101 protein-coding genes and 1 pseudogene (1 of these 102 only partly in view) are annotated in these 113736 nt (G+C 73.0%); 56 read left to right on the top strand and 46 right to left on the bottom strand.

Going from position 1 to position 113736, the window contains the following annotated elements; translation table 11 throughout:
* Window positions 1-710, bottom strand: the 5' portion of a protein-coding gene (gene rfbB / locus GLX25_RS07880) for a dTDP-glucose 4,6-dehydratase (RefSeq protein WP_166548593.1). The gene continues 289 nt to the left of window position 1, outside the view; the window shows 710 of its 999 coding nt (coding positions 1-710); its start codon is at window positions 708-710; its stop codon lies beyond the left edge, outside the window.
* 107 nt (window positions 711-817) lie between these two features.
* On the opposite strand from rfbB, the gene GLX25_RS07875 reads away from it, so the two are divergent.
* Genes GLX25_RS07875 through rfbA form a run of 3 tightly spaced genes read left to right on the top strand, consistent with a single transcriptional unit; the run spans window position 818 to window position 3469 of the window.
* Window positions 818-1954 carry a hypothetical protein gene (locus GLX25_RS07875; RefSeq protein ID WP_166548592.1) on the top strand — a complete coding sequence of 379 codons (1137 nt, stop codon included), beginning with the start codon at window positions 818-820 and terminating at the stop codon, window positions 1952-1954.
* Between the two features lie 30 nt (window positions 1955-1984).
* The gene (locus tag GLX25_RS07870) at window positions 1985-2596 is read left to right on the top strand and encodes a dTDP-4-dehydrorhamnose 3,5-epimerase family protein (protein WP_166548591.1); all 612 of its coding nucleotides are present in this window, start codon (window positions 1985-1987) and stop codon (window positions 2594-2596) included.
* 3 nt (window positions 2597-2599) lie between these two features.
* Window positions 2600-3469, top strand: a complete 870-nt coding sequence (gene rfbA, locus GLX25_RS07865; RefSeq protein WP_155841898.1) for a glucose-1-phosphate thymidylyltransferase RfbA — start codon at window positions 2600-2602, stop codon at window positions 3467-3469.
* 8 nt (window positions 3470-3477) lie between these two features.
* Here the strand turns inward: rfbA and GLX25_RS07860 are convergent, their stop codons facing one another.
* The 6 genes from GLX25_RS07860 to GLX25_RS07835 form a co-directional block, all read right to left on the bottom strand.
* Complete coding sequence (locus GLX25_RS07860; RefSeq protein WP_155841896.1) at window positions 3478-4302, bottom strand: hypothetical protein; 825 nt, start codon at window positions 4300-4302, stop codon at window positions 3478-3480.
* Window positions 4303-4307: 5 nt separating this feature from the next.
* Entirely contained in the window at window positions 4308-5537 is a 1230-nt protein-coding gene (locus GLX25_RS07855; RefSeq protein WP_155841894.1) for an ABC transporter ATP-binding protein, read from the bottom strand.
* A gap of 47 nt (window positions 5538-5584) precedes the next feature.
* Window positions 5585-6484, bottom strand: coding sequence for a glycosyltransferase family 2 protein (locus GLX25_RS07850; RefSeq protein WP_155841892.1), 900 nt, complete (start codon window positions 6482-6484; stop codon window positions 5585-5587).
* Window positions 6485-6495: 11 nt separating this feature from the next.
* The gene (locus GLX25_RS07845; RefSeq protein ID WP_155841890.1) at window positions 6496-7413 is read right to left on the bottom strand and encodes an ABC transporter permease; all 918 of its coding nucleotides are present in this window, start codon (window positions 7411-7413) and stop codon (window positions 6496-6498) included.
* A 12-nt stretch (window positions 7414-7425) separates the two neighbouring features.
* The gene (locus GLX25_RS07840) at window positions 7426-8730 is read right to left on the bottom strand and encodes a glycosyltransferase family protein (protein WP_155841888.1); all 1305 of its coding nucleotides are present in this window, start codon (window positions 8728-8730) and stop codon (window positions 7426-7428) included.
* Between the two features lie 91 nt (window positions 8731-8821).
* Window positions 8822-9805, bottom strand: coding sequence for a lysylphosphatidylglycerol synthase transmembrane domain-containing protein (locus tag GLX25_RS07835; RefSeq protein ID WP_155841887.1), 984 nt, complete (start codon window positions 9803-9805; stop codon window positions 8822-8824).
* Window positions 9806-9922: 117 nt separating this feature from the next.
* Here GLX25_RS07835 and GLX25_RS07830 point away from each other — a divergent pair, with 117 nt between their 5' ends.
* Window positions 9923-11113, top strand: a complete 1191-nt coding sequence (locus tag GLX25_RS07830) for a glycosyltransferase family 4 protein (RefSeq protein WP_166548590.1) — start codon at window positions 9923-9925, stop codon at window positions 11111-11113.
* Between the two features lie 9 nt (window positions 11114-11122).
* Here GLX25_RS07830 and GLX25_RS07825 read toward each other — a convergent pair whose 3' ends face one another.
* The gene (locus GLX25_RS07825) at window positions 11123-12043 is read right to left on the bottom strand and encodes an NAD-dependent epimerase/dehydratase family protein (protein WP_166548589.1); all 921 of its coding nucleotides are present in this window, start codon (window positions 12041-12043) and stop codon (window positions 11123-11125) included.
* Between the two features lies 1 nt (window position 12044).
* Window positions 12045-12986: a glycosyltransferase gene (locus tag GLX25_RS07820; protein WP_155841884.1), complete on the bottom strand. Its 942-nt coding sequence runs from the start codon at window positions 12984-12986 to the stop codon at window positions 12045-12047.
* Window positions 12987-13122: 136 nt separating this feature from the next.
* On the opposite strand from GLX25_RS07820, the gene GLX25_RS19345 reads away from it, so the two are divergent.
* The 5 genes from GLX25_RS19345 to GLX25_RS07800 all read left to right on the top strand — a co-directional run bounded on the left by GLX25_RS19345 (window position 13123) and on the right by GLX25_RS07800 (window position 21417).
* Window positions 13123-15957 carry a glycosyltransferase family protein gene (locus GLX25_RS19345; RefSeq protein ID WP_155841882.1) on the top strand — a complete coding sequence of 945 codons (2835 nt, stop codon included), beginning with the start codon at window positions 13123-13125 and terminating at the stop codon, window positions 15955-15957.
* A 90-nt stretch (window positions 15958-16047) separates the two neighbouring features.
* Window positions 16048-16500 (top strand): hypothetical protein, encoded by a 453-nt coding sequence (locus GLX25_RS07810; protein WP_155841880.1) that lies wholly within the window; start codon window positions 16048-16050, stop codon window positions 16498-16500.
* On the top strand, window positions 16497-18548 hold the full coding sequence (locus GLX25_RS18350; RefSeq protein ID WP_166548588.1) for a hypothetical protein: 2052 nt from the start codon (window positions 16497-16499) through the stop codon (window positions 18546-18548). Before GLX25_RS07810 ends, GLX25_RS18350 begins: the two co-directional genes overlap by 4 nt.
* Window positions 18549-18622: 74 nt before the next feature.
* Window positions 18623-20221, top strand: a complete 1599-nt coding sequence (locus GLX25_RS18345; protein WP_166548587.1) for a DUF2142 domain-containing protein — start codon at window positions 18623-18625, stop codon at window positions 20219-20221.
* A complete protein-coding gene (locus GLX25_RS07800; protein ID WP_155841878.1) occupies window positions 20218-21417 on the top strand; it encodes a glycosyltransferase family 4 protein in 1200 nt (399 codons plus the stop codon). Before GLX25_RS18345 ends, GLX25_RS07800 begins: the two co-directional genes overlap by 4 nt.
* Window positions 21418-21420: 3 nt before the next feature.
* Here GLX25_RS07800 and GLX25_RS07795 read toward each other — a convergent pair whose 3' ends face one another.
* From GLX25_RS07795 to GLX25_RS07785, 3 genes are read right to left on the bottom strand one after another with little or no spacing between them, the layout of a single operon-like run.
* Window positions 21421-22521, bottom strand: a complete 1101-nt coding sequence (locus tag GLX25_RS07795; RefSeq protein ID WP_155841876.1) for a glycosyltransferase family 4 protein — start codon at window positions 22519-22521, stop codon at window positions 21421-21423.
* The gene (locus GLX25_RS07790; RefSeq protein ID WP_155841874.1) at window positions 22518-23771 is read right to left on the bottom strand and encodes a hypothetical protein; all 1254 of its coding nucleotides are present in this window, start codon (window positions 23769-23771) and stop codon (window positions 22518-22520) included. Before GLX25_RS07790 ends, GLX25_RS07795 begins: the two co-directional genes overlap by 4 nt.
* The gene (locus tag GLX25_RS07785; RefSeq protein ID WP_155841873.1) at window positions 23768-24649 is read right to left on the bottom strand and encodes a glycosyltransferase family 2 protein; all 882 of its coding nucleotides are present in this window, start codon (window positions 24647-24649) and stop codon (window positions 23768-23770) included. Before GLX25_RS07785 ends, GLX25_RS07790 begins: the two co-directional genes overlap by 4 nt.
* 56 nt (window positions 24650-24705) lie before the next feature.
* On the opposite strand from GLX25_RS07785, the gene GLX25_RS07780 reads away from it, so the two are divergent.
* On the top strand, window positions 24706-25878 hold the full coding sequence (locus GLX25_RS07780; RefSeq protein ID WP_155841871.1) for a glycosyltransferase family 2 protein: 1173 nt from the start codon (window positions 24706-24708) through the stop codon (window positions 25876-25878).
* Window positions 25875-26912, top strand: a complete 1038-nt coding sequence (locus GLX25_RS07775; protein WP_155841869.1) for a glycosyltransferase family 2 protein — start codon at window positions 25875-25877, stop codon at window positions 26910-26912. Before GLX25_RS07780 ends, GLX25_RS07775 begins: the two co-directional genes overlap by 4 nt.
* Window positions 26913-26925: 13 nt before the next feature.
* Here GLX25_RS07775 and GLX25_RS07770 read toward each other — a convergent pair whose 3' ends face one another.
* Genes GLX25_RS07770 through GLX25_RS07760 form a run of 3 tightly spaced genes read right to left on the bottom strand, consistent with a single transcriptional unit; the run spans window position 26926 to window position 30786 of the window.
* Window positions 26926-28197: an O-antigen ligase family protein gene (locus GLX25_RS07770; protein WP_271192502.1), complete on the bottom strand. Its 1272-nt coding sequence runs from the start codon at window positions 28195-28197 to the stop codon at window positions 26926-26928.
* On the bottom strand, window positions 28194-29558 hold the full coding sequence (locus GLX25_RS07765; protein WP_155841865.1) for an O-antigen ligase family protein: 1365 nt from the start codon (window positions 29556-29558) through the stop codon (window positions 28194-28196). Before GLX25_RS07765 ends, GLX25_RS07770 begins: the two co-directional genes overlap by 4 nt.
* 49 nt (window positions 29559-29607) lie before the next feature.
* Window positions 29608-30786 (bottom strand): acyl-CoA dehydrogenase family protein, encoded by a 1179-nt coding sequence (locus tag GLX25_RS07760; protein WP_155841863.1) that lies wholly within the window; start codon window positions 30784-30786, stop codon window positions 29608-29610.
* A gap of 107 nt (window positions 30787-30893) precedes the next feature.
* On the opposite strand from GLX25_RS07760, the gene manA reads away from it, so the two are divergent.
* Window positions 30894-32138 carry a mannose-6-phosphate isomerase, class I gene (gene manA, locus GLX25_RS07755; RefSeq protein WP_155841861.1) on the top strand — a complete coding sequence of 415 codons (1245 nt, stop codon included), beginning with the start codon at window positions 30894-30896 and terminating at the stop codon, window positions 32136-32138.
* 34 nt (window positions 32139-32172) lie between these two features.
* On the opposite strand, the gene GLX25_RS07750 is transcribed toward manA, so the two are convergent.
* Window positions 32173-33129 (bottom strand): GlxA family transcriptional regulator, encoded by a 957-nt coding sequence (locus GLX25_RS07750; RefSeq protein ID WP_271192503.1) that lies wholly within the window; start codon window positions 33127-33129, stop codon window positions 32173-32175.
* Window positions 33130-33227: 98 nt separating this feature from the next.
* Here GLX25_RS07750 and GLX25_RS07745 point away from each other — a divergent pair, with 98 nt between their 5' ends.
* The 5 genes from GLX25_RS07745 (at window position 33228) to GLX25_RS07725 (ending at window position 39414) form a co-directional block, all read left to right on the top strand.
* Window positions 33228-33377, top strand: coding sequence for a hypothetical protein (locus GLX25_RS07745; RefSeq protein WP_155841859.1), 150 nt, complete (start codon window positions 33228-33230; stop codon window positions 33375-33377).
* A 56-nt stretch (window positions 33378-33433) separates the two neighbouring features.
* The gene (galE, locus tag GLX25_RS07740) at window positions 33434-34402 is read left to right on the top strand and encodes a UDP-glucose 4-epimerase GalE (protein ID WP_155841857.1); all 969 of its coding nucleotides are present in this window, start codon (window positions 33434-33436) and stop codon (window positions 34400-34402) included.
* A 164-nt stretch (window positions 34403-34566) separates the two neighbouring features.
* Complete coding sequence (locus GLX25_RS07735) at window positions 34567-34887, top strand: WhiB family transcriptional regulator (protein ID WP_129234301.1); 321 nt, start codon at window positions 34567-34569, stop codon at window positions 34885-34887.
* 86 nt (window positions 34888-34973) lie between these two features.
* The gene (locus GLX25_RS07730; RefSeq protein WP_166548586.1) at window positions 34974-37991 is read left to right on the top strand and encodes a glycosyltransferase; all 3018 of its coding nucleotides are present in this window, start codon (window positions 34974-34976) and stop codon (window positions 37989-37991) included.
* Window position 37992: 1 nt separating this feature from the next.
* Entirely contained in the window at window positions 37993-39414 is a 1422-nt protein-coding gene (locus GLX25_RS07725; RefSeq protein WP_155841853.1) for a DUF5719 family protein, read from the top strand.
* A gap of 48 nt (window positions 39415-39462) precedes the next feature.
* Here GLX25_RS07725 and GLX25_RS07720 read toward each other — a convergent pair whose 3' ends face one another.
* A complete protein-coding gene (locus tag GLX25_RS07720) occupies window positions 39463-39906 on the bottom strand; it encodes a hypothetical protein (protein WP_155841850.1) in 444 nt (147 codons plus the stop codon).
* 46 nt (window positions 39907-39952) lie between these two features.
* Between GLX25_RS07720 and GLX25_RS07715 the strand changes: the two genes are divergently transcribed.
* From GLX25_RS07715 to ahcY, 3 genes are read left to right on the top strand one after another with little or no spacing between them, the layout of a single operon-like run.
* Complete coding sequence (locus GLX25_RS07715; protein WP_205719846.1) at window positions 39953-40168, top strand: DUF3499 family protein; 216 nt, start codon at window positions 39953-39955, stop codon at window positions 40166-40168.
* On the top strand, window positions 40165-41598 hold the full coding sequence (locus GLX25_RS07710) for a phosphomannomutase/phosphoglucomutase (protein ID WP_155841846.1): 1434 nt from the start codon (window positions 40165-40167) through the stop codon (window positions 41596-41598). The genes GLX25_RS07715 and GLX25_RS07710 overlap by 4 nt, the downstream gene beginning before the upstream one ends.
* A gap of 55 nt (window positions 41599-41653) precedes the next feature.
* On the top strand, window positions 41654-43141 hold the full coding sequence (gene ahcY, locus GLX25_RS07705) for an adenosylhomocysteinase (protein ID WP_155841844.1): 1488 nt from the start codon (window positions 41654-41656) through the stop codon (window positions 43139-43141).
* A gap of 101 nt (window positions 43142-43242) precedes the next feature.
* Here the strand turns inward: ahcY and GLX25_RS07700 are convergent, their stop codons facing one another.
* A complete protein-coding gene (locus GLX25_RS07700) occupies window positions 43243-44091 on the bottom strand; it encodes an RDD family protein (protein WP_155841842.1) in 849 nt (282 codons plus the stop codon).
* A gap of 17 nt (window positions 44092-44108) precedes the next feature.
* Here GLX25_RS07700 and GLX25_RS07695 point away from each other — a divergent pair, with 17 nt between their 5' ends.
* Window positions 44109-45104 carry a stage II sporulation protein M gene (locus GLX25_RS07695; RefSeq protein ID WP_155841840.1) on the top strand — a complete coding sequence of 332 codons (996 nt, stop codon included), beginning with the start codon at window positions 44109-44111 and terminating at the stop codon, window positions 45102-45104.
* A 52-nt stretch (window positions 45105-45156) separates the two neighbouring features.
* Here the strand turns inward: GLX25_RS07695 and GLX25_RS07690 are convergent, their stop codons facing one another.
* From GLX25_RS07690 to GLX25_RS07670, 5 genes are read right to left on the bottom strand one after another with little or no spacing between them, the layout of a single operon-like run.
* Window positions 45157-46491: a DUF58 domain-containing protein gene (locus GLX25_RS07690; protein ID WP_155841838.1), complete on the bottom strand. Its 1335-nt coding sequence runs from the start codon at window positions 46489-46491 to the stop codon at window positions 45157-45159.
* 2 nt (window positions 46492-46493) lie between these two features.
* Window positions 46494-47465: an AAA family ATPase gene (locus tag GLX25_RS07685; RefSeq protein WP_155841837.1), complete on the bottom strand. Its 972-nt coding sequence runs from the start codon at window positions 47463-47465 to the stop codon at window positions 46494-46496.
* A complete protein-coding gene (locus tag GLX25_RS07680; RefSeq protein ID WP_271192505.1) occupies window positions 47462-48742 on the bottom strand; it encodes a DUF4350 domain-containing protein in 1281 nt (426 codons plus the stop codon). The genes GLX25_RS07685 and GLX25_RS07680 overlap by 4 nt, the downstream gene beginning before the upstream one ends.
* Complete coding sequence (locus GLX25_RS07675) at window positions 48739-49407, bottom strand: DUF4129 domain-containing protein (RefSeq protein WP_166548585.1); 669 nt, start codon at window positions 49405-49407, stop codon at window positions 48739-48741. Before GLX25_RS07675 ends, GLX25_RS07680 begins: the two co-directional genes overlap by 4 nt.
* Window positions 49398-50591, bottom strand: a complete 1194-nt coding sequence (locus GLX25_RS07670; RefSeq protein WP_155841835.1) for a hypothetical protein — start codon at window positions 50589-50591, stop codon at window positions 49398-49400. The genes GLX25_RS07675 and GLX25_RS07670 overlap by 10 nt, the downstream gene beginning before the upstream one ends.
* Before the next feature lie 138 nt (window positions 50592-50729).
* Here GLX25_RS07670 and mtrA point away from each other — a divergent pair, with 138 nt between their 5' ends.
* From mtrA to secA, 6 genes are all read left to right on the top strand, one after another.
* On the top strand, window positions 50730-51410 hold the full coding sequence (gene mtrA, locus GLX25_RS07665) for an MtrAB system response regulator MtrA (protein ID WP_155841834.1): 681 nt from the start codon (window positions 50730-50732) through the stop codon (window positions 51408-51410).
* Between the two features lie 13 nt (window positions 51411-51423).
* Window positions 51424-53097 (top strand): MtrAB system histidine kinase MtrB, encoded by a 1674-nt coding sequence (gene mtrB / locus GLX25_RS07660; RefSeq protein ID WP_155841832.1) that lies wholly within the window; start codon window positions 51424-51426, stop codon window positions 53095-53097.
* A complete protein-coding gene (locus GLX25_RS07655) occupies window positions 53090-54790 on the top strand; it encodes an LpqB family beta-propeller domain-containing protein (protein WP_155841830.1) in 1701 nt (566 codons plus the stop codon). The genes mtrB and GLX25_RS07655 overlap by 8 nt, the downstream gene beginning before the upstream one ends.
* 111 nt (window positions 54791-54901) lie before the next feature.
* The gene (locus GLX25_RS07650; RefSeq protein ID WP_166548584.1) at window positions 54902-55591 is read left to right on the top strand and encodes a ComF family protein; all 690 of its coding nucleotides are present in this window, start codon (window positions 54902-54904) and stop codon (window positions 55589-55591) included.
* Between the two features lie 105 nt (window positions 55592-55696).
* Window positions 55697-56407, top strand: a complete 711-nt coding sequence (gene hpf, locus GLX25_RS07645) for a ribosome hibernation-promoting factor, HPF/YfiA family (protein ID WP_155841828.1) — start codon at window positions 55697-55699, stop codon at window positions 56405-56407.
* 182 nt (window positions 56408-56589) lie between these two features.
* The gene (gene secA, locus GLX25_RS07640; RefSeq protein WP_166548583.1) at window positions 56590-59388 is read left to right on the top strand and encodes a preprotein translocase subunit SecA; all 2799 of its coding nucleotides are present in this window, start codon (window positions 56590-56592) and stop codon (window positions 59386-59388) included.
* A gap of 81 nt (window positions 59389-59469) precedes the next feature.
* On the opposite strand, the gene GLX25_RS07635 is transcribed toward secA, so the two are convergent.
* Both GLX25_RS07635 and GLX25_RS07630 read right to left on the bottom strand, forming a co-directional pair.
* Window positions 59470-60729 carry an adenylate/guanylate cyclase domain-containing protein gene (locus GLX25_RS07635; RefSeq protein ID WP_155841826.1) on the bottom strand — a complete coding sequence of 420 codons (1260 nt, stop codon included), beginning with the start codon at window positions 60727-60729 and terminating at the stop codon, window positions 59470-59472.
* A gap of 49 nt (window positions 60730-60778) precedes the next feature.
* On the bottom strand, window positions 60779-61228 hold the full coding sequence (locus tag GLX25_RS07630; RefSeq protein ID WP_155841824.1) for an Rv3235 family protein: 450 nt from the start codon (window positions 61226-61228) through the stop codon (window positions 60779-60781).
* Window positions 61229-61402: 174 nt separating this feature from the next.
* On the opposite strand from GLX25_RS07630, the gene GLX25_RS07625 reads away from it, so the two are divergent.
* Window positions 61403-61990: a hypothetical protein gene (locus GLX25_RS07625; RefSeq protein WP_155841822.1), complete on the top strand. Its 588-nt coding sequence runs from the start codon at window positions 61403-61405 to the stop codon at window positions 61988-61990.
* Between the two features lie 10 nt (window positions 61991-62000).
* Here GLX25_RS07625 and GLX25_RS07620 read toward each other — a convergent pair whose 3' ends face one another.
* Window positions 62001-62294, bottom strand: coding sequence for a helix-turn-helix domain-containing protein (locus GLX25_RS07620; protein WP_155841820.1), 294 nt, complete (start codon window positions 62292-62294; stop codon window positions 62001-62003).
* A 124-nt stretch (window positions 62295-62418) separates the two neighbouring features.
* On the opposite strand from GLX25_RS07620, the gene GLX25_RS18340 reads away from it, so the two are divergent.
* From GLX25_RS18340 to GLX25_RS07610, 3 genes are read left to right on the top strand one after another with little or no spacing between them, the layout of a single operon-like run.
* Window positions 62419-63057 (top strand): hypothetical protein, encoded by a 639-nt coding sequence (locus tag GLX25_RS18340; RefSeq protein ID WP_166548582.1) that lies wholly within the window; start codon window positions 62419-62421, stop codon window positions 63055-63057.
* Window positions 63057-64322, top strand: coding sequence for a CpaE/TadZ family protein (locus GLX25_RS18335; RefSeq protein ID WP_166548581.1), 1266 nt, complete (start codon window positions 63057-63059; stop codon window positions 64320-64322). Before GLX25_RS18340 ends, GLX25_RS18335 begins: the two co-directional genes overlap by 1 nt.
* Window positions 64323-64352: 30 nt before the next feature.
* Entirely contained in the window at window positions 64353-65846 is a 1494-nt protein-coding gene (locus GLX25_RS07610; RefSeq protein ID WP_166548580.1) for a sensor histidine kinase, read from the top strand.
* Between the two features lie 143 nt (window positions 65847-65989).
* On the opposite strand, the gene GLX25_RS07605 is transcribed toward GLX25_RS07610, so the two are convergent.
* On the bottom strand, window positions 65990-66238 hold the full coding sequence (locus GLX25_RS07605; RefSeq protein WP_055859573.1) for a WhiB family transcriptional regulator: 249 nt from the start codon (window positions 66236-66238) through the stop codon (window positions 65990-65992).
* 196 nt (window positions 66239-66434) lie between these two features.
* On the opposite strand from GLX25_RS07605, the gene GLX25_RS07600 reads away from it, so the two are divergent.
* Window positions 66435-66848 carry a hypothetical protein gene (locus GLX25_RS07600; protein ID WP_155841816.1) on the top strand — a complete coding sequence of 138 codons (414 nt, stop codon included), beginning with the start codon at window positions 66435-66437 and terminating at the stop codon, window positions 66846-66848.
* Between the two features lie 81 nt (window positions 66849-66929).
* Here the strand turns inward: GLX25_RS07600 and bcp are convergent, their stop codons facing one another.
* The 3 genes from bcp to aroA all read right to left on the bottom strand — a co-directional run bounded on the left by bcp (window position 66930) and on the right by aroA (window position 69883).
* The gene (gene bcp / locus GLX25_RS07595; RefSeq protein ID WP_155841815.1) at window positions 66930-67406 is read right to left on the bottom strand and encodes a thioredoxin-dependent thiol peroxidase; all 477 of its coding nucleotides are present in this window, start codon (window positions 67404-67406) and stop codon (window positions 66930-66932) included.
* A 69-nt stretch (window positions 67407-67475) separates the two neighbouring features.
* Window positions 67476-68516: a ribosome small subunit-dependent GTPase A gene (gene rsgA, locus GLX25_RS07590; protein WP_155841813.1), complete on the bottom strand. Its 1041-nt coding sequence runs from the start codon at window positions 68514-68516 to the stop codon at window positions 67476-67478.
* Complete coding sequence (gene aroA, locus GLX25_RS07585) at window positions 68513-69883, bottom strand: 3-phosphoshikimate 1-carboxyvinyltransferase (protein ID WP_155841811.1); 1371 nt, start codon at window positions 69881-69883, stop codon at window positions 68513-68515. The genes rsgA and aroA overlap by 4 nt, the downstream gene beginning before the upstream one ends.
* 106 nt (window positions 69884-69989) lie before the next feature.
* Between aroA and GLX25_RS07580 the strand changes: the two genes are divergently transcribed.
* The 3 genes from GLX25_RS07580 to GLX25_RS07570 all read left to right on the top strand — a co-directional run bounded on the left by GLX25_RS07580 (window position 69990) and on the right by GLX25_RS07570 (window position 73363).
* Window positions 69990-70649, top strand: coding sequence for a sigma-70 family RNA polymerase sigma factor (locus tag GLX25_RS07580; protein WP_155841809.1), 660 nt, complete (start codon window positions 69990-69992; stop codon window positions 70647-70649).
* Window positions 70646-70903 (top strand): zf-HC2 domain-containing protein, encoded by a 258-nt coding sequence (locus GLX25_RS07575; RefSeq protein WP_155841807.1) that lies wholly within the window; start codon window positions 70646-70648, stop codon window positions 70901-70903. The genes GLX25_RS07580 and GLX25_RS07575 overlap by 4 nt, the downstream gene beginning before the upstream one ends.
* 114 nt (window positions 70904-71017) lie before the next feature.
* Window positions 71018-73363 (top strand): MMPL family transporter, encoded by a 2346-nt coding sequence (locus GLX25_RS07570; protein WP_155841805.1) that lies wholly within the window; start codon window positions 71018-71020, stop codon window positions 73361-73363.
* 94 nt (window positions 73364-73457) lie between these two features.
* Here the strand turns inward: GLX25_RS07570 and GLX25_RS07565 are convergent, their stop codons facing one another.
* Complete coding sequence (locus GLX25_RS07565; protein WP_240898234.1) at window positions 73458-77306, bottom strand: multifunctional oxoglutarate decarboxylase/oxoglutarate dehydrogenase thiamine pyrophosphate-binding subunit/dihydrolipoyllysine-residue succinyltransferase subunit; 3849 nt, start codon at window positions 77304-77306, stop codon at window positions 73458-73460.
* 261 nt (window positions 77307-77567) lie between these two features.
* Between GLX25_RS07565 and guaB1 the strand changes: the two genes are divergently transcribed.
* The 5 genes from guaB1 (at window position 77568) to GLX25_RS07540 (ending at window position 82586) form a co-directional block, all read left to right on the top strand.
* Complete coding sequence (gene guaB1, locus GLX25_RS07560) at window positions 77568-79007, top strand: GMP reductase (RefSeq protein ID WP_155841801.1); 1440 nt, start codon at window positions 77568-77570, stop codon at window positions 79005-79007.
* A gap of 59 nt (window positions 79008-79066) precedes the next feature.
* Window positions 79067-79468, top strand: coding sequence for a helix-turn-helix domain-containing protein (locus GLX25_RS07555; RefSeq protein WP_155841799.1), 402 nt, complete (start codon window positions 79067-79069; stop codon window positions 79466-79468).
* Window positions 79469-79709: 241 nt separating this feature from the next.
* A complete protein-coding gene (locus GLX25_RS07550; protein ID WP_155841797.1) occupies window positions 79710-81071 on the top strand; it encodes a hemolysin family protein in 1362 nt (453 codons plus the stop codon).
* On the top strand, window positions 81068-82105 hold the full coding sequence (locus tag GLX25_RS07545) for a hemolysin family protein (RefSeq protein ID WP_155841795.1): 1038 nt from the start codon (window positions 81068-81070) through the stop codon (window positions 82103-82105). Before GLX25_RS07550 ends, GLX25_RS07545 begins: the two co-directional genes overlap by 4 nt.
* A 58-nt stretch (window positions 82106-82163) precedes the next feature.
* Window positions 82164-82586, top strand: a complete 423-nt coding sequence (locus GLX25_RS07540) for a VOC family protein (protein ID WP_155841793.1) — start codon at window positions 82164-82166, stop codon at window positions 82584-82586.
* Window positions 82587-82623: 37 nt separating this feature from the next.
* Here the strand turns inward: GLX25_RS07540 and GLX25_RS07535 are convergent, their stop codons facing one another.
* Together GLX25_RS07535 and GLX25_RS07530 are read right to left on the bottom strand one after the other, a co-directional pair.
* The gene (locus GLX25_RS07535) at window positions 82624-83760 is read right to left on the bottom strand and encodes an NADH:flavin oxidoreductase/NADH oxidase (protein WP_155841791.1); all 1137 of its coding nucleotides are present in this window, start codon (window positions 83758-83760) and stop codon (window positions 82624-82626) included.
* On the bottom strand, window positions 83757-84401 hold the full coding sequence (locus GLX25_RS07530) for an HAD family hydrolase (protein WP_155841789.1): 645 nt from the start codon (window positions 84399-84401) through the stop codon (window positions 83757-83759). Before GLX25_RS07530 ends, GLX25_RS07535 begins: the two co-directional genes overlap by 4 nt.
* A gap of 24 nt (window positions 84402-84425) precedes the next feature.
* Between GLX25_RS07530 and GLX25_RS07525 the strand changes: the two genes are divergently transcribed.
* From GLX25_RS07525 to GLX25_RS07510, 4 genes are all read left to right on the top strand, one after another.
* Window positions 84426-85277, top strand: coding sequence for an ADP-dependent NAD(P)H-hydrate dehydratase (locus tag GLX25_RS07525; RefSeq protein ID WP_155841787.1), 852 nt, complete (start codon window positions 84426-84428; stop codon window positions 85275-85277).
* Between the two features lie 37 nt (window positions 85278-85314).
* Window positions 85315-86586, top strand: coding sequence for a glycosyltransferase 87 family protein (locus tag GLX25_RS07520; RefSeq protein WP_155841785.1), 1272 nt, complete (start codon window positions 85315-85317; stop codon window positions 86584-86586).
* 43 nt (window positions 86587-86629) lie between these two features.
* On the top strand, window positions 86630-86938 hold the full coding sequence (locus tag GLX25_RS07515) for a thiamine-binding protein (RefSeq protein WP_155841783.1): 309 nt from the start codon (window positions 86630-86632) through the stop codon (window positions 86936-86938).
* A gap of 105 nt (window positions 86939-87043) precedes the next feature.
* A complete protein-coding gene (locus GLX25_RS07510) occupies window positions 87044-88318 on the top strand; it encodes an MFS transporter (RefSeq protein ID WP_271192507.1) in 1275 nt (424 codons plus the stop codon).
* A gap of 31 nt (window positions 88319-88349) precedes the next feature.
* Here GLX25_RS07510 and GLX25_RS07505 read toward each other — a convergent pair whose 3' ends face one another.
* The 6 genes from GLX25_RS07505 to GLX25_RS07485 form a co-directional block, all read right to left on the bottom strand.
* The gene (locus GLX25_RS07505) at window positions 88350-89003 is read right to left on the bottom strand and encodes a response regulator transcription factor (protein ID WP_271192508.1); all 654 of its coding nucleotides are present in this window, start codon (window positions 89001-89003) and stop codon (window positions 88350-88352) included.
* A 1-nt stretch (window position 89004) separates the two neighbouring features.
* A complete protein-coding gene (locus GLX25_RS18805; protein ID WP_240898229.1) occupies window positions 89005-90315 on the bottom strand; it encodes a hypothetical protein in 1311 nt (436 codons plus the stop codon).
* On the bottom strand, window positions 90312-91469 hold the full coding sequence (locus tag GLX25_RS07500) for a sensor histidine kinase (RefSeq protein WP_155841779.1): 1158 nt from the start codon (window positions 91467-91469) through the stop codon (window positions 90312-90314). The genes GLX25_RS18805 and GLX25_RS07500 overlap by 4 nt, the downstream gene beginning before the upstream one ends.
* A 124-nt stretch (window positions 91470-91593) precedes the next feature.
* Complete coding sequence (gene metX / locus GLX25_RS07495) at window positions 91594-92802, bottom strand: homoserine O-acetyltransferase MetX (protein WP_155841777.1); 1209 nt, start codon at window positions 92800-92802, stop codon at window positions 91594-91596.
* A 114-nt stretch (window positions 92803-92916) separates the two neighbouring features.
* Window positions 92917-94242 (bottom strand): bifunctional o-acetylhomoserine/o-acetylserine sulfhydrylase, encoded by a 1326-nt coding sequence (locus tag GLX25_RS07490; RefSeq protein ID WP_155841775.1) that lies wholly within the window; start codon window positions 94240-94242, stop codon window positions 92917-92919.
* 99 nt (window positions 94243-94341) lie between these two features.
* Complete coding sequence (locus GLX25_RS07485) at window positions 94342-95502, bottom strand: acyltransferase family protein (RefSeq protein WP_166548578.1); 1161 nt, start codon at window positions 95500-95502, stop codon at window positions 94342-94344.
* Between the two features lie 64 nt (window positions 95503-95566).
* Between GLX25_RS07485 and GLX25_RS07480 the strand changes: the two genes are divergently transcribed.
* Genes GLX25_RS07480 through GLX25_RS07455 form a run of 6 tightly spaced genes read left to right on the top strand, consistent with a single transcriptional unit; the run spans window position 95567 to window position 99699 of the window.
* Complete coding sequence (locus GLX25_RS07480; protein ID WP_155841770.1) at window positions 95567-96355, top strand: SDR family NAD(P)-dependent oxidoreductase; 789 nt, start codon at window positions 95567-95569, stop codon at window positions 96353-96355.
* Window positions 96352-97122: a potassium channel family protein gene (locus GLX25_RS07475; RefSeq protein WP_155841768.1), complete on the top strand. Its 771-nt coding sequence runs from the start codon at window positions 96352-96354 to the stop codon at window positions 97120-97122. Before GLX25_RS07480 ends, GLX25_RS07475 begins: the two co-directional genes overlap by 4 nt.
* 9 nt (window positions 97123-97131) lie before the next feature.
* A complete protein-coding gene (locus GLX25_RS07470) occupies window positions 97132-97659 on the top strand; it encodes a phosphoribosyltransferase (protein ID WP_155841767.1) in 528 nt (175 codons plus the stop codon).
* Complete coding sequence (locus GLX25_RS07465; protein WP_155841764.1) at window positions 97656-98378, top strand: type 1 glutamine amidotransferase family protein; 723 nt, start codon at window positions 97656-97658, stop codon at window positions 98376-98378. Before GLX25_RS07470 ends, GLX25_RS07465 begins: the two co-directional genes overlap by 4 nt.
* Window positions 98378-99070, top strand: a complete 693-nt coding sequence (locus tag GLX25_RS07460; protein ID WP_155841762.1) for a uracil-DNA glycosylase — start codon at window positions 98378-98380, stop codon at window positions 99068-99070. The genes GLX25_RS07465 and GLX25_RS07460 overlap by 1 nt, the downstream gene beginning before the upstream one ends.
* 50 nt (window positions 99071-99120) lie before the next feature.
* A complete protein-coding gene (locus GLX25_RS07455; RefSeq protein WP_155841760.1) occupies window positions 99121-99699 on the top strand; it encodes a GNAT family N-acetyltransferase in 579 nt (192 codons plus the stop codon).
* A 19-nt stretch (window positions 99700-99718) separates the two neighbouring features.
* On the opposite strand, the gene GLX25_RS07450 is transcribed toward GLX25_RS07455, so the two are convergent.
* Window positions 99719-100363 carry a hypothetical protein gene (locus tag GLX25_RS07450; RefSeq protein ID WP_155841758.1) on the bottom strand — a complete coding sequence of 215 codons (645 nt, stop codon included), beginning with the start codon at window positions 100361-100363 and terminating at the stop codon, window positions 99719-99721.
* A 54-nt stretch (window positions 100364-100417) separates the two neighbouring features.
* Between GLX25_RS07450 and GLX25_RS07445 the strand changes: the two genes are divergently transcribed.
* The 6 genes from GLX25_RS07445 to GLX25_RS07420 all read left to right on the top strand — a co-directional run bounded on the left by GLX25_RS07445 (window position 100418) and on the right by GLX25_RS07420 (window position 106976).
* Complete coding sequence (locus GLX25_RS07445; protein ID WP_271192509.1) at window positions 100418-101854, top strand: amidase; 1437 nt, start codon at window positions 100418-100420, stop codon at window positions 101852-101854.
* 79 nt (window positions 101855-101933) lie between these two features.
* Entirely contained in the window at window positions 101934-102905 is a 972-nt protein-coding gene (locus GLX25_RS07440; RefSeq protein WP_155841756.1) for a siderophore-interacting protein, read from the top strand.
* Window positions 102902-103981, top strand: coding sequence for a FecCD family ABC transporter permease (locus GLX25_RS07435; RefSeq protein ID WP_271192510.1), 1080 nt, complete (start codon window positions 102902-102904; stop codon window positions 103979-103981). Before GLX25_RS07440 ends, GLX25_RS07435 begins: the two co-directional genes overlap by 4 nt.
* The gene (locus GLX25_RS07430) at window positions 103978-105039 is read left to right on the top strand and encodes a FecCD family ABC transporter permease (RefSeq protein WP_271192511.1); all 1062 of its coding nucleotides are present in this window, start codon (window positions 103978-103980) and stop codon (window positions 105037-105039) included. The genes GLX25_RS07435 and GLX25_RS07430 overlap by 4 nt, the downstream gene beginning before the upstream one ends.
* Window positions 105036-105872, top strand: a complete 837-nt coding sequence (locus tag GLX25_RS07425) for an ABC transporter ATP-binding protein (protein ID WP_155841754.1) — start codon at window positions 105036-105038, stop codon at window positions 105870-105872. Before GLX25_RS07430 ends, GLX25_RS07425 begins: the two co-directional genes overlap by 4 nt.
* 72 nt (window positions 105873-105944) lie before the next feature.
* Complete coding sequence (locus GLX25_RS07420; RefSeq protein WP_166548577.1) at window positions 105945-106976, top strand: iron-siderophore ABC transporter substrate-binding protein; 1032 nt, start codon at window positions 105945-105947, stop codon at window positions 106974-106976.
* 97 nt (window positions 106977-107073) lie between these two features.
* On the opposite strand, the gene GLX25_RS07415 is transcribed toward GLX25_RS07420, so the two are convergent.
* The 6 genes and pseudogenes from GLX25_RS07415 to GLX25_RS19130 all read right to left on the bottom strand — a co-directional run bounded on the left by GLX25_RS07415 (window position 107074) and on the right by GLX25_RS19130 (window position 113473).
* Window positions 107074-107460 (bottom strand): Fe-S oxidoreductase, encoded by a 387-nt coding sequence (locus tag GLX25_RS07415; protein ID WP_155841967.1) that lies wholly within the window; start codon window positions 107458-107460, stop codon window positions 107074-107076.
* Window positions 107461-107465: 5 nt separating this feature from the next.
* A complete protein-coding gene (locus tag GLX25_RS07410) occupies window positions 107466-108917 on the bottom strand; it encodes a dihydrolipoyl dehydrogenase family protein (protein WP_155841750.1) in 1452 nt (483 codons plus the stop codon).
* Window positions 108918-109036: 119 nt separating this feature from the next.
* A pseudogene (locus GLX25_RS07405) lies at window positions 109037-109942 on the bottom strand (arginase family protein); the annotation flags it as partial.
* A gap of 28 nt (window positions 109943-109970) precedes the next feature.
* Window positions 109971-110570, bottom strand: a complete 600-nt coding sequence (locus GLX25_RS07400) for a J domain-containing protein (RefSeq protein ID WP_155841746.1) — start codon at window positions 110568-110570, stop codon at window positions 109971-109973.
* A gap of 120 nt (window positions 110571-110690) precedes the next feature.
* Window positions 110691-111428, bottom strand: a complete 738-nt coding sequence (locus GLX25_RS07395) for a PspA/IM30 family protein (protein WP_155841744.1) — start codon at window positions 111426-111428, stop codon at window positions 110691-110693.
* A gap of 50 nt (window positions 111429-111478) precedes the next feature.
* Complete coding sequence (locus tag GLX25_RS19130; protein ID WP_166548576.1) at window positions 111479-113473, bottom strand: TPM domain-containing protein; 1995 nt, start codon at window positions 113471-113473, stop codon at window positions 111479-111481.
* Window positions 113474-113736 lie beyond the last annotated feature (263 nt).

Below are 113736 nucleotides of genomic sequence, written 5' to 3'. Positions count from 1 at the left end.
TAGGTCTCGCCCATGACGCCGTTCTCGAGGATCGTCAGGACCGCCGAGGAGTGGTCGTTCGCGTGGATCCAGTCCCGCACGTTCTCGCCCTTGCCGTACAGCTTCGGACGCTCGCCGCGGAGCACGTTGGTGATCTGGCGCGGGATGAACTTCTCGACGTGCTGGTACGGGCCGTAGTTGTTCGAGCAGTTGGAGATCGTCGCCTTCACGCCGAACGAGCGCACCCACGCGCGGACGAGCAGGTCGCTGCCGGCCTTGGTCGAGGAGTACGGGCTCGAGGGGTTGTACGGCGTCTGCTCGGTGAACTTGGCCGGATCGTCGAGCTCGAGGTCGCCGTAGACTTCGTCGGTCGAGATGTGGTGGAACCGGATGTCGTGCTTCCGCGCGGCCTCGAGCAGCGTGTACGTGCCGATGATGTTGGTGTCGAGGAACGGGCGCGGGTTCGCCAGCGAGTTGTCGTTGTGGCTCTCGGCGGCGTAGTGCACGACGGCGTCGTGCTCGGCGAAGAGCGCGTCGACGAGCTCGGCGTCGCAGATGTCGCCCTTGACGAACCGGAAGCGGTCCTCGGGGAGTCCGTCGAGCGAGGCGAGGTTGCCGGCGTAGGTGAGCTTGTCGAGCACGGTCACCGAGTGGTCGGTGTTCGCGAGAACGTAGTGGACGAAGTTCGAGCCGATGAAGCCGGCACCGCCGGTCACGAGGAGTCTTGACACGCGTTTCATCCTACCGAGGTCGTCCGGGTCGGGCTGCGAGCGTCGCGAGGGCCGCCGTTGCCCGCGATGGCTAGACTCGCGGCGCCGACGAGTGCGAGGGGGGTCGCATGGTCGGGGGACGGCTGCGTCGCGCAACGCGACACTGGGTGGCTCGGGTCGCCGTCGTATTCCTCGTCACGCGACTCCTCTTCGTCGCCGGGTTCGCACTGGCGCAGGCGGCGATGGGGCGGCCGATCTCCGTCGGGCAGATGATGGTCATCTGGGACGGGTGGTGGTACACCCACCTCGCCGAGCACGGATACCCGCCGGACCTCACCCTGCCGGACCGACCGCGATTCGGCCCGTGGGGATTCTTCCCGCTCTGGCCGTGGACGATCCGGCTGTTCGACCTGGTGCTCCCCGGCGGCGCGGTGATCGCCGGGACGGTCGCGGCGACCGTCTTCGGCTTCGCGTTCCTGGCACTGGTGCGTCTGTTCACGGCGCAGTTGTTCGGTGACGGGGCGGCGGACGCGGCCGTCGTGCTCATCGCGGTCTTCCCGGGTTCGATCGCCCTCGCGCTGCCGTACACCGAGGCGTCGTTCCTCTTCTACGTCGCGGGAGCGCTCCTCGCGGCACGGCACGACCGCTGGGGACTCGTGGCGCTGGCCGCCTTCCTCGCCTGCGCCACCAGATCGACGGGGATCGCGCTCGTGATCGGTCTGGTGGTCCTCGGCATCGCGGCCTTCGCCCGACGACGGGACGTGCGTCCGTGGCTCGCGTCGGCGGGTGGGGTCGCCGGCTTGGCGCTGGTCGTGGTGTTCGCCTGGATCCGCACGGGGGATCCGCTCATCTGGTTCGCCGCGCAGCGGCAGTGGGACCAGCGGTTCGACTTCGGCGTCGGACTCGTCGAAGGGTTCTTCGTGATCCTCCCCGACGCCGGAGCGGAGTACCACGCGTACGCCGTCATGGCGACGATGACCGTCGTCTTCATCATCCTCGTGGCGCTCGCTGCACCGCTCGTACGTCGGCTCGACCTCCTCGAGATCACGTACAGCGTCGTGGTGATCGGCATGGTGTTCGCCGTCAGCAACGTCGGACCGCGGCCGCGGATGATCCTCGCGATGCTTCCGCTGCTGATCCTCGCGTCCGCCCGCGCGCACGCTCTCGGGCGTGGGGCCGCTCTCGTTCTCGGCACCGCGTTCGCCGTGCTGTCGGTCGCGATCGCATTCGCGACCATGTTCGAGCCCTTCCATGTGACGGCCTGACCGAAAGCTCGACTTGGGTAGACTTCCGGGGTGCAGATCCGCGAACTGAAGATCCCCGACAGCTACGAGATCACCCCGAAGCAGTTCGGCGACGACCGCGGCGTCTTCCTCGAGTGGTACCGCTTCGATCGCCTCGAGGAGGCGATCGGGCACCCGCTGTCGCTCGCGCAGGCCAACACCTCGGTGTCCAAGCGCGGCGTCGTGCGCGGCATCCACTTCGCCGACATCCCGCCGAGCCAGGCGAAGTACGTCACGGCGACCCGCGGTGCGGTCCTCGACTTCGTGATCGACATCCGCGTGGGCTCGCCCACGTTCGGACAGTGGGACTCGGTGCTGCTCGACGAGCACGACCGGCGGGCGATCTACATCGCCGAGGGACTCGGGCACTGCTTCGTCGCGCTGAGCGACGACGCGACCGTGAGCTACCTCGTCACCGCGCCGTTCAACGCGCCACGCGAGCACGGCGTGAACCCGCTCGACCGCGAGATCGGGCTGGACTTCACGCTCGACTCGAGCGACCTGCTGCTCTCGCCGAAGGACACCGACGCTCCGAGCCTCGCCGAGGCCGCGGCATCCGGACTGCTGCCCACCTGGGAGGCCGCTCGCGCCTTCTACGACTCGCTGAACTCCAAGGGGAACTGACCGATGCGCGGCATCATCCTCGCCGGTGGATCCGGCACGCGGCTCTGGCCGATCACCAAGGGCATCTCGAAGCAGCTCATGCCCATCTACGACAAGCCGATGATCTACTACCCGCTGTCGACGCTGATGATGGCCGGCATCAACGAGATCCTCATCATCACGACGCCCGAGTACAACGCCCAGTTCAAGGCGCTGCTCGGCGACGGCTCCGGCCTCGGCATCCGCCTCGAGTACGCGGTGCAGCCCTCGCCCGACGGCCTCGCGCAGGCGTTCATCATCGGCGAGGAGTTCATCGGCGACGAGTCGGTGGCGCTCGTGCTCGGCGACAACATCTTCCACGGCACCGGCCTCGGCTCGGCGCTGCGACAGCACAACGACATCGAGGGCGCCGTCATCTTCGCCTACCAGGTCAGCGACCCCACGGCGTACGGCGTCGTCGAGTTCGACGAGGACTTCACGGCGCTCTCGATCGAGGAGAAGCCGGCGGAGCCGAAGAGCAACTACGCCGTGCCGGGCCTGTACTTCTACGACAACGACGTGGTCGAGATCGCGAAGACGATCGAGCCGAGCGCGCGCGGGGAGCTCGAGATCTCGACGGTGAACGAGCGCTACCTCGAAGCCGGCAGGCTCAACGTCCAGGTGCTCGACCGCGGTACCGCCTGGCTCGACACGGGCACGTTCGAGTCGATGATGCAGGCGTCGGAGTACGTCCGCGTCATCGAGGACCGACAGGGGTTCAAGATCGGCTGCATCGAGGAGATCGCCTGGCGCGCCGGCTGGATCGACGACTCACGGCTGGGCGAGCTGGCCGCCCCGCTCGTCAAGAGCGGCTACGGACAGTACCTGAAGCACCTGCTCGCGACGGAGGCCTGAGGGCCCGGTCACCTCGGACGAAGGTCTGGCCGCGAGTTGTAGAGGTAGGCGAAGAACTCGTCCTTGCGCTCGATGAGGCCGTGGTACTGGTTGCGTTCGTCGAGCACGAACTCGAACGGGGCGTCCGCCTTCGCGAGCGTCCACCCCCGTACCCGCGCCCGGAAGCTCATCCACTGGTCCTCGATGAACCGGTACCGGTCCGGGAGGCTCGTGAAGAAGGCGGGATCGTCGACGATCGCCGCATCGACGACGCAGCCTCCGGTGCCCACGTAGGTCGCGGCGTCGCCGTCCTCGATCGGCTCACGCGACCAGTACGAGTCGTGCTGGCGGAAGGCGTACACGCCGCGGACCGACCGCGGTGCGAAGCCGGCCGTGAGCCGTGCGACGAAGTCGGTTCCGATCACCTGGTCGTCGTCGAGGAGCACGACCGGGCCGGAGTACCCCTGGCGGCGGAGGCGTCGGATCACCAGGAATCGCGCGAGGCCGCCGATGTTGACCCGGCTCGACCGGTACTCGATGCCGGCGATCGCGCCCGCCCGGGCCAGACCACGGACGGCCGTGCGGTAGGCCGCATCGTGACGCGGTGCGTTGTTCCACCAGCACAGCCGGATCGGAGGCGTCCCCTCCTGGGCGGCGAGTTCCTCGAGGATCGCGGCGGCGCGTTCGGGACGCGACCACAACGCCATCACGACCGGCAGGGCGTCGGCGTCGGGACCGCCCGCGAGCACCCGCATGCCGAACCGTCCGTGCTGGGTGCGTCGGAGCAGCAGCGTCCGCCGGGCCCGTGCGGTGCGACGCGCGACGCGCGCGCCGAATCGCCGAATCCGGCGCACGACCATCAGTCGACGACCGTGAATCGGGGACGTGCGTACACCGAGCCCGCGGCATCCGGCTGGTCGGCGACGTTGAAGCTCGTGGCCTGGACGAGGTCGTGCAGGTGCCGCCCGGCGAAGTCCATGAGCGAGACGTTCACGAAGTACTTCCCGCCCGCGAACATCGCGTCGTCGACCGTGAGCGAGAGCGTCCGGGTGCCCTCCAACGGGGCGAGCTCGAGCCCGACACGACGCGTGGTCGTCCCCCACACGGGTTGTCCCATGACGTTGTCGATCTGCACGGCGCAGACCCACTCGTCGATGCCCGTCGTGTGCTCGAGCGACGTGGTGATGACGATGTCGTCTCCCGGCTGGAACGACTCCCCGGACGCGCGTCCGTCCACGTGGACGCTCGCCGACAGGACCCGGCCGTTCTCGAGCACCGGATTGCTCGGCGCGTCCCGCTCCTGCTCGCGGCGTTCGCCCTCGAGCAGGTCGCGGAAGGCCGCGATGGCGGCGTTCGGATCGCCGTCCTGGATCACCTGGCCGTGGTGCAGCAGGATGGCGCGATCGGCCAGCTCGGACACCTGGCCCATCGAATGCGTCACCAGGATGATGGTGCGGCCCTCGGTCTGGAATCGCTTGATCGTGTCGAGGCACTTCCGCTGGAACGCCTCGTCGCCGACGGCGAGCACCTCGTCGACGAGCAGGATGTCGGGGTCGGTGTGCACGGCGACGGCGAAGGCGAGTCGCACGTACATGCCGGAGGAGTAGAACTTGACCTGCGTGTCGATGAACTCGCCGATCCCCGAGAACGCGACGATGTCGTCGAACCTCGCCTCGGTCTCAGACTGCGACATCCCGAGGATCGAGGCGTTGAGGAAGACGTTCTCGCGACCGGTGAGGTCGGGGTGGAATCCGGCGCCCAGTTCGAGCAGGGCCGCGATGCGTCCACGACGACGCACCGTGCCCTTCGTCGGTTCGATGATCCCGCCGATGATCTTCAGCAGCGTGCTCTTGCCGGAGCCGTTGTGGCCGATGAGCGCGACGGTCTGCCCGGCCTCGAGGTCGGCGGACAGGCCGCGGAGCGCCCAGAACTCCTCGCGGTGCCGGCGGCCGGCGCGGCCGAGCGTGACGAGCCGCTCCTTGAGCGAGTTGTCCTTGCGGATGACGAAGCGCTTGGAGATGTCGCGAAGGCTGATGACCTCCGGAGCCGGAGTCTGCCCGGCCGGGCTGACCGAACCAGTGCTGGCCATGCGGAGTCGCTCCGTTTCTGCGTGTGTGGGGGTGAAGTGCGGGGGATTCAGGAGTGCGCCGTCCGTCCGGCGCCGGCCGCGATCGGTCGGGCCCGGCGCGTGATCCACCGGAGGCGGATCCACAGCCCGGCCCGAAGCGCCCAACGAATCGGCGCCTGCCACCACGCGGGGTAGCGCCGCGAGAGGTAGCGGTAGGCGCTGTCGTGGTGGACCGCGAGCATCCGGCTCGACACCTCGCTCGTCGAATGCGCGCCGAGGTGGGTCACCTTCGCGGCGGGGACGTACATGTTCTCGTGGCCGGCCGCGCGAACGCGGTCGCCCAGGTCGACGTCCTCGAAGTACATGAAGTAGCTCTCGTCGAAGCCGCCGAGCCGGTGGAACAGGTCGGCGCGGACCAGCAGGCAGGCGCCCGAGAGCCACCCCGCCGGCCTCGGACGATCGGTGCGAACGGATTCCTCCCGGTACCGACGCGACCACGGATTGCGCGGTGCGATCCCGCCGAGCAGCGCATGGCCGATCCCCTCGCGGAGCGTGGGGGACCGTCGAGCCGACGGGTAGACGGTGCCGTCCTCGTTGAGGATCGCGGGACCGAGGGCGCCCACCTCGGGGTGGGCCTCCGCGAATCGCACCAGTTCGTCGATGGAGCCCTGCTCGAACCTGAGGTCGGCGTTGCACACGAGCAGGTACCCGTCGGACTCGGCGACGGTGCCGGCCCCCGCATTGACCCCGCCGCCGTAGCCGACGTTGCGGTCGAGCGCGAGGAAGCGCGCTCCGTCCGCCTCGGCGATCCGCCGGCTCGCCTCCCGGTCGCGGCTGTCGTTGTCGACGACCAGGACGTCGAGGTCGACGTCGCCCGTCGACGCCTTCCCGAGGGACCCGAGCAGGTCCGGCAGGACGCTGCTCGAGTTGTACGCCACGACGATCGTGGTCACGTGCGCGCGGGTCACGGCCGGTGCACCTAGAGCGCCTGCGCGAAGTCGCCCTGCATGCGGTTGAACACCGCGTGCGCAGCGACCAGGCCGACCAGTCCGACGAGGATCGCGATGCCCTGGCGCAGCAGGAGGTCGTCGGGGTAGGACGCATCGGCGCCGGCCGTCCAGAACGCCTTCTGGAAGCCGAGCACGGCGAGCGTGATCGGGTTGTTCGTGTAGAGGTCGAGGACCCAGGGCTGGACCACGTTCTTGACCATGGACCAGCTGTAGACGATCGGGGACGCCCACATCAGCAGCATCACGACGACCTCGATGAGGTACTGCACGTCGCGCAGGAAGACGTTGATCGCCGCGAGCAGCAGGGCGAGCGCGGCACCGAAGACGAGGAGGATCGCGAGCGACGGGATGACGTAGGCGAGGCCGGGGTGGATGGGGAAGGCCCCGAGCACGAGCGTGGCGAGGAGCAGGATGCCGAGCTGGATGGTGAAGTTGAAGATCGCCGACCCGATCGACGCGAGCGGGAAGATCTCGCGCGGGAGGTAGATCTTCTTCACGAGCCCCGCGTTGCCGACGATCGACCCCGCGCCGCCGAGCACGATCTCACTGAAGAGCGTGTACGCGGTGAGGCCGGTGAAGACGTAGATCGCGAAGTCGGGGATGCCCCGTGCCGCCCCGAGGAACTGGCCGAGCACGACGTAGTAGATCGCCAGCTGGGTGAGCGGACGCACGAGCGACCAGAAGAACCCGAGCGAGGAGTCCTTGTACCGGGCCTTGAGGTCGCGCCGCACCATGAGGCCGAGCATCTCGCGCCGACCGAGGATCTCCTTCAGCGAGCCGAGGAGGCTGTAGCCGCCGCCGTCCGTGGCGGTCTCCTCCATGGGGAGGGCGGAGAGGGTGCGGAATCGAGCAGCGCGGATCGCGGCGGCATCGGAGGAGGTACTCATGACGAGGAGAGTCTATTCGCTCGAATTCGGTCTTCCCTGCGCGTCCCTCCGAGCAGGGCGCGGAAGCGGCCGTGCGACCCGGGCCGCCTTGGACATCGTGCGATAGACCGGATGGGACTCGATCGCCCTCAGGCGGGTGGCCACCTCGTTGAGTCGGGCGTGCGTCTCGTCGAGTTCGGACCGAAGGCGCCTGGTGCGCTGCTGCTCGGCGTGCAGGCCGGACCTGGTCTCGTCGAGTGCGAACTCCGCGTCGCGCAGCGACTCGCGGACCTCGGTCGCCCACCCCAGCCACTCAGGACGGACCCGGCGGTCCGATGAGCGGATCGGCGCGAGGAACCCGTCGAACGATTCGGCGCGCGAGGCGTACGAGTGCCGATCCCGCACGATCGACCGGAGCCGCTCGGCGAGGGCTGCGCGCCGCTCGTCGTCGTCGAGCAGTCCGTCGACGACGTCGACGAGGGCGGCGTGCTCGCCGTACGACGGGACCTCGGAGAGCCCGAGCTCGTCGAGGCCGGCGTCGGTGTTGGTGATGGGGAGCGCGCCGCACGCGAGCGCCTCGAAGAGCCGGCTGTTGTGGTTGCCGAACGCCTTCGCGGGCTCGATCAGGTCGTCGAGCACGAGCTTGGCCGAGCCGTACACGGCGGGGAGCTCCTCGAACGTGACCGCTCCGCGATGGAGGACCCCGCCCGGGAGGACGAGGTGCTCCGCGTTCTGGCCGTACCAGTCGACGCGATGGCGCGCCGCCACCGGGCGGATCGCCTCCTGCAGCTCCCGCTCGGCACCCCAGAAGTTCGCCGTCGTCACGATGTCGGACGGGCGCGCCGAGGGGGCGACGCCGTCGAAGAGTTCGGTGTCGACGCCGATCGGGAGCACGCCGATCGGCCCGTCGTAGCGCTTCCGCAGCTCGTCGGCCGTGGCGATCGAGGAGGCGAGGAAGCCGTCGAATGCGGCGAGGAACGGCAGTTCGACCCAGCGCTCGGTCCAGTTGCGGACCCATCCGAGCAGCACGGTGCGAGCGGCGACGCCGCCCGGGACGAAGGACTCGATCATGCTGACGGCGACGTCGGCGTCTGGGAGCGGCTCGTTCCATCGATCCATGGGCCAGAGGCGTACGCCCCACCCGGCGCGACCGAGTGCGCGGGCGAGGCCGAGGGCGACGAAGAGGTCGCCCTTTCCCTCGGCGGGGTCGTCGGTGGAGACGCAGAAGACGACGGTTCCTCTGGGACCGTCCGCCTTCGCGCCGTCGCAGATCGCGAGGTGGTCGGCGATGACCCCCTCGACGCCTGGCGCGGAGGATTCCGTGCGGTTCGGGGACATTCAGGGCTCTCGGGTGTGCGGGGCGGGTACTCGATCCTTCCACACCCGGTGGGAGAGGGCGAACCTCGGCCTCCCGGCGGGGGTCGCGCCGCTAGTCCGCGGGCGCACCGGCGGGTGCGTCGGGGCTGCGCGGTCCGGGTCGGTCCGGGAGCGCGGCCGGATCGCCCCCGGTCTCGCGCCGGGCCGAGAGGAGCGCACCCCCGAACATGGCGAGATCGACGACGAGGAGCATCATGCGACTGACGATCACGATGCCGAGCAACGCCGCCGACCCGACGCTGGAGGCCAGCACGACGCCGAGGACGAGTTCCCGGACCCCGGCGCCGGCGGGCGCGATGATGAACAGGAACCCGACCACCCAGGCGAAGGCGAACGCCGACACCGAGATGAGGATCAGCGCGGGATCGGGTCCGACCGTCGCCGAGACCACGCACCACAGGTGCACGCCGAACGCCGCCCAGCTGGCGAACGACCACAGCGTCGCGGCACCGAGCGGTGCCGCGCCGATCGACTCGGGAAGCGTCGATGCGCGCCGGATCAATCGGAACCCCCAACGGAGCCACCGCTCCATCACCGGGGGCAGCAGCAGGACGATGCCGAGCGCCGCCGCCGCCCAGATGAGCCAGGCGAACTCCTGCAGCTGCGGGAACGCGAACAGGACGCCGATCGACGCGACGGATCCTGTGGCGACGCTCACCAGGAGCTGGACGAGGATCGTCGCCGCGGTGATGGGTCCCGGGATTCCCGCGCGGATGCCCAGGGCCGTGCCGGCCACGATCGGCCAGACGCCGCCCGGGATGTACTTGCCGATCTGCGAGATGAAGATGATCCGCGCGGCGTCGGCGCGCGTCACCCGGTGGCCGAACGCGATCACGACCGAGCGCCAGGCGAGCATCGAGAACACGACCGCGACCGCGCCCGCGACGAGCGATCCCAGCAGCCACCACGGATCCATTCCGAGCACCGCGCTCGAGAAGGCGTCCCAGTTGGCCGCGACGATCCACACGATCGCCGCGAGTGCCACGAGGGCGAAGGCGTACTGCAGGGGCTTGCGATAACGGGACAGGGTGCTCATCCGGACCGATTATCCCGGATGCGCACTGCGGATTCGCACAGCTCGGGCATCCGTAGACTGTCTGCGGCCGTCCGGCGGAATCCGATGGCCGAACGCCCACCCCGGAGGTCCCGATACATGGCTGGCCAGAAGCCGCGACTGCTCGTCCTCGCGTCCACCTTCCCCGCGCACGCCTCCGACGGCACCCCCGCGTTCGTCCGGGACCTCGCCGAGCGCGAGGCCGAGCGCTTCGACGTCATGGTGGTCGTCCCGCGCGTGCCGGGCGCGCCCGCGCGCGAGCGGGTGGGCGAGCTCGAGGTCCGCCGGTACGGCTACTTCCCGCGCCGGTGGGAAAGCCTGGCCGACGGCGCCATCATCGAGAACCTCCGCGAGAAGCGGTCGCGGTGGCTGCAGGTGGTCCCGTTCTTCGTCGCCCAGTTCCTCGCGACGCGCCGGGCCGCTCGCGACTGGCGACCCGACGTCGCGCACGTCCACTGGATCATCCCGCAGGGCGTCGTCGCCCGGGTCGCGCTGCGACGGACGCCCGCGCTCCTCACCACACTCGGCGGCGACCTCTACGCACTGAACGCGCGGCCGCTGCGGGCGCTGAAGTCCTGGGTGATCCGCTGGGCGCGCGCCGTGACGGTGATGAACGCGGAGATGCGCGAACGCGTGATCGAGCTCGGTGCGGCACCCGAGGCGGTCCGCATCCTCCCGATGGGCGCCGACCTCTCGGCGGTCCAGGCCGCGCCCGCGGTCCCGGCCGAGCCGGGACGGACGCGGATCCTGTTCGTCGGGCGACTCGTCGAGAAGAAGGGCGTCGAGGTGCTCCTCGACTCGCTCCGCGGACTCGGAACGGATTCGGCGGTCTCGCTCACCGTGGTCGGCGACGGTCCGTTGCGGGCCTCGCTCGAGGCCCGAGCCCGCGGCCTCGACGTCACGTTCGCAGGGCAGCTCGGTCGCGCGGAACTCGTGCGACGCTATGCGGCGTGCGACCTCGCGGTGTTCCCGTCGGTGCTCGCCGCCTCGGGTGACAAGGACGGCCTCCCGGTGGCGCTGCTCGAGGCGATGTCGGCCGGATGCACGATCGTCGCATCAGACGTCCCGGGGATCAACGAAGCCGTCGAGGACGGCACGAACGGCGTTCTGGTGCCCCCGGGCGAGACCGAGCGGCTCACCGCCGTGCTCGACTCGCTGATCGCCGACCCCGAGCTGCGGGCACGGCTGGGAGCGGCCGCCCGCGAGACGGCCGAGGGGTATTCGGCGGACGCCGTCGGCGCCCGGTACCGCGAGCTCCTGGGGACCCTGTCGAGCGTCGACGCGCGCTGACGACGAGGTTCAGGCCGCTGGGCCGCGCAATGCCGCCCACGTCCGTTCGAGACCCTCGTGGAGGGGCGTGAGCTCCGGCCGGCCGAACTCGGCGGCGAACCGGGAGATGTCGAGCACCGACGCCTGCACGAACGTCGGCGGCTGGTCGCGCTGCTCGACGCGGGGGTCGATCCCGGTCACCGCGGACAGGCCCGCGATGACCTCGTTGACGGTCGTGCCGTGACCGCTGCCGATGTTGTACACGAGGTGGTCCGGCTCGGCCTCCACGATCGAGCCGATCATGCGGATGGCGTCGTCGACGTAGAGGTAGTCGCGGACCATCGATCCGTCGCCGAACCGCAGCACGGGATCGCCCGCGGCGATCGCGCGGAGGGCGATGGGGATGAGCCCCTGGCCGTGGGTGGCGCGCTGCCTGGGGCCGTACGGGTTCGAGATCCGCAGCGCCACCGAGGCGAGCCCCGCCGTGCGTGCGAAGTAGCCGAGGTAGGACTCGACGGTGAGCTTCCCGATTCCGTAGGGCGAGACGGGGTGCGGTGACCGCTCCTCATGGACCGGCGAGGCGCCGAGGTCGCCGTAGACCGCCCCGCCGGACGAGGCGAAGTAGACCCGTTCGACGCCCTGCTCGGCGCACGCGCGAAGCAGCGCGATCGAGGGGATGACGTTGCCCCGCACGTCCAGGACGGGATCGCTGCCGGCGGTCGCGGGCGTCGTCGAGGACACGAAGTGGAAGACCCGATCGTGTCCCGAGACCGCTCGCGCGACGGCCTCGGTGTCCGTGAAGTCCCCGCGGACGACCGGCACGTCGGCGTCGAACGCGCGGCGGTCGGTGCTGAACCGGTCGAACGCGGTCACGTCGTGCCCGCGCACGGCGAGGGCGTCGACCAGGTGGGAGCCGAGGAATCCGTTCGCCCCGACGACGAGGGCCCGCACGCTAGCGACCGTACCGTTGCCGCTTGAGCAGGTCGAGCGAGTCCTCGCTGAGTGATCGGTTGATCCTCGTGAGGTCGGCGATGACGCCGAGCGCGAACGACAGCAGGGCACCGGTCGCCAGGATCGCGCCGATGAGGAGGGACTGGATGTGATCGCCCTGGACCTCGAGCGCCAGCAGCGTGAGGTAGCGGACGAACGGGATGAGCGCGAGCACGGCGAGGATCGCGCCCAGCGAGGCGAACACGATGTACGGGCGGTACATGAGGTAGGCACGGACGATCGCGGATCCGGACAGCGCCATGTGCTGCCAGATGTTCTTGAAGAGCCGCGACTCGCGGGTCTTCGGGTTCGTCTCGATCGGGATGCTCGTGATCGCGAGGCGCTTGTACCCCGCCTGGATGATGGTCTCCATGGTGTAGCTGAACCTCGTGACGACGTTCAGCCGGATCAGCGACTCCTTCGAGTAGGCGCGGAAGCCGCTCGCCGCATCCGGGAGGTCGGTTCCGGCGGCCTTGTTGACCACCCAGCTGCCGAAGCGCTGCATGACCTTCTTGAACCGTGAGAAGTGCTCCACCTTCTGCGTCTGGCGGTCCGCCACCACGATCTCGGCCCGGCGCTCGATGATCGGCTGGACGAGGTCGGCGATCCGCGCCTGCGGGTACTGGTTGTCGCCGTCGGTGTTGACGACGACATCGGCACCGTGCAGGAGCGCGTAGTCGACGCCGTCGGCGAACGACCGTGCCAGCCCCATGTTGCGGGCGTGCCGGACGAAGTGCGTGACGCCGAGCTCCTTGGCGACCTCGACCGTCCGATCGGTCGACCCGTCGTCGATGACGAGGATCTCGACCTCGTCGACGCCCGGGATCTCGCGGGGGATGGACTTCAGCACTGCGGGGAGGGTCTCCTCCTCGTTCAGGCAGGGGATCTGGACGAATACCTTCATGGGGCTCTCTGGTGGGGACGCGGCACGCACACCGACGTGATGTGCACGTCATTATCTCAGTTCACGGGGACGGGCTCGCCGCCTCCTCCCCGCCGCGTGTCCGTAGAATGACCCGGTCCCCCACCAAGGAGAGAATGTGTCGACGGCCACGCCCCCGCACCGCCGACGCCCGTCATCGGGCGCGCCCGCGATCCTCACCCGTCTCGCGAGCGTCCCCTGGGGGCTCGTCGTGGCCTGGGGCGCGCTCGTGCTGTTCACGGTGCTCAGCATCGGACTCCCGCTCGTCGGCATCGGGACCTTCCTCGGCACGCAGTTCCTGGCCGCGGTGCCCCCGTGGCAGTCCGAGCTCGCCGACATGTCGCCGATCACGAACCGGCTCATCGGCGACACGATCGACACGATCGCGCCGCAGACCCTCCTGTTCGTCGACTCCGTGCGAGCCGGCAGCCCCGCGGGATGGAACCCCTACGTCGCGGGCGGCGCCGAGCTGGGCGGACTGCCGAACTTCGGCGTGTACTCGCCGCTCTCGCTTCCGTGGTGGGTCCTCCCCGGCGCGCTGGCGCCCGCGTTCGTCAAGCTCCTCGAGATCGCGCTCATCACCCTCGGCATGTCCCTCTTCCTGCGCCGGCTCGGGATCCGGCAGGAGACCTGGCCCGTGGCGAGCATCCTGTTCGCGGCGTCGGGGTTCATGATCGCGTGGACCAACTGGCCCCAGAACCGGGTGGCCGCCTTCATCCCCCTGCTCTTCTGGGCACTGGAGCGCGCCGCCGTCGAGGCGCGCCTGCGCGACATCCTGCCGGTCGGGGTGGCCGTCGCGGGCATGATGCTCGGCGGGTTCCCCGCCATCGCCGGGTACGCCCTCTACCTCGGCGGCGCCTACGTCATCGTGCGCGCGCTGTCGATGCGTTCCGGCGTGCGGGCCGTCATCCGCTCCGGGCTCGTCTCGGCCGGCGGCGTGCTGCTGGGCCTGCTGCTCTCGGCGTGGCAACTCGTGCCGTTCGCGGTCAATGCGCTCAACGTCATCGACCTGTCGATCAGGCGCCAGTCGCCCGAATCCCACCTGCCCATCGAGGATCTCGCCTCCGCGCTCGTGCCCGACATCAACGGCGGACCGACGATCGGCAGCTGGGGCGGGCATCCCGTCGAGCACCTGTCCTACGCGAGCGCCGTGGCGCTGGTGCTGCTCGCCACCGTCGCGCTGTTCCGGCGCGGCGCGGCGCGGCAGCGGGGTGTCGCGATCTTCTTCGCCGTCGCGCTCGGCGTCTCCGTCGTGCTCGTCTACGTGGGGGGACCGCTGCTCGGCATGGCGCAGGAGCTGCCGATCTTCTCGAACAACCCGGTCGGCCGCCTGCGCGTGATCGTCGGCTTCAGTGCGGCGATCCTCGCCGCGATCGGGTTCGACCGGATGCTGTCGTCGGATGCTCCCGGGGCCGACCTGCGGCAGACCTGGGCGAGCGCCGGCCTGCGCGGCCGGCTCGCGCTCACCCTCCGCCTCGCCGTGCCCACCCTGCTCGCGCTCGGCGCGATCGGCATCGTGCTCTACGCACTCCGCCGGGTCCCGGGCGAACGACTCGGCGAGGTCCGGCACCAGGTCGCGGCGATCGCGATCACCGCGCTGCTCGCGGTCGCGATGGTCGTGCTGACCTACTTCTGGCGTCGTGCGACCTTCCGGGTGATCGCGGCGGTGGTCATCCCGATCGTGCTGGTGGTTCCGGCGACCCTCGTCGCGTCGGCGTGGTGGCCGAAGTCCGAGACCTCGACGTTCTACCCGAGCAGTCCGACGCACGAGTTCCTGGACGACAACCTCGGAGAGGGCCGCTACGCATCGGTCGGACAGGTGACGCTGCCGGGTTCCAGTTCGCTGTACCGGCAGCGTGCGGTGGGCGGTCACGCGTTCATGACGCCGCAGTGGAAGGACCTGATGCTCGCGGTCGACGACCGTGCGCTGCAGAGCCCGACGTACTCGAGCCTGCCGTCGGACCGGCTCGGGGAGTACGGGCGCTCGGCCGTGCTGGATCGCCTCGCCGTCCGGTACCTCGTCGTCGACCCCGGGGTCGCCCTTCCGGGCGACGTGGACGCCGGCACGCGCGTCGGCGGCGTCCGGACCGCCGGCGAGGGCAGCTTCGAGAGCGGAGTGCAACGCGGTCCGGTCCGCGGCGTCGCCTACACGATCGACGAGGGGGTCGCATCCTCCGCCGACGGCATCCGACTCGTGGTCGAGATCGTGGACGCCGCGTCGGGATCGGTGCTGACGGAGACGTCCACCTGGATTCCCGCGACCTCCGGGACGCGATCGATCGCCGTCATGGGCGAGGACCTCGCCGATGACGCGGAGTGGTTCGCGCGCCTCACGATCGAGGGGGCCGACTCGGAGTACCGCGTCGCGAGCTCCGCGGACGCGGACCTCGCCGTCGACGTCATCCGGCCCGCCGACGACGGTCTGCGGATCGTGCACACCGGCGACGCCACCATCCTGGAGCGACAGGACGCCGCGGAGCGCGTGCACTGGGCCGACGATGCCGTCGTCGAGGAGGATTCCGACGCGCGCGTCGAGCTCCTCGCCTCCGGGAGCCTGGGGGCTGCCACGGCCGTGCTCGACGAGGCGCCATCGGCGTCGGTCGACTCCGGCTCGAACGCCGCCATCGAGGTCGTCGACTCCGGTTCGACGGATCGGCAGCAGTTCCGGGTCGTCGTCGAGGACGGCGACGGGCTCCTCGTGGTCGAGGACTCCTTCCGGCGCCCGGGCTGGTCGGCCACGGTCGACGGCGAGCCGGTCGAGATGATCGCGGCGGACCACGTCGCGGCCGCGGTCGCGCTCGACGAGGGGCAGCACGAGGTGGTCCTCTCGTACTCGCCCCCGGGATTGGCGGCCGGCACGATCGCGACGCTCATCACCCTGCTCGGACTGGCGGCGGGGTACGGCGCCTGGTGGTTCCGGTCGAGGCGGCGCTCCCCGGGGCAGTCGGACTGAGCCCGGCGGCCCGGGCGTGGCCTCCCCGCGCCGGCTCGCATCGCGGCTAGCCTGACCGCGCGGACGGCGTGCGAGCGGGAGGGGGCGTCCATGCGTGCGACGGACTCGGCCATCGCGGTACTGGTCGCCGCGGCATGCCTCGCGACGATGGCGGCCTGCGGCGTGTCCGGGCCCGGTGGAGGGCCGACGCCCTCCACCCCCGGTTCGGTCGAGACGGCGTCGCCCGATCCGACGTCGCCGCCGACGGGCGCACCGACGGCGACGCCGTTGCTCACGCACGTCGAGTGGAACGAACCCTCGGGCGAGGTGATCGCGTCCGGCCTCGTCGACGGCTCCCTCGACGACGCCGTCGACTGCGAGTTCGAGTTCTCGATCGACGGCGCCGCCGTCTCGCGGACGGCGACGCCGCAGCCCGGTCCGAGCAGCCTCGACTGCGGTTCCGTGTTCGTCCCCGGGGATGAGCTCGGGCCGGGAGCATGGACGATCGTCCTGCGATACGGCGACGCGCGGAGCGACGAGGCGACGGTGGAGGTCCCGGAATGAAGCGAATCGTGCTCGCGGTCGTCGCCGCCCTCGTCGCCGTCGGCGGCGTGACGGTGGTCGACGCCGTCTCGAGCGACTCGACGGCCGCGGCGGCGGATGCGCGCGACTTCGATCCCGGCATGATCATCAGCGACCAGGTCTTCTACGACCGGTCGACCATGAGCGTCTCCGCGATCCAGTCGTTCCTCAACGCGCGGGTTCCGACCTGCGCCGCGACCTCCGGTCCGACGTGCCTCAAGAGCTACCGCACGAACACGACGAGCAAGCCCGGCGAGTCGGGCCGCTGCAGCGCGTACGCGGGGAGGTCGAACCAGTCGGCGGCGCAGATCATCTACGACGTCGCCCAGGTCTGCGGCATCAACCCCCGCTCGCTCATCGTCCTCCTCGAGAAGGAGCAGAGCCTCGTCACCGATTCCTCGCCGACCGACCGGCAGTACCGGAGCGCCACGGGCTACGGATGCCCCGACACGGCCGACTGCGACAGCCAGTACTACGGATTCTTCAACCAGGTGTACTCCGCGGCGCTCCAGTTCAAGCGCTACGCGGCGGCCCCGACCGGGCGCGCCTACGAGGCCGGACGGAACAACTCGATCCTGTACCACCCGAACACGGCGTGCGGCACGAAGACCGTCTACATCAAGAACCAGGCGACCGCGGGGCTCTATCTCTACACGCCCTACACCCCGAACGCCGCCGCGCTGGCCAAGCTCTACGGCACGGGGGACTCGTGCTCGAGCTACGGCAACCGCAACTTCTGGCGGTTGTTCACCGACTGGTTCGGATCGACGAAGGGGAACGACTCGCCGAGCGGCGACGTGACCCGCGCGGTCGGCGGGTACCGTGCGATCGAGGTCAGCGGTACGGCGTCCGACCCGAACTCCAGCTCGCCCATCCGCGTCCACGTGTACGTCGACGGCGTCGGCAAGGCCTCGGTGGTGGCGGACCGGTCGACCTCGACCGGTGCGAACGGGTTCACGGCGCGCGTCGGCGGGCTGGACCCGGGCGTGCGGTCGGTCTGCGTGTTCGGCATCAACGTCGGCGCAGGATCGAACACGCTGCTCCGCTGCGTCCGGGTCGCGATCCCCTCGGCGAATCCGTTCGGCGTGATCGACGAGGCCGCCGGCGCCCCCGGGCAGTTCACGTTCCGCGGATGGGCGATCGACCCCGACACGGTCGACCCGATCCGCGTGCACGTGTACGTCGACGGCGTCGGGCGCGCCTCGATCGCGGCCGACGGCGTGAAGGCCGGGCTCGACGGGGCCAAGCCGGGCTTCGGCGACCGGCACGGGTTCGCCGGGACGATCGGCGGCGTGACTCCCGGCGCTCACACCGTGTGCGTCTACGCGATCAACGTCCTGGCGGGATCGAACACGCGGATCGGATGCGACCGGGTGAGCATGCCGAGCGGATCCCCGACCGGAGCGTTCGAATCGGCCGTGGCCCCGGACGTCGGCGTGATCGACGTGACCGGGTGGGCCTACGACCCCGACGTCGTCGATCCGATCCGCGTGCACCTGTACGTCGACGGGCGCGGCTGGGCGTCGATCGCCGCGGACGTCGAGCGCACGTCGCCGACCTGGCCGGGCTACGGCACCGCGCACGGGTTCTCGACCCGCCTGTCCGGCCTCGCCCCCGGATCGCATCGCGTCTGCGCCTACGCGATCAACGTCGGCGCGGGCGGCAATGCCGGGCTCGGATGCATCGACGTGACGATGCCGCAGGGCTCGCCGAAGATCTGGGTCGACGAAGCGGCGGCGGGATCCGCCCCGGGCACCGCGTTCGTGCGCGGATGGGCGTTCGATCCCGACACGATCGATCCGATCCGCGTGCACGTGTACGTCGACGGCGTCGGCGCGGCATCCGTCGAGGCGAGCCTCGTCAAGGAGGGCCTCGGCGACGTGTTCCCCGGGATCGGCGATCTGCACGGGTTCCGCGCCGACCTCGCGGGGCTCGGCCCGGGAGCGCATTCGATCTGCGTGTACGCGATCAACAAGGCCGGTCCCGGCTCGACCACCTCCGCGGGATGCCGGACCGTCACGGTGCCCTAGGCGCATCGCCGGTTCCGGCAGCTCCCGCGTTGCTAGACTCGGGCGGTCATGCCAGAGATCGAGCGGGAGCAGGGGTGAACGCACCGACGACGGCCGCTCGCCGCACCGCCGCGAACCGCGCGGGACTCGTCGGCTTCGCCCTGACCGCCCTCCTCGGCATCCTGTGGGCGTTCGCGAGCCCGATCTTCTCGGTGCCCGACGAGAACGCGCACGCCACGAAGGCGATCGCGCAGGTGCGCGGGCAGGTGATCGGCGCCGAGGTCGACGGGGTCCTCCACCTCGTGGTGCGCCTGCCGGCCGAGTACCGGTACGACCCGGCGCTGCTGTGCTACGTCGACGACGAGAACCGCTCGGCCGACTGCGGCGTCTCCCTCGGCGACGAGGGGGGCCAGGACTGGTTCAACACGTGGACCGGCGCCTACAACCCCGTCTACTACGCGCTGGTGGGCTGGCCCTCGCTCCTCATCGGCGGCGACGCGGGCGTGATCGCGATGCGCGTCGTCAGCGCCCTGCTCGGGGCGCTCTTCGTCGGCGCCGCGTTCCAGCTCGCGATGGCGGGCACGAGGGCGCGGTGGATGCCGCTGGCGCTCGCGTTCTCGGCGCTGCCGATGTGCGTCTACCTCATGGGCTCGGTCAATCCGAACGGACTCGAGATCGCGGCATCCGTCGCGCTGTGGGTCGGCGTGCTGCGACTCTTCGAGGCGCACGGCGACGACCCCGGGCCGGTGTTCTCGCGAACCTGGATGTGGGTGGTCGTGACCCTGGCGTCGGCCGCACTCGTGACGGCGCGCGCGCTCGGCCCGCTCTGGCTGGTCGTCATCGTCGCGATCGCCGCGCTGGCGGTGGGGTGGGCGCCGGTCCGGCGCCTGTTCACGACGGCTCGGAGCTACGTGTGGCTGGCGATCATCGCCGTCTCCGGGCTCTTCTCGCTCGGGTGGACCTTCGTCGGCGGCAGCCTCTCGAGCCAGGCCAGGGAGGGGGACGCCCCGCTCGTCGGCGCGGGCTTCCTCGAGGGCGTCGTCTACATGCTGCGCCTCACCGACGAGCTCCTCCAGCAGGCGATCGGCGAGTTCGGATGGCTCGACGCCATCCTCCCCGCCTGGGCGCTGTGGTCGGTGGCGGCGGTGGTCGGCGCGATCGTGTTCCTGGCGGTCGGATCCGCGTCGCGTCGCGACGCCGTGGTGGTCTCCGTCGCGATCGCCGCCTGCGTCGTGGTGCCGGTGCTGGTCCAGGCGCGGTCGGTCGGGCAGACCGGGATCATCTGGCAGGGCCGGTACGGCCTGTTCCTGTACCTCGGCGCGCTCATCGTGATCTGCCGGCTGCTCTCCGTCCGGCCCGCGGATCGCATCGCGCGGCTCTCGGTGCGGTACACCTGGCTCGGCGCCGTGCTGCTCTCGGCGTTCGGCGCCTACGCGTTCCTGTTCGTGATGTACCGCTACGTGGTCGGGCTGGACGACCGCATCACCGAGATGGTGCTCGCGCCGGAGTGGCAGCCGCCCGGCGGGTGGCCGCTGCTCGTGGCGCTGTACGCGCTGGCCTCGGCCGCGTTCGCGGTGTTCGTCGGACGGCTCGGCGTCGCGGCGGCGCGGCTCGACTCCGGTGGTGCGGCGGCCGGGCAACCCGCCGTCGACGACGCGACCGACGCGGATGCCCCGGGGAGCGCCCGCGCATGAGCGCGCGGCGGGTGTCGATCGCCTACGACTGCGTCTTCCCAGTGAACACCGGCGGCGGGGAGCGCGTCTACCGGCGCATGGCGGAGGAGCTCGTGGCGCGCGGCGCGCACGTGACCTACGTCACCCGCGCGCAGTGGCCGCCGTCGGCGCCGCCGCCGGCTCCGTTCGACCTCGTGTCGGTGTGGCGCGGCGAGATCTACGACGACGCCGGCGTGCGCACGACGGGAAGCGCCGTCGCGTTCGCCGTCGGCCTGTTCCGCCACTTCGTGCGGCGCCGCCGGGACGTCGACCTCGTGGTCGTGGCCGCGCTGCCGGTGCTCAACGTCTTCGCCGTCCGCGCCGCGCTGCTCGGCCGCCCGGTCGTGATCGCCGTGGACTGGCTCGAGGTGTGGCCCGCACGCAAGTGGCGCACCTACGCGGGGGCGGCGACGGGCACGGTCGCGGCGGTGCTGCAGTGGCTCGCGGTCCGGATCGGCGACCTCCGACTCGTGAACAGCGGATTCACGCGGACCCGGCTGCGGGCGGCGCTCCCCGGCGTCGACCCGATCGTGCTCGGACTGCTCGACCTCGCCGGTCCGCCTCGCACCTCGGTCGATCCCGCGGCGCTCGACGCCGCGTCGCGCGAGCGGAGCGGTCGGGAGGCCGACACCCCCTACGTCGCCTTCGTCGGCCGCCACATCGCCGACAAGCGCCTCGAGGCGCTGCCGCCCGCGCTCGCGGTCGCACGCCGGGCGATCCCCGGCCTCGAGGCGCGTGTGGTCGGCACCGGCCCGGAGACCGAGCGCGTGCGCGCCGCGGCCGCTGCGGCGGGCGTCGCCGACGCCGTGCACTTCCTCGGTCGCCTCGACGACGACGACCTCGACGCGGTCGTCTCCGGGGCGGCGGCGCTCGTGAACCCGTCCGCTCGAGAGGGGTTCGGGCTCGTCGTCGCCGAGGCCGCCGCCGTCGGCGTGCCGTCGGTGGTCGTCGCCGGCGACGACAACGCGTCGGCCGAACTCGTCGAACCGGGCGTGAACGGGGCGGTGGCGACGGATGCCTCGCCCGAGACGCTCGGCGCCGCGATCCGCGAGGTCGTCGAGGCCGGCGGAGAGCTGCGCCGATCGACGGCCGAGTGGTTCGCGCGCGAGCGCGCGGCCCGGAACCTCGCGGGCTCCGTGGACGAACTCCTGCGTCGGGCGGATCGCCTGCGCCGGTGACGCTCAGCCGGAGGCGAGCGCGCGTTCGAACGACTCGAGCGTTCCGCGTGCGGTGCGCTCCCACGAGAATCGCGCCGATCGCTCGAGGCCGGCCCGCGACATCCGCTCGCGCGCGCCCCGATCCGCCAGGAGCTCGTCGATCGTCCGAGCGAGCTCCGCCGTGTCGTCGGGATCGAACCATCGGGCCGCGTCGCCGCCCGCCTCGCGGAGCACGGGCAGGTCGGAGGCCACGACCGGCACCCCGCGGGCCATCGCCTCGATGAGCGGCAGCCCGAAGCCCTCGAACCGGGTCGGGAAGGCGAAGAGCGCCGCCTGGGCGTAGAGCCGCTCCAGTTCGTCGGGCGCCACCCAGCCCTCGAGCCGGACGCGGTCCTCGAGCCCGAGCCGGCGCACCTCGGGCGCGAGCGGGTCGTCGTCGTGGCTGCCCGTCACGACCACGTGCGGACGGCGGTCGGCCGGGATGAGGGCCACCGCCTCGAGGAGCGCCACGAAGTTCTTGTGCGGCATCCGGTTGCCGATCGCGAGGACGAGGTCGTCCGACCGGACCGCGTCCGCGGAGGCGCCCGTCGCGGCACCCGGGGTGCCTCCCGCGAGGGGAACCACGTCGATGCGCTCCCGTTCGACGCCGAGCAGGGCCCTGAGGTCGGCCGCGGTCGACTCGCTCACGGTCAGCACGCGGCGCGCGGCGCGCGCGGCGCCGCGGATCATCCAGCGCAGCACCGGGGCGTACGGGCCGGGCACGAACTCCGGATGGCGGAAGGGGAGCAGGTCGTGCACGGTGAGGACCATCGGGGTGCGGGAGCGCACGGGTCCGAGGTTCGCGGGCGCGTGCACCAGGTCGGCGCCGAGTCGAGCGGCGTGCCGGGACACGTCGAGCACCTCGCCGCGGGCCCAGGCGACGCGGTCCTCCCCGGAGCGACCGGATGCCACGAGCTCGCCGGGGAACCACGGCGCGCCCGCCGTTGCGAGCTCGGTCGAGGCCAGCCCCACGAACTCGAGGTCGGGCCGGAGCGCGCCCAGGCGAGGGTAGAGCTCGCGGACGTACGACTCCATCCCGCCCTTCCGGCCGGTCATGAACAGCAGGTCGACGAGGATCCGGGTCACGACGCGTCGCCCTCCGGATGCTCGTCGCGGACGTGGCGCGCCGGCCCCGCGGCATCCGCACGCGCCGTGCCCGCCGCATGCGCCGTGCCCGCGGCGCCGGCGGCATCCGCCACCGCCCGCCCGGCGGCGACGCGCCGCCGTCGCGCGGCCTCGTACACGACCGCCGAGACCAGCTCGGCGAGGAGCAGCCCGGCGAAGACCGCGGCGAGCGACCCGGTGAGCAGGGCGAGCCCCGCCAGCGCGAACGTGATCACCGAGACGAGCGCGCGGAGGCCGGTCACGAGCCGCACCTCGCCGCGTCGGCGCAACGAGGCGAACGGGATGGTGGTCGCGAGCGACGCCGCGCGCCACGCGCACGCGACGAGGAGCGGGAGGAGGGTCGCCGAGGCGGTCCACGCCTCGCCGAAGAGGAAGCCGAAGACGCCGAGCCACTCGGCGACGAGGAGCGCGGCGACCGCCGCGACGACGGCGCCCGCCGACACGACGATGTCGAGGCCCGAATGCTCCTTGAGCAGTCTCAGCCGCATGAAGTTCAGGGGGATCGCGAGCAGGCCGGACACGGTCGAGATCGCCGCGAACAGCACTGCCTCGTTCGGGCCGAGGAACGCGAGGATCATCGAGTTGAGCAGCGGGTACACGGCTCCGGTGATCGCGGTGTCGGCGACGACCCAGCCCATGACGCGCCGCTCGGGCCGGCTCGCGCGGTGCTCGACCGGGAGGCACCGCACGATGGTCGCCGTGACGATGCCCGCGACGAGCGGCACCAGCGCCCACGCCTGGCCCGCGAAGCCCGCGAGCACGCCCGCGAGTGCGCCCGCGCCGACGAGGATCGAGGCCCAGATCTCGCGGCGATCGAGGCGCTCGGCGACCGACACGCCGCGGCCGACCTCGAGGGCCGCAACGAGGACCGGCAGCCCGATGCACAGCGAGACCACGTTCGGCCCGGTGACGACGACGGCGACGCCGGCGACGACGGATGCCGCGGCGAGCCACAGCGGGAAGACCACGCGTCGCTCGGTGCCGGCCGAGCTCAGCCGCGACTCGACGATGACGGCGAACGCGAGCTGCCCCGCGAAGGTCGCGACGGTGACCGCGACCGCGATGACGCCCTGCTCGGCGGTCGTGAAGAGGCGGGAGGCGATGGACACGGTCGCCGCCGGGATCACCGCGAGCGAGACGCCGCCGAGCAGCGTGATCGCACTCATCGTGGCGCGGCGCAGGCGCATCGGGGCGGGGGACTCGAGGCTCATCGGCGCACCGCCTCCACCCGGGCCGGGCCCCCGAACGTCCGGCCGAGCGCGCCCTCGAGCCGGCCGAGGAAGACCCACCAGCCGTCGAGGACCCCGTAGTCGCGCCCGTGTCGCAGTCCGAAGGCGAGGCCGCCGCCGACGAACGCGACCCGCCACGGCCACGGGTAGTGCCAGCGCGTGACGACGAGGCCGAGGCCCCGGCCGTAGGCGCGGAGCTTCCGTCGGCGGTCGGCGCGGCCGAGCCCGTGCGCGTCGGCGATCCCGCCGACGGCGACCGACGGCGGCAGCCACGTGATCCGGGCGGTCGCCCGCGGGTCGTGCGCGTCGACGCGCAGCAGCAGGTCGGTCGCCTCGCCCGCCTGCCACGGGGTGGGTGCTCCGGTGCCCAGGTCGGCGTCGAAGCCGCCGACGGCGTCGAAGAGGCTGCGCCGCACGAGCAGGCCCATCTCGATGACGCTCCACGCGTTCCACCGGTCGAACGGCGTGCCGGGGGAGGGGAGGTCGAACTTCGGGCCGTGCTCGTCGACGACGGTCATCGCCGCGAGGCGCGTCGTCCCGGGCAGCGCCCGGAGGGCCTCGAGGGTGCCGGCGGGGAACCAGGTCGTGTCGTTGGGGAACACGAGGAGCGGGTCGACGGCCGCGCCCAGCGCGGCCACGCCGTGGTTGCGCCCTCGGGCGGCTCCGGGGTCGCTCGTCGTGACGACGGCACGTCCGCCGCCCGCGTCGAAGCGCTCGACCATCGCCTCGACCTCCGCCAGGTTGCGCTGGGCGACGATCACGAGCTCGTCGCCCGGACCGAGCCGGCCCGACAGCGAATCGAGGAGGCGCTGCAGCGGTCCGACGCGTCCGAGCGTCGAGACCACCAGTCCGAGTTCCACGATGTCTCATTCTGTACGATGAACTCGCCCTCCCACACGACAGGACCCACCGCGACATGCCCGCTGCGACCGACACGATCGAGCTCTCGATCGTGATGCCGTGCTTGAACGAGGCCGAGACCCTCGCGACCTGCATCGACAAGGCGAACGGGTACCTCGAACGCAGCGGCGTCGTCGGCGAGGTGGTCGTCGCCGACAACGGCTCGACCGACGGGTCGCAGGAGATCGCCCTGGCGCACGGCGCCCGCGTGGTCGACGTGCCCGCGAAGGGCTACGGCAGCGCGCTGCTCGGGGGCATCGAAGCGGCGCGCGGCACCTACGTCATCATGGGCGACGCCGACGACAGCTACGACTTCTCGAGGCTCGACGCGTTCGTCGAGCGCCTTCGCGCCGGCGACCAGCTCGTGATGGGCAACCGGTTCCGCGGCGGCATCGCCGAGGGGGCGATGCCGCCCCTGCACAAGTACCTCGGCAATCCGGTGCTGTCGTGGGTCGGCCGCGTCCTCTTCCGCTCGCCCATCGGCGACTTCCACTGCGGGCTCCGCGGCTTCCACCGGCAGTCGATGCTCGACCTGCACCTGCAGACCACGGGCATGGAGTTCGCGAGCGAGGTCGTCGTGAAGTCGACCCTCGGCGGCCTCCGGGTGACCGAGGTGCCGACCACGCTCGACAAGGACGGCCGCAGCCGGCCACCGCACCTGCGCAGCTGGCGGGACGGGTGGCGCCACCTGCGGTTCCTGCTCATCTTCAGCCCGCGATGGCTCTTCCTCATCCCCGGCACCGTCGCCTTCCTCATCGGCCTCCTCGGCACGTTCGCGCTCGCCTTCGGGCCGGTCGTCTTCGGCGACGTCGGATTCGACCTGTCGAGCCAGGTGTACCTCGCCGCGCTCACCGTCGTCGGCTACCAGTCGGTGCTGTTCGCGATCCTGACGAAGATCTACGCGCAGCACGAGGGCTTCCGTATACCGAGGTCGCGCAACTTCGATCGGCTGGAACGCCGGATCAGCCTCGAGAGCGGTGCGCTCGCCGGGCTCGCGCTGTTCCTCGTCGGCCTCGGGATCGCGATCTGGCAGTTCGTCGCCTGGGGTGCGGCCGACTTCGGCCCGCTCGATCCCGGCACCACGACCCGGACGGCGGTGCTCGCCGCGCTCTTCATGATGCTCGGCTCGCAGACCATCATGGCGGGCATGTTCCTCGGCGTCCTCAAGGTCGGGCTCCGCAGGGAATGAGCGCGAGGGCGGATGCCACGGCGCGGCCCGCGGCCCGGACGGCGCGGGTCTCGGTCGCGATCGGCACGCACAACGGCGCGCGCTTCGTCGAGGAGCAGGTCCGCACCATCCTCGGCCAGTCGAGGCCGGTGGACGAGATCGTCGTGAGCGACGACGCCTCGACGGACGACACGCTCGAGATCGTCGAGCGCGCCGTGGCCGAGCACCGGCGCGGCGGGGGCGCCGTCGACCTGGTCGTCCTGCGGAACCCCGAGCCCCTCGGCGTGACCGCGAACTTCGAGCAGGCGCTCCGCGCCGCGACGGGCGACCTCGTCGCGCTCGCCGACCAGGACGACGTGTGGCGCCCCGATCGGATCGCGCTCGCGCTCGCCGCCTTCGACCAGCGTCCGTCGCTGCGCCTCGTCGCGAGCGACGCCGATCTCGTCGACGCGGAGGGGTCCCGGCTGCCGGCGTCGCTGTTCGGGACGCTCGGGATCGACGAGGCGCTCCGCGCCGCGGTCGACGGTCCCGCCGCGTTCGACGAACTGCTCCGGCGCAACCTCCTGACCGGCGCGACGGTGATGCTCCGCCGCGACCTCGTCGAACTCGCCGCGCCCTTCCCTCCGAGCTGGGTCCACGACGAATGGCTGGCGATCGTGGCCGCCGTCTCAGGGGGCGTCGGCGTCCGTCCGGAGCAGCTCATCGGCTACCGGCAGCACGGCGCCAACCAGATCGGCGTGACGACGCTGGGCTGGGGCGGCCGCATCGACCGGCTGCGGGCACCGCGCACCGGACGCAACGGCCGGTTGCTGGCGCGGGCGGTCGCGCTCGCCGAGCGCCTGCCCGTGATCGCCGAGCGCGCCGGCAGGGTCGCGCCCGAGTTCGTGGCCACCGTGACGGGCGACAAGCTCGCGCACGAGCGGGCGCGCTCGAGCCTGCCCGCGGCGCGCCTCGCTCGGATCGGGCCCGTGCTCCGCGAGTGGCGCACCGGCCGGTACACGCGGTACGGCCTGGGTCCTCAGGACGTCCTGCGCGATCTCGTCCAGCCCGTCTGATCGCGCGCGGAGCTCACGACGGTCGCGCGGTCGCCGTGCCCGCGAGCGCGTCGCGCCAGCTCATGTCGCGCGCGGCCTTCACAGCGCACACGACGAGCAGCATCCACCCGCCCTCGACGAGGGCGAAGCTCTCCGCGAAGCTCGTGACGGCGAGGGCGACGAGGGCGAGCGCGGGCCAGAGGTAGACGACGCTCCGCCGCGACGAGGCCAGGAGCCAGGCGCGCACGAGTGCGACGCCCACGAGCCCGGCGAAGAGGAGCACCCCGATGACCCCGACCTGGAAGTAGGCGTCGATGTAGGCGCTGAGCGCGGACGCGTGGTCGCGTCCGACGCCTCGCTGGACCCAGACGTAGGGCGCGGCATCCGGCCAGCGACCGACCCAGCCCCAGCCCTGCAGCGGGTTCACCGCGAGGTACCGGGACACCTCGCGCCAGACGTCGAGGCGCACGTCGAACTCGCCGCGGGCGTCGAGCAGCTCCAGGATGCGGATCCGGGTGATCCAGCCGACGACGATCATGGCGACCGCCGAGATCAGCAGCGCGAGCTGCCACCGCCAGCGCGTCTCCGCCGAGACGCGACGCAGGCCGTAGAGCGCGGCGAGCGCCAGGAGGGTGATGCCGAGGGCGACGAACGTGGTCGGCGATCCGGAGAGCAGGAGCAGCAGTCCCGCGAGCACGACGGACGCGATCGCGCGGCCCCGGAGCACGCTGCGGGTGCGCCATTCGACGATGAACGTGATGAGGCCGATCAGGGCGACGAAGCCGAGCATGTTGCGCGAGCCGAACATGCCCTGCAACGGGCCGAGGGACGCGAGGTTGCCCTGGATCCCGAGGAACGCGATCGGCAGGTCGAGCAGGATGCCGGAGAGCACCTCGAGCGCGAGCGAGATGCCGAGCAGGACTCGCAGCACGTCGCCGAACGCCCGCACGATCTGGATCGTGTCGCGCATGAGGGCGACGTAGACCCCGAGCACGCCGAAGGCGACGAGGTAGCCCACGCCGAGGACCGTGAGGCCTGGCGTGTCGCTCCAGATCACCGAGGCGCCGCACCAGCCGACGAAGACGAGGATGGTGAGGGGGAGGATGCCGTACCACTCGACGGCCCGCCAGCGAGCGACGAGCGAGAGGCCGGAGAGCACGATGAGCGTCGCCACGGCGGCGATGAGCCCCGGCCAGCCGACGAGCGCGCGCACGGCGTACGTCGAGAACGCCAGTCCGACGGACATGAGCGTGACCGCCTGCGCGAAGCGCGCCGAGCCGGCGAACTCGCGCAGGGCCGACCTCACCGGGGTACCTCCGTGCGCGACCATCGGCGCGGCGAGCGGGTCGGCGGCATGGCCGGGAGGGGCTCGGGCGACCACTGCCGCTGCTTCGTCCCCCAGGCGATCGCGAGGAGCAGGATCCATCCCGATTCGATGAGCAGCCGGCTCTCGGCGAGCGACTGGCCGATCAGCGCGACGAGGACGAGCAGCGGGACCAGCGCGATCGCCGAGAAGCCCACGGCGTGCCCGCGCTCGTCCCTCGGCCGGTCGACCGCGAGGAACCACGAGCGCCAGAGCGCGCCGACGACGATCGACGCGAAGGCGATGAGCCCGACGACGCCGAGCTGCATCCAGACGTCGAGCCACGCGTTGTGGGCCTGCAGGTACTCGACGCCGTTGCGGACGGCGAGGCCGTCGAAGGGCTCGACCCACGGCTGCCAGTAGCCGATGTAGCCCCAGCCGACCACCGGGCGCTCGGCGGCGAGGCCGCTCACCGACGCCCAGATGTCGAGGCGCCCCGTCAGGTCGTCGCCCTTGCCGAAGAGCTCGAGCAGCGCGTTCCAGGCGAGGGCGAGCACGGCGACGGATGCCGCGAGCGCCGCGGCCGCGGAGACGTACACGATGCGCCGGCCGTCCGGGCCGACCCGGCGTGCCCACATCGCGAACCCGTACGCGGCGAGCACGAGCACGCCGACGAGCACCACCGTCGCGGACCTCGTGAGCAGGAGCACGACCCCGCTCACCGCCAGCCAGCCGATGCCCTGCGCGCGGCGCGTGCCGCCGCTCGCGAGGAGCGCCGCGAAGAGGATCGCCGCGATCAGCGCCGCCATGCCGAGCAGGTTGCGGTTCGCGACGATGCCCTCGATCGGGCCTCCGTCGAAGAGCAGCCCCCTCGACCAGAAGAACGCCATCGGCAGGTCGTCCGCCGACGGGTCGAAGTCGGGGAAGTTCGGCAGCAGCGGCTCGCGGACGAAGACGGCGACCCAGAGCTCGAAGAGCAGGGAGAGCGCGAGCACCCACTTGAGCGCTCCGCTCGCGGCGCGCAGCACTCCGTGCCAGCCGAGCGAGAGCGTCAGCGAGAGTGCGGCGATCGTCGTGGTGAAGAGGATCGCGAGGCCGAGTGCCGTGCCGCCCGGGTAGTGCGACCAGGCGAGGGAGAGGGTCGCGATGCCGAGGAAGAACAGCGTCGACTTCGGCGTCCGGCGCCAGGTCGGGCGGGGACGTCGGGCGATCCACAGCCAGACGGACCCGACCAGCACCACGGCGACGACGGCGCCGAATCCCCACCACCCGAGCAGGTTCCGCCAGAACTGGCCGGCGAACGCGGTGAAGAACACGAACGTGGCGAACGCGCTCTCCAGCACCGGCCGTCGTCCGAGGGTCATGCGCACAAGGGTATCGCGGCGGCCGGGTCGGACCGGCCGCCGGGAGGGGCTAGACGAAGGCCGCCTCGCCCGTGATGGCGCGACCGACGATGAGCGTGTTCATCTCACGGGTGCCCTCGTACGAGTAGAGCGCCTCGGCATCCGCGAAGAACCGTGCGACGTCGTAGTCGAGGACGATCCCGTTGCCACCGCACACCTCGCGGGCCCAGCCGACCGTCTCGCGCATGCGCTCCGTCGCGTACGTCTTCGCGAGCGATGAGTGCTCGTCGCGCTGCTCGCCGCGATCCTGCATCTCCGACACCCGGACGACCATGGCGAGTGAGGCGGTGATGTTGCCGAGGCACTTCACGAGCAGGTCCTGGACGAGCTGGTGCCCGGCGATCGGCTTGCCGAACTGCACGCGCTCGGTCGCGTAGCGGACCGCGGCCTCGTAGGCGCCGATCGCGGTGCCGACCGCCGCCCAGGCGACCTCGGCGCGGGTCTGGCGCAGCACGGCGGCGGTGTCGCGGAAGGAGTCCGCGTTCTGGAGGCGCAGCGACTCGGGCACGCGGACGTCGGTGAGGGTGATGTCGGCGTTCTGCACGATCCGCAGGCTGATCTTGCCCTCGATCTTGGTCGCCTCGTAGCCGGGCGTCGAGGTGGGCACGATGAAGCCCTTGACCTGGCCGTCCGCCTCGTCCTTCGCCCAGATGATCGTGATGTCCGAGAAGGTCGCGTTGCCGATCCAGCGCTTCTCGCCGTTCAGCACCCACTCGTCGCCCTCGCGGCGAGCGGTCGTGCGCAGGCCGCGCGCGGAGTCGGAGCCGGAGAGCGGCTCGGTGAGGCCGAACGCGCCGACGATCTCGCCCGAGGCGAGGCGCGGGATCCACTCCCGCCGCTGCTCGGCCGACCCCGCGATCGAGATCGAGCCGGTCGCGAGTCCGTTCTGCACGCCGACGAACGTGCCGACCGAGGCGTCGACGCGAGCGAGCTCGAGCGCCACGAACCCGCGGAAGACCGCCGAGTTCTCGAACGGCGTCGTCTCGTCCCAGGCGTACGCGAGCACGCCGTGCTCGGCGAGGGGCTTCACGACCTCCATCGGGAACTCGGCGCGCTCCCAGTGGTCGTTGACGATCGGCCGGACGTCGCGCTCGAGCCAGGTGCGGAGGGACGCGAGCGCCTCCTGCTCGCGGTCGGTCAGCAGGGACGCGTACGAGTAGAAGTCGCTCGCGAGCGGCTCGAAGGACATGACGGCTCCTCATTCATCGGCGGGACGGGCCGAGCCTAGGCAGCCACCGGCCCGCGGGCGGAGCGCTTGGTAGTTTGGGGCCAAACCGCGAAAGGACCCCACTCCGCATGTTTGTCGCGATCCGCAACACGCCCCGAGACTATGCGTGGGGTTCCCACACCGCGATCGCGGAGTTCCGAGGTGTGGAGCCGAGCGGATCCCCGGAGGCCGAGCTGTGGCTCGGCGCGCACGCGGGGTCGCCCGCCGAGGTGGTCGAGCCGGATGACGCGGGCGCGGCGGATCTCGCCGAGCTCATCGCGGCGAACCCCGCGCTCGCGCTCGGGCCCGCGCACGCGCGCGAGGGGGCGCGGCTGCCGTTCCTGCTCAAGGTGCTCGCCGCCGCCCGCCCGCTCTCGCTGCAGGCGCACCCGACGCCCGACCAGGCGCGGACGGGCTTCGGCCGCGAGGAGGCCGAGGGCGTGCCGATCGACGCCTTCGACCGCAACTACAAGGACCCGTTCGCCAAGCCCGAGCTGATCGTCGCGGTCAGCGAGTCCTTCGAGGCGCTCTCGGGCTTCCGCCGGCGCGACGAGGTCCGCGGGGTCCTCGACGCGCTCCGGACCGCGGACGCGGCCTCGCCCGAGCCGCAGCCCGGCGCGCTCGACCTGCTCGCCTCGCGACTCGACGGACCCGACGGCCTGCGCGAGAGCGTCGGCTGGCTCCTCCAGGACGGCCGGGGGGACGACAGCGGCGAGGCCGCCTGGCTCGTCGAGCGGGTGACGGCCCTCGCCGCGAGCGATGCGGCGCTCGACTCGCCGTACGCGGCGTCGTTCCGCACCGTGCTGGACCTCGCCGAGGAGTACCCGGGCGACCCCGGGATCGTGATCTCCCTGCTGCTGAACCGGGTGACCCTCGGTCGCGGCGAAGCGCTCTTCCTCGACGCCGGGAACATCCACGCCTACCTCTCGGGCCTCGGGATCGAGCTGATGGCCGCGAGCGACAACGTGCTGCGCGGCGGCCTCACGCCGAAGCACGTCGACGTGCCCGAGCTCCTCGAGGTGCTCGACTTCACGCCGATCGAGCCGCCGGTGCTGTCTCCTGTCGAGGCCGCCCCGGGCGTCCTCGAGTACCGGCCGGCCGCACCGGACTTCACCCTGTTCCGCGTGGAGGGGGCCGACGACGCGGCGCGCATCGCGCTCGCCGGACCCGCGATCGTCCTCGCCGAGGGCGGCGACGTGCAGGTCGCCGGTGCGCACGGGTCGATCGCGATCGCGCGCGGCGAGGCCGCGTTCGTCTCACCCGACGAGGCGTCGCTCGCGTTCGGCGGCGACGGCGTCGCGTGGGTGGCCACCGTGCCGCCGGCGCAGGGCTGACCGCCGAGCGGATGCCGCGGCATCCGCCCGCCGTTCACCCGGCCTGTCGCGGCCCGAACACGCGCCGGTACTGGGTCGGCGTGGTCTGCAGCGTCTTCACGAAGTGGTGTCGCATGACGGCCGCCGCGCCGAAGCCCGTCTCGCGGGCGATCTCCTCGAGCGTGAAGTCCGTCTCCTCCAGCAGCTGCTGGGCACGGAGGAGGCGCTGGCGGTTGAGCCAGGCGTTCGGCGTCGTCCCGGTCTCGGCGCGGAACTTGCGTGCGAAGGTCCTGGGCGACATGAGCGCCTTGCGGGCGAGGCGGTCGACCGTGAGGTCCTCGTCGAGGTGCTCGAGCATCCACTCGGTGACCAGCGCGAACGAGTCGCTCCTGGCGTCCACCACGGGGGTCTGGATGAACTGGGACTGGCCGCCGTCGCGCTGCGGCGGGACCACCATGCGGCGGGCGACGATGTTCGCGGCGCTGGCCCCGAGCTCGGTTCGGACGATGTGCAGCGCCGCGTCGATACCGGCGGCGGTGCCCGCGCCGGTGACGACCTTGCCGTCCTGCACGAACAGCACGTCGGGGTCGACCTCGGTCTCGGGGAACATCTCGGCCATGCGGTCGGTGTACATCCAGTGCGTCGTCGCGCGCCGCCCGTCGAGGACGCCGGCGCGGCCGAGCGTGAAGGCCCCCGAGCAGACGCTCAGCACCCAGGCGCCGCGGTCGACCGCCTCGCGGATGACCCGCAGGACCTCGGGGTGGGCCGGCTCGTCGATGAGCGAGGCCGGGACGGCGACGAGGTCGGCGGTCTCGGCGGCCTCGAGCCCCTCGTGCACGACGACGTCGAAGCCGAGCTTCGTGGAGATGGGGCCGGGTTCGGCGGCGACCACGTGGAAGTCGAACGTCGGGCCGCCGTGCTCGGTCCGGTCGATGCCGAAGACCTCGCAGATCACGCCGAACTCGAACGGCGCCATCTGCGGGACGGCGATGCAGGCGATGCTCCGGAGCACGGATCCTCCTCGATACCGCCACAGGGTGGCAGGAATGTGTCGATCAGTGGCGAGTCTGCCACTTTCGGCAGGATCTTGCAAGGCGCAGAATTCCTGCCATGGACATCATCGTGTTTCTGATCCTCGCGGGACTCGCGGCGTGGGGCGTCGTCGCGACGCTGCTCCGGCTCGACTCCGACGGCTACGGCCGGCCGGAGATCCGGGACCGCGTGCGTCACGTCGAGCGGACCCCGCTGCCTCGCGCCTGATCCCCGGCCGCTAGCATCGTCACGACGCCGGAGACTCCGGCGGCGGAGGGCGGGACATGAGCTGGCTGGTCACCGGGGGCGCGGGCTACATCGGGGCGCACGTCGTCCGGGCGTTCCGGGCCCGGGGCATCGACACGGTCGTCGTCGACGACCTCTCCTCCGGCCGGAGGACCTTCGTGCCCGAGGGTTCGCCGTTCGTGCGGGGCTCGATCCTCGACGGCGCCCTCCTCGAGGACACGATGCAGGCGCACGACGTCCGGGGCGTCGTCCACCTCGCCGGGTTCAAGTACGCCGGGGTCTCGATGCAGCGCCCCCTCCACACCTACGAGCAGAACGTCACTGGGACCGCGCGGCTCCTCGGCGCGATGGCCGCCTCCGGCGTCGACCGCATCGTGTTCTCGTCGAGCGCCGCGGTCTACGGCACGCCCGACGTCGACCTCGTGACCGAGGGCACGCCCAAGCGCCCGGAGTCGCCGTACGGCGAGTCGAAGCTGATCGGCGAGTGGCTGCTCGCCGACCAGGCGCGGGCGGCCGGCCTCCGGCACACCTCGCTCCGCTACTTCAACGTCGTCGGCTCCGGCACCGACGAGGTCTTCGACCCGAGTCCGCACAACCTCTTCCCGCTCGTCTTCGACGCGCTGCTCGAGGGCCGCACGCCGCGCATCAACGGCGACGACTACCCGACGCCCGACGGCACGTGCGTGCGCGACTACATCCACGTCGCGGACCTCGCCGACGCGCACGTGGCGGCGGCGCGCCGCCTCGACGCCGGCGAGCCGATCGAGGCGGTCTACAACCTCGGATCCGGCGACGGCGTGTCGGTCGGCGAGATCATGCGCGAGGTGGCCGCGGTGACGGGCACGCCCTTCACCCCCGAGGTCGGGCCGCGCCGGGCGGGCGACCCCGCGCGCATCGTCGCGTCGGGCGAGCTCGCCGCGCGCGACCTCGACTGGCGGATGCGCCACAGCCTCCGCGAGATGGTCGCGAGCGCGTGGTCGGCCCGCCGCGCGGCATCCGTCGAGTGAGCCCGATCACGACTCGGACACACATCCAGCGTGTCGCGTCGGTTGTCAAGCCTCGACGAGGTATTGAGGGTTCTCCATCCGCGACTTGACTCCACCGAATTACACCGATGTAATTGGTGAGACACACCCCTCGGGGATGTCGGTACAACTGGGTGGGAGACGATATGGGCAAGCCTGAATATCGTTCTGGGGTACCTGAGGATTGGTTCGTCGACCCCGTGCGGCTCGGCGTACCGGGGGTTCGCGGGGTCGCAGACGACGACAACCAACTGGCGTGGCAGACCGATGCGCTGTGCGCGCAGACCGATCCGGAGGCGTTCTTCCCCGAGAAGGGCGGTTCGACGCGCGACGCCAAGCGCATCTGCACGGGCTGCGAGGTCCGTTCGGAATGCCTCGAGTACGCGCTGGCGAACGACGAGCGGTTCGGCATCTGGGGCGGGCTCTCCGAGCGCGAGCGACGCAAGCTCCGTCGGCAGGCCGGCTGACCGTCCTGCGAGGCGTGCGGTGCGTGCTCACGGCACGCCCGCAGTGCTGACGGATGCCGCGGGGGCGGCCGCCTAGGCTTGCCCCGATGTTCCCCAGAGTCACCGCCGTCCTCGTCGTGCAGCACGGCGGGGACCGGCTCCGCGCCACGCTCGACGCGCTGCGGTCGCAGACGCGCCCGCACGACGACCTCGCCGTCGTGCTCATGGACGCCGACGACGCCACCCGGCGCGTGGTCGAAGCGCTGCGGCCCTCGCACGTCGTCTCGCTCGGGGCGTCGCAGCCGTTCGGCGCTGCGGTCGCGGCCGTGGAGCGGACCCTCCCCGAGCCGCCCGACGACCGGTCGTCGCTCTGGCTGCTGACCGAGGACTCCGCTCCGGAGCCCCGTGCGCTGGAGTCGCTCGTCGCGGCGCTCGAGAACGCGCGCACCGCCGCGATCGCCGCACCGAAGCTCCTCGCGTGGGACGATCCGAAGCGCATCGTGCGCTTCGGCCGATCGGTCACGCGAGGCGGTCGGAGCCTGCCGATCGTCGACGGCGAACTCGACCAGGGGCAGCACGACGACCTCTCCGACGTCCTCGGGGCCGACCCCGTCGGGCTGCTCGTCCGGCACGCCGTCTGGCGCCACCTCGACGGCTTCGATCCGGCCCTCCCGGTCGTCGACGACGGCCTCGACCTCGGCATGCGCGCACGGCTCGCCGGACATCGCGTGATCGCGGTGCCGTCGGCGGCGATCCGGTTCGCCGACGCCGGCATCGCCGGCCCCGGCTCCGAGCCGGGCGGCCGCGCCGCGCGGCACCGCGCACGCGCGGCCCGGACCGCCTGGCTCCATCGGCGGCTCGCCGACGCACCCGTGGTGCTCGTGCCCGTGCACTGGCTCGCCCTCCTGCCGATCGCGGTGCTCCGGTCGCTCCGGCACCTGCTCGTCAAGACCCCGGGTTCCATTCCCGGCGAGTTCGCCGCCGCGATCGAGGTCATGGTCACGCCGCAGCGCGTCGCGCGCTCGCGGCGGGGCATCGCGCGCGTGAAGACCGCGAAGTGGTCCGCGCTCGCCCCGCTCCGGATCCGGCCCGATGAGGTCCGCGTGCGACGCCAGCTCGCGGCCGAGGCGCGCCGCCAGCGCGCGCGGGGCCGAGTCGACGACCTGCAGTTCCTGCAGACGGGCGGGGGATGGGTCCTGCTCGCCACGATCGCGCTGGCCGCGATCCTGTACGCGCCGCTGATCGCGTCCGGCGGGATCTCCGGCGGCGGCCTGCTGCCGCTCTCCGACGACGTCGCCTCGCTCTGGCGCAACGCGTCCGCGGGGTGGCGGGACGTCGGCGGCGGGTTCGCCGGCGCGGCCGACCCGTTCGCCGGCGTGCTCGCGGTCCTCGGGAGCGCGGCGTTCTGGAACCCCTCAGCCGCGCTGCTCGGACTGTGGCTGCTCGCCATCCCGCTGTCCGGCCTCGGCGGATGGTTCGCGGCGTCCCGCCTCACCGAGCGTGCCTCGCTGCGCGTGCTCGGCGGACTGGCGTGGGCGGTCGCGCCCCCGCTCCTCGATGCGCTCGCCGCGGGCCGCCCGGCCGCGGTGCTCGTGCACGTCCTGCTGCCCTGGCTCGCAGTGCTGATGTTCGCCGCCGGGACCTCCTGGGCGGCCGCCGCGGCCGCCTCGCTCGTGTTCGCGGCGATCGTCGCGTGCGCCCCGGTCCTCGCGCCCGCGCTCGTGCTGGCCTGGCTGGTGGCGCTGCCGCTCGCCGGTCGCGCGGCCGTCCGGCTCGCGGGCATCCCGCTGCCGGCGCTCGCGCTGGCCCTGCCGTTGATCGTCCAGCAGGTCGGGCGCGGCGCGCCGCTCTCCCTCCTCGCGGACCCGGGCGTGCCGCACGGCGGCGGCGAGCCGACGGTGGCGCAGGTGGCGCTCGGACAGGCGAACGGCACGTGGGGCCGCTGGGAGGACGCCCTCGGCGGGCTCGTCGCCGACCTCGTACCGCCCCCGATCGTCCTCGCGGTCCTCCTCGCCCCGCTCGCGCTCGCCGCGATCGGGGTCGTGGCGACGCGCCGCCTGCGCGGAGGCCTGCTCGCGCTGGCCCTCGCCGCGGCGGGCTTCGCCACCGCACTCGGTGCCACCCTCGTGCACGTCGCCTTCTCGGGCGATCGCACGGTGCCCGTATGGGCGGGGGCCGGCATCAGCGTGATGTGGCTCGGCCTGCTGGCCGCCGCGATCCTCGCGCTCAGCACCCTGCGACGAGGGGCGGCGCTCGCGGCCACGGTCGTGGCCGCCTTCGGGATCGTCGCCGTGGCGCCGACGGTCGCAGCGATCGCGCTGGGCCGCACGGCGGTGGGGCCGGCTCCGGAGCGGACGCTCCCGGCGTTCGTCGAGGCCGAGGCGGCGTCGGATCCGCGCGTCGGGACGCTGCGGATGCAGCCGACGGCCGACGGCGGCATCCGCGCCACCATCGAGCGCGGCACGGGCGCCACGCTCGACGAGCAGTCCACCCTCGCCTCCACGCGGCGCGACCTCACCCAGCGGACCGAGTCGATCGCCACGCTCGCCGGGAACCTCGCCTCGCGGAGCGGCTACGACGCGACCGCGGCCGTCGAGGAGTTCGGCCTGTCGTTCGTGCTGGTCGGGTCCGCGGCACCCGAGGACACCGCCGCGGTCGCGGTCGAGCAGCGCGCTCGCGCGGCGCTCGACGGGAATCCGCAGGTCGTCGCGATCGGCGAGACGGACTTCGGCCCGATCTGGCGCTTCGTCGGCGCCGAGCCGAACGCGCCCGGTGCCCGCATCCCCGATCCCGGACCCGTCGCCGGATGGGTCGTGGCGGGCCAGCTCGTCGTGATCGGCGCGGCGCTCCTGCTGTCGATCCCGACGGGCGGGGGTCGGGAGCCCGACCGCCGGCCGCCGTCGGTGCGGCGTCGTCGACGGCCGGTCCGGGAGCGACCAGCGGCGACGGACGAGCAGACGACGACCGAGCCCGGCGCGGCCGCGCCGGAGGCGACGCATGCGGCGCAGTCCGGGTCGTCGAGCCGCGACGACGCGTCGTCGGGCGCGCAGCCGGTCGCTGCGGCCGCGGGGCCCGGGGAACTCGTGGACGAGGACGGAGGTGGCCGCGGTGCCGACGAGGCGTGACGTGATCCGGGGGGTCGTTCGGGGCGTCGCGGTCGTGGCCGCGGGCGGCCTCGTCGCGGGCGCGCTGCTCGCGGCATCCGTCGCGGCGCTGCCCGAGGTCGCGGCCGAACCGCCGTCGACGGTGGTGCAGCCGGCGGAGAGCCGGCAGCTCCGGGTCTGTCCGGGTCCGCTGCTCTCGCTCGCGGACGACGCCGCGGCGGCGGCCACCGCCCGGTCGGTCGGTGCACCGGAGCTCGTCGTCGCGGCCGACCCGGAGAGCGCGGCCATCGAGCAGGTTCCCCTCGACGCGCCGGACAACGCCGGGGCGGCCGCGGACGGCGGTCCGGTCGCGATCTCCGCCGAGCCCGGGGCGGTGCTGGCCGGGATGCTCGCGGGTGCGCAGTCGCAGGCCGCGGCGACCGAGTCGCTGAGCGGCCTCGCCGCCGCGGCGTGCGTCGAGCCGGCATCCGACTCGTGGCTCGTCGCGGGCGCCACCGAGGTCGGACGATCGGGGCTGGTGCTGCTCGCCAACCCCGGCGAGGTCGCCTCCACGGTCGACGTCCGGGTGGTCGGCGAGGCCGGGGCGGTCGAGGCGCCGGCCGGCCTCGGCATCGTCGTGCCCCCGGCGAGCCAGCGCGTCGTCTCGCTCGCCGGCCTCGCGCCGAGCGTGCGCACGCCGGTCGTCCACGTCACGAGCTCGGGCGCGCCGATCGCCGCGGCGCTGCAGCACTCGGTCGTGCTGGGCCTCGAACCCGCGGGTGTCGAGCTGTCGACGCCGGTCGCCCCGCCCGCGACCCGCCAGGTCGTGCCCGGGCTCGTCGTGACCGACCTCCAGGGCGTGGCGCCCGACGAGGACCACGCCGAGGGCGACGACTTCGCCGCACTGCGCTTGTTCGCGCCCGACGACGCCGAGGCCTCCGCGGTCGTCGAGGTCCGGGACGAGGGCGGCGCGGCCGTCTCGCGGATCGACGTCACGCTCGCCGCGGGCCAGACCACCGACCTCCCGCTCGGCGCGCTCGATCCCGGCTCGTACACCGTGGTCGTCGACGCGGACGCACCCGTCGTGGCGGCCGCGCGCTCCACGGTCCTCGGCGACGGCGACGACCCGATCCTCGCCGACCTGGCCTGGTCGGCCGCAACCGGTCCGCTCCTCGAGCGCGCCGCGGTCGCGATCCCCGAGGGGCCGGGAGCGAGCCTCCGACTGGCGAACCCCGGCGACGCGGAGGTCACCGCGACGGTCGCGATCGGCGGGGCCGAGCGCTCGGTGACCGTCCCGGCCGGCGGCACGGCCTCCGTGGCCGTGCAGGGCGGCGACCGCGTGATCCTCGACGGCGTCGAGGGCGCGCACGCCGCGGTCACCTTCGAGGCCGACGACGCGCTCGCCTCGATCCCGGTCGCGCCGCCGGGTCCCCTCGACAGCCCGGTGCGCGTGTTCCCGCAGTAGGGCGGCGTGCTCGGTCCCGGCGGTGTGCCGTCGAGCCGAGCCGGCGCGTCAGAGGTGGCGGTACCGACCCGGTGCGAGTTCCCACGGGTCGCGGCCGAGGAAGTCGGCGACCGCGCGGAACACGCAGCTCTCCACGAGGAGCCGCTCGTCCTTCTCCTCGCCCTCCTGCGTGCGGAGGAAGCGCACGATCGGCAGCCGGAAGAAGACGATCCGGCGCTCGTCGTGGTAGACCCGCCACCGGTCGACGTGGTCGTCGTGGATCGCCTCGGCCGGAGCGTCGGCGACCTGGAACGCGACGCCCTCGAGGTCGGGCCAGAGCCCCCGCAGGTAGGCCGCCGTCGAGGCGAGCGTGACGTCGAACTCGTCGATCCGGGTCCGGAGCGGCGGGAGGTGGGGGCCGGTCACCGCGGACCGCATGCCGCGGCCGTGACGGTCGCGCGACAGGCGTCTCCGCGAGGCCGACGTCGCGGCGACACGACGGGAACGGGGCATGGCCTCCATCGTAGCGGCCGGTCGGATCGCTACGCTGGGGGTCGCCATGAGACGTTGTTCGCGCACCGCATGCACCGCTGAGGCGGTCGCGACCCTGACGTACGACTACGCCGATTCGCTCGCCGTCCTCGGGCCGCTGTCGTTCACGCGCGAGCCGCACTCCTACGACCTGTGCGCGCGCCATGCCGAGCGCACGTCCGCTCCGCGCGGCTGGCAGATCATCCGGCACGTCACCCTCGGTGAGGTAGGGTTCACGGCATGAATCCCCCCGTGCAGCCGGGTGCTCTCGCGCGCCTCGAAACGATCGTGAAGGCCTACGACGTCCGGGGCATCGTCGGCGAGGCGCTGACCGCCGAGGTCGTCGAGGCGCTCGGGGCCGGGTTCGTCGACGAGGTCGGCGCCGGGGGCGGCCGCGTCGTCGTCGGCCACGACATGCGCGACTCGTCGCCGGGATTCGCCGAGGCGTTCGCCCGCGGCGCCGCCGCACGCGGCGCCGACGTCGTCGCGATCGGCCTCTGCTCGACCGACGAGAGCTACTTCGCCTCGGGTTCGCTGCACGCGCCCGCGGCGATGTTCACCGCCAGCCACAACCCGGCCGCCTACAACGGCATCAAGTTCTCCCGGGCGGGGGCCCAGGGCATCTCGCTCGACACCGGGCTCGCGGCCATCCGCGACCGCGCCGCCGACTACCTCGAGGCCGGCGTCCCCGTCGTGCCCGAGCCCGGTCGCGTCGAGCGGGCCGACGTCCTCGCCGACTACGCCGAGCACCTCCGCACCCTCGTCGACCTCGGCGGCATCCGCCCGCTGAAGGTGGTCGTCGACGCCGGCAACGGCATGGGCGGGCTCACGGTGCCCGCGGTCCTGGGCGAGGCGGCGGGCCTGCCCGCCCTCCCGCTCGAGATCGTCCCGCTCTACTTCGAGCTCGACGGCACCTTCCCGAACCACGAGGCGAACCCGCTCGACCCCGCCAACCTCGTCGACCTGCAGCGCGCGGTGCTCGAGCAGGGCGCCGACCTCGGGCTCGCGTTCGACGGCGACGCCGACCGTTGCTTCGTCGTCGACGAGCGCGGCGAGGCGGTCGACCCGTCGGCGGTCGCCGCGATCGTGGCGCTCCGCGAGATCGCCCGCGTCCGCGCCCTCGGCGAGCCCGAGCCCACCGTCATCCACAACCTCATCACCTCGCGCTTCGTGCCCGAGACGATCGAGGCCGTGGGCGCGATCCCGGTCCGCACGCGCGTCGGGCACTCGCTCATCAAGGACCGCATGAACGAGACCGGCGCGGTGTTCGGCGGCGAGCACTCCGCCCACTACTACTTCCGCGACTTCTGGGGTGCCGACAACGGCATGCTCGCGGCCATGCACCTCCTCGCCGAGTTCGGCGCCCAGGACGCGCCGCTCTCCGAGATGTCCGCGCGGTTCACGCCGTACGCGCTCTCCGGCGAGATCAACTCGACCGTCGCCGACGTGCCGGCCGCCTACACGCGGATCGTCGAGGCGTTCACGGGCCGCGTCGAGTTCGACGAGCTCGACGGGCTCACCGCGACGGGCATCACCGCCGAGGACGAGCCGTTCTGGTGGTTCAACGTGCGGCCCTCGAACACCGAGCCGCTGCTGCGGCTCAACGTCGAGGGCGAGGACGTCGCGACGATGACCGCGGTCCGCGACGAGGTGCTCGCGCTCATCCGCGCGTAGCCGTTCGCGCGGCGGGCGGATGCCTCGGGCCCACGCGGCTGCGAGAATGGACGCCATGACCCTCGTCACGCCCTCCGCGACATCCGCCCTGCCCTTCAAGGTCGCCGACCTCTCGCTCGCCGAGGCGGGCCGGCACCAGCTCCGCCTCGCGGAGAACGAGATGCCGGGCCTCATGGCGCTCCGCGCGGAGTACGGCGAGTCGAAGCCGCTCGCCGGCGCCCGCATCGCGGGGAGCCTGCACATGACCGTGCAGACCGCGGTGCTCATCGAGACGCTCGTCGCGCTCGGCGCCGAGGTGCGCTGGGCGAGCTGCAACATCTTCTCCACGCAGGATGAAGCGGCCGCCGCGGTCGTCGTCGGCCCGGACGGCACGGTCGACGAGCCCGCCGGCGTGCCCGTCTTCGCCTGGAAGGGCGAGACGCTCGAGGAGTACTGGTGGTGCACCGACCGCATCTTCGACTGGTCGGCCGAGGCCGAGGCCGCGGGCGCCGACTGGGTCGGCCCGAACATGATCCTCGACGACGGCGGCGACGCCACGCTGCTCGTGCACCGCGGGCGCGAGTTCGAGGCGGCGGGCTCGGTTCCGGCGGCGGCGGATGACGCGAGCGCGGAGTACCGCGTCGTGCTCGACACGCTCCGCCGCTCGCTCGCCGCGAGCCCCGACCGCTGGACCCGCATCGCGACCGAGCTGCGGGGCGTCACCGAGGAGACCACGACCGGCGTGCACCGTCTGTACGAGCTGCACGCCGACGGCGAGCTGCTCTTCCCGGCGATCAACGTCAACGACTCGGTGACGAAGTCGAAGTTCGACAACAAGTACGGCATCCGCCACTCGCTGCCCGACGGCCTGAACCGTGCGACCGACGTGCTCATGGGCGGCAAGGTCGCGTTCGTCGCGGGCTACGGCGACGTCGGCAAGGGTGCGGCCGAGGCGCTGCGCGGCCAGGGCGCGCGCGTCATCGTCTCCGAGATCGACCCCATCAACGCGCTGCAGGCCGCGATGGACGGCTACCGGGTGGCGAGGCTCGAGTCCGTCGCCGACCAGGTCGACATCCTCGTCACGGGCACGGGCAACAAGGACGTCGTGCGGCTCGAGCACCTCCTCGCGCTGAAGCACCTCGCGGTCGTCGCGAACGTCGGCCACTTCGACAACGAGATCGACATGGCCTCGCTCGAGTCGCTCGAGGGTGCCGAGCGGGTCGAGATCAAGCCGCAGGTGCACGAGTGGCGCCTGCCGACGGGGCGCAGCATCCTCGTGCTCTCCGAGGGCCGCCTCATGAACCTGGGCAACGCGACCGGCCACCCGTCGTTCGTGATGTCGAACTCGTTCGCGAACCAGGTGCTGGCCCAGATCGAGCTCTGGACCCGGCCGGACGCCTACCCGATCGGGGTCTACGTGCTGCCGAAGCACCTCGACGAGAAGGTCGCGCGCCTGCACCTCGACGCGCTCGGCGTCGAGCTCACCGTGCTCACGCCCGAACAGGCGGCCTACATCGGCGTGCCGGTCGAGGGTCCGTACAAGGTCGACCACTACCGGTACTGAACACGGGCGGATGCCGCGGCGCGCGACGTGCGCCGCGGCATCCGCCGTCTCGGCTCGTGCGAGGGCCGGCGAGCTTCGCGGGCCCGCACGCGGGCGGCCGTTCAGCGTTCGGGGAAGCCGATCGGCCGCGACTCGAGCACGGGCGCGAGGGCGCGCATGCGCGCATCGACGAGCGCCAGCGCCGCGAGATCGCGCTCGCGCCGCAGCGCTGCGACGCCGGCGAGCAGGAGCTCGGGTTCGACGTGCGGCACCGGCGAGACGAAGGGGGCGACCTCGGCCGCGAGCGCTGCTGCGACGCGCTGCCGGCTCGCGGGCGCGAGGTGCGGGGCGTTGCGCAGGAACGATGCGACCCGGCGGGCGAGCGGATCCGGCATCCGACCGACGTCGGCGACGGCCGCCCAGCCCGAGAGCTCCCCGGGCACGCCGAACGCGGCCGGCACGTAGGCCTTCACGCGCTCGACCTGGCCGTGCGTGCCGGCGAGGATGTCGCCGAGGCGCTTCGAGTCGGGGTTCAGGAACCCGACGAGCACGGCGAGACCGCCGAAGGTGAGCCAGATCTCGAGCACGCCCGTGAGCGCGCGGATGAGGGCGTGCCGGAAGCCGATCGAGCCGCCGTCGTCGCGGACCACGCGGATGCCCATCGCCAGCTTGCCGAGCGAACGGCCGCGCGAGGCCGTCTCGACGGCCGTCGGCAGCACGACGATGCACGAGACGAGCAGCGCGATGCCGACCGCGCGGAACGCGGCCTCGTCGAGGTCGAGCCCCGAGATCGCGAGGAGGGAGAGCAGGCCGACGACGATCGTCAGGGCCACGTCGATCGCGGCGCCGCCGGCGCGCATGACGGCGCTCGCGGGGCGGAGGTCGAGCGCGACCGCCTCGCCCGTGAGCACGGCCTCGTCGTCGATCGCGGTCGCGGTCGCGGTCCGCGTCGGGGCGGCGTCGGCGGGCATGGCTAGTATTCAAGCAGATGGACCTCGACGCGCTCGCGACCGCCCGACACGACGACTGGGAGCGTCTCGACGCGCTCTCGCGGCGGTCGCGCCCGAGCGGCGCCGAGGCCGACGAGCTCATCGAGCGCTACCAGTCCGCGGCCGCCGACCTCTCGCTCGTGCAGGCCACCGCGGGATCGACGGCACTGGGGGAGCGGCTCTCGCTCATCCTCGCCCGGGCCCGGCTGCGCTTCACCGGCGTCTCCGAGAACCCGCTGCGGCAGCTCTCGCACTTCGCGCTCGTCGGGCTGCCCGCCGCCCTGTACCGGGTGCGCTGGCTCACCCTCGCCGTCGCCCTCGCGACGTTCGCGGTGGCGGGGCTGTACGCGGCCTGGGTGCTCGCCGACCCGCGGGTCATGGCGAACCTCGGCAGCGAGGAGGAACTCCGGCAGATCGCCGAGGAGGGCTTCGTCGCGTACTACTCCGAGAATCCCGCCGCGTCGTTCGCCGGGGCCGTGTGGACCAACAACGCCTGGATCGCGGCGCAGTGCGTGGCGTTCGGCATCACGGGGGTCTGGGTGCCGTGGGTGATCCTCCAGAACGCGCAGAACCTCGGCCTGACCGCGGCGATCATGTTCGCCTACGACGAGGCCGACACCTTCTTCCTCTACATCGCCCCGCACGGCCTGCTCGAGCTGACGTGCGTCTTCGTCGCGGCGGCGGCCGGCCTTCGGATCTTCTGGGCCTGGGTCGCTCCCGGTGCCCGCACGCGGGGCGCCGCCGTCGCGGAGGACGCCCGGGCGCTCTTCTCCGTCGCGATCGGGCTCGTCTTCTTCCTGCTGCTCGCCGGCGTCATCGAGGGCTTCGTGACGCCGGCGCCCTGGCCGTGGCCGGTCAAGATCGGCATCGGCGCGCTCGCCCTCGGGCTGCTGCTCTTCGCGATGCTCGTCCTCGGCCGGCGCGCGGCGAGGGCGGGCGAGACGGGCGACCTCGCCGCCTTCGACGCGGGCGCGCGGCGGGCGACCGCCGGCTGAGTCCCGGTCGCCCGCGGACGGCCGGCCGTGCGGCGAGCCCCGCGGCATCCGCTCAGAGCTGCCCGGCGGCCTTGAGCTCGAGGTACCGATCGGCGAGCGCCGGAGGCAGGTCGGCCGGACCGGCGGCCACGGTCGTCGCGCCGAGCCGCCGCGCCGCCGCGGCCACGCGGTCGCCGTCGAGGCGGGTGCGCTCCGCGGCCGCCGCCGCGTAGACGTCGGCCAGCTCGTCGCGCCGCGACACCGCGGCACCGAGCGTCGGATCGGTGACGGAGGCCACGATCACGCGGTGCCGCGCGGTCAGCTGGGGCAGCACGGACAGCAGGCCGCGCGCGCTGCCGGGGGAGTCCGCTGCCGTGAGCAGCACCACGAGCGCCCGCCGGCTCGTGACGCTGCGGACCTGCGCGGGAACCCCCGCCCAATCGGCCTCGATGAGCTCGGCCTCGACGTCGGCCATCGTGTCGACCATGCGGGCCAGCAGGTCCGCCCCGCTCGCGCCGTGGACGCGGCCGCGCCGACGCCGGTCCCAGAGCAGCAGGTCCACCCGGTCGCCCGCATGTGTCGCGAGCGCCGCGAGGAGGAGCGCCGCCTCGTAGGCCGTGTCGAGTCGCGGCTCGTCGGCGATGCGCGCCGCCGCGGTGCGCGAGGTGTCGACGACGATCACGATGCGCCGGTCCCGCTCGGGCCGCCACGTGCGGACCATGAGCTTCGCCGCCCCCGGGGACTCCGGGTCGGCGCGTCGGGCCGTCGCGCGCCAGTCGATCGAACGGACGTCGTCGCCGCGCACGTACTCGCGGAGCGAGTCGAACTCGGTGCCCTGTCCGCGGACGAGGATCGGGGTGCGGCCCTCGAGCTCGCGGAGCCGGGTGAGGCGCGACGGCAGGTGCGCGCGGGAGTGGAACGGCGGCAGCACGCGGAGCCGGCCGGGTGCGGCGAGCGTCGCCTGACGCGCCCACAGGCCGAGCGGACCGTGCGAGCGCACCGTGATCGCCTCGGTGACGCGGTCGCCGCGCCGCGTCGGCGTCAGGGCGAGCGTCACGCGCCCCCCCTCGCCCGCCGGCACGTCGACCCGCGACCGGTTCCGACCGTGCACGCCCGCCGACGGCGGCCATCCGTCGCGGACCTCGGCACGCAGCATCCGCCGCCCGAGGTTGCGCAGCACCAGCTCCGACCGGGCCGTCTCGCCGAGGCGCAGCCGCGACGGAAGGTCGCGTTCGACGGCGACGCGGCGAGGGGATGCCGCGAGCGCGAGATCGATTCCGCCGAGCGCCAGGGCCAGGAGCAGCCAGCCCAGCAGCGTCGCCCACGCGATGGCAGCGTCGGCGCCGAGCAGCACTACGGGCACGACGCCGAGGGCGACGAGCAGGCTGAAGCGTCCGGTGAGGGCCATCGTCAGAGCGGGACCTGGACCTGCTGCACGATCGACCGCAGCACCTGGTCGACCGACACGCCCTCGAGCTCGGCCTCGGGCCGGAGCTGCACGCGGTGGCGCCACGCCGGAAGCAGCATGGCCTGGACGTGATCGGGCGTCACCCGCTCGACGCCGTTCAGCCACGCCCAGGCCTTCGCCGCGGCCAGGAGGCCCGCGACGGCGCGGGGGCTGACGCCGAGCCGCATCGACGGGCTCCGGCGCGTGGCGCGGGCGAGGTCGACGACGTACGCGAGCACGTCGTCGGCGACGCCGACGCGGCGGGCCGCGGCGCGCGCGGCGAGCAGGTCGGCCGCGCCGAGGACCGGCTCGACGCCCGCGGCGGCGAGGTCGTGCGGGTCGAAGCCGTCGGCGTGGCGGCGGAGCATCGCCACCTCGGCGTCGCGCTCCGGGACCTCGAGCACGAGCTTCAGCAGGAACCGGTCGAGCTGCGCCTCCGGCAGGGCGTAGGTGCCCTCGTACTCGATCGGGTTCTGGGTCGCGGCCACGAGGAACGGTGCGGGCAGCGGCCTCGTCACGCCGTCGACCGACACCTGTCGCTCCTCCATGGCCTCGAGCAGTGCGGACTGCGTCTTCGGCGGCGTCCGGTTGATCTCGTCGGCGAGCAGCAGGTTCGTGAACACGGGTCCCTCGCGGAAGGCGAACTCGCCCGACCGCGGGTCGTACGCGAGCGAGCCCGTGACATCGCCGGGCATGAGGTCGGGGGTGAACTGCACGCGCCGCGTCTCGAGGCGGAGCGTGCGGCTGAGCGTGCGAACGAGCAGCGTCTTCGCGACGCCGGGCACGCCCTCGAGCAGCACGTGCCCGTCGGCGAGGAGCGCGATGATGAGGCCGGTCACGGCGCCGTCCTGGCCGACGACGGCCTTGCCCACCTCGGTGCGGACGCGGTCGAGCGCGCCGCGCAGCTGCGCGTCGTCGGGGATCGGGTCGGTCATGGTCGCCTTCCTGTCGGGTCGGTGGCTTCGAGGGATGCATCGGGGGCGATCGCGGCGTGCACGGCGCGTTCGAGCCCGTCGAGGTCGCGCGCGAGGCGGACGAGCTCGCGGTCGTCGCGCGGCACGGCGTCGACGAGCAGCGCGCGAACGGATGCCGCGGGCCGCCCGGTCGCGCCCGCCGCGGAGGCGACGACCGCGTCGACCTCGGCCGAGCGGGGCAGTCGCAGCGCGGCGGACAGTCGGCGGATCGTGCCGATCCGGAGCTGGTCGATCGACCGGAGGCGCGCGGAGCTCCGCGCGTACAGGCGCGCCCGGCCCTCGCCCGTCTCGGACGCGGGCACGTGCACGGGAAGGTCCTCGACCACGAGCGGACCGAACCGCCGGCCGCGCCAGGCGCCGGCGGCGATCGTGACGACGACGAGGAGGACGAGGACCGGGCTCACCCATCCGGGAGTCAGCTCGGCGAGGGTCGGCGCGCCCGCGGCATCCGCGTCGCCCGGCCCGGGCAGGTACCAGGCGAGACGCTCGCGCTCGCCGAGCAGGCCGATCGCGAGGGCCGCGTTGCCCGCCTCGTCGATGGTTTCGTTGGCGAACGGCGTCGTCGCACCCACCAACGCCACCTCGGCGCCGTCCGGCGCGGTCCCGGCCACCACGGCGAACCCGTCGCCGGACGGGAAGCAGCCGGTGAAGCCGGCTGCCGCGGCGTCGTCGTCGATCGCCAGCAGCCGCTGCCCGTCCGAGAGCGTCCCGGCCCGATCCGCGGCGGGCACGGCGCAGGCCGCTGGACCGGGCCCGCCCTCCGCGGCGCCGGCGAGCCGCACGCCGGGAGCGAGCACCTCGAGCGCCGCGAAGTCGGGTCGGGCGATCACGATGGCGTCGGCGACCGAGGCGAGCTCCCCGATCCGCTCCCGATCCAGTACGCCCAGCCCGTCGTGGACGAACACGGTCGCGCCGCGCCGTGCCTCGTCCAGGGCGGCGTCGAGGCTGCGCACCTGCCGGACCTCGACCCCGCGGCCCTCCAGCACCCGCGCGAGGGCCTGCGCGCCGCCCGGCGCCGGATCGTCGGCGGCGAGCGGCGGTCCGGGAGCGCGGATCGCACCCTGCAGCGCCACGAGGACGAGTGCGCCGGCGAGGAGCGCAACGGCCACGACGACCCACGTGCGCCTGCGGCTGAGCGACGCCCGCACGCCGGGTGAGACCGCCCGAGCGGCGCGGGCGGGCACGGGACCGGACTCGGATGCCGACGGGACCGCGGGGTCCTCGCGCACCGCGCTCACGCGTCCGCTCCGACGGCCGCGCCCGTCGCCGCGGCCGCCCGCGCCGTCTCGAGCTCAGCGTCGAGCGCGGCCACCTCGGCGTGCGTCCGGGCGTCGCCGGCACGACCCAGGTAGCGCACGCCGTCGAACGCGTCGGCCGCCCGTTCGAGCGCTGCGCCGTGCCCGGGGAAGGGCTGGGACGCCGCGCGCGCCATGCCGTGGGCCGTCGTGCCGGGGTGCACGCGGACGAGTTCGCGCTCGACGAGCCCCCGCACGAGGGCGCGGAAGCGCTCCTCGATCGCGAGCGCCCAGTCTCCGGACGCCGCGGCCCGTTCGGCGGCACGCCGGAGCGTGGCGGCGTCGCGCAGGTCGCCGTCGTCGAAGAGCGGAACGGAGCCGGGCGAGCGGCGCCGCAGGCGCGGCAGGCCGAACACGAGGAGACCGAGGCCGATGAGCCCGGCGACGACGAGCACCGCGATGAGCGCGAGCGTCGGGACCGGCAGCCCCGTGGCGCCGCTGAACAGGCTCGCGATCCAGTCGCGCACCGCCTGCGCCGCGAGGTCGAAGAGCGTCGGTTCGGCCGCGCGGTACTCCGGGTCGGCGAGTTCCTCGACCACCCACCGCCGCGCCTCCGGCGCGTCGGGGTCGAGCGGCGGCTCCAGCCGCGCGAGGGCCGTCAGGACCACGTCGGGACCGCGTCACCCGCCGGCGGGGGAGCGAACGGATCCGAGACGGGACGGCCCGCCTCCCGCTCCTCGACGTGCCGCTCGAGCTCGAGGTCGAGCCCCTCGGAACGCATCCTGAGGTCGATGTAGATGACGGCGATCAGCGCGGCCTGCACGACCGCGATGATCGCGCCCACGAGGATCGAGAGCACGGTGCCGACGATGGTCGACCCGATCGTCACCGCCTCGTACGTCGCGCCCCCCGTGGGGTCGAGGATGACGGCCAGGATCGTACCGCCCAGCACGGGCACCTGCACGACGGTCTGGCCGATCGTGGAGACGATGAGGCCGACGAGCAGGATCAGCCCGAACGTCCGCCAGAAGTACCCCGTCGTCAGCTGCCACGACCGGCGGACCGACTGCGCGATGCCCGCACGTTCGAGCACGATGACGCTCGGCACGAGAGCGAGCTTCGTCCCGAGCCAGGCGCCGAGCACGGCGAGCCCGAGGAGGAGCAGCAGGAGGACGAGGACCACGCCGACGACGGTGAGCGGGTCGGGCGCGATCAGGGCCGTCATGACGATGATCGCGGCGAGCAGGACGAAGGCCCCGAGCACGACGACGCTCACGAGCAGCGTCCAGCCGATCAGGGGGCCGATCCGGCCCGCGGCGCGCCGCCACAGCGCGCCGAACCCGAGCTTCTCGCCGAGCGTGCCGCTCGCGACCTCGACGACCATGACGCCCTGCAGGAAGGCCCCGGCCACCACGCCGACGGCGACCGGGACGAGCGTGAGCAGGATGAGCCATCCGATCGTCCCCGTCATGACCGCGTCGAGGTCCTCGGCGCTCGCGGACTCGATGCGACCGATCGCGAGCACGAGGAACGGCACGAAGACGGCGGCGGTCGCGATGGCCGAGGCGAGCTGGACGACGAGGCCCGTGCCGAACACGGGTGCGGGGTTCCGGCGGAGGGTGCGGAACGGCGCCCACAGCAGCGTGCCGAAGCCCATCGGCCGGAGCGGCAGCAGCCCGGGCTTCGGCGGCGGCGTCCACCCGCCGGGCGGCGCGCCGTAGCCGGGCGCCGTCGTCGCGCCGTACCCCGGTGCGGGTGCGGGCGGCGGTGCGGCGGCTCCCGGTGGGAGCGGGGGCGGTCCGTATCCGGCGCTCGCCGGGGGAGTGGGGGGATGCCACTGCTGATCCGACACGTGCGTCGTGCTCCTTCCCGGGGGATTCCACAATGCTGCCACAGGCCGCCCACGGCCGACCCGTCCATGCGAACGGCTACGCTGGTGCCACTGGACTGCCGCCCGGCCCGCCCGCCGGAACCCACGGAGAACGAACGCATGACGCCTCGCGTACTCGTCGTCGACGACGACACGGCCCTCGCCGAGATGATCGGCATCGTGCTGCGCACGGAGGGGTTCGATCCGGTGTTCTGCGCCGACGGTGGAGGCGCGCTCGGCGCGTTCCGCGAGGCCAAGCCCGACCTCGTGCTCCTCGACCTCATGCTGCCGGGGATGGACGGCATCGAGGTGTGCGGCCGCATCCGCGCCGAGAGCGGCACGCCGATCATCATGCTGACCGCCAAGAGCGACACCGCCGACGTCGTCAAGGGCCTGGAGTCCGGTGCCGACGACTACATGGTCAAGCCCTTCAACCCGAAGGAGCTCGTGGCCCGCATCCGGACGAGGCTTCGCCCGGCGCCCGAGACCGTCGTCGACACGATCACGGTCGGCGACCTCGAGATCGACGCGGCCGGCCACGAGGTCCGTCGCGGCGACGAGCGCATCAACCTCACGCCGCTCGAGTTCGACCTCCTGCTCACCCTCGCATCGAAGCCGCAGCAGGTGTTCACGCGCGAGATGCTCCTCGAGCAGGTGTGGGGCTACCACTACAAGGCCGACACGCGACTCGTGAACGTGCACGTGCAGCGGCTGCGCGCGAAGGTCGAGCACGATCCGGACAACCCGCGGATCGTGATGACCGTCCGCGGCGTGGGCTATCGCGCCGGCACCACGACCTGAGGCGGGTCGCGCCATGTCCACCGCGGCCACCCCGGCGCAGCGCGCCGCCGGATGGCTGCGCGAGCGCGTCCGACGCTTCTCCACGCTGTGGCGCCGGTCGCTGCAGTTCCGCACCGTGCTCATCACGCTCGGCCTGTCGAGCCTCGCCATCCTCGTCATCGGCTTCACGATCTCGTTCACGGTCGCGTCGAACCTGTTCCAGGCCCAGGTCGAGGACGCGCTGGGGGCGTCGTCGACGGCCGCCGCGGCCGCGCAGAGCGCCCTCGACGCGTCGGACGCCACCGACCGGGCGACCGTGCAGGCCGTCACCAACTCCGCGATCGAGACGGTCATCGGCGTCTCCGGGAGCCCCGACATCGCGCTCTTCCGCGCGCCCGGCACGACACCCGTGAGCCTCGCCCCGCCCGACTTCCTCAGCCCCGACCTCGGCGGGAAGATCTCGCCCGAGCTCCGCGAGCGCGTGCAGGAGAACCCCGACACGCAGTACTGGCAGTCCGTCGAGCTCGACGGACGGGACGGCGAGCCGGTTCCCGGCGTCGTCGTGGGCACCGACCTGGTCATCCCCGGCGGAGCGGGACGCTACGAGCTGTACATCGGGTACGACCTCGCGGACGCCGCACAGACCCTGGCGTTCATGCAGCTCACGGGCGCCATCGGCGCGGTCGCGCTGATCGCGCTCCTCAGCGCGATCACGCTCGTCGTGGTGCGCTGGGTCATCGAGCCGATCCAGGCGGTCTCGGCGACGAGCCGGCGACTCGCCGCGGGAGACCTCGGCGTCCGGCTCCCCGCCAAGGGCGAGGACGAGCTCGCGGCGCTCGCCGAATCGTTCAACGGCATGGCGGACACGCTGCAGGCCCGCATCCACGACCTCGCCGAGCTCTCGGTCATGCAGCAGCGATTCGTGAGCGACGTCTCGCACGAGCTGCGCACGCCGCTCACGACCATCCGACTCGCGGGCGAGGTGCTCTACGGCCAGCGCGAGGACTTCCCGCCCGCGACCGCCCGCACGGCGGAGCTCCTGAAGACGCAGACCGAGCGGTTCGAGACGCTGCTCGCCGACCTCCTCGAGATCAGCCGCTACGACGCCGGCTCCGTCGAGCTGGAGACGGAACCGACGAACCTCGTCAACCTCGCCGCCGAATCCATCGAGTCGATGCACGCGCTCGCGCTCGAGCGCGGCAGCGAGCTCCGGCTCGAGGCACCGGGCGGGCACCTCGACGCGGAGGTCGACCCCCGTCGCATCCGCCGCATCGTCCGCAACCTCATCGGCAACGCGATCGAGCACGGTGAGGGCCGGCCGATCGTCGTCTCGGTCGACTCGAACGCCACGGCGGTCGCGCTCTCGGTGCGCGACTACGGGCTCGGCATGTCCGAGGAGGCGGCGCAGCGCGTGTTCGACCGGTTCTGGCGAGCCGATCCGAGTCGTCGGCGCACGATCGGGGGCACCGGCCTCGGGCTCGCGATCTCGGTCGAGGACGCGGTCGCGCACGGCGGGACGCTCGACGTCTGGTCGCGCGAGGGTCGCGGCACCGTCTTCCGCCTCGTCCTCCCGCGCGTCCACGACCCGGAGGACCCGGTCGTCGCGCCGCTCCCGCTCGAGCCCGCCGATCCCGAGGCGACCGGACCGGACGGCGGTGCACCCGTCGCCGCGGGCGACGCCCCGATCCAGGAGGGCAGCGATGTCTGACCGCGCATCCCGATCACGTCTCGTGCGCCTGGCGATCGCCGCGGCGACGGTCGTCGCCGCGCTCACCGGGTGCGTGTCGATCCCGACGAGCGGGGCGGTGAACCAGGGCGACCCCGAGGCCACCGAGCAGCCGGTGGACATCGACATCCTCCCGCGCGGTCCGCGCGAGGACGCGAACCAGCAGCAGATCCTCGACGGCTTCATCGATGCCGCCGCGAGCCCCAGCGGCAACTACGAGATCGCGCGCCAGTTCCTCACGCCCACGTTCGCCGACGAGTGGGAGTCGGGTGCCGCCGTCTCGATCGACGTGCTCGCGGATCGGTCCTTCACGCAACTCGGCGACGACCTGATCCGCATGCGGGTCGTGCCTCAGGCGAGCCTCGCCGAGAACGGCCAGTACATCGCGGCCGGTTCGACCGAGCCCGTGCAGCTCGAGTACCGCTTCGAGCAGATCGACGGCCAATGGCGGATCTCGCTCGCGCCGCCCGGGGTGCTCATCGACGAGACGAGCTTCGGGCTGGTCTACCGCGACTACAGCCTCGCGTTCTTCGACCCGCAGTTCCGATACGTCGTGCCGGACGTGCGGTGGTTCGCCGGTCGCGACTCCCTCCAGACGAGCATCGTCCGGGCCCTGCTCGAGGGGCCCGTCGAGTGGCTCGACCCCGGCGTGGCATCCGCGTTCCCCGAGGACGTCGAACTGGGCCAGTCGACCGTGCCGGTCACGGGGGGCACGGCCACGGTCGACCTGCGCGGCGCCGCGTTCGACAACATCCGCGCCATCCAGCTCATGCAGTACCAGCTCGAGCAGAGCCTCCTCGGCGTGCGCAACGTCGACGACGTGTCGCTGACCCTGAACGGCGTTCCGCTCAGCGCACCGGACCCGGCGGACCTGCCGGAGCGCACGCTCCGCGTCGACCCGCGCCCCGTGGTCTACGACGGCGAGGCCTTCGGATACCTGTCGTCGGCGGGCGAGCAGGTGGCCGCCATCGAGGGCGTGTCCGAGCAGGTCGTGGCGCTCGGCCCGGTCGGTGCGGCGCTCGGCCCCGGCGCGACTGCTGCGGCGGTCCTCGCGGAGGACGGCGTCCTCCTCGTCGACGCGAACGCCGACACCGTGCTGCTCGACCCCCGCGGCGGCCTCATCACGCCGGCGTTGGACGTCGACGGGATCGTCTGGTCCGTGCCGGGTGACGCGCCGGACGAGCTCGCCTGGTACGCGGCCGACGGATCGAGCGGGCAGATCGCGGTGCCGTGGACCGCCGACCGGATCGTCTCGCTGCAGCTCGCCCGGGACGGCACGCGCATGGCCGCCCTGCTCGTGGACGGATCGCGCACGCGCCTGGTCGCCGCGTCGGTCGTGCGCGGGGAGGACGGGATCCCGACGGAGCTCGGGCCGGTGACCCTGGAGCTGGCCGCGTCCGGCGGCACGCCGCTGGACGTCGCCTGGCTCGATTCGCGCACGATCGGGACGCTCACGCAGACGGCGGAGGTGGAGACCCGGCTGACCGTGCAGGAGCTGGGCACCCCGGCCGAGTCTCGCGACGGGCCGCCCTCGGGCATCCGGATCGATGGCGCGAACAGCCTCCGCGACCTCCGGATCCTCACGTCCGACGGCGGCCTCGCGACGGGCGCCGGCGTCGGATGGCAGGTGCAGGCGCGCGACCTGCGCTTCCTCGCCACGCAGCAGACCGGCTGACCGGCCCACCGGGGAGCCGCACCCGCCCTCCACCGCCACCGGGCGGAGCGCAGTCGCCACCGACCCCAGCGGGATCGGACGCGGCCCGGCCGCGGGCGGCATCCTGCGGGTGTGATCCCGCCAGTCGCAGGTCCATGGCCGACGCGCGCCCCGGCCGCCCTGCTCGACGCCCTCTCCCTGCTCCTGCCGGTCGCGTGCGCCGGGTGCGGCGAACCCGACCGAGGCCTCTGCGACGGATGCCGCTCCGCACTCGCCCCGCGCCCCGTCCGCGTCGAGCCGCGGCCCGCCGGGGTCGCCACGTGGGCCGCGCTGGAGTACGAGGGGACGGCGGCGCGCGTCATCCGGGCGTTCAAGGACGACGGGAGGACGGATGCCGCGCGGGCGCTCGGCGCGGCGCTGCGGCACTCCCTCGCGGCGGCGGCCGGCGGGCTCGACCCGACGCCCCGCGAGATCGCGGTGGTGCCGTCGACCGCCGCGGCTCGGCGAACGCGCGGGTACGACCCGGTGCGCCTGCTCGTGCGGCGTGCGGGCTTCGCACCCGCCCAGGTGCTCCGCGCCGGTCGCCGCGCGGACCAGGCGGCACTCGGTCGCGAGGCCCGTCGCCTCAACGCCGACGGGTCGTTCGCGGCCCCCGGGCGGCTCGACGGGCGGCGGTTCGTGCTCGTCGACGACGTCGTGACGACGGGTTCGACGCTGGCCGACGCGGCCCGCGCCATCCGGGAGGCGGGCGGCTCGGTGGACGCGATCTCGGTGCTCGCCCGCACCCGCCTGCGAATCGGCCGAGTGGATGCGGACGCGTGAGCATCCACCCGTGACATCCGACACCTCGGGGGCTACGGTGTCAGGACAGGCGTGGTCGAACCACCCCTTCAGAACCGGGTGACACGCCGGTGGATGGAGGTTGACATGGAACTGAACATCGTCGGACGAAACCTGGAAGTCACCGATCGATTCCGCGCCTACGCGGCCGAGAAGGCCGAGAAGGTCTCCAGCCTGTCCGAACGAGCGATCTCGCTCGACATCAAGGTCAGCCGTCACAACGAGAAGAACGGCAACACCTCCGGCCTCGACCGGGTCGAGCTCACCCTCGTCGGCAAGGGCCCGGTGGTCCGCGCCGAGGCCGACGGGGCCGACAAGTACGCGGCGCTCGACGTCGCGCTCGGGCGGCTCCTGGAGCGCATCCGCCGCGCCAAGGACCGCCGCAAGGTGCACCGAGGCGGCAACCGCCGCCCGACCTCCCTCCGCGAGGCCACCGACGCCGGCTTCGCCGACATGGGCGTCCAGGCCGCGGACGTCGAGATCCTGGAGAAGGTCCGCACCGGCAACATCCCGATCGTGGGCGAGGAGCCCGCGGCCGAGGAGGACGAGGACTACTCGCCCGTGGTGATCCGCCGCAAGGTCTTCGCGGCGACACCGATGACCGTCGACGACGCCCTGTACCACATGGAGCTCGTCGGCCACGACTTCTACCTCTTCATCGACTCGGAGAACCACCGGCCGAGCGTCGTGTACCGCCGCAAGGGCTGGGACTACGGCGTGATCGGCCTCGACGAGCACGCCAGGGCCGACCAGGCCGAGGCGGCCGAGGCGCTCGGGCTCGCGCGCACGATCGCCTGACCCCCGTCCGCCGGACCGCACGACGGCCCCGGACGGCACGCCTCACGCGTGCCCCCGGGGCCGTCGCCCAGTCCACTGCCCAGTAGCATGGCTATGATGACCGTCGGCAAGGCGGATCCTCCGGCGTGCGCGGGTGCCCCACCCCGACGTCGCACGCCTGAACGACAACGGGAGAGCAGTTCGTGGCTTCGATTCTGGAAAAGGTCCTCCGCGTCGGCGAGGGTCGCACGCTCAAGCGGCTCGAGAACTACGCCGCCGCGATCAACGCCCTCGAAGACGACTTCCGGGCGCTGAGCGACGAGGAGCTCAAGCACGAGACCGTCGAGCTCCGCGAGCGCTACGGCAACGGCGAGTCGCTCGACGACCTCCTGCCCGAGGCGTTCGCCGCGGTGCGCGAGGCGAGCCGCCGCACGCTCGGCCTCCGCCACTTCGACGTGCAGCTCATGGGCGGCGGAGCGCTCCACCTCGGCAACATCGCCGAGATGAAGACCGGTGAGGGCAAGACCCTCGTGGCGACGACCGCGGCCTACCTCAACGCGCTCACGAGCCGGGGCGTGCACATCGTCACGGTCAACGACTTCCTCGCGAGCTACCAGTCCGAGCTCATGGGCCGGGTCTTCCGGGCGCTCGGCATGACCACCGGCTGCATCGTCGCGGGTCAGACGCCGGCCGTGCGCCGCGAGCAGTACGCCGCCGACATCACCTACGGCACGAACAACGAGTTCGGCTTCGACTACCTGCGCGACAACATGGCGTGGCAGGCGGGCGACATGGTCCAGCGCGGCCACTACTTCGCGATCGTCGACGAGGTCGACTCGATCCTCATCGACGAGGCGCGGACCCCGCTCATCATCTCCGGACCGGCCTCGGGCGAGGCGAACCGGTGGTTCACCGAGTTCGCGAACCTCGCCAAGCGCCTCGTCGCCGGCGAGGACTACGAGGTCGACGAGAAGAAGCGCACGGTCGGCGTGCTCGAGCCCGGCATCGAGAAGGTCGAGGACTACCTCGGCATCGACAACCTGTACGAGTCGGCGAACACGCCGCTCATCTCGTTCCTGAACAACTCCATCAAGGCGAAGGCGCTGTTCAAGAAGGACAAGGACTACGTCGTGATGAACGGCGAGGTGCTCATCGTCGACGAGCACACCGGGCGCATCCTCGTCGGCCGCCGCTACAACGAGGGCATCCACCAGGCGATCGAGGCGAAGGAGGGCGTGCAGGTCAAGGCCGAGAACCAGACCCTCGCGACCGTCACGCTGCAGAACTACTTCCGCCTGTACGACAAGCTCGCGGGCATGACCGGCACCGCCGAGACCGAGGCGGCCGAGTTCATGGCGACCTACAAGCTGGGCGTCGTCGCCATCCCGACCAACAAGCCGATGGTGCGCATCGACCAGCCCGACCTCGTCTACAAGAACGAGGAGGCCAAGTTCGCCCAGGTCGTCGAGGACATCGTCGACCGGCACAAGAAGGGCCAGCCCGTGCTGGTCGGCACGACGAGCGTCGAGAAGAGCGAGTACCTCTCGCGCCTGCTCGCGAAGAAGGGCGTGCGGCACGAGGTGCTGAACGCGAAGAACCACGCTCGCGAGGCCGCGATCGTCGCGCAGGCGGGGCGCTACGGCGCCGTCACGGTGGCGACGAACATGGCCGGCCGCGGCACCGACATCATGCTCGGCGGCAACGCCGAGTTCATCGCCGTGCAGAAGATGCACGAACGCGGCCTCAGCCCCGTCGACACCCCCGAGGAGTACGAGGCGGCCTGGGACGACGTCTTCGAGCGGATCAAGGCCGAGACCTCGGGCGAGGCCCAGAAGGTCCTCGACGCCGGCGGACTGTACGTGCTCGGCACCGAGCGCCACGAATCGCGGCGCATCGACAACCAGCTGCGCGGCCGGTCGGGCCGTCAGGGCGACCCCGGCGAGAGCCGCTTCTACCTCTCGCTCACGGACGACCTCATGCGTCTGTTCAACGCGGGCGCGGCCGAGAGCCTGATGTCGCGTGGCGTCCCCGACGACGTCGCGATCGAGTCGAAGGTCGTCACGCGTGCCATCCGCTCGGCGCAGTCGCAGGTCGAGGCCCGCAACGCGGAGATCCGCAAGAACGTCCTGAAGTACGACGACGTCCTGAACCGCCAGCGCGAGGCGATCTACTCCGACCGCCGGCACATCCTCGAGGGCGACGACCTGCACGACCGCGTGCAGAGCTTCCTCGAGCAGGTCATCGACGAGGTCCTCGACGAGCACACCGCGGCCGGCAGCCCCGACGAGTGGGACTTCGACGCCCTGTGGGCCGAGCTGAAGACCCTCTACCCGATCGGCATCACGATCGACGAGGTCGTCGCCGAGGCCGGCGAGAAGGGTCGCGTCAACCGCGACTTCGTCCGGCGCGAGATCCTCTCCGACGCCCGGCTCGCGTACGACCGCCGCGAGCAGGAGCTCGGCAGCCCCGCGATGCGCGAGCTCGAGCGGCGCGTCGTGCTCTCGGTCATCGACCGACGCTGGCGCGACCACCTCTACGAGATGGACTACCTCAAGGACGGCATCGGCCTCCGCGCGATGGCGCAGCGCGACCCGCTCGTCGAGTACCAGCGCGAGGGATACGCGATGTTCCAGCAGATGATGGGCTCGATCCGCGAGGAGACGATCGGCTTCCTGTTCAACCTCGAGGTCGAGGTCGCGCAGCAGGCCGGCGTCGCCGGCCCGCGCATCGAGGCGAAGGGCCTCCAGCGACAGACCGCGCCCGAGGAGAAGCTCAGCTACACGGCGCCGAGCGACTCGGGCGGCGTCGAGGTCCGCAACCAGCGCGGCCAGCTCCAGCAGGCGGCGACCCAGCGCGCCCGCCGCGCCGTGGCCCAGCAGTCCGCCGAGCCGCGCCAGCCGCAGGCGCCGGCCGCGCGAGGCGCGTTCGGCCAGCGGCAGGAGGGCGACGCGGCCCCGATGAACCGCCAGGAACGCCGTGCGCAGGAGCGCAAGGGTCGCTGACCCGAGGATGCACGCGAACGGCCCGGGGCGACCCGGGCCGTTCGCGTGTCGCGGAGCCGCGCGAGGCGCGTGCGGGACCCGTCAGCGGCTGGCGCTCCGACCCTCGAGGTACGACGTGTGGACGGGCCCGAGTCCCTTGACCTCGATGACGCCGCGCTCCGCGACGAGGTACTCGGGTCCGAGCCCGTCGGCGACCCGGTCGCTCACCTGGATCGCGCCGGGCGGCGCCGTCGACTGCATGCGGCTCGCGGTGTTCACCGTCGACCCGTAGACGTCCCAGAGGAAACGCGAGTCGCCGATCACCCCCGCGACCGCGGGGCCCATGTCGATCCCGACGCGGAGGCGGATGCCGGCCCGTCCGCCGATCGCGTGCGCCGCCGAGATCTCGCGCAGGCCGAGCGCCAGGTCGGCGAGCGAGGAGAGGTCGGGCGTTCCGGACGGCCCCCCGCTGATCGCCAGGTAGGCGTCTCCGATCGTCTTGACCTTGGTCACGCCGAGCCGCGCGGCGAGGTCGTCGAACTCCCGGAGCAGGTCGTTGAGGTCGTGCACGAGGTCGTCGGCGGACACCGATTCTGACAGGCTCGTGAAGTCGACGATGTCGGCCATGAGGACGCCGAGTCGTTCGTAGCGGTCGGCGATCGGCCGTTCACCGGCGATCAGCCGGTCGGCGATCGCGTCGGGGAGCACGTTGCGGAGGAGCCGGTCGGTGCGGTCGCGCTCAGCGGCCAATGCCGCGGCCAGGCGATCGCGCGAGTTCACGTACGAGTCCATCGCGACGAACATGATGGTCGAGATCGAGACGATGTTCACGGCGAAGAACACGGTGACGACGGTCGCGTCGAGCGGTGGCACGAGACCGCGGAGCAGGGGTTCCAGCGGGACGAGTGCGACCACGATCGCCGTGAACACGCCGAAGACGACCCAGGGGCGCGATGCCCGCATGAACGACAGCGCGCCCACCGGCGCCGCGAGCGAGAAGAGCACGACGGCGCTGCTCTGCACGAACCCGCCGAGCGCCACGTGCACCAGCGGGGGGAGCAGCAGGAACATCACGAGCTGCGATGCGCGCACGAAGCGATCGTCGTGCCGATACCGGAGCACGAGGAGCCCGACGGTCGTCATCAGCACGTAGAACGTGGGGATGGATGCCGCCACGGGGCGGCCGATCGAGTAGTAGAACAGCGCCCACGGCGTCACGACGATCGCCGTGAACACCGCGGTGAAGGTCAGGACCGACTTCTCGATGCGGCGGTCGTCGTCGTCGTCGATCGAGAAGCCGACGGATGCCACGGTCGCGAGCAGCCGTGGGATGCGACCCTCGGACGCCGAGCGGGGCTCCATCGCATGAGCCTATTGGATCGGCCCGGCGCGCGGCGCGGGGCGAGCCCGATCACAGCACGCTGATGACGCTCGCCCGCCAGCGCTGGTCGAGCCCTTCGAGGCGGATGGCGACGGCCCGGGACCTCGCGCGCTGGTGCACCATGACGACCGCTTCGACGATGCCGTCGCCCGGTTCGCCGAGGTGCACCCGGCCGACCGTGAACGCGGGACGCTGGGGGACGAGCCCCTTCGCCCGCCGCGCCCGAGCGGCGAGCACGACGCGCTTGGAGAGGTTGCGGTACACGTCGTCGGTGACCCATCGCGCGAGCTGCTCGAGGTCGCGCGCGCCGGCGAGCACCTCGATCACGCAGTGCGTGAGGTTCCGCAGGATCGGCTCGGGGTCGGGCAGTTCGTCCCGCCCCGCGCGCTGGCGGGAGAAGTAGTCGTCGAGGTCGAGGCGGCGGGCACTCGTCCCGTGGATCGCGGCGCTGCGGGGCGCGCCGGGCTGGCGTGCGGTCATGACGGCTCCAGTAGGGCGGGGCGATCGGCGGGGTTCCGACGCGACGTGTCCCCTCTTCGGGGGTGTTCGGGTGGTCTAGATCGAACGGTAGGGGCGCGGGCGTACGGGTGTCAAGGGAAATGACCGCCTGTGGACAACCCGGCCGCCGTGCGGCCTCGGGGGTAGCGTCGGCTCATGCGGTGGGACCGGCTGTTCGACGACCTCGAGTCGCAGCTCGACCATGACCGCCTCGAGGAGGCGCGGTCGCTCGCCATCGAGACCGAACGCGCGCGGATCGGTCGTCTCGGGCTGCGCGACCGGATCGCCGCGATGACCCGGGCCGACGGCGGAGCCGTCCGCCTGGCGCTCGTCGACGCGACCTCGGTGCAGCTGCGGCCGACGGCCTTCGGCCGCGACTGGATCGGCGGGGTGCCGGACGGGCGGCCCGGCTCGCAGTGCGTCGTGCCGGTCGCCGCGATCGCGGCCGTGTCGGCGAGCCGGCGGCAGGTCGAGGCCGGTCTCGCCCCGCAGACGGCCTCGACCGGCATCATCGAGCGCATCGGCCTCGCCTTCGCGCTCCGCGACCTCGGTCGGCGTCGAGCAGGGGTGGAACTGCGAACGCTCGACGGCCTCGCGCACGGGACCATCGATCGGGTCGCCGCCGACCACCTCGACCTCGCGCTGCACGAGCCGGGGGCGCCGCGGCGCGAACGGGAGGTCCGGGGTTACCGCCTCGTGCCGTTCGCCCGGATCACGGTCGTCCTCGCGACCGAGGCGACCTGACGGAGCCCGCTCAATCGACGGGGCGGAGCCCGCCCGGCCGGACGCCGGCGAACTCGATGACGTTGGCGAACTCGCCCTCGTTCCAGGCCACCTCGCGTCGCGTGGACTCGTAGCGCACCTCGATGAACAGCTCGAGCTGCGTGCGCTCGATGCGCCACGGACCCCGGTCGCCGACGCGGATCGCCGGGAGTTCGCCCGACATCACGAGGTCGTGCACGGCCTCGACGTCGACCGCCAGCACCTCCGCCGTGTCGGCGATGGTGAGGAAGCGGCCGAGCGGCTCTCCCGCAGCGTGGTGGACCATCCCTCAAGTATCGGCGCGTGCCGCGACGGGCGGGTGTCGTGTGGATAACTTCACGGCGTCCTCTCGGACTCCGCGACGATGGGTGGCGGTCGCCGATCCGGCCGCGACCACGGGAGGAGCAGTGATGGCGGAACGTCCGACGCGGTCGGGACGCGAGCGGCGGCGGGTCGACCCGCGGCTGCTCCTCGGGCTCGCGCTCGTCGCCGGGTCGACGATCGGCGTCTGGGCCGTGGTGGAGGCGCTCGACGACACGACCCGGGTGCTCGTGGCACCGGCGACGGTCACCGCCGGCTCCCGCGTGACGCTCGGCGACCTCCGGGTGGAGGCCGTGCGGCTCGGCGCCGTCGCCGACGGCTACCTCGTGCCGGGCGACGTCCCCGAGGACGGGCTCGTGGTCACGCGCACGGTGCTCGGCGGCGAACTCGTTCCCGCGGCATCCGTCGCCGACGTCGACGACGTCGGGACTGCGACCGTCGTGGTGCCGAGTCGTGGTCCGCTCGCGCGCGAGATCGCGCCGGGCGCCGTCGTCGACGTGTGGACGGCGGGGGAACTCGAGCGCGGCGTGTTCGAGCCGCCGGTCGTGCTCGTGGCCGGCGCCGAGGTCGCCGCCGTCCTCGAGGCCGAGGGCATGGTCGCCGGCGACGGGCCGAGCGTCGAACTGCTGATCCCGCGCGCGAAGACCGCCGCGATGCTCGAGGCGCTCGCGTCCGGCGACGCGATCGACCTCGTCCCGGCGTCGGCGGCCGCGGCGGGCGCCGGCTGATGGCACGGCTCGCGCTCGCCCTCGATCCGTCCGTCGAGGATCGCATCCTCGCCGACCTCGTGGAGGCCGGCCACACGATCGTGGCGCGCGTGGTCGGTCGGCGCGACGTGCTCGACTGCCTCGACGTGCTGGGTCCCGACGTCGTCGTGGTCGGGGCGGGCGCGGCGACGTTCGACGCGGAACTCCTCGCCGCCTGCGACGAGCGGGGCATCCGACTGATCGCGCTCGCGTCGACGGACCGCGAACGGGCCGAGGCCGAGCGCGTCGGACTGCACGAGGTGCTCGACGCCCACGCAGATCCCGCCGAGCTCGAGGCACTGCTCCAGGGCGGGCCGCCCGTCCCGTCACGGCTCGGCGACGCGGGGGTCGAGCCCGACCCGTCGCGCCGGGCCGACGTCGCCGGCATCGTCGCGGTGTGGGGTCCGGCCGGGGCGCCCGGGCGGACGACGACCGCCGTGGGCCTGGCCGCCGAACTCGCCGCAGCGGGCCACCTCGTGGCGCTCGTCGACGCGGACCCGTACGGCGGGGCGATCGCGCCGACCCTGGGGCTTCTCGACGAGGCGCCGGGGTTCGCCTCGGCGTGCCGGCTCGCCGGATCGGGCGCCCTCGATCGCGTCGAGCTCGAGCGCATCGCCCAGCGCTACTCGTCACCGAGGGCGTCGTTCGACGTGTTCACCGGACTCGTCGGCCCGAGCCGCTGGCCCGAGCTCTCGCAGGAGCGAGTGACCGAGGCGCTGCGGGTCATGCGGGCGCGATTCGAGTTCGTCGTCGTCGACGTCGGCTTCAGCCTCGAACGCGACGAGGAGCTCACCAGCGACCCGTTCGCGCCGCGCCGCAACGCCGCGACCTTCGCCGCCCTCGGTGCGGCCGACCGGGTCGTGGCCGTCGGACTCGCCGACCCCGTCGGCCTGTCCCGACTCCTCCGCGGACACGCCGAACTGGTCGAGCACGTCGATCCCGACCGCATCGACGTCGTGGTGAACCGCGTCCGCACCAGCGCGCTGGGGATCGACGCCCACGCCCAGGTGCGGCAGACGCTGCGCCGCTTCGCCGGGCTCGCGGACGCCGTCCTGCTCCCGCACGACGGGCGGGCGGCGGATGCGGCGATCCTCACCGCGCGCACGCTCCGCGACGCGGCACCGCGATCACCGCTCCGGGCCGCACTGCGGGCGTACGTCGACGAGCGTCTGCTCCCGCCGCCGGTCGAGCGGGGGCGTGGGCGGGCGGCCTTCGGAGCCCTGCGCCGGCGCACGGCGGCGGCCTGAGCCGTCCGCTCGGGTGGGTACGCTTGACCCGTGTCGACCCTCAGTGACCTCGTCCTCGCCCAGGGGCGCAGCAGCCAGGCCGACGTCGACTGGCTGCACATGCTCGTCGGCGACCTCCAGCTGCTCGCCGACCTCGCCTTCGCCGACATCGTGCTGTGGGTGCCCTCCGGCGACGACGGCTTCGTCGCGGTCGCACACTCGCGCCCGTCGAGCGCCGCGACGCTGTTCTACCGCGACTTCGTCGGCCAGGGCATCCGGAGCGAGTGGCGGGACCTCGTCTCGGAGGCCTTCGGTTCGCGCACGATCCAGGAGTCGTCGGCCCCCGACTGGTACGAGGAGATGCCGACCCGCGTGCGCGCGGTGCCCGTGATGCGCCGGCTCTCGGTGACGGGCACGGCGCTCGCGCCCGACCCGGTCGCCGTGATCACGAGGCACACGAACCTCGGCTCGACGCGCACCCCGAGCCGGCAGGAGCTCACCTTCAACGACTGCGCGGACGAGCTGTTCCAGATGATCGCCTCGGGCGACTTCCCGGACCTCGGGGCGCCGACCGGTCCGCGCAGAGGAGCCCCCCGCGCCTCCGACGGCCTGATCCGGCTCGACGTCGACGGCGTGACCACCTTCGCGAGCCCCAACGCGCTGTCGGCGTTCAACCGCATGGGCTTCGACGACGAGCTCGAGGGGCAGTCGCTGGCCGAGGTCGCGACGCGCCTGCTGAGCGGCAAGCTCGACGTCGACGAGTCGCTCCCGCTCGTGGTGACCGGCCGGGCGCCGTGGCGCACCGACGTCGAGTCGCGCGGCGTCACCGTGTCGCTCCGCGCCATCCCGATCCGACGCCGGGGCGAGCGGACGGGCGCGATCGTGCTCACGCGCGACGTGACCGAGCTCCGCCACCAGGAGCAGGAGCTCATCACCAAGGACGCGACGATCCGCGAGATCCACCACCGCGTGAAGAACAACCTCCAGACGGTCGCGTCGCTCCTGCGCATCCAGGCGCGTCGCACGCACTCCGACGAGGCGCGCGACGCGCTCACGCAGGCCATGCGCCGCGTCGGCGCCATCGCGGTCGTGCACGACACCCTCTCCGAGGGGCTCACCCAGAACGTCGACTTCGACGAGGTGTTCGACCGCGCACTGCTCCTCGTCGCCGAGGTGGCGGCGGCGCACAACACGACCGCCCACCCGAAGAAGTCGGGCACGTTCGGGGTGCTGCCGAGCGAGTACGCCACGCCGCTCGCGCTCGCGCTCACGGAGCTCGTCACGAACGCCGTCGAGCACGGCCTCGCCGGTCAGGAGGGCGACGTGGAGGTCATCGCGAACCGCTCGGAGACCGTGCTCAGCGTCCAGGTGCGCGACAGCGGATCGGGCCTGCCCGAGGGCAAGGTCGGCGAGGGCCTCGGGACCCAGATCGTCCGCACGCTCATCCAGGGCGAGCTCGGCGGGACGATCGACTGGCACACGGTCGTCGGCAGCGGCACCGAGGTGACCATCGAGGTCCCGCTGCGCTGGATCACGAAGGCCTGACGCCGGACGTGCGGACGGCACCCGCGCGATCGCGGGTGCCGTCCGGTCCGGGTGCTGCGGGGAGGTGCGCGGCCTGCGGGGGCTCGGCTCCGTCGGGGACGACCTCGGGTCGTCGGAGCCCGGACGCGCGGTGCGCGCCGGCCTCAGCCGGCGCGACGTGCGCGGGCGGCGCGGCGCTTCAGGGCGCGGCGCTCATCCTCGCTGAGCCCGCCCCAGACGCCCGAGTCCTGACCGGTCTCGAGGGCGTACTGCAGGCAGATCTCGGTGACGGTGCATCGGGCGCAGACCGCCTTGGCCTTCTCGATCTGGTCGACGGCCGGACCGGTGTTGCCGACGGGGAAGAAGAGTTCGGGGTCGGCGGTGAGGCAGGCGGCTTTGTCGCGCCAATCCATGGAGATGCTCCTTGTTTCATCGGTTCGCAGCGGACGCACGCGTGCGCCGCCGGAAACCGGCGGTGCTGCAGGGGGAAAGCCGAATCTCGGGAAGTAGGATCGTGGGAGACGATCGGCTCACGTCCCTGTGAGCATCAATTCGGCCTTGTAAATGGTCGCATAGCGAGGGAAGCGAATCAAGAGTGCTCTTCGGGAGATGCCTGTGAATGCGGGCGGCGTGCGCGCCGCCTTCGTGACCGTCGTCGCACTGCTCTTCGCCGAGGCCGGAGCGCTCGTCGCCGTCCTCGTGTGGCTCGTCGTCGACCTCCTCGTGCTGCAGCCGTCCTCGTTCGCGACGGCCGTCGCGCTGGTCGTGCTGGTCGCGATCGCCGCGGCCTGGGTGACGGCGATCGCCGTGGCATCCGTTCGCCGGGCGCCGTGGTCGCGCGCCGCCGCGATCGTCTGGCAGGTGCTCCAGCTGTCGATCGCCGTCGGCGCGTTCCAGGGCCTGTTCGCCCGTGCCGACGTGGGATGGGTGCTGCTCGTCCCGGCGATCACGGTGATCGGCCTGCTGCTCTGGCCGCCCGTGCGCGACCTCTACGCCCGGCCGGAGGACGCGCCGGCCGCCTGACCGGGCTCGGCCCGCCCCGAGACGTCGAGGGCGGCCGCCGCGGTGCGGCGACCGCCCTCGTGACGCGGGACGATGCTCGGCTCAGCCGTCGAGGCCGAGCTCCTTGCGGATCCGGGCCACGTGACCCGTCGCCTTGACGTTGTACATCGGCTTGGCGATCCGGCCCTCCTCGTCGACGAGGAAGGTCGAGCGGATGGAACCCGTGACGGTCTTGCCGTAGAGCTGCTTCTCGCCCCAGGCGCCGTACGCCTGCTGGACGGCGAGGTCGGTGTCCGAGAGCAGCGGGAAGTTCAGGCCGTCGCGCTCGGCGAACTCCTTGAGCTTCGGGACGTCGTCCTTCGAGACGCCGACGACCCGCACGCCGGCGCCCGCGAACGAGTTCAGGCTGTCGCGGAAGTCGCAGGCCTCGGTCGTGCATCCCGGCGTCATCGCGGCGGGGTAGAAGTAGAGCACGACCCGCTGTCCGCGGAGGGACGAGAGGGTGACGGGCGAGCCGTCCTGGTCGGGGAGGGTGAAGTCGGGCGCGAGGTCGCCGGCCGCGAGTCGTACGTCGGTCATGTCCCAATCGTAGGCAGGGCGACGGATGCCGCGTGCCGCGCGAGCCGCGGGAGGCATCCGCCCGTGGACTCAGGCGAACGTCGCGAGCAGGCGCTGGAGCGAGTCGAGGCGCACGCGACCCGACTCGCCGAGCTCGCCGGCCTCGACCGCCTCGATGATCGCGCAGTCGGGGGAGTCGGGCAGGTGCGTGCACCCGCGCGGGCAGTCCTCCGCGACGCGGGCGAGGTCGGCGAACGCGCCGAGGATGTTGGCGGGGTCGACGTGGCCGAGCCCGAACGAACGCACGCCCGGGGTGTCGATGACCCAGCCGGTCCGGCCGTCGTGGTCGAGCCGCAGCGATACCGTCGACGACGACGTATGTCGCCCGCGACCCGTGACGACGTTCACGTGCCCGGTCGCGCGGTTCGCATCGGGCACCAGCGCGTTGACGAGCGTCGACTTGCCGACGCCCGAGTGGCCGACGAACACCGTGCGATGCCCGACGAGCCGCTCGGAGATCGCGTCGAGGGGCATGTCGTCCGTGCGGCTGAGGAAGACGGGGAGGTCGAGCCCGGCGAAGTTCGCGAGGAACGGTGCCGGGTCGGCGAGGTCGGTCTTCGTGACGCACACGAGCGGGGCGATGCCGGCGTCGTACGCGGCGACGAGGTACCGGTCGACGAGGCGGACGCGCGGCTCGGGGTTCGCGGCGGCGATGACGATGAGCATCTGGTCGGCGTTCGCGACGATGACGCGCTCGACGGCGTCGGTGTCGTCGGCGCTGCGCCGGAGGAGGGTCGTGCGCTCCCGGATGCGGACGATGCGCGCGAGCGTGCCCTCGTCGCCGGACGTGTCGCCGACGAGGTCGACGTGGTCGCCCGTCACGACCGACTTGCGGCGGAGCTCGCTCGCCCGGGCCGCGGTGATCTCGCGCTCATCGGGGTCTCCCTCGTCGACGAGCACGGTGTACCGGCCCCGATCGACGCCGAGCACGAAGCCGGTCTCGGCGTCGGCGTGCTCGGGACGCACCTTGGTGCGGGGCCGGCTGCCCCGGCGGTTCGGGCGGATCCGGACGTCGGCCTCGTCGTACTCCTCGTACTCCTCGTCCTCGTCGTCCGTGTCCCACCAGCTCATCCGAGCATCCGCTCCCAGAGCTCGGTGAACTGGGGGAGCGTCTTCGACGTCGAGCCGATGTCGTCGACGACGACGCCGTCGACCGCGAGTCCGACGATCGCGCCGGTCGTCGCCATGCGGTGGTCCTCGTAGGCCCTCCACTCGCCGCCGTGGAGCGGCGCCGGCTCGATGCGCAGGCCGTCCTCGAGCTCGGCGACGCGCCCGCCGAGGCCGTTCAGCTCGGCCGCGAGCGCGGCGAGGCGGTCGGTCTCGTGGTGGCGGATGTGCCCGATCCCGGTGATGGTGCTCGGCTCGTCGGCGAACGCCGCGAGCGCGACGAGGTTCGGGACGAGCTCGCCCGCCTCCGACAGGTCGAGCTCGACCCCGCGGATGCCGCGGCCGCCGCTCGCCGTCGGCTCGGCCGCGTGCACGGTGAGCCGGTCGCCCGCGCGCTCGACGCGGGCGCCGAACCGGGGGAGGAGGTCGGCCAGCTGCGCGCCGACCTGGGTCGTCTCGCCGGGCCAGCCCGAGATCGTGACCGAGCCGCCCGCGACGAGCGCGGCGACCAGGAAGGGCGCCGCGTTCGACAGGTCGGGCTCGATGTCGACGTCGCGCGCGGCGATCGGGCCGGGCGCCACGCGCCAGCGGCCGACCGAGGGCTGCTCGACCTCGACGCCCCGCCGCGCGAGCGTGTCGATCGTCATCTCGATGTGCGGCAGGCTCGGCAGCCGCTCGCCCGAGTGCGTGAGGTCGAGGCCGCGCTCGAACCGGGGCGCCGACAGGAGCAGCCCGGAGACGAACTGGCTCGAGGCCGACGCGTCGATCGTGAGCTCGCCGCCCTCGACCCGTCCCGTTCCGTGCACGGTGAACGGCAGCGCCCAGCGGCCGTCGTCGTCGAGGTCGACGCCGATCCCGCGCAGGCCCTCGATGACCCCGCGCATCGGGCGGCGGTAGGCGGACGCGTCGCCGTCGAACGTCGTCGGTCCGAGGGCGAGCGCCGCCACGGCGGGGAGGAACCGCATGACCGTGCCCGCGAGGCCGCAGTCGATCGTGGTCGACCCGAACAGCTCGTCGGCTGGCGTCACGCGGAGGTCGTCGCCGAACCCGCCGGCACCAGGCATCCGCTCGAACCCGACGCCGAGTGCGCGCAGGCCCTCGACCATGAGCTCGCTGTCGCGCGACCAGAGCGGCGCACGCAGTGTCGACGGCCCGTCGGCGAGGGCGGCGAGGACCAGCTCGCGGTTCGTGAGCGACTTCGAACCGGGCAGGGAGAGCGAGGCCGAGAGCGGGCCGGATGCCACGGGCGCGCGCCATCCGTCATCCGTCTCGGTCTGGCGGTTGTCGCCGTACGGATCGAACTCCGGCGCGGAATACCTCGAGATCTGCATCGGTTACCAACAGTAGCGTCCGAGAGCAGGAAGGAGTCGGTGCGTGTCACTCGCGATACTCGATCGCCCGGTCGTCTCGGAGACCGACGATCTAGGATGGCCCCTGATGAGCGGCGACGACACTGCGACCCCTGCCGACGAGGCGCTGACCGGCGAGCGGCCCGACGATGAGACGCGCGACCTCGGCGCGCTGTTCGAGGAGCAGGCGCTGCCGTTCATCGACCAGCTCTACGCGGCCGCCCTGCGGATGACGAAGAACCCGGCCGACGCGCAGGACCTCGTGCAGGAGACGTTCGTGAAGGCCTACGCGGCGTTCGCGTCGTTCAAGCAGGGCACCAACCTCAAGGCGTGGCTGTACCGGATCCTCACGAACACCTTCATCAACAGCTACCGCAAGAAGCAGCGCGAGCCCTACCAGGGCACGATCGACGACCTCGAGGACTGGCAGCTCGGCGGCGCCGAGTCGACCACGGCGGCGTCGAGCCGCTCGGCCGAGGCCGAGGCGATCGACCACCTGCCGGACTCGGCGGTCAAGGACGCGCTGCAGGCGCTGCCCGAGGACTTCCGGCTCGCCGTCTACTTCGCCGACGTCGAGGGATTCTCCTACCAGGAGATCGCCGACATGATGAACACCCCGATCGGGACCGTGATGAGTCGCCTGCACCGCGGCAGGCGGATGCTCCGCGAGTCCCTCGCCGACTACGCCAGCGAGCGCGGCTTCGCGACGACGCAGCCGGCGACCCGATCCACCAGGAGCGCGAAATGACCGACTGCGGCTGCGAGAAGGCGAAGGCCGAGCTCGAGGAGTACCTGCACAACGAGCTGTGCAGCGAGGATGCCGCCGACATCCGCGAGCACGTGGCGAACTGCGAGGACTGCCGGAGCGAGCTGCGCGTCGGCGTCGCGATCACCGAGGTCGTCCAGCGGGCGTGCCGGGAGAGCGCGCCCGAGGAGCTCCGCACGGTGGTGCTGGGCCGCATCCGGGCGTTCCAGTCCGGGCACGACGTCCTGGCCGACTGACCCCGCCCCGGCGGCGCCGCAGCGTCGATCGAGCCGCGTGAGCGGCGACCCCCGTCCGTTTCCGAACTTTCGATGGACGCGCGGCCGCGGGGCCGTTCCGTAGCGTCGAGCACGATGAACGAGCATGCCGTCGCGAAACGTCCCGGGGGTCGCGTCCCCGTCTGGCTCCGAGCCCTGATCCCCGCCGTCCTGATCCTCGTCTGGTTCGCGCTGTTCGGCGCGGGCGGCGCCGCGTTCGGCGGGCTCTCCGACGTCCAGCGGAACGACCAGGCGTCGTTCCTGCCGGCGTCGGCCGAGGCGACCGAGGTGAACGAGTTGCAGGACGGGTTCCGCGACTCCGAGAACGTCCCCGCGATCGTCATCGTCGCGTCCGACGACGGGTCCGACCTCTCCGCATCCCAGCTCGCCGACATCGACGACCTCCGCGACGACGTCCTCGACGTCGACGGCGTCGTCTCGGACGAGACCTCGCCGGTCATCCCCTCCGACGACGGCGAGGCGGCCCAGTTCGTGGCGTCCATCGCGCCCGGCGAGGGCGAGGAGGGGTCCGGCGCCACCGTCGAGGCCGTTCGAGCACTGCTCGACGAGTCCCCGATCGAGGGCACCACCTCGGCCGTCACCGGCCCGGCCGGCTTCACGGCGGATCTCGCCGCGGCGTTCTCGGGCATCGACGGCCTGCTGCTGGCCGTCGCCCTGACCGCGGTCCTCGTGATCCTCGTGATCGTCTACCGCTCGCCGCTCCTGCCGATCATCGTCCTCTTCACGAGCGTGACCGCGCTCACGGCGTCGGTGTTCACGGTCGTGCAGCTCGCGAAGGCCGACCTTCTGCTGCTCTCGGGGCAGACGCAGGGCATCCTCTTCATCCTCGTCATCGGTGCGGCCACCGACTACGCGCTGCTCTACATCGCTCGATACCGCGAGGCGCTCTCGCAGCACGCGACGAAGTGGGATGCCACGTGGGCGGCGCTGAAGGGCGCGTGGGAGCCGATCGCGGCCTCGGCGGGCACCGTCATCGTGGGCCTGCTCATCCTGCTCGCCTCCGAGTTGAACTCGAACAAGATCCTGGGGCCGGTCGCCGCCATCGGCATCGTGTTCGCCCTGCTCGCGGCGCTCACGCTCCTGCCGGCACTGCTGCTCTGGGCCGGGCGCGTCGCGTTCTGGCCGCGCCGCATCGCGCGCGTCGAGCAGGCCGCACCGGGTGCCGAGCACGGCCGCCACGCTGCTCCCGTCGACGCCGAGGAGGCCGGGGAACGCGGGATCTGGGGTGCCGTCGGGCGGCTCGTGTCGCGCCGCCCCCGGATCGTGTGGATCCTGTCGACGCTGCTCCTCGCCGTCATGGCGCTCGGCCTCGTCCGACTCGACGCCGACGGCGTCCCCTCCAGCGAGTTCGTGCTCGGCGAGTCGCAGGCGCGCGACGGCCAGGAACTCGTGAGCGAGCACTTCCCCGGCGGTTCCGGCACACCCGCGGTGGTCATCGGACCGGAGGAGGACCTCCAGGACATGGCCGACATCGCGCTCGACACGCCGGGCGTGGCATCCGTCGCCGTGCTCTCGGCCGACTCGCCGGCCGGCAGCGCACCCGTGACCGAGGACGGCGTCCAGGCGTTCGGCCCGCCCGGCACCCCGGCACCGGACCCGACCGTCGTCGACGGCGCGGTGCTGCTGCAGGCCACGCTCGACGACCCCGCCGACTCGGCCGAGGCGGAGGCGACGGTGGTCGACCTGCGCGAGCGGCTCGACGAGGTGGGCGACGACGTGCTCGTCGGCGGCCAGACCGCGGTCGCGCTCGACACGAACGAGGCCGCGATCGCCGACCAGCGGCTGATCATCCCGCTGGTGCTGCTCGCGATCCTCGCGATCCTGATGCTGCTGCTCCGGGCGGTCGTCGCGCCGCTCCTCCTCATCGCGAGCGTCGTGATCTCGTTCGCGGCCGCCCTCGGCGTCTCGGCGCTCGTGTTCGAGTTCGTCTTCGGATTCTCCGGGGCCGACCCGTCGGTGCCGCTCTTCGGCTTCGTGTTCCTCGTCGCGCTCGGCGTCGACTACAACATCTTCCTCATGACGCGCGTGCGCGAGGAGACGGCGAGGCACGGGACGCGCGAGGGCATCCTGCGGGGGCTCCGGCTCACGGGCGGGGTGATCACCTCGGCCGGCCTCGTGCTCGCCGCGACGTTCGCCGCCCTCGGCGTGCTGCCCATCCTCTTCCTCGCGCAGATCTCCTTCATCGTCGCGTTCGGCGTGCTCCTCGACACCTTCCTGGTGCGGACGCTCCTCGTCCCCGCGGTCTCGTACGACATCGGCCGTGCGATCTGGTGGCCGAGCCGCCTGTCGCGGGAGGAGCGCCGTCACGGGGTGCATGCGGCGCCGACGGATGCCGCGGGGCCCGCGCCGTCGGCCGGCCACGATCGCGAGGCCGACGGCGACGCCGAGCCCGCCGACCGGGTGCCGGTCGAGGCGCGCTGACCCGGGCGGGCACGTCGGCCCGCGACCGGACGAGACGAGCGGATGCCTCCGGGGGAGGCATCCGCTCGTCTTCGTCGTCCGGCGGGCGCGCGGGCTAGTAGAGCGCCCGCTTGATCAGGTCGGCCTGCTCGGCGGCGTGCCGCTTCGCCGACCCGGTCGCCGGGGAGGCGGCCGCGGTGCGGGCGACGAGGCGCACCTCGCGCGGGCCGAGCTTGTTCGTCTCGATGATGAAGAACGGCCACGCGCCCTGGTTCTCGGGCTCGTCCTGCGCCCACACGAGCTCGGCGTTCGGGTAGCCGTCGGCGACGGCCTTCAGCTCGGCGGCGGGCAGCGGGTAGTACTGCTCGAGGCGCACGAGGGCGACCTCGGGGTTCGGGTTCTTCTCGAGCTCGGCGAGCAGGTCGTAGTAGAGCTTGCCGGCCATGAACACGACGCGCTTGACGGCGGCCTTGTCGGTGACCCGGGCGTCGTCGAGCACGGGCTCGAAGCGGCCCTGCGTGAAGTCCTCGACCTCGCTCGTCGCACCGCGGAGGCGCAGCATCGCCTTCGGGGTGAAGACGACGAGCGGCCGGCGCGGGCGCTGGTACGCCTGGCGGCGGAGCAGGTGGAAGTACGACGCCGGCGTCGAGGGACGCGCGACGGTCATGTTGTCCTCCGCGCACATCTGCAGGTAGCGCTCGATGCGGGCGCTCGAGTGGTCGGGGCCCTGGCCCTCGTAGCCGTGCGGGAGCAGGAGCACGACGCTCGAGCGCTGGCCCCACTTCTGCTCGGCCGACGAGATGAACTCGTCGATGATCGTCTGCGCGCCGTTCGCGAAGTCGCCGAACTGCGCCTCCCACATCACGAGCGCGTCGGCCCGCTCGACGGAGTAGCCGTACTCGAAGCCCATCGCCGCGTACTCGCTGAGGAGCGAGTCGTAGATCCAGAACCGGGCCTGCTGGTCGCCGAGGTACTGCAGCGGCAGCCACTCCTGCCCGTTCGTGCGGTCGTGGAGCACCGCGTGGCGCTGCACGAACGTGCCGCGGCGCGCGTCCTGGCCCACGAGGCGGACGGGCGTGCCCTCGAGCAGCAGCGAGCCCAGCGCGAGCAGCTCGCCGAAGCCCCAGTCGACCTTGCCGTTGCGGCTCATGTCCTGCCGCTTGGCCAGCAGCTGCTGGATCTTCGGGTGGACGGTGAAGCCCTCGGGCTTGTTGATGAAGGCGTCGCCGATGGCGTGGACGACCTCGGTCGACACGCCGGTCGTCTCGAGTTCGCCGGAGACCGGCTCGGCGCCGTGCGCGTCGCCGCCGACGATCGGGATCGACCCGGTCTGCGCCGCGTGCGTCTCCGCGAAGGCGCGCTCGAGGCGGTCCTGGAAGTCGCGGTGCGCTTCCTCGTACTCCTCTTCGGTGATGTCGCCGCGGCCGACGAGGGCCTCGGTGTACAGCTTGCGGACCGAGCGCTTCGCCTCGATGAGGTTGTACATCAGCGGCTGGGTCATCGACGGGTCGTCGCCCTCGTTGTGCCCGCGACGCCGGTAGCACACGAGGTCGATGACCACGTCGCGCTTGAACTCCTGGCGGTAGCGGAACGCGAGTTCCGCGACGCGGACGACGGCCTCGGGGTCGTCGCCGTTCACGTGGAAGATCGGCGCCTGGATGGCCTTCGCGACATCCGTCGAGTAGATCGACGAGCGCGCGTCGCCCGGGACCGTGGTGAAGCCGACCTGGTTGTTGACCACCAGGTGGATGGTGCCGCCCGTGCGGTACGCGCGGAGCTGCGACATCTGCATGGTCTCGACGACGACGCCCTGGCCGGCCATGGCCGCGTCGCCGTGGACCAGGATCGGCAGCACCGAGTACGTGCCGACGGGCTTGCGGTCCTGCTTGGCGCGGACGATGCCCTCGAGCACGCCGTCGACGGCCTCGAGGTGCGACGGGTTCGCGGCGAGCGAGACCGGCACCTGCTGCCCGTCGTCGGCGGTGAAGGTGCCCTCGGTGCCGAGGTGGTACTTCACGTCGCCCGAGCCCGAGAACGCCTTCGAGTCCTGCGTGCCCTCGAACTCGCGGAACACCTGGCCGTACGTCTTGCCGGCGATGTTCGTGAGGACGTTCAGGCGGCCGCGGTGCGCCATGCCGATGGCGACCTCGTCGAGGCCCTCCTTGGCGGCGCCCTGCAGCACCTCGTCGAGGAGCGCGATCATCGACTCGCTGCCCTCGAGGCTGAAGCGCTTCTGGCCGACGTACTTGGTCTGCAGGAAGGTCTCGAACGCCTCGGCCTCGTTGAGCTTGCCGAGGATGCGCATCTGCTCGTCGTGCGTGGGCTTCTCGTACTTGCGCTCGACCAGCTGCTGGATCCACTTGCGCTGCACCGGGTCCTGGATGTGCATGTACTCGATGCCGATGGTGCGGCAGTACGAGTCGCGGAGGACGCCGAGGATGTCGCGGAGGAGCGCGGTGCGCTTGTCGCCGAAGCCGCCGGTGACGAACTCGCGGTCGAGGTCCCAGAAGGTGAGACCGTGGCTCTCGATGTCGAGGTCGGGGTGCGAGCGCTGGACGTACTCGAGCGGGTCGATGTCGGCCATCATGTGGCCCCGGACTCGGAAGGAGTTGATGAGCTCCTGCACACGGGCCGTCTTGTCGATCGCGCTGGCGATGTCGACCGAGATGTCGGCGTTCCACTTGATCGGCTCGTACGGCAGGCGGAGGGCCGCGAAGATGTCCTGGTAGAAGTTGCGGTCGCCGATGAGCAGCTCGTGCACCTTCTTCAGGAACTCGCCGGAACCGGCGCCCTGGATGACCCGGTGGTCGTAGGTCGAGGTGAGCGTGATCGTCTTGCCGATCGCGAGGTTCGCGAGCGTCTTCTCGCTCGCGCCCTGGAACTCGGCCGGGTACTCGAGGGCGCCGGCGCCGATGATGCAGCCCTGCCCCTTCATCAGGCGCGGGACGGAGTGCACGGTGCCGATGCCGCCGGGGTTGGTGAGCGAGATCGTCGCGCCCTTGAAGTCGTCGGCGGTGAGCTTGTTCTTGCGGGCGCGGGACACCAGGTCCTCGTAGGCGCCGAGGTACTCGTTGAAGGTCATCGTCTCGGCCCGCTTGATCGCGGGCACGAGGAGGGCGCGCGTGCCGTCGGGCTTCGGGATGTCGATCGCGATGCCGAGGCCGATGTGCGCGGGCTTCACGAGGGAGGGCTTGCCGTCGACCTCGGAGTAGTAGACGTTCTGGCTCGGGAAGTCCTTCAGCGCCTGGATGAGCGCCCAGCCGATCAGGTGGGTGAACGACACCTTGCCGCCGCGCGTGCGGCGGAGGTGGTTGTTGATCACGATCCGGTTGTCGATCATGAGCTTGGCGGGCACGGTGCGCACGCTCGTCGCGGTGGGCACCGTGAGCGAGGCGTCCATGTTCGCCGCGAGGGTCTTCGGCAGGCCCTTGAGGGGCAGGATCTCGTCCTCGCGCTCGCCGGCGTCGGCCTGCTGCTGCGGGCTCGTCACGGGGACGTCGGCGGGGACCGGGGCGGTGCGCGGTGCGACGGACGTGGTGCGTGCGGCGGGCGCCTGGCCGATGACGGCGTTCGGGGCCGTCGCGGGTGCGTGGGCGGATGCCGCGGGCTGGCCGGTCGGTGCGGCTTCACCGGTCGGCGCGGCCGCCTCCGACGTCTGGGCGGCGGGCGCCTCGGAGGCTGCGGGCTGCTCGACCGGAGCGGCCGACGTCGCCTCGGCGGCCGGTGCGGCGGGCGCCGACTGGGCGGGTGCCGGCTGCGCGGCATCCGCCGGCTCGCTCGCCGCGCGATGCAGCGCGGACTCGTCGGGCATGGCCGGGGCGGCGGCGGGCGTCGCGGCGGTCTCGCCGGTGCGCACCTGGCGGTAGTGCTCGAGCACCTCGCGCCAGGTCTCGTCCACCGAACTGGGGTCGGCGAGGAACCGCTCGTACATCTCGTCCACGAGCCATTCGTTGGCTCCGAACATCGCCGACGTGGTCTCGTCGGATCCCGACCCGGTCAATTGGCTCGACACAGCCTTTCGCCCACTCTCTCCATTGATGGATGCTCACCTGCGGCGTGGCGCGCGCAGCACGACGCGGAACGCCCAGACAAGCCTAAACCCCTTCCGGCGGCGCTCGGCACCGGGTTGCGGATGAGCGTGCGGATCGCAGCATCCTCCCAGCGCGGGACCGCCTGCGGTTCCGGGCACGACCCCGGTCTCGCCCGCGAGGCATAGCCTGAGGGCATGGAGTTCTATCGCACGACGCCGCGGCACGACCTCACGTACTCCGACGTCTTCCTGGTGCCGAGCCGGTCGGGCGTGACGAGCCGGCTCGACGTGTCGCTCGCGCCCGACGACGGGTCGGGGGCGAGCATCCCGATCGTCTCCGCGAACATGAACTCGGTGACCGGTCCCAGGCTGGCGGCGACGCTCGCGCGACGGGGCGGGATCGGCGTGCTGCCGCAGGACCTCCCGCTCCAGGAGCTCGACGAGGCGATCCGATGGGTGAAGTCCCGCCCGTCGCGCTTCGACGTGCCGCACGCGTTCTCGGCCGACCGGACCGTCGCCGACGCGCTCGAGGTGCTGCCGCCGGTCGAGGGCCACGGCATCGTGCTCCACGACGACGACGGATCCTACGCCGGGACGATCCCGGCCACCCGTCTCGCGACCGCGCTGCCCGACGCGCGGCTCGGCGACCTCGTCCACGGCGCCATCCCGTCGCTCGACGCCGACGACGTCGACACGCCGCGGCGCGCGTTCGACCTCATGGTCGACGCCGGCATCGACTTCGCCCCGATCCTCGAGCACGGACGCGTCATCGGCACCCTGAGTCGCCGGAGCGCCCTGCGCGGCACGGTCTCCGAACCCAACACGGATGCCTCCGGCCGCCTCCGCGTCGCGGCGGCGATCGGCATCAACGGGGACGTCGAGGCCAAGGCGCGCGCGCTCGCCGCGGCGGGCGTCGACATGCTCGTGGTCGACACCGCGCACGGCCACCAGGAGGGCATGATCGGCGCGGTCCGGACCGTGAAGGCCGCGGGACTCGGCATCCCGATCGTCGCCGGCAACATCGTCACGGCCGACGCCGTCGCCGACCTCGTCGAGGCGGGCGCCGACGTGCTGAAGGTCGGCGTCGGCCCGGGCGCGATGTGCACGACGCGCATGATGACCGCCGTCGGGCGACCGCAGTTCTCCGCGGTGCTCGAGACCTCGGAGGCGGCTCGCGAGCACGGCGCCGCGGTCTGGGCCGACGGGGGCGTGCGGTACCCGCGCGACGTGGCGCTCGCGCTCGCCGCGGGCGCGGCATCCGTCATGATCGGCTCGTGGTTCGCCGGCACGATCGAGGCGCCGGGAACGCTGCGCCGCGATGCCGACGGCCGCGTGTACAAGGAGAGCTGGGGGATGGCCTCGACCAAGGCGGTCAAGGAGCGCTTCGGCCGGCTCTCGGCGTACGAGCTCGCCCGCAAGGAGCTGTTCGCGGAGGGGATCTCGTCGTCGGCGATCTACCTCGATCCGCTGCGGCCCTCGCTCGAGGACCTGCTCGACATGATCACCTCCGGCGTGCGGAGCTCCTTCACCTACGCGGGTGCGCGCAGCGTGCCGGACTTCCGCGAGCGGGCGCTCGTCGGCATCCAGTCGGCGGCGGGCTACGAGGAGGGCAAGGCGCTGCCGGTCAGCTGGTAGCGCGCTCCGGCTGTGAGCGGATGCCACGGTGGGGTCTGCCACGCCCTACGCTCGCGAGCATGGACACGCCCGCCCACCCGTTCGCGGTACTCGCAGACCCGGTGACCCGACGCATCGTCGAGGTGCTCGCGGTCGGCGAACACTCCGCGGGTACGCTCGTCGAGCTGCTCGGGATGGAGTTCGGACTGTCGCGGACGGCGGTCTCGCATCGGCTCGGCACGCTCCGGCGGCACGGCGTGGTCAGCGCGGGCATCGATTCCTCCGAACCGCGTTCGAGGTCGTACCGGCTCGAGCACGAGTTCGTGGGCGCGCTGGAGGAGGAGACCGAGCGACTGCTTCGGGCATTCGACCATCGCTACGGCTCGGCCGAGATGCGGGCACCGCTCGTCGATCCGGCTCGGCCGTGCCGACGGATCGGCGGAGACGTCTCGTTCGGCTCATGTGGCGCCTGGCGCACATGAGGAATCGCGATGATCACGCTCGTCCCCACGACCGTGCCGACGTGACGACGTCGCGGCGGGCGTCGCGGCGGGCCGGGCGCGTGAGGCGCTGCCGGTCAGCTGGTAGCGGCGTGTGACGGCGGGGTCACGGCTCGGGGAGCTCGCGGCATCCGCGGATATACTGGGTCGACCATGGACGACCCCCCCTCTGCGACCTCGCCCTGCCATAGACCCTCGCCCGTGACCGCGCGGGGAGGTGCGGATGTCTGAGTGGGTCCTCCTCGGCATCGGATTCCTCCTCACGGTCGGCACGGGCCTCTTCGTTGCGAGCGAGTTCGCGCTCGTGAACCTCGACCGCGCCGACCTCGAGGCGCGGCGCGCCAGGGGTGAGACCCGACTCGGGCTCACCATCGAGGGACTCAAGATCACCTCGACGCACCTCTCCAGCGCGCAGCTCGGCATCACGCTGACCACGCTCCTCACCGGCTACACGATGGAGCCCGCGATCTCGTCGCTGCTCGCGGGCCCGCTCGCGGCGATCGGCGTGCCGCAGGCGCTCATCCGGCCCGTGGGCGCGATCACGGCCGTCGTCGTCGCGACCCTCCTCTCGATGATCATCGGCGAGCTCGTGCCGAAGAACTTCGCGCTCGCCCTGCCGCGGCAGACCGCGAAGGTCGTGATGCCGTTCCAGACGGCGTTCACGTGGGTGTTCCGCCCGGCGATCGCGCTGCTGAACGGCAGCGCGAACCGGCTGCTGCACCTCGTCGGCATCGAGCCGAAGGAGGAGCTCTCGGGCGCCCGGTCGGCCGAGGAGCTCTCCAGCCTCGTCCGACGCTCGGCGAGCGCCGGTCTCCTCGAACAGGACACGGCGACGCTCCTCGGGCGGACGCTCCGCTTCTCCGAGCACGACGCGTCCGACGTCATGACCCCGCGTCCGCGCGTCGCGGCCGTGCAGCGCACCGAGTCCGCGGAGGCCGTGCTCGAGCTGGCGCGGCAGACCGGGTACAGCCGCTTCCCCGTGTACGACGACGACCTCGACGACGTCGTGGGCATCGTGCACGTCAAGCAGGCCGTCGCCGTGCCGCGCGAGAAGCGCGAGGTCGTGCCGGCATCGGCCCTGCAGTCCGACGCGCTCCGCGTCCCCGAGACCATCAAGCTCGACGCCCTCCTCGGCGAGCTCCGCGGACGCGGGTACCAGATGGCCGTCGTGGTCGACGAGTACGGCGGCACGGCGGGCGTCGCGACGCTCGAGGACCTCGTCGAGGAGCTCGTCGGCGAGGTCGCCGACGAGCACGACCGCACGCGCGCGGGCGTCGTCCGGCGCGGGGAGTTCGTCAGCTTCCCCGGGATCCTGCGGCCCGACGAGCTGCTCGATCGCACCGGCATCCGCGTGCCCGAGGACGGCGCGTACGAGACCGTCGCCGGGTACGTGATGGCGACGCTCGGGCGGCTGCCGATCGTCGGCGACGAGGTCGAGGTCGAGGGCGGCACGTTCCGCGTGCAGCGCCTCGACGGGCGACGCATCGACCGGATCCAGTTCTCGCCCGTCACGGTGCCGACCCGGGCGGACGCCGCCCCGGAGGCCGCCGTCGGCGGGGTCGACGCGAGGGAGGCGGGCCGATGAGCGACTGGGCAGGACTCGCCTGGCTGTTCGTGCTGCTGCTCGGCAACGCGTTCTTCGTCGGCGCCGAGTTCGCGGTCATCTCCGCGCGGCGCTCGCAGATCGAGCCGCTCGCCGAGCAGGGCAGCCGCAGCGCGAAGACCGCGCTGTGGGCGATGGAGCACGCGACCCTCATGCTGGCGATGAGCCAGCTCGGCATCACGATCTGCTCGCTGCTGATCCTGACGGTGTCGGAGCCCGCGATCCACCACCTCCTCGAGTACCCGCTCGAGCTCACCGGCTGGTCGCCCGAGGTCGTCTCCACGATCGCGTTCGTGATCGCGCTGCTGCTCGTGTCGTACCTGCACGTGGTCCTCGGCGAGATGGTGCCGAAGAACCTCTCCTTCTCGCTGCCCGACCGGGCGGTGCTGCTGCTCGCGCCGCCGCTCGTGTTCACGGCCCGGGTCTTCCGGCCGGTCATCGTCGCGCTGAACGCGACGGCGAACGGCGTGCTGCGGCTCTTCGGCGTGCAGCCGAAGAGCGAGGCGACCTCGACGTTCACGCTCGAGGAGGTGCAGACGATCGTCGTCCAGTCGCGCCGCGAGGGCGTGCTGGAGGATGCGAGCGGCACCCTGACCGCGGCGTTCGAGTTCACGACCAAGAAGGTGCGCGACGTCGCCGTGCCCATGGCCGAGCTGGTCTGCCTGCCGGCGGATGCCACGCCCGGCGACGTCGAGCGCGCGGTCGCGCGACGCGGGTTCTCGCGGTACGTGCTCGCGGGCGGCGACGGCGAGCCCGTCGGGTACGTCCACCTGAAGGACGTCATCGACCTCGACGACGACGAGTCCGACGATCCGATCCCCGCCAAGCGGGTCCGCCGGGTCGTCTCGATCTTCGACGGGACCGACCTCGAGGACGCCCTCGCCACCATGCGGCGGCTCGGGACGCACCTGGCCCGCGCGTTCGACGACCAGGGCCGGACGACCGGCGTCATCTTCCTCGAGGACATCATCGAGGAGCTCGTCGGAGAGGTGCAGGATGCCACCCGGAGGGGGTGACGCGGCGGCCTCCCGGTCGGCGTAGACTCGCAGCGTCTCCGAGAGATGAGGTGGTCTCATGTTTGAGAACTCGATGACGATGGCCGTGCTCGCAGCATCCGACTTGGAGCGGGCGAAGCGGTTCTGGCACGACACCTTCGGCCTCGATCCGGTCTCGACCGAGATGGGCGGCGCCACGTACGTCGTGGGCGGTGTGGCCGTGCTCGTCTACGAGTCCGAGTTCGCCGGCACGAACAAGGCGACGGCGCTCGCCATCATGACCGACGACCTCGATCGCGACATGGCCGAGCTCCGTTCCAAGGGCGTCGTGTTCCACGACTACGACATGCCCGAGATCAAGACAGTGGACGGCGTGGTCGACGACGAGGGCGAGCGCGGAGCGTGGTTCGACGACAGCGAGGGCAACATCCTCTCGCTCGCGCAGCCCAAGTCCGTCACGCTCGACCAGGCGAGGCAGATGCTCGCGGGCGCGTCCGCCTGAGTGTCGCTCGCGTCCGGGACACCCGGACGCGAGCGCCTCAGAACTCGCCGTCGTTGACCTCCGGCCGTGCACGGCGGTACTGGGGCGGCCAGGGCGCGGTGTCGGCGCCGAGCGCGTTCGCCGCCCGCAGTGCGAGATGCGGATCGCGCATCATGGCCTTCCCGAACATGACCGCGTCGGCCGCGCCGGATGCCACGAGCCGTTCGGCCTGCTCGGGCGTCGTGATGCGGCCCACTGCCGACACCGACACCCCCGCCCGGCCGCGGACGAACTCCGCGTGCGCGGCCTGGTAGGCGGGGCCGACCGGGATGCGGACGTCGCGGACGAGTCCGCCGGTCGAGATGTCGAAGAAGTCGGCGCCCGCCTCGGCGGCCCAGCCCGCGACGATCGAGGTCTGCTCCTCGTCCCAGCCGCCCGGCGCCCAGTCCGTCGCCGAGAAGCGCACGAACACGGGCATCCGCTCGCCGACCTCGGCGCGCACCGCGCGCACGATCTCGAGCAGCAGGCGCGCCCGGCCCTCGAGCGAGCCGCCCCAGCGATCGTCGCGCGCGTTCGACAGCGGCGACAGGAACTGGTGCACGAGGTAGCCGTGCGCGGCGTGCACCTCGACGACGTCGAAGCCAGCGGCCACGGCGCGCCGGGCGGCGGCCCTGAAGTCCTCGATCACGGCGAGGATGCCCACCTCGTCGAGCGCGACCGGGGTGCGCAGCCCGTCGAACGCGATCGACGACGGCGCGACCGTCGTCCAGCCGCCCTCCTCGAGCGGTTGCGATCCGGCCCTCGGCACCGTCTCCGGCCACACCGACGCCTTGCGGCCCGCGTGCGCGAGCTGGATGCCCGACGCCGCGCCCTGCGATCGGAGGAACCGGGTGATCCGCGCCCAGGCGTCGGCCTGGGCGTCGTTCCACAGGCCGGTGTCGTAGTCGGAGATGCGACCCTCGGCGTTCACCGCGGTCGCCTCGGCGATCACGAGGCCGGCGCCGCCCGCCGCCATCGAGCCGAGGTGGACGAGGTGCCAGTCGTGCGGCACGCCGTCGCGCGCGGTCACCGAGTACTGGCAGAGTGGCGGCACCCAGACGCGATTGCGGATCTCCAGCCCGCGGATCCGGATCGGGCGGAAGAGTGCGGGCGTGTCCGCGGGCGCGTCGGCCACGGCGAGGGCGTGGAGGCTCATGCGGCGAGGCCCCGCAGCCACGACTCGAGGCCGGAGGCATCCGTGAACACGTGCCCGGCACCGCCGACCGCGATCGCGCCGTCGACGTTCACCGGCTTGTTGTCGACGAACACGAGCTGGTCGGGGGAGATGCCGAGCTCGCTCATGACGTGCGCGAAGATCTCGGCCTCCGGCTTGACCACCTGCAGTTCCCCGCTGACGAACACCGCCTCGAACAGCGGCGCGAACGAGCCGTGGCGCAGCCAACCGCCGAAGTCGGGGCCGGCGTTCGACAGCAGCGCCAGTCGGGTCCCGCCGTCGCGGAGCGCGTGCAGGACCGCGAGCGTGTCCGGGTCGACGCTGAGCCAACCGCGGTGGTCGATCGCCCACAGCTCGTGGACGTCGATCGGCGACCAGGCTGCGCCGATGTCGTCGGCGACCAGGGCCCAGTAGTCGGCGATCGCGAGGGTGCCCCGGTCGAGCTCGTCGCGATGCGCCCAGTACGCGGCCCAGAACGCCTCGGCGCGGTCGCCGCCGATGCCCGCGCGCGCGAGGAGCGCGGCCCGGTCGGCCTCGGACGGCGAGTGCGAGATCACCTCGCCGTAGTCGAACACGACCACTCGGGGCGACAGGGCGATCGGCGGGGGGATGGTCGCAGGCATGCCCATCAACCTATCGTTGGCACCATGGCAACCGGCACGTGGCGCGAGTGGACCGCCGACGACGCGTCCGCCTGGCTGAGCCGGCCGGGTGCGGACGACGACAAGTACCGACGCGGCGTCCTCGGCGTGATCACCGGCTCGCCCGACTACCCGGGTGCGGCCGTGCTGGGCGTGCAGGCCGCGTACCGCACCGGGGTCGGCATGGTCCGCTTCACGGGTCCGCGCTCGGTGCGCGAGGCGGTCCTCGCCGCCCGGCCCGAGACCGTCGGCGTGGCGGGGCGCGTGCAGGCGTGGCTCCTCGGCTCCGGCATGGACCCGTCCAAGCGATCGTTCCGGCTCGGCGGCGACCTGCAGCGCGCCCTCGCCTCCGGACTGCCGACGGTCCTCGATGCCGGCGGGCTCGACCTCGTCGGATCGCACCTCGGTCCGACCGTCATCACCCCGCACCGCCGCGAGCTCGCGCGGCTCCTGAGCGAACGGGACACGGCCTGCGCCTTCGAGGACGTCGACGCCGACCCCGCGGGGTGGGCCGAGCGGACGGCGGACCTCCTCCAGGTGGCCGTGCTGCTGAAGGGCGCCGTCACGCACGTGTGCGACCCCGAGGGGAACCTGTTCACCGTCACGGCGTCCACGCACTGGCTGGCCAGCGCCGGAACCGGCGACGTCCTCGGCGGCGTCGTCGGGGCGCTCGCGGCCACCCACTCCGAGCGCCTCGCGCGCGATGCGACGGCGATCACGCACCTCGCCGCGACGGCGGCGTTCATCCACTCGGAGGCGGCGCGCCGCGCGAGCGAGGCCTGGGACGGCGGTCCGGTGACCGCGCTCGACGTGGCGAACGCGGTCCCGTCCGTCGTCGGCGGGCTGCTGCGGCGGTGAGCCGCTCGCGAGGGTCGCGCGGCTAGGCTCGGATGCCATGGCGGAGTCCGGCACCGACGTCGCGGGGCGCCGACCCGGGGCCCCGCGCCGCATGACCTCGCGCCTCGGCGGGCGGACGGCCCTCTGGGTCGCGTTCGGGGCGGTGCACGTCGGGCTCGCGCTGCTGAACCTGTACGCACCCGGCTGGCCGCTCGGCGACGTCACCGCGGTGTACCGGGTCTGGGCGGAGACCGCGCAGCTCGGCTTCCTGCGCATGGGCATCGACACGCCGTGGGTGTACCCGATCCTGGCGTTCGCGCCCATGACGGCCGCGCTCGCGTTCGGATCGGCGTGGTACGGCGTGACCTGGCTCGGCATGGTGACGGTCCTCGACGCGATCGCGTTCTCCGTACTGCTCGGGCGGGGGCGCCTCTCCCGGCGACGCCGCGCGGCGGCCTGGTGGTGGATGGCGTTCCTCCTGCTCCTCGGTCCGATCGCGCTCGGCCGCCTCGACGCCGTCACGGTGCCGTTCGCCCTGGCCGGCCTGCTCTGGGCGGCGGGGCGACCACGCGTGGCCGCGGTGCTCATCACGATCGCGACCTGGATCAAGGTGTGGCCGGCGGCGCTCGTCGCGGCGATGCTCGTCGCGCTCCGGCGCCGGTTCGACGTGTTCACGGTCGCCGCGACGCTGTCGATCGGGATCGTGGGGGTCAGCCTCATCGCCGGCTCGGGTGCCAACGCGTTCGGCTTCGTCGCCGAGCAGGCCGGGCGGGGACTGCAGATCGAGGCGCCGCTCGCGGTGATCTGGCTGTGGTGGATCGTGGCGGGCACCGACGCGGCGACCATCGCCTACGACCAGGACATCCTCACCTTCCAGATCGAGGGCCCGGGGGCGGATGTCGCGGCCGCCCTCACGACGCCGCTGATGCTGCTCGGGCTCGCCGCCGTGCTCGCGGCGGGCGTCCGGGCGGCGCGCCGCGGCGCGCACGTCGGTTCCCTGCTGCCCCCGCTCGCGGTCGCGTTCACCGTGGTGCTCATGCTCGCCAACAAGGTGGGGTCGCCGCAGTTCGTCACCTGGCTCGCGGCGCCGGTCGTGCTCGGGCTCGTGCTCGGCGGGTCCCGGTTCCTCGCGCCGGCGTCCATCACGGCGGCGATCGCGCTGCTCACGCACGTCATCTACCCGTACTGGTACGCCTGGCTCCTGATCGCGAACCCGGGGTTCGTCCTGCTCCTGACGGTGAAGGTCGGGTTGCTGTTCGTCCTGCTCGGTTGGTCGGTCCGCGCCGTGTGGCAGGCTGGGAGCGATCGGCGCCCCCGAGCGGCGTCGTGACCTCGGGCGCCCCGCGCGCCGCCGACCCCAGGGAGGAACACGCATGCTGGTGGCGTTCTCGGTCGCACCGAGTGGGACCGGACGGAGCGACGGATCCGTGCACGACGCCGTGGCGGCGGCCGTGCGGATCGTGCGCGAGTCCGGACTGCCGAATCGCACGACCTCGATGTTCACCGAGGTCGAGGGGGAGTGGGACGAGGTGATGCGGGTGGTGAAGGACGCGTGCGACGCGGTCGCCGACTACGGCTCGCGGGTCTCGCTCGTGCTCAAGGCCGACATCCGCCCCGGGTACTCGGGCGAGCTCGACGCGAAGATCGACCGGCTCGAGGCCGCGATCGAGACCGACGGCTGAGCCGCCGTCGCCGTCGGGTGCGCCGCGCGGACGCACGGACGCACGGGCGCCGTCGTCCGACGTGCCCGTTTGTCGAATCGATTCGATCCGTGCGATGATCGAGCGGTGACCCCCGACGCCGACGGGCCGACGACGCCGTCGCCGGCCCGCATCCGATTCGCCCTCCTCGCCCTCGCGATGGGCGGCTTCGGCATCGGCGCGACCGAGTTCGTCGCCATGGGCCTGCTGCCCGACATGGCCGCCGACCTGCTTCCGGGCCTGTCGGCCGAGTCGACGGACGCCGCGAACGCCGCCGCCGGCTGGATCATCTCCGCGTACGCGCTCGGCGTGGTCGTCGGCGCCCCCACGATCGCCGCCGCCGCCGCACGCTGGCCGCGCAAGCGGCTGCTCCTGGCGCTCCTCGCCGCGTTCAGCCTCGGCACGATCGCCTCCGCGCTCCTGCCCACGTTCGAGCTCGTGGTCGCGGCGCGCTTCGTCGCCGCACTCCCGCACGGCGCCTACTTCGGCATCGCCTCGCTCGTCGCGGCGAGCCTCATGGGCCCGGGCAAGCGCGCCCGCGGCGTCGCCCTGGTGCTCTCCGGGCTCACCATCGCCAACGTCGTCGGCGTGCCGCTCATCACCTGGCTCGGCCAGCAGGCGGGATGGCGGGTCGCCTACCTCGCCGTCGCCGGCATCTTCGTCGCCACGTTCCTCGCCGTCGCCGTCGCCGTGCCGTGGCAGCCGGGCGACGCCGCGGCCACGATGAAGCGGGAGCTGCGCATCTTCACGCGCGCCCAGGCGTGGTTCGCGCTCGCGATCGGGGCCATCGGCTTCGGCGGACTGTTCTCCGTCTACAGCTACGTCGCGCCGCTCGCGACCGACGTGACCGGCCTGCCGACGGGCGCCGTGCCGTTCGTGCTCGTCGTCTTCGGCCTCGGCATGACGATCGGCAACCTCGTCGGCGGGCGGCTCGCCGACTGGAGCGTTCGCCGGTCGATGTACCTGTTCTTCGCCGCCCTGGCGGGCGCGCTCGTGCTCCTCGGCTTCACGGCGCAGCATCCGCTCGGGCTGGGCGTCGGCGTCTTCCTCGTCGGCGCGTCCGCCGCGGCCCTGTCGCCCACGATCCAGGCCCGCCTCATGGACGTCGCGCGGGACAGCCAGTCGATCGCCGCGGCCCTCAACCACTCCGCCCTGAACATCGGCAACAGCCTCGGGGCGATCCTCGGCGGGATGGTCATCGCCGCCGGACTCGGCTACGTCGCCCCGGTCTGGGTCGGCCTCCTGCTCACCATCGCGGGCAGCATGCTCGCGATCGGCACCTTCGCGCTCGACCGGGCGCGACAGCGCCGCGGCATCCCGCTGCCCTCGGTGACCGGCGCGTTCGGCGCCATCGGCGACTGACGGCGCGATCGGCGACCGACGTCGAGGCGGCCTACTCGGACTGCAGCAGGATGCCGTCGGCGATTGCGCGCTTCCGGAGCGCGACCTTCGTGCCGACGTCGTAGCCGGCGAGGCGGTACTTCTCGCGGATGCGCTTGAGGTAGCTCTTGGCGGTCTCCTCGGAGATCCCGAGCTGGAACGCGACCGCCTTGACCGGCTGGCCCGCGCCGTAGAGCGCCATCACGCGACGCTCCTGGGCGCTCAGGCGCGGCGCGGCGCCATCCGCCTGCAGTGCGTCCTCGAGCTCCTGCGACAGGTACTGGTCGCCGTTCCGCGCCGCGCGGATGGCCTCGACGATGGTCTCGACCGGCTCGGACTTCACGAGGTAGCCGAGGGCGCCGGCGCCGAGCGCCTCGCGGACGACCGCCGGCTCGGAGTACGTGCTCATGAGCATCGTGCGCACTCCGGCCGACTTCAGCGTCGAGAGCTTGATCGAGATCGGGATGTTGTCGCGGAGGTCGAGGTCGAGGAGCACGACGTCGACCGGGAACTCCGGATGCGCGAGGAGTTCGGACCACGACGGCACCGCGGCGACGAGGTCGACGTCGTCGGTCGCACCGCGGAGCCACTCCGTCAGGGCGCCGAGGAGCATTCGGTGATCATCGACCACGGCGAGTCGGATGGGCGGCAGCTCGGGTTCGGGCACGTCAGGCTCCCCTCGGGTTGACGGCGCTGGGCGGCGCCGGGTTCCGGACCGTGGGGTCGATCCGGCACTCGAGCTCGATCCGGAACCCCTCGGGACCCGGAACGATCTCGTGTACACCGACATTATCGAGTGCGTCCCATGTCGCCGCATCGACGCGGCGCGCCGTGAGACCCGAGACGTCGAGTCCGATCGCGACGGCCGCCAGTTCGCCGGGTCGCGGGCCGTCGTCGGGGCCGTCGTCGTCCGGCACCCCGATCTCGCACTCGCGGCACTGGACGCGGACCTCGAGCGGCGGCTCGTTCGCCTTCCGCCGTCGCTGGCCGGCGATGAGCCAGAGCGCGAGCAGGAGGCCCTCGCGCTGGGACGAGGAGAGCAGCCCGGCGAGGCCCAGCGCGTCGTCGACGCTCACGCGCCGGCTGAGGTACGCCGACTCGGTGACCGCATGCCGCAGCCAGGTGTCCGTCCGTCCCTCGATGAGCCGGATGCGCAGCCGGGCGGCCAGGGTTCCCGCCCGTTCGGCGGCCTCGGGCGGGAGCGGGATCGAGATGCGACCGGATCCCACGTCCTCGAGCAGCGCCTCCGCGTCGTAGTCGAGCTCGGCGAGCTCCTCGGACGCGCGCATGCCGACCGCCGAACGGGGGGTCGCGACCGTCGACTGCACCAGCGAGAGGTCGAGCTCTCGGCCGACCAGTCGCCGGAACCCGCGGACGCCGATCGCGACGAGCACGACCGGGACCACCGCCGTGGCGGCGATCGCGAGTCCCGCGACGGTCCAGGAACCGGCGGTCCGCGCCTGGAGCGAGGCCGCGACGGCGAGGACGGCGGCGATGACCGCGGATGCCGCCACCGGGGTGCGCGTCTCGCGGAGCGCCGCGACCGGCAGGAGGAGTGCGGCGGCGGCCGGCGCGGCCGTCGGCGTGATGCCGAGGTGCAGGAGGCCCGCGGTCGCGGAGAGGTCCATCGCGACCGGCACCGCGAGCGCGGCCAGGAGGAGCACGTGCGTCCAGTCCGCGACCCGCGTCAGGCCCCGGGTGGCGACGACCGTGGCGATCGCGACGACCGCGAACGCGATCCACGCCGGGCCCGACCCCGTGCCGGGCGGGAAGACGCCGATCAGTCCGATCGCGTGCGCGAGATGTGCGAGGACGATGACGCCCGACGCGGCGGTGATCCCGATCGCGAGGCGGCGGCCGCCGTGGGCGCTGCGGATGTCCTCCGCCGCGCGGGCGGACCGGCTCGGGCGATCGAACTGGATCTCGTGCGTCGTGTCGGGCGTCGCCTCGACCTCCGGGGTGCGGCGGAACGGATTCACGGCTTCGGCACCTCCAGCATCACCGTCGTCCCCGAGCCGGGCGAGCTGAAGACCCTCGCGCGACCCCCGACGGCGTGGAGGCGGCCGACGACCGACTCGGCGAACCCGAGGCGCGCCGGATCGACCGCGGCCGGCTCGAAGCCGGCGCCCTGGTCGGTCACCATCGCCCGGACGGTGTGCTCGTCGTCGGTCACCGTGACGTCGGCGACGCTCACGCCCGCGTGCCGCCGGACGTTCTCGAGGCACTCGCCGAGCGCGCCGAGGAGCGCATCGAGCGCATCCCTCGGCAGGACGAGGTGGTTGGCGCCGTGCCAGTTGACGTCGAGCCCGAGCCGCGCGAAGCGCTGCCGGACGGATTCGAACGTGGCCCCGAGGCCGTCGTCGGAGGACTCGGGCGAGAAGATCGCGCTCGAGCCGCCGTCGAGCGGGGCGCCGAGTCGCAGCTGCTTGAGCAGCCGTGCGTCGTCGCCGGCCTGCTGCCGGAGCGGGCCGGTGCCGACCCCGACGCCCGAGTGCGCGAGGAGGCTCAGCGTGGCGAGCACGGTGTCGTGCAGCACCCGGGCGTCCTGGCGCTGCTGCGCCTCGGATTCGCTCGCCAACCGCTCGGCCTCGTGGGCGCGGCCGACCTCGTCGATCCGCTCGGCCGCGCGGTCGATGGCGCGGGCGAGCCAGGTGCCGACGATCACGCACGCCATCCAGCCGGCGGCCGTGGCGATGACGACGAGGCGGACGTCGGCGCCGGATGCCGCGGACGCGCCGAGCGCGACGAGGACCGACGCGGCGCTCGCCACGATCACCGCGGGGCCGGTCGGCCGGACCACGAGCGGGATCGCGAGGGCGCCGGTCGACAGCGCGCCGACGGCGGCCATCGCGGTCGCACCCGCCGGATCGAGTGTCGGGTCGATGCCGATGACGAGCAGCAGTACGATCGCCGCGGCCATCGCGCCGATCGTCGCGGCCATCGCGCCGCGCGCGGTCGCGAGGCCCACGAGGACCGCCATGCCGACGACGAGCGCGGCGGCGAGGGCGAATCGCGACGGCCCGATCGCGCCCGGGACCACCAGGCACGCCAGTGCGATCGCGGCACCGGTGAGGCCCCCGACACGCGCGAGCCGACGCAGCAGTCGGTCGCGCTCCTTGTCGATCCGGCGCATGCCACCCCCTCGCCCGCCCGCGCCGTCGCTCGCGCGCGCGGCAGCGTTCTTCTCGAAGATAGCTCAGAACGTCCCCCGTATGCGGGACAGAGGGCCCGAAGCGGGGTGTCGCGTCCGGATCCGGTCAGGCCGCGAGGAGCCGGCGGAGCTCCGTGGCGACGGCGTCGTCCTCGATCAGGAACGCATCGTGTCCGTAGTCGGAGCGCAGCACGACCGGCTCGTCGCCGTGGATCGTCCTCCGGACGCCGGCGGCGATCTCGCGCTGGCCCTCGAGCGAGAAGTACCGGTCGCTGTCGATGCCGAGCACCAGCGTCGTCGCCTCGATGCGGGCGAGCGCCTCGGCGACGCCCCCGCGGCCGCGGCCGACGTCGTGCGAGTTCATCGCCTCGGTGAGCGCGAGGTAGCTGTTGGCGTCGAACCGACGCGTGAACCGGTTGCCGTGGAAGTCGAGGTAGGACTCGACGGCGAAGCGGCCGCCGCCGCCGAGCGGATCGAGCCCGGACTGCCACCCGCGTTCGAACCGCTGGTTGAGCTCGACCGGCGTGCGGTAGTTCAACATCGCCATGCGCCGGGCGAGCGCGAGTCCGCGCGTGGGCCCCTCGCCGTCGGGCGCGTCGTAGTAGGCGCCTCCCCGGAACGCCGGGTCGCTGCGCACCGCTTCGAGCTGCACGGAGTTCAGCGCGATCTGGTCGGCGGTCGTCGCCGCCGGTGCCGCGAGCACCGCGATGCGCTCGACCGCCGCGGGCGCCATGAGGGCCCACTCGAGGACGTGCATGGCGCCCATGGAACCGCCGACGACCGCCGCGAAGCGCTCGACGCCGATCTCGCGGGCGAACGCCACCTGCGCGGCGACCTGGTCGCGGATCGTGACGAACGGGAACCTCGCGCCCCACTCGACGCCGTCGGGCGCGAGCGATGCGGGACCGGTCGAGCCCTGGCATCCGCCCAGCACGTTCGGAGCGACGACGAACCACCGATCGGTGTCGATCGCACGGCCCGGGCCGACGACGCCCGGCCACCAGCCCGCGCTCGCGTGCGCCGGGCCCGCGGGGCCGACCACGTGGCTGTCGCCGGTGAGCGCGTGCAGCACGAGGATCGCGTTGTCGCGCCCGGGGGAGAGCGTGCCCCACGTCTCGTACGCGATGCGCACGTCGGGGAGGCGCTGGCCGGACTCGAGCTCGAGGTCGCCGATCCTCACGAACCTGCGGTCGCCGACCGGATCGCCCTCCCGCCACGCGCCGGTCGCGGGCGCGCGACCGGCGAGCTGGTGGGCGGCACGCGCCTCGGGCACGACGCTCGCGGGCATCGTCTCCGAGGTCGTCTGCCAGTCCATGCTCCGATTCTCCCCGACGGGGCGGGCCGGCGCGGCACTGTTACGACGGCCCGTGAGACGACGGATGCCGCGACCCTCGCGGGACGCGGCATCCGTGCGATCGGCGCTCCCGTGCTAGACGCGCGCCGCCTCGGTCGCGCGACGCGCCGCGGCGAGGCCGGCCTCGAGGTCGGCCTTGAGGTCGTCGACGTTCTCGATGCCCACCGAGAGGCGGACGAGTCCGGGCGTCACGCCGGTCGTGAGCTGCTGCTCGGGCGTGAGCTGCGAGTGCGTCGTCGACGCCGGGTGGATGACGAGCGAGCGCACGTCGCCGATGTTCGCGAGGTGGCTGAAGAGCGACAGGCCGTCGACGAGCGCGCGGCCGGCGTCGACGCCGCCCTTCAGCTCGAACGAGAGCACGGCCCCGACGCCCTTCGGCGCGTACCGGTTGGCCGCCGCGTACCAGGGGCTCGACGGCAGGCCCGAGTAGTTGACGTGGGCGACGTCGGGGTGGCCGTCGAGCCACTCCGCGATCTCCTGCGCGTTCTGCGTGTGCCGCTCGACGCGGAGCGAGAGCGTCTCGATGCCCTGGATGAGCTGCCATGCGCTCGCCGGCGCGATCGACGAGCCCAGGTCGCGCAGCAGCTGCACGCGCGCCTTGATGACGAACGCCAGGGGGTCGCCCACGGCGGCCGTGTAGCTCGCGCCGTGGTACGACGGGTCGGGCTCGGTGAGGCCCGGGAACTTCTCGACGTTCTTCGACCACTCGAAGCGGCCGCCGTCGACGATGACGCCGCCGATGACCGTGCCGTGGCCGCCGAGGAACTTCGTGGCCGAGTGGATGACGATGTCGGCGCCGTGCTCGAACGGGCGGATGAGGTAGGGCGTCGCGATCGTGTTGTCGACGATCAGCGGGATGCCGGCCTCGTGCGCGATGCCCGAGACCAGCCCGATGTCGAGGATGTTGATCTTCGGGTTGCCGATGGTCTCGGCGAAGAACAGCTTCGTGTTCGGGCGGACCGCGCGGCGCCACTCGTCGGCGTCGTCCTGGTTCTCGACGAACGTCGTCTCGATGCCGAGCTTCGCGAGCGTGTACTTGAACAGGTTGTAGGTGCCGCCGTAGATCGAGCTCGACGAGACGATGTGGTCGCCCGCCTGCGCGATGTTGAGCACGGCGAACGTCTCCGCCGCCTGGCCCGACGCGACGAGCAGCGCACCGCTGCCGCCCTCGAGCGCCGCGAGGCGCTCCTCCACGACCGCCTGCGTCGGGTTCATGATGCGCGTGTAGATGTTGCCGAACTCGGCCAGCGCGAAGAGGTTCTGGGCGTGCTCGGCCGAGTCGAACACGTACGACGTCGTCTGGTAGATCGGCGTCGCCCGGGCCTTCGTCACGGGGTCGGGCGCGGCACCCGAGTGGACCTGCTTGGTCTCGAAGCGCCAGTCGGCGGCGTGGTCGGCCATGAGGGACTCCTTCACGAAACGGGGGTGCGGTCTCCGCCGCATCCGCCGCCCACCGTACGTCCGCCCCGTGACGGGCTCAACGGATGCCGCAACACGGCGTCATTCGCGCGCGTCGGGCTTCCGGCGCTCCGGCCCCGGGTCCTCCGGCAGCGGCGGCAGCGCATCGGGCGGGAGCACGATGGTGCCGGTCGCCGTCGCCGGCTCCGGCCGGAACAGCCACCTCGCGCGCGGCTCGACCAGCGGGCGGAAGATCCGTCGCACGGGCTTCAGCGAGAGCACGACCGAGACGCCGACGCAGAAGACGATCATCGCGGGAAGGACCCACCACGGCTGCTCGCCCTCGAGGAGCGGGGTCTCCCTCAGGGGGAAGAGCACGAACGAGTGCAGCAGGTAGATGTACATCGTGGCGCCGCCGAACGCGGTGAACGGCGTCGTGCGGCGCGGCATCAGGACGAGGAACGCGACCGCGAGGAGCATCGCGAGCAGCAGCAGGAACAGCCGGATGGCACCGGACCAGGGCTCGTCGTAGCCGATCGCCTCGTACGACTCGTCGTAGAGCATGAAGCGCCGCAGCCTGAGGTCGCGCCAGGTCTCGATCGCCATGGGCAGCACGACGAGGAGCACGGAGAACAGCGCGATCGCTCCCGCCCGCCATCGCCAGGTCGCCGCCGTCGACAGCTCGAGCCACCGGTCGGTGATCCGCATCTGCCGCAGCTTCCAGCCGAAGACGAAGAACGGGAACATGCCGAACGTGCGCGTGAGCGCGAGCGTCGAGTCGATCTCGACGGCGTAGCCGGCACCGATCGAGATCGCGATCGCGATGAGCAGCGGGAACCGCAGGAGCACCAGGTACGGCAGGGCGATGCGCCAGATCGCGAGGGCGATGAGGAACCACAGCGTCCACGAGGCGGTCGTGTAGTCGAGCACGAAGTCGCCGCCGAGGGCGAACCGGATCACGGTCCAGATCGTCTCGAAGATGAAGTAGGGGAAGACGATGTCGGTGAGGACCTGCCGCATCGCGCGCGCGTTCGGCGGTCCGGACTTGGCGAAGTACCCGGAGACCGTGACGAAGACGGCCACGTGGAACGAGTAGATGAAGAGGTAGACGCTGTACGCCGCGTCGTCCTCGGCGATGAGCGGCAGGATGCCGTGGCCGATCACGACGAGCGTGATCGCGATCCAGCGGGCGTTGTCCCAGAGCGGCACGCGGCGCTTGCGATGCGGCGGCCGGTGGGCATGGGGCATGGTGGTCGGCTCCATCCGCCCATTCTCCCGCACCGGTCGACGGCGGCGTCCCGGCGGCCTCCTCGGGCAGAATGTCGGCATGGACCAGTTGCGCGCAGTCGTCACGGGAGCGAGTTCGGGGATCGGGGCCGCCACGGTGCGGGGGCTCGTGGCTGCCGGCTGGGACGTCGTCGCGGTCGCCCGGCGCGGGGACCGCCTCGCCGCGCTCGCCGAGGAGACGGGCGCGCGGGCGTTCGTCGCCGACGTGACGAGCGATGCGGATGTCGCTGCGCTCGCCGAGCACGTCGCCGCCGCCGGCGGCGCGCACGCGCTCGTGAACAACGCGGGCGGCGCGAAGGGGCTCGCGTCCGTCGAGGAGTCCGACCTCGACGACTGGTCGTGGATGTTCGAGGTCAACGTGCTCGGCCTGAAGCGCGTCACGAGCGCGCTGCTGCCGCTCCTGCGGCGCGGCGCGGTCGACCGGGGCGTCGCCGACGTCGTGAACGTGACCTCGATCGCCGGGCACGTCGCCTACGTCGGCGGCGGCGGGTACAACGCGGCGAAGTTCGCCGCGCACGCGGTGACCGAGGTGCTGCGGCTCGAGCTGAACGGCGAGCCGATCCGCGTGATCGAGGTCGCACCGGGGATGGTGCGGACCGACGAGTTCGCGCTCGTGCGGTTCGGCGGCGACCGCGCCCGCGCCGACGCGGTCTACGACGACGTCCCCGAACCGCTCGTGGCCGAGGACGTCGCGGGCGTCATCGTCGATGCGATCTCGAAGCCCCGCCACGTCGACCTCGACCTCATCGTGGTCAAGCCCGTCGCCCAGGCCGCGCCGTACCGGCTCGCCAAGGGCGAACTGGTCGTGAAGGCGGAGCCGGGCGCATGAGGATCGGGCGCGTCGAGCGGCGCCATCGGTGGGTCGCCCGCACCGCACCCGCGCTCGCGATCCTCGGCTTCCTCTTCGTCGCGGCGTACACCGTCGGAGTCCTGGCTCCCGACTTCGCCGGCGAGTGGCGCCACATCCTCAACTCGGTCCTCGTCGTGACCTGGGTGGCGTTCCTGGTCGACTTCGTCGTCCGGCTCGTGTTCACGCCGACCGGTGAGCGATGGCGGTACACCTGGCACCACCCGATCGAGTTCCTCTCGGTGCTCATCCCGGTCTTCCGCGCACTCCGCGCCGTGACCCTGCTGCGCCACATCCCGATCCTGCAGCGCCGGACGGCCGACACGGTCCGGGCGAACTTCGTCATCACGTCGGTCCTGTATGCGGCGATGTACGTGTTCTTCATCGCGCTCGCGACCCTGCAGGCCGAGCGCGACGCGCCGGGCGCGACGATCACGAACTTCGGCGACGCGCTGTGGTGGGCGGTCGTCACCCTCACCACCGTCGGCTACGGCGACACCTATCCCGTGACGGCCCTCGGCCGCACCTGGGCGGTCTTCCTCATGATCGGCGGCATCGCGATCGTCGGCGTCGCCTCGGCGACGATCATCTCGGTGCTGAACGAGCGCCTCAACGCGCTCCGGCACGGACACTCGCCGGGCGGTGCGCTCGCCGAGCGCGAGGGGCTGCTCGCCGACGAACCCGACGTGCTCGAGGGCGAGGGCGTCGCCGACGCCGATGCCTCCGACAGCGACGCGTCCGGCCGGTAGCCTGACGGCATGACCTTCGACGCGAACGACGCCGCCGCCGGCGCCGACGGCATCCGGCGCGAGATCCTCACCTGGGACGACTTCGGCGATGCGGCACGCTCGCTCGCCGGGGAGGTGCTCGCCTCGGGCTTCCGGCCCGACGTCGTGATCGCGATCGCGCGCGGCGGGCTCCTGCTCGCGGGGGCGATCGCCTACGCGCTCGGCACGAAGTCGTGCGGTTCGATCAACGTCGAGTTCTACACGGGCGTCGACGAGCGCCTGCCCGAGCCGGTGCTGCACCCGCCCATGCTCGACGCCCCCGCGCTCGCCGGTCGGCGCGTGCTGCTCGTCGACGACGTCTCCGACTCCGGCCGGACGCTCCGCAAGGTCGTCGACCTGCTCTCCGACGCCGGCGCCGAGGTGCGGACCGCGACCCTGTACACGAAGTCGCACACCGTGCTCGCGCCCGACTACGACTACCGGCGCACCGACGACTGGATCGTCTTCCCGTGGTCGGCGCTGCCGCCCGTCGAGGCGGCGGCGGAGGCGGCCCGATGAGCGTGCACCTCGTCGGCGGCGGGTGGGACCCGGCCCACGCGGCATCCGTCTACGCCCCCTTCCTCGCCGAGGTCGCCGAGGCGGCCGGCCGGGCCGGTGCCGACCGCCCGCGCGTCGCGGTGCTGCTCGTCGCGCCCGACGACGAGGCGGAGGAACTCGCGGCCCGCTGGCGGGGCGTGCTCGAGTCCGTCGCCGACGTCGAGGCCGCGGTCACGGTGGTCCCGGAGGACGGCGCGTTCGAGTCGACGGCGCTCGCCGGGGCGCACGGCGCGCTGGTGGGCGGCGGGCTCACGCCCGCCTACCGGCGCGCGGTCGAACCGATCGCGGCGGAGCTGCGACGCCGCGCCGCGGCCGACGAGCCGTACCTCGGATTCTCCGCCGGGGCCGCGATCGCGTCGGACACGGCCCTGCTCGGCGGCTGGCGCATCGGCGGCGTGCCCGTCGCGCCGGAGGACGCCGGCGAGGACCTCGACGACGTCACGGTCGAGGCGGGCATCGGGCTCGTCGACCTCACCATCGACTGCCACGCGGCGCAGTGGGGCACCCTCACTCGGCTCATCGCCGCGACCGAGGCGCGCCTCGTCGACGGCGGCATCGCGATCGACGAGGACACGCTGTTCTCGATCGGCGCCGCGGGGCTCCGCGTCGCCGGCGCCGGCAGCGTGTGGAGCGTCACGTCCGACGGCGACGGCGTCTCGGTGCGGAGCATCTCCGGCTGATGGGACGAACGCTCCCGGAGCTCGCCGAGGCGGGGCTCATCGACGCGACGTGGGCCGAGGCGCTCGCCCCGGTCGCGGGCGACATCGCGCGCATGGGCGACCTGCTCCGCGCCGAGGTCGCCGCGGGGCGCGGCTACCTCCCCGCGGGGGACGCGGTGCTGCGCGCGTTCCGCCAGCCCGTGCCCGACGTGCGCGTCCTCATCGTCGGCCAGGACCCGTACCCGACGCCGGGGCATCCGATCGGCCTCTCATTCGCGGTCGAGCGTCACGTGCGGCCGCTCCCGCGGAGCCTCGCCAACATCTACCGCGAACTCGCCGACGACCTCGGCGTCCCGCCGGCCGCCCACGGCGACCTGGGGGCGTGGAGCACGCACGGCGTGATGCTGCTGAACCGGGTCCTCACCGTCCGGCCCGGCGAGCCCGCGTCGCATCGGGGCATGGGCTGGGAGCGCGTGACCGACCACGCGATCCGCACGCTCGTCTCGCGCGGCGGGCCGCTCGTGGCGATCCTCTGGGGTCGCGACGCGCAGTCGCTCGCGCCGGCGCTGGGCGAGGTCCCGCGCATCGAGTCGGCCCATCCCAGCCCGCTCTCGGCGAGCCGGGGGTTCTTCGGCTCGCGCCCGTTCAGCCGCGCGAACGACCTGCTGGTCGCGCAGGGAGGCGAGCCGGTCGACTGGGCGATCCCCGCCTGAGATCCGCACCGCGTCATCCGTCGGCAACGTCGCGCGCGTAGCATGGCGGGATGCTCGAGGAGGAATACCAGGCGCGCAGGCGACTGCCGCGGCACCTGCGCAAGGCCGAGGTGCCCGAGGCGCCGTTCTCCTTCGAGATCCGCCGCGCACGGGCCGCCGACCTGCCCGCCGTGCGCGAGATCTACAACTACTACGTCGCGAACTCGACCGTCACCTTCGACGAGGAGGCGATGACGCTCCGGGAGTGGAAGCAGAAGTTCGCCTACCTGAACCGGCTCGGCATGCCCTTCCTCGTCGCCGAGTCGCCCACGGGGCAGCTGCTCGGATACGCGCTGGTGACGCCGTGGAAGCAGAAGCGCGCCTACCGGTACACGGTCGAGAACTCGATCTACCTCGGCCCCGCGGCATCCGGCAAGGGGCTCGGGCGGGCGCTCCTCGGCGCCCTGATCGACGCGTCGAAGGAGGCCGGGCTGAAGGAGATGATCGCCGTCATCGCCGACCAGGGCGCCGACGCGTCGATCCGGCTCCACGAGCGGTTCGGCTTCCACGAGATCGGCCGCATGGGCCGGGTCGGGTTCAAGTTCGACCGCTGGCTCGGCACGGTGCTCCTGCAGAAGACCCTGAAGTAGCGGATGCCGCGGCCCGGCGTCACGCGAGCAGGATCTCGACGCTGCCCTGGAGGAACGGCAGCGCGCACGCGACGAACAGGCCCGACAGGCCGAACAGCGCGGGATGCGCGAGCGCGACGACGGTGCGCCGCAGCCCGGGGCGCTCGGCGAGCAGGTCCGCCGGCACGCCGTCGCCCGCCGGCAGTTCCCGCCAGCCGCGGATGCGCGCGAGGAACCAGGCGCAGCGGAGCACGAACGCCGCCCACAGCAGCCCGACCACGGTCGGCACGATGACGAGCATGATGTCGAGGCCGACCCCGACGATGTCGGCCTCCCGGCCCTCCGCGGCGAGCTGGATGACCGCGGAGATCGCGGCGCCGACCACGACCGAGAGGCTCCACGCGATCACGCCGATGACGAGCGCGACGTAGCGGATCGCGAAGTGTCCGAACACCGAGGAGATCTCGTCGAACCGCCGACGCGGCGTGGCGTGGAGCACGGCCACGGTCGCGGCGAGCGACGGCGCGACGAGGAGGGCGAGCAGCGCGCCGAGCACCCAGCCCGGCCAGCCGGCGGCGATCCCGGCAGCGGTCGCGACGGCGAGCAGCGCGCTCCAGGCGGCGCCCCAGGCGAGCGGATGCCGCGCCACGGCACCGGCGATGCGCGTGCCCGTCACCCCCGCCACGCGCGCCACTCTACCGGGGTGCTGCCGCGCAGCCCCGGTGCGTAGGCTCGGGGCGTGGCCGACCTGCACGACGACCTGCACGAGTACACCGCGCTGGAGCTGCACCAGCTGCTGCAGCGCGGCGACGTGACCCCGCTCGAGGCGACCGAGCACTACCTCGCTCGCATCGACCGCCTCGACCGCGAGGTCGGGGCGTTCGCGCACGTGACGCCGGAGGCGGCGCTCGAGCGGGCGCGGCTCGTCGAGCGCGACGTCGCGCACGCGGCGCCGCTCTGGGGGATGCCGCTGGCCGACAAGGACCTGCACCCGCGTGCGGGCGTGGTCACGTCGTACGGGTCGCGCGCCTACGCGGGCGACGTGCCCGACGAGTCGGACGACCTCGTCCGGGACGTGGACGCCGCCGGGGCGGTGAGCCTCGGCAAGACCGCGACGCCCGAGTTCGGCCTGCCGTCGTACACCGAGCCGCTCGCGGGCCGTCCCGCCCGAACCCCGTGGGACCTCTCCCTCGGCGCGGGCGGCTCGAGCGGTGGAGCGGCGGCGGCGGTCGCCGCGGGCATGCTCCCGTTCGCGCCGGGCAGCGACGGCGGGGGATCCATCCGCATCCCGGCCGCGTCCTGCGGGCTGGTGGGCGTGAAGCCCTCGCGCGGGCGGGTCCCCGCGGGATCCGGCATCGACCGCCTCGCCGGCCTCGGCGTGGTCGGCCCCCTCGCGCGGACGGTCGCGGACGCGGCGCTCCTCCTCGACGGCCTCATCGCGCCGCGGGGCTACCCGGCGCGGCATCCGTTCGCACTGCGCCCCCCGGGGGAGGACGGGCCGTACCTCGGGGCGGCGATCCGGGGCGAGGGACGGTTCCAGGTCGGCGTGATGCTCGACACGCCCTGGGACGACTTCACCGACATCCGCGTCGACGACGAACCGCGTGCGGCGGTCGAGCACGCGATCGCGCTGCTCGACCGGCTCGGGCACGGCGTCGAGGGGCTCGCGCCGGCGCCGGAGCCCGGCTACCCCGGCGCGTTCCGGACCGTCTGGCAGGCCGGCGCCGCGGGGATCGTCGTCCCGGACGGGTCCGACGACGCGCTCGAACCGCTCACGCGCTGGCTCGTCGAACGGGGGCGGGAGCGCACCGCGGGCGAGCTCGCCGAGGCGCTGGGGTGGCTCGCGGGCTTCGAGCGGCGCACGATCGCGCGGTTCTCGGCGGTCGACGTGGTCCTCACGCCGGCGCTCGCGATGACCCCGCGCCCCGTCGGCTGGTACGACGCGGATGACGCGGAGGAGAACTTCGCGCAGCAGGTGCGGTTCACGCCGTACACGTCGTTCGTCAACGTCGCGGGGCTGCCCGCGCTAACGCTGCCCGTGCACGACACGGAGGCCGGCCTGCCGATCGGCGTCCAGCTCATCGGCCGACCGGGTGGCGAGTCGACCCTCTTCGCGCTCGCGGCGCAGCTCGAGCGGGCGGCTCGGCGGGGCCGACGCCGTCCGCCCGTCTGGTGACGGACGCCCGCGGACGCGTCGCCGCGTCGCCGCGTCGCCGTGGTGTCATCCGCCTCGATCGGTGTGCAAGACTTAGGTAATGCTTACCTCACTTGCTGAAGCCGCCGCGCCCGCGCGTCCGCGTCCCGCCTACCGCGGCTTCCGGGCGAGGGTGGCCCGTGTCAGGCGGCTCACGCCGCACTTCACGCGCGTCACGTTCGCGGGCGAGGAGCTCGCCGGGTTCGGCACCGCCGGGCTCGACCAGCGGGTGAAGGTCGTGCTGCCGCTCGAGGCATCCGGGTTCGCGCACTTCCCCGCCGGCGAGGACTGGTATTCCGCGTGGCGCGAGCTGCCCGCCGAGCACCGGAACCCGTTCCGCACGTACACGATCCGCTCGGTGCGTCCCGACGTCCGCGAGGTCGACGTCGACTTCGTCGCGCACGGCGACGCCGGGCCGGGCTCGGCCTGGGCGACCAGGGCGCGGTCGGGCGACGAGATCGTGCTCGTCGGCCCCGACGAGCTGAGCGAGGGTCGCACGATCGGCATCGACTGGCGCCCGGGCGCGGTCGACACCGTGCTGCTCGCGGGCGACGAGACCGCGGCGCCTGCGATCTGCGCGATCCTCGAGTCGCTTCCCGCCGACGCCGAGGGCGCCGCGATCATCGAGGTCCCGAGCGCCGAGGACGCGCTCGAGGTCGCCGCGCCGGCCGGCGTCGAGGTGCGCTGGCTCCCTCGCGCGGACGCGCAGGCGCACGGCGAACGGCTCGTCCCCGCGGTCCGCGACTGGGTCGCCCGCACGTGCTGGCTCCGCGACTGCGCCGACCCCGCATCGGCGGCCGCCGAGTCCGCGCGCCGCACGCTCGCCGAGCTCGAGGCCGCGGCCGACGCCGACGGCATCCTCTGGGACGTGCCCGAGGGCACGAGCCTCGACGGCGACTGCTACGCCTGGCTCGCCGGCGAGGCATCCGTCATCACGGCGCTCCGCCGGTTCCTCGTGCGCGAGGCCGGGCTCGACCGCCGCCAGGTGGCGTTCATGGGGTATTGGCGGCGGGGCCGCGCCGAACTGGCGTGAGCGCCGCATCCGCCCGGGTGGAGGCGTCGCCGTCGGCGGCGCCCGTGGCGCGCGATCCCTCGGGTCGCCGTCGAGCAGCGGCCGGCCGGCCGCACACCCGCCGTGCGGTGCTCGTGCTGGTCGGCAGCGTGATCGCGCTCATCGTCGTCGTCGCGGCGAGCCTCGCGCTCGGCGTGCGGACGATCGACCCCGCCGAGGTCTGGCAGGCGCTCGTCGCACCCGATCTCGCGGACCCCGACCAGGCCGTGGTGGTGCAGCTGCGGATCCCGCGGACCGTGATCGGCATCGCCGCCGGGATCGCGCTCGGACTCGCGGGGACGCTCATCCAGGGCGTGACCCGCAACCCGATCGCCGATCCGGGCCTCCTCGGCATCAACGCCGGCGCGTCGCTCGCGGTCGTGCTCTGCATCTCGCTGCTCGGCGTCACGGCGCCGCTCGGCTTCATCTGGTTCGCGTTCGCGGGCGCGACGGCGGCCGCCGCCGTCGTCTTCGCGATCGGCGGGGCGCAGCCGGTCCGGCTGGCGCTCGTCGGAGCCGCGCTCACCGCCCTCCTCACGCCGCTCATCGCGCTCGTGCTGCTGCGCGACACCGAGGCGTTCAACCAGTACCGCTTCTGGGCGGTCGGCTCGCTCACCGGGCGGGACCTGTCGACCGTCGCCGCGCTGTGGCCGTTCCTCGCGGTCGGCGTGGTGCTCGCCGCGGCGCTCGCCCACCGGCTGAACCTCCTCGCGCTCGGCGACGACGTGGCCTCCGCGCTGGGCCAGCGCGTCGCGGTCACGCGCGGCGTCGCCGGCCTCGCGCTCGTGCTCCTGTGCGGCACCGCGGTCGCCTTCGCCGGCCCGATCGCGCTCATCGGGCTCGTCGTGCCGCACGCGGCGCGGCGCCTGGTCGGCAGCGACTACCGCTGGATCACCGCGCTCGCGCTCGTCCTCGGGCCGATCATGCTGCTCTCGGCCGACGTCATCGGGCGCCTGGTCGTGCCGAACGCCGAGTTGGAGGCCGGGGTCGTCGCCGCGTTCCTCGGGGCGCCGGTGCTCATCGCGATCGCACGCAGCCGACGGGTGGCCGGGCTGTGACGGCGGACGTGCGCATCGCGCGGGCCGGCGAGCCCGTCGACGCCGTGGGGATCGGGGCCGTGCGGCGCGCGGACCGACGGCGCCGCGTCGCGGTCGTGGTCATCGGCGCGGGCCTCGCCGTCGCGGTCGCGCTCGCGGCGCTCTCCTTCGGCGCGGCGGGCGTCACGCCCGATCGCGTCCTGGCGGTCATCCTCGGCGGCGGGGACCGCCTCGACCGCTTCGTGGTGCTCGACCTGCGGCTCCCGCGGATCGTCGCCGCGCTCGTCGTGGGCGTCGCGTTCGCGCTGGCCGGGGCGGTCTTCCAGTCCACGCTGCGCAATCCGCTCGCGAGTCCGGACATCCTCGGCGTTTCGGCCGGCGCGAGCCTCGGCGCGGTCTGGGCGATCCTCGGCCTCGGCGCCGGCGGCGCGATCGTCGCGGGCTTCGCCTTCGGCGGCGGCCTCGTCGTGGCGGTCGTGATCTGGCTCGCCGCCTGGCGGCAGGGCCTGCACGGCGTGCGGTTCGTGCTGGTCGGCGTCGGCATGGCCTACCTGTGCGGGTCCACGGTCGCGTGGCTGCTCGCGCGCGCCGAGGTGCGCGAGGCCCAGACGGCGCTGCACTGGACGGTCGGCAGCGTGGCCGACGTCCGCGGCGACGAGCTCTGGCTCCTCGTCGTCGGGACGGCGGCGTGCGGGGGCGTCCTGGCGTTCCTCGGGCGAGTGCTGCGACCCCTGGCGCTCGGTGACGACCACGCCCGCGCGCTCGGGGTCCGGGCGGATGCCGCGCGCGTCGCGCTGCTCGTCGTCGCGGTCGCCCTCGTGGCGCTCGCGACCTCGGTCGCCGGCCCGATCGCGTTCGTCGCCCTCATCGCCCCGGCCGTCGCGCGGCGGCTCGTCGGTCGCGGGGGAGCGGCGATCGCCGCGTCCGCGGCCGTGGGCGGCGTGCTCACGCTCGGCGCCGACGTCGCCGGCCAGTTCGCGATCCCCGGCTTCACCGCGCCGCTCGGCATCGTCACGGGCGTGATCGGCGCGCCGTACCTGCTGTGGCTGCTGTCCCGTACCGAGAGGAGCCGCGCATGAGCGCCCTTCCCGTTCCCGCACCCGCGCCGGCGGCGGGGCTCGTCGCCGAGGGCGTGAGCCTCGGCTACGACGGCCGACGCGTCATCGAGGGGCTCGACCTCGCCGTCCCGCCCGGCCGCATCACCGCGATCGTCGGGCCGAACGCCTGCGGCAAGTCGACGCTCCTGCGAGGGCTCGCCCGCCTGCACCCGCTCGAGGCGGGCCGCGTGCTGCTCGACGGCAGGGACGCCTCGCGTCTCCCGCGCCGCGACGTCGCGCGGCGGATCGGGGTCCTGCCGCAGTCGTCCGTCGCGCCCGACGGCGTGCGCGTCGCCGACCTCGTCGCGCGCGGCCGCTACCCGCACCAGGGCTGGTTCGGACGGCACTCGAGCGACGACGACGCGGTGGTCGCCGAGGCGCTGGCCGCCACCGGCATCGCCGACCTCGCCGGGCGGCCGATCGAGGAGCTCTCCGGAGGGCAGCGCCAGCGCGTGTGGATCGCCATGGTGCTCGCCCAGCAGACCGACGTCGTGCTGCTCGACGAGCCGACGACGTTCCTCGACGTCGCGCACCAGCTGGAGCTGCTCGACCTGCTGACCGCGCTCAACCGCGAGCGGGGCACCACGGTCGTCATGGTGCTGCACGAGCTGAACCTCGCCGCGCGCTACGCCGACCACCTCGTGGTGATGTCGGCCGGTCGGATCGCCGCCGAAGGCGATCCGGGCTCGGTGCTCACCGCCGGCACCGTGCGCGAGGCGTTCGGCCTCGACGCGCGCGTGATCCCGGATCCCGTGTCGGGGAGCCCGCTCGTCGTGCCGATCGGCCGGTTCCACTCGGCAGACGACCGCATGTGACCGCCGACGTGCGGGATGTCGTGAGTTAGGTTAGCCTAGCCTTACCAACCCACTCTGAACCAAGGAGCATCCGTGCGTCTTCGACGTTCCCTGATCGCCGTGGCCGGCGCCGCCGTCACCGCGCTCGCCCTCTCCGCCTGCTCGGGCGCCGCCGCCGACCCGACCGAGGGCGGCACGGGCTCGGAGGCCGCCGAGGGCTTCCCCGTCACGATCGAGCACGCCTTCGGCGAGACGATCGTCGACGACGAGCCCGAGCGCGTCGCGACCTGGGGCTGGGGCTCCACCGAGGCCGCGATCGCCGTCGGCGTGTACCCGGTCGCCATCGCCGAGCAGGCCTGGACCGTGGGCGAGGGCAACTACCTGCCCTGGGTCGAGGCGGCGTACGAGGAGGCCGGCGAAGAGCTCCCCGCGCTCATCCCCGACCCCGAGGGCGGCGCGACCATCCCCTACGAGGAGTTCATCGCGGCCGAGCCCGACCTGATCCTCGCCCCGTACTCCGGCATCACCGAGGAGCAGTACGCCACGCTGTCGGAGATCGCCCCCGTCGTCGCCTACCCGGAGGCGCCGTGGACCACTCCGTGGGACCGGACCATCGAGATCACGGCCGAGGCGCTCGGGCGTGCCGACGAGGGCGAGGCGGTGCTGCAGGGCATCTCCGACGGCCTCGCCGAGCAGGCGGCGGCGCACCCCGACTTCGCCGGCACGACCTTCGCCGGCGTCTGGGACGGGGACGGCTTCGTCTACGTCTACACGGCCGCGGACTCGCGCATCGAGGTGCTGACCGAGCTCGGGCTCGAGGTCGCCCCGAGCGTCTCCGAGCTCGACACCAGCGACGGCGGCTTCTTCTACGAGCTCAGCTACGAGCAGCTCGACCAGCTCGACGCCGACGTCATCGTCAGCTACCACAGCACGAAGGAGGAGGCGGACGCCTTCCTCGCCAAGCCCGAGCTGCAGGCGATCCCCGCGGTCGCCGCCGGCAGGGTCGCCCAGGTCTACGACCCCGTGACGGTCTCGTCCGTCTCGCCGCCGACGGCGCTGAGCTTCGACTGGGAGGGCGGCCTGCCCGCCCTCGTAGACGCGATCGCGGGCGTCGTCGAGCAGTGACCGAGCGCTGAACGCGAGCTGCGGGCCGGGTCCACGAGGGGCCCGGCCCGCGGTCCGTTCCGGGGGCCGAGCGGATGCCGCCGCGGGGCGCCCGGCGTCAGCGGGCGGTCGACCGCCTGCGCCGCGGCAGGTACCCGCCGGCTTCGAGCCCGGCCTCGATCTCGAACCGGTTCGTCAGCGGGTTCCGTCCCGACATCCAGTACAGGATCGGGAACAGCAGGCCGTACGTGCGCCACTGCTCCCGGTGCACGGCCTCATGCCCGAGCACGGTGTCGGAGGCGTTCTCCGCGGTCAGGTAGCAGCCGCCGACGCACGAGCCGCCGCGCCCGAACGTCCAGCGAGGCATCCCCCGGAACACGATGAGGCCGCGCCGCACCTCGATGCGCCCCCGGCTCCAGAGGAAGCCCCAGGCGAAGCCGACGGCCGTCGCCCACCAGTAGCCCGCGACGCTGATGGGGGAGTCGGTGAGCCGCACGCGCACCATCCGGCTCACGCGCGGGCCTCCGGGCGGCCGTCGGCCTCGAGGAGACGCAACCAGACCTCGCTCAGGGTCGGGAACGCCGGCACCGCATGCCACAGGCGGGACACGGGCACCTCGCCCACGATCGCGATCGTCGCCTGCTGCACGAGCTCGGAGACGCCCTGCCCGACGAACGTGGCGCCGACGACGACGTCGCGCTCCGCGTCGATCACGAGTCGCGCCCGCCCGCGGTAGTCGTCGGCGAGGATGCCCGCGCCGCTCACGCTCGAGAACGGCACCTCCGGCGTCCGCACCGACAGCCCCTGCTTCGCCGCCTCGGCGCTCGTGAGGCCGACGCTGCCGACCTCCGGGTCCGAGAACACGACGCTCGGCACGGCCGTGTGGTCGGCGGTCGCCGCGTGCACCCCGTACCGGCCGGCATCCACCGGGCGGCCGAGGGCACGAGCGCCGATGACGTCGCCCGCTGCGCGGGCCTGGTACTTGCCCTGGTGCGTGAACTCCGCCCGGCCCACGACGTCGCCCGCCGCGTACAGCCACGGCGACCCGTCGACGACGGGGACCGCGGTCGCGGCGAGGGTGTCGTCGACGTCGATCGGCGCTCCCGGTGCGAGGCCGGCGGTCTCGAGCCCGATCCCGGTGGACCGGGGGCGACGCCCGGTCGCGACGAGCACCTCGTCGGCGGTGAGCGTCGAGCCGTCGTCGAGCTCGAGGGCGACCTCGCCCGACGCGGACCGCTCGACCCGGCGCGCGCTGACCCCGAAGCGGACGTCGACGCCGAGGTCGGCGAGGCCCTCGCCCACCGCCTCGGCGGCGAACGGCTCGAGGGAGCCCAGCAGTCCGCTACGGACGAGCATCGTCACCTCCGAGCCGAGCCCCGCGTACGCGGTCGCCATCTCGACCGCGACGACGCCGCCCCCGATGATCGCCAGGCGCCCGGGCACCCGGTGCGAGCTCGTGGCGTCGCGGCTCACCCACGGTTCGGCGTCCGCGAGCCCGGGGATGTCCGGGACCACCGGATCCGAGCCCGTGCAGACCGCCACCGCGTGTCGCGCGACGAGCTCCTCCTCCGGGCCGCCGTCGGACGGAGCGACGACGACTCGACGCTCACCGGCGAGGCGCCCGTGGCCGCGCACGAGCACGGCGCCGATGCCGGTCAGCCAGTGCACGCCCCCCGCGTCGCGCCAGTCGGAGGTCCAGTAGTCGCGGCGCCGGAAGGTCGCGTCGGCGTCGAGCGCCCCCGTCACGGCCTCGGCCGCGCCCGGTACCCGCTGCGCCGCCCGACGCGCGAGCCCGCTGCGCAGCAGCGTCTTGGAGGGCACGCAGGCCCAGAAGGTGCACTCGCCGCCGACCAGCTGGTGCTCCACGACCGCGACCTCGAGACCGGCGGCGCGCGCCCGGTCGGCCACGTTCTCGCCGACCGCCCCCGCCCCGAGCACGATGAGGTCGAACTCCCTGGCCATCCGGGCCCCCTTCCCGCCGGATCGCTCCCGGCCACCTCGCCAGCCTAGGGAGCGGATGCCGCGAGCGGAACGGCCCGATCCCACCGGCCTCCCGGCGGGCGGGCCGTGCGGCCCTCCGCTCAGCGAGCGCCGGACGCGAGTGCGCCGATGAGGCGGAGGATCGTGGGCAGGTCGTCGAGCGCCGCCTCGGGCGACGAGGGCGCGAAGCCGGCGATCGAGGCGCCGGCGAGCGGGACGTCGGCGACGACGGTGCGGACCAGGGCCACCAGGTCGTCGGGATCGGCGCCGAACGGCAGCGGGTACGACAGGCCGGCGATCGCGGACGGATCGAGCACGTCGAGGTCGACGTGGACGTAGACCCGCGAGGCGCCCGTCGCGAAGATCGCATCGACGATCGCCGCCGGCTCCCGGAAGCGGTCCACGTCGAGCATCGAGATCCCGTGCTCCTCGATGTACGCCTCCTCGCCCGCGTCGAGCGCCCGAACGCCCGCGAGGACGAGCCTCGACGGGGCGACCCGTTCGCCGTCGCGCAGAGCCAGCCCCTCGGCGCCCTCGCCCGCGATGGCCCGGAGCACCATCCCGTTGAACGCGCCGGACGGGCTCGTCTCGGGGGAGTTGAGGTCGGGATGCGCGTCGAGCCACAGCACGGCGAGCGAGTCGGCGTCGCCCGCCGTCGCGGTCGCGACGGACGCCAGCGCGATGCCGCAGTCGCCGCCGATCGCGATCGGGGTGCTCCCGAGGCCCCGCATCGCCTCGCGCATCAGGTCGCCCACGCGGCGCAGGGCGCTGTACCGGTGCACCCCGGTGCCGAGCGCATCGCCGGCCTCGACGGGCACGTCGACGACGACGGTGGCGGCGGAGGGGAGGTCCCCGCTGATGGCGTGCGCCCCGTCGGCGTGGCTCATCGCACGCGCGGAGACGGAACCCTGCCATTCGGGGACGACGACGAAGGCGGCCGGCATGGTTCCCAGTATGTTCCTCGCGGCATCCGGGCGCGAGCGATGACCGGGACGCCGGGCGGCGGACCGATCCGCCGGCGTGGGGCGATCGCCGTCAGTCCTGGTCGGGGAACCGCACGAGCCCGGCCTGGACGGCGATGCCCACCGAGGCCACCGCCATGAAGCCGAGTCCGAGCAGGGAGGCGACGGTGGTCGACGCGATCACCGCGATGCCGCTGAGACCGAGCAGGACGAGCGTCGCCCACCACGCCCACCGCTTCCGGGTGAGCCCCGTCGCGAGCGCTGCGGCGACGAGCAGGGCGAGCCGGCCCCAGAGGTCGAGCGGGGTGAAGACGGGCGTCGTCGACGTCGACAGGAGCGCGCCCGCGAGGAGCAGGAGGCTCCAGCTCGCGAACAGGCGCGTGCTGAACCGCCGGGGCGGCACGGTGCGCGGCGGCCCGCCCGGCGGGTGCTCGACGACGACGCGCCCGGTCGGGCGGTCGCCGGTCGTGCCGATCCGGGCCTCGGACAGCAGCCGGTAGGCGCGCGCGACCTCGATGAACCGCGCGCTCGCCTCGCGCACGTCGGCGTTCGGCGCTCCGACGAAGCGGTCGGGGTGCAACTCGCGCGCGAGGCGCCGGTACGCCCGGTCGAGCTCCGCCTGATCGGCGCCGGGCTCGACCCCGAGCACGCGCGCCGCCTCGTCGGGGGTCATGCTCCGCACCTCCCTCGTGAGCGGAGTCCGGGCCGTCTCCCGGCCGTCGGCGCCGGTCGGGGGTTCGGATGCCGCGGGGTCGCCGTCGCAGCGGCGCCGCCCCGCGGCATCCGCACCCGATCAGGAACCGGAGATCTGGCCCTGGGCGCCCCCGGTCTTCAGCGCGGCGAGCCGCGCCTCGACCTCGGTCAGCTCGCCGAGGTCGTCGAGCTCGTTGAACTGCGCGTCGATGCTCGACGCCGCCAGCTCGGCCTGACCGCGCGCCTTGGCCTCCTCGCGGCGGACCTTGTCCTCGAAGCGGCCGAGCTCGCTGGTCGGATCGAGGATGTCGATCGACTTCACGGCCTCGTGCACCTGCTGCTGCGCCGCGGCCGTCTTCGACCGCGCGATGAGCTCGCTGCGCTTGTTCTTCAGCTCGACGAGCTTCTGCTTCATGCCGTTGAGGCCCGACTTGAGCTTCTCCACGACCTCGGTCTGCGCCGCGATCTGCGGCTCCGCGGCGCGTGCCTCGTTCTCCGAGGAGATCTGGCGGCTGAGGGCGACCTTGGCGAGGTTGTCGAACTTGTCGGCGCCCGCGGTGTCGCCCGCGGTGCGGAGTTCGTCGGCCTTGCGGCTCGCCGCGAGGGCCTTGTCGCCCCACTCGCGCGCCGCGGTGACGTCCTCGCGGTGGTCGTCCTCCAGCAGTCGCAGGTTGCCGATCGTCTCGGCGATGGCGGCCTCGGCGTCGGCGATCGAGTTGGTGAAGTCGCGCACCATCTGGTCGAGCATGACCTCGGGGTCCTCGGCCTGGTCGATGAGCGCGTTGACGTTGGCTCGCAGGAGCTGCGAGATCCGTCCGAAGATGGACTGCTTGGTCATGGGTGGTGTCCTTCCGTTGGTGATCGAACTGGGTCATCGGTCGGGCGGCGTCAGAAGCGGCCCCCGCTTCCTCGCCTCGAGCGCGTCGCGGACCCGCCGAAGCTGCCCGGGGCGCGTCGGCCTCCGCCGAACCCGCCGGGGATCCCGCCTCCGCCGAATCCTCCGCCGCGCCGTCCGCCGCCGAGCATGGAGTCGATGAGGATGCCACCCAGGACGGCGCCGACGAGGTCGCCGCCGCTCGCGCCACGGCCCTGCGGGACGCCGAGGCCGCCGGCCGCAGCACCGCCGTAGGCGCCGCCGAACCCGCCGACGTCGCGTTGGGCGAGGCTCATCGCCTGTCCGGCGAGCTGGTCCGCTCGCTGGGCCGCGGCGAGCGCACGGGCGGCGTCGGTCGCCGTGAGCGACTGCGCCTCGACGACGAGCCGGCCGGCCTCGGCCAGTCGCGTGCGGGCCTCGGCGCCGACCGCGCCGCGGCGTGCGACCAGGTAGTCCTCCGCCGCCTGCACGCGGGAGCGCGCGGAGAGCAGCGCCCGGTCGAGCTCGGCCCGCGCGCGCTGGGCCTGCACGGCCGCGTCGCGCGCGCCCGCGATCGCGGCGTCGATCTCGCGGTTGACCGCATCGAGTCGCGCGGCGAGCTCGTGCGGTGACCGGCCGGCGCGGCCGAGGTCGGCGCGCAGCGCGTCCGCCTCGGCCTCGACGCGGTCGGCGAGGCCGCCGAGCGCCGCGTCGGACATGCCGCGTGCGGTGCGCACGTCGGCGTCGAGGTCGGCGATGCCGGCGGCGACGGCACGGTCGCCGTCGTCGAGGTCGGCCGCGAGCCGCTCGACCGCGGCCGCGAGCAGTCGCGCCTGGTCCGCGGCCTCCTCGGCGGCTCGGATGTCCACCGCAGCGGCGCCGGTCTCGCCCCGGCCGAGCGCGGCGGCGGCCTCGGAGGCGGAGTCGCGGGCGAACGCGATGCGCGCCCGGGCCTGCTCGGGGTTGTCGGCGACGGAGGCCAGCGCGGTCGGCGCGTACTGGGACGACAGGGCCTGCAGCCGGGCCGCGGCGGGGGCGATCCCCGACTCCGCGGCGCGGATCGACGCCTCCACCTCCGCGAGGGCCTGCGGGGCGTTCTGCTCGAGCGCGCGCAGGGCGTCGAAGCGGTCGGCCTGCGCGTCGAGCAGTCCCTCCGCCTCCTCCGTCAGGCGGAGGATTCCGGCGTACCACTCCCGTTGCTGCGCCTCGGTGTCGGGCTCGTGGTCGTCGAGTCGTTGCTGCAGGCCGAAGGCCTCGCGCACCTTGGCGGTCGCCGCGGCGAGTGCGGCGCGGAAGTCGGCGGTGGCGTCGTCGCCGAAGGAGGCGACGGCGAAGCCGAGCTCCTCCTCGCTGGTCTTCACGGCGTCGTCGGCGCCGATGAGCGCGCCGCCCGCCCGTCGTCGGAGCTCGTCGATCGGAACCGGAGGCGGCCCTTCCGCAGGCGGCGCGCCGGCCCGGCCGCGCCGCCGTGCGATCACGATCGCGATGACGACGGCCGCGGCCGCGACCACGAGGAGGGCGATCCAGAGCCAGCCGAGCCCGCCGCCCGGGGCGCCGCCGCCCCCGATCGCCTCGGCCCCGGCGATGGCCGCGGCCGCCCAGTCGCCGTCGCGCAGGTGCGGCTCGACGACCTCGACGGCGATGCGGTCGACGTCGGCAGCCGACAGCGAGGCGTCCTCGGCGGCGGAGAGGTGGTAGGCGCGACCGTCGATCGCGACCGCGAGCAGGTAGTCCTCGCTGCCCATGTTGTTGTCGTTGGCGGTCTCCGTCGCCCACGATCCGGCGTCGGCCGGATCCTCGAACTCGCCCACGTACGCCACGAACAACTGCCGGCCACTCCGGTCGGCCGCCTCGTCGATCGCGGCCTCGACCTCGCGCTCCTCGTCCGGGGTCAGCGCTCCCGCCGTGTCGACGACCGGGCTCGCGCCGAACTCGACGGGCTGCTCCGCGTACGCGGCCGCGGGGGACTGGAGCAGGGTCAGCGCGACCAGGACGGCGACGGCGATCGAACCCGTGCGAACCGACCGCATGCGACAGTGCCCTTCCCCTCGGAGCCGATGTCTGGAGTCTATTGGGGTGCTCCGAGGAGCGTCCACGGGTTCCGGGCGGACGCTCAGCAGCGGCCCGGCCGAGCGCATCCGACCGACCTGCGGACGCGACGAGCCCGGATACGGAACGAGCCCGGACCCTCAGCAGGCTGAGTGGACCGGGCTCTTCACGACGTGCCCCCGGAGGTGTCTGAGTTCACGACATGTGTCACAGGTGATACGTCGCTCATGTCTCGTGACATAGG

This window comes from Agromyces luteolus (assembly GCF_009729855.1).
Taxonomy (GTDB): Bacteria; Actinomycetota; Actinomycetes; order Actinomycetales; family Microbacteriaceae; genus Agromyces; species Agromyces luteolus.
The sequence above is the reverse complement of the archived record's forward strand: the minus strand, read 5'-3'. Positions and strand labels throughout refer to the sequence as shown.

Excerpts from the sequence above, each read along its gene's own strand:
- GLX25_RS07790 (WP_155841874.1), bottom strand. The coding sequence starts at position 23,771 with ATGAGCCTCGAGTCCCCCGCCCCGATGCGCCTGCGCCGCGCCACGATG.
- GLX25_RS07780 (WP_155841871.1), top strand. The coding sequence starts at position 24,706 with ATGCCCGCTGCGACCGACACGATCGAGCTCTCGATCGTGATGCCGTGC.
- GLX25_RS07570 (WP_155841805.1), top strand. The coding sequence starts at position 71,018 with ATGAACGAGCATGCCGTCGCGAAACGTCCCGGGGGTCGCGTCCCCGTC.
- GLX25_RS07845 (WP_155841890.1), bottom strand. The coding sequence starts at position 7,413 with ATGAGTACCTCCTCCGATGCCGCCGCGATCCGCGCTGCTCGATTCCGC.
- GLX25_RS07710 (WP_155841846.1), top strand. The coding sequence starts at position 40,165 with ATGAATCCCCCCGTGCAGCCGGGTGCTCTCGCGCGCCTCGAAACGATC.
- hpf (WP_155841828.1), top strand. The coding sequence starts at position 55,697 with ATGGAACTGAACATCGTCGGACGAAACCTGGAAGTCACCGATCGATTC.
- GLX25_RS07830 (WP_166548590.1), top strand. The coding sequence starts at position 9,923 with ATGGCTGGCCAGAAGCCGCGACTGCTCGTCCTCGCGTCCACCTTCCCC.
- GLX25_RS07605 (WP_055859573.1), bottom strand. The coding sequence starts at position 66,238 with ATGGATTGGCGCGACAAAGCCGCCTGCCTCACCGCCGACCCCGAACTC.
- GLX25_RS07540 (WP_155841793.1), top strand. The coding sequence starts at position 82,164 with ATGTTTGAGAACTCGATGACGATGGCCGTGCTCGCAGCATCCGACTTG.
- GLX25_RS07685 (WP_155841837.1), bottom strand. The coding sequence starts at position 47,465 with ATGACCGACCCGATCCCCGACGACGCGCAGCTGCGCGGCGCGCTCGAC.
- GLX25_RS07490 (WP_155841775.1), bottom strand. The coding sequence starts at position 94,242 with ATGGCCGACCACGCCGCCGACTGGCGCTTCGAGACCAAGCAGGTCCAC.
- GLX25_RS07470 (WP_155841767.1), top strand. The coding sequence starts at position 97,132 with ATGACCTTCGACGCGAACGACGCCGCCGCCGGCGCCGACGGCATCCGG.
- GLX25_RS07460 (WP_155841762.1), top strand. The coding sequence starts at position 98,378 with ATGGGACGAACGCTCCCGGAGCTCGCCGAGGCGGGGCTCATCGACGCG.
- GLX25_RS07440 (WP_155841756.1), top strand. The coding sequence starts at position 101,934 with ATGCTTACCTCACTTGCTGAAGCCGCCGCGCCCGCGCGTCCGCGTCCC.
- GLX25_RS07455 (WP_155841760.1), top strand. The coding sequence starts at position 99,121 with ATGCTCGAGGAGGAATACCAGGCGCGCAGGCGACTGCCGCGGCACCTG.
- guaB1 (WP_155841801.1), top strand. The coding sequence starts at position 77,568 with ATGGAGTTCTATCGCACGACGCCGCGGCACGACCTCACGTACTCCGAC.
- rfbA (WP_155841898.1), top strand. The coding sequence starts at position 2,600 with ATGCGCGGCATCATCCTCGCCGGTGGATCCGGCACGCGGCTCTGGCCG.
- mtrA (WP_155841834.1), top strand. The coding sequence starts at position 50,730 with ATGACGCCTCGCGTACTCGTCGTCGACGACGACACGGCCCTCGCCGAG.
- GLX25_RS07775 (WP_155841869.1), top strand. The coding sequence starts at position 25,875 with ATGAGCGCGAGGGCGGATGCCACGGCGCGGCCCGCGGCCCGGACGGCG.
- GLX25_RS07485 (WP_166548578.1), bottom strand. The coding sequence starts at position 95,502 with ATGGAGCCGACCACCATGCCCCATGCCCACCGGCCGCCGCATCGCAAG.
- ahcY (WP_155841844.1), top strand. The coding sequence starts at position 41,654 with ATGACCCTCGTCACGCCCTCCGCGACATCCGCCCTGCCCTTCAAGGTC.
- GLX25_RS07875 (WP_166548592.1), top strand. The coding sequence starts at position 818 with ATGGTCGGGGGACGGCTGCGTCGCGCAACGCGACACTGGGTGGCTCGG.
- GLX25_RS07625 (WP_155841822.1), top strand. The coding sequence starts at position 61,403 with ATGCGGTGGGACCGGCTGTTCGACGACCTCGAGTCGCAGCTCGACCAT.
- GLX25_RS07580 (WP_155841809.1), top strand. The coding sequence starts at position 69,990 with ATGAGCGGCGACGACACTGCGACCCCTGCCGACGAGGCGCTGACCGGC.
- GLX25_RS07635 (WP_155841826.1), bottom strand. The coding sequence starts at position 60,729 with ATGGAGCCCCGCTCGGCGTCCGAGGGTCGCATCCCACGGCTGCTCGCG.
- GLX25_RS18335 (WP_166548581.1), top strand. The coding sequence starts at position 63,057 with ATGGCACGGCTCGCGCTCGCCCTCGATCCGTCCGTCGAGGATCGCATC.
- GLX25_RS07410 (WP_155841750.1), bottom strand. The coding sequence starts at position 108,917 with ATGGCCAGGGAGTTCGACCTCATCGTGCTCGGGGCGGGGGCGGTCGGC.
- bcp (WP_155841815.1), bottom strand. The coding sequence starts at position 67,406 with ATGACCGACGTACGACTCGCGGCCGGCGACCTCGCGCCCGACTTCACC.
- GLX25_RS07655 (WP_155841830.1), top strand. The coding sequence starts at position 53,090 with ATGTCTGACCGCGCATCCCGATCACGTCTCGTGCGCCTGGCGATCGCC.
- GLX25_RS07395 (WP_155841744.1), bottom strand. The coding sequence starts at position 111,428 with ATGACCAAGCAGTCCATCTTCGGACGGATCTCGCAGCTCCTGCGAGCC.
- GLX25_RS07820 (WP_155841884.1), bottom strand. The coding sequence starts at position 12,986 with ATGAAGGTATTCGTCCAGATCCCCTGCCTGAACGAGGAGGAGACCCTC.
- GLX25_RS07425 (WP_155841754.1), top strand. The coding sequence starts at position 105,036 with ATGAGCGCCCTTCCCGTTCCCGCACCCGCGCCGGCGGCGGGGCTCGTC.
- GLX25_RS18350 (WP_166548588.1), top strand. The coding sequence starts at position 16,497 with ATGAAGCGAATCGTGCTCGCGGTCGTCGCCGCCCTCGTCGCCGTCGGC.
- GLX25_RS07520 (WP_155841785.1), top strand. The coding sequence starts at position 85,315 with ATGGCGGAGTCCGGCACCGACGTCGCGGGGCGCCGACCCGGGGCCCCG.
- GLX25_RS07515 (WP_155841783.1), top strand. The coding sequence starts at position 86,630 with ATGCTGGTGGCGTTCTCGGTCGCACCGAGTGGGACCGGACGGAGCGAC.
- GLX25_RS18340 (WP_166548582.1), top strand. The coding sequence starts at position 62,419 with ATGGCGGAACGTCCGACGCGGTCGGGACGCGAGCGGCGGCGGGTCGAC.
- GLX25_RS07835 (WP_155841887.1), bottom strand. The coding sequence starts at position 9,805 with ATGAGCACCCTGTCCCGTTATCGCAAGCCCCTGCAGTACGCCTTCGCC.
- GLX25_RS07695 (WP_155841840.1), top strand. The coding sequence starts at position 44,109 with ATGGACCTCGACGCGCTCGCGACCGCCCGACACGACGACTGGGAGCGT.
- GLX25_RS07855 (WP_155841894.1), bottom strand. The coding sequence starts at position 5,537 with ATGGCCAGCACTGGTTCGGTCAGCCCGGCCGGGCAGACTCCGGCTCCG.
- GLX25_RS07545 (WP_155841795.1), top strand. The coding sequence starts at position 81,068 with ATGAGCGACTGGGCAGGACTCGCCTGGCTGTTCGTGCTGCTGCTCGGC.
- GLX25_RS07760 (WP_155841863.1), bottom strand. The coding sequence starts at position 30,786 with ATGTCCTTCGAGCCGCTCGCGAGCGACTTCTACTCGTACGCGTCCCTG.
- GLX25_RS07745 (WP_155841859.1), top strand. The coding sequence starts at position 33,228 with ATGGACATCATCGTGTTTCTGATCCTCGCGGGACTCGCGGCGTGGGGC.
- GLX25_RS07690 (WP_155841838.1), bottom strand. The coding sequence starts at position 46,491 with ATGGCCCTCACCGGACGCTTCAGCCTGCTCGTCGCCCTCGGCGTCGTG.
- GLX25_RS07480 (WP_155841770.1), top strand. The coding sequence starts at position 95,567 with ATGGACCAGTTGCGCGCAGTCGTCACGGGAGCGAGTTCGGGGATCGGG.
- GLX25_RS07765 (WP_155841865.1), bottom strand. The coding sequence starts at position 29,558 with ATGACCCTCGGACGACGGCCGGTGCTGGAGAGCGCGTTCGCCACGTTC.
- GLX25_RS07600 (WP_155841816.1), top strand. The coding sequence starts at position 66,435 with ATGCCTGTGAATGCGGGCGGCGTGCGCGCCGCCTTCGTGACCGTCGTC.
- GLX25_RS07550 (WP_155841797.1), top strand. The coding sequence starts at position 79,710 with ATGTCTGAGTGGGTCCTCCTCGGCATCGGATTCCTCCTCACGGTCGGC.
- GLX25_RS07500 (WP_155841779.1), bottom strand. The coding sequence starts at position 91,469 with ATGCGCCGGATCGACAAGGAGCGCGACCGACTGCTGCGTCGGCTCGCG.
- GLX25_RS07555 (WP_155841799.1), top strand. The coding sequence starts at position 79,067 with ATGGACACGCCCGCCCACCCGTTCGCGGTACTCGCAGACCCGGTGACC.
- GLX25_RS07415 (WP_155841967.1), bottom strand. The coding sequence starts at position 107,460 with ATGGTGCGCGTGCGGCTCACCGACTCCCCCATCAGCGTCGCGGGCTAC.
- GLX25_RS07800 (WP_155841878.1), top strand. The coding sequence starts at position 20,218 with ATGAGCGCGCGGCGGGTGTCGATCGCCTACGACTGCGTCTTCCCAGTG.
- galE (WP_155841857.1), top strand. The coding sequence starts at position 33,434 with ATGAGCTGGCTGGTCACCGGGGGCGCGGGCTACATCGGGGCGCACGTC.
- GLX25_RS07700 (WP_155841842.1), bottom strand. The coding sequence starts at position 44,091 with ATGCCCGCCGACGCCGCCCCGACGCGGACCGCGACCGCGACCGCGATC.
- GLX25_RS07840 (WP_155841888.1), bottom strand. The coding sequence starts at position 8,730 with ATGTCCCCGAACCGCACGGAATCCTCCGCGCCAGGCGTCGAGGGGGTC.
- GLX25_RS07630 (WP_155841824.1), bottom strand. The coding sequence starts at position 61,228 with ATGACCGCACGCCAGCCCGGCGCGCCCCGCAGCGCCGCGATCCACGGG.
- rsgA (WP_155841813.1), bottom strand. The coding sequence starts at position 68,516 with ATGAGCTGGTGGGACACGGACGACGAGGACGAGGAGTACGAGGAGTAC.
- GLX25_RS07720 (WP_155841850.1), bottom strand. The coding sequence starts at position 39,906 with ATGCCCCGTTCCCGTCGTGTCGCCGCGACGTCGGCCTCGCGGAGACGC.
- GLX25_RS07530 (WP_155841789.1), bottom strand. The coding sequence starts at position 84,401 with ATGCCTGCGACCATCCCCCCGCCGATCGCCCTGTCGCCCCGAGTGGTC.
- manA (WP_155841861.1), top strand. The coding sequence starts at position 30,894 with ATGTTTGTCGCGATCCGCAACACGCCCCGAGACTATGCGTGGGGTTCC.
- GLX25_RS07565 (WP_240898234.1), bottom strand. The coding sequence starts at position 77,306 with ATGTTCGGAGCCAACGAATGGCTCGTGGACGAGATGTACGAGCGGTTC.
- GLX25_RS07525 (WP_155841787.1), top strand. The coding sequence starts at position 84,426 with ATGGCAACCGGCACGTGGCGCGAGTGGACCGCCGACGACGCGTCCGCC.
- GLX25_RS07475 (WP_155841768.1), top strand. The coding sequence starts at position 96,352 with ATGAGGATCGGGCGCGTCGAGCGGCGCCATCGGTGGGTCGCCCGCACC.
- GLX25_RS07400 (WP_155841746.1), bottom strand. The coding sequence starts at position 110,570 with ATGACCCCCGACGAGGCGGCGCGCGTGCTCGGGGTCGAGCCCGGCGCC.
- aroA (WP_155841811.1), bottom strand. The coding sequence starts at position 69,883 with ATGCAGATCTCGAGGTATTCCGCGCCGGAGTTCGATCCGTACGGCGAC.
- GLX25_RS07715 (WP_205719846.1), top strand. The coding sequence starts at position 39,953 with ATGAGACGTTGTTCGCGCACCGCATGCACCGCTGAGGCGGTCGCGACC.
- GLX25_RS07730 (WP_166548586.1), top strand. The coding sequence starts at position 34,974 with ATGTTCCCCAGAGTCACCGCCGTCCTCGTCGTGCAGCACGGCGGGGAC.
- GLX25_RS07535 (WP_155841791.1), bottom strand. The coding sequence starts at position 83,760 with ATGAGCCTCCACGCCCTCGCCGTGGCCGACGCGCCCGCGGACACGCCC.
- GLX25_RS07810 (WP_155841880.1), top strand. The coding sequence starts at position 16,048 with ATGCGTGCGACGGACTCGGCCATCGCGGTACTGGTCGCCGCGGCATGC.
- GLX25_RS19130 (WP_166548576.1), bottom strand. The coding sequence starts at position 113,473 with ATGCGGTCGGTTCGCACGGGTTCGATCGCCGTCGCCGTCCTGGTCGCG.
- GLX25_RS07465 (WP_155841764.1), top strand. The coding sequence starts at position 97,656 with ATGAGCGTGCACCTCGTCGGCGGCGGGTGGGACCCGGCCCACGCGGCA.
- metX (WP_155841777.1), bottom strand. The coding sequence starts at position 92,802 with ATGGACTGGCAGACGACCTCGGAGACGATGCCCGCGAGCGTCGTGCCC.
- GLX25_RS07620 (WP_155841820.1), bottom strand. The coding sequence starts at position 62,294 with ATGGTCCACCACGCTGCGGGAGAGCCGCTCGGCCGCTTCCTCACCATC.
- GLX25_RS07735 (WP_129234301.1), top strand. The coding sequence starts at position 34,567 with ATGGGCAAGCCTGAATATCGTTCTGGGGTACCTGAGGATTGGTTCGTC.
- mtrB (WP_155841832.1), top strand. The coding sequence starts at position 51,424 with ATGTCCACCGCGGCCACCCCGGCGCAGCGCGCCGCCGGATGGCTGCGC.
- GLX25_RS07575 (WP_155841807.1), top strand. The coding sequence starts at position 70,646 with ATGACCGACTGCGGCTGCGAGAAGGCGAAGGCCGAGCTCGAGGAGTAC.